The sequence below is a fragment of the Acinetobacter sp. Swhac1 genome (assembly GCF_013390985.1).
Taxonomy (GTDB): Bacteria; Pseudomonadota; Gammaproteobacteria; order Pseudomonadales; family Moraxellaceae; genus Acinetobacter; species Acinetobacter towneri.
This window is the reverse complement of record NZ_JACASN010000004.1, coordinates 1-115,343: the sequence shown is the minus strand read 5'-3', so window position 1 is coordinate 115,343 and position 115,343 is coordinate 1. Positions and strand designations below refer to the sequence as shown.

Annotated in this window: 117 protein-coding genes, 1 tRNA gene and 1 pseudogene (1 of these 119 running past the window's edge); 39 read left to right on the top strand and 80 right to left on the bottom strand. The window is 41.0% G+C overall.

What is annotated here, in order from left to right; all coding sequences use genetic code 11:
- Positions 1-484: the 3' portion of a tRNA (guanosine(46)-N7)-methyltransferase TrmB gene (trmB, locus tag HX743_RS03270; protein ID WP_004971514.1), read on the top strand. 233 nt of this gene lie to the left of the window's left edge; only the last 484 of its 717 coding nucleotides appear in the window; its start codon lies off the left edge, out of view; the stop codon is at positions 482-484.
- A gap of 69 nt (positions 485-553) precedes the next feature.
- Here the strand turns inward: trmB and HX743_RS03265 are convergent, their stop codons facing one another.
- The 6 genes from HX743_RS03265 to HX743_RS03240 all read right to left on the bottom strand — a co-directional run bounded on the left by HX743_RS03265 (position 554) and on the right by HX743_RS03240 (position 6,644).
- Complete coding sequence (locus HX743_RS03265; RefSeq protein WP_178318503.1) at positions 554-1,330, bottom strand: Rossmann-like and DUF2520 domain-containing protein; 777 nt, start codon at positions 1,328-1,330, stop codon at positions 554-556.
- A gap of 104 nt (positions 1,331-1,434) precedes the next feature.
- Complete coding sequence (locus HX743_RS03260) at positions 1,435-2,232, bottom strand: thioesterase family protein (protein ID WP_104851802.1); 798 nt, start codon at positions 2,230-2,232, stop codon at positions 1,435-1,437.
- A gap of 82 nt (positions 2,233-2,314) precedes the next feature.
- The gene (locus tag HX743_RS03255) at positions 2,315-3,001 is read right to left on the bottom strand and encodes a class I SAM-dependent methyltransferase (protein ID WP_178318502.1); all 687 of its coding nucleotides are present in this window, start codon (positions 2,999-3,001) and stop codon (positions 2,315-2,317) included.
- A gap of 60 nt (positions 3,002-3,061) precedes the next feature.
- Positions 3,062-4,054 carry a biotin synthase BioB gene (bioB, locus tag HX743_RS03250; protein WP_178318501.1) on the bottom strand — a complete coding sequence of 331 codons (993 nt, stop codon included), beginning with the start codon at positions 4,052-4,054 and terminating at the stop codon, positions 3,062-3,064.
- Between the two features lie 191 nt (positions 4,055-4,245).
- On the bottom strand, positions 4,246-5,934 hold the full coding sequence (locus tag HX743_RS03245; protein ID WP_178318500.1) for an AMP-binding protein: 1,689 nt from the start codon (positions 5,932-5,934) through the stop codon (positions 4,246-4,248).
- Positions 5,935-6,017: 83 nt separating this feature from the next.
- Complete coding sequence (locus HX743_RS03240) at positions 6,018-6,644, bottom strand: TetR/AcrR family transcriptional regulator (RefSeq protein ID WP_004971526.1); 627 nt, start codon at positions 6,642-6,644, stop codon at positions 6,018-6,020.
- Between the two features lie 148 nt (positions 6,645-6,792).
- On the opposite strand from HX743_RS03240, the gene HX743_RS03235 reads away from it, so the two are divergent.
- From HX743_RS03235 to HX743_RS03205, 7 genes are all read left to right on the top strand, one after another.
- Positions 6,793-7,965: an isovaleryl-CoA dehydrogenase gene (locus HX743_RS03235; protein WP_178318499.1), complete on the top strand. Its 1,173-nt coding sequence runs from the start codon at positions 6,793-6,795 to the stop codon at positions 7,963-7,965.
- Positions 7,966-7,999: 34 nt separating this feature from the next.
- Entirely contained in the window at positions 8,000-9,601 is a 1,602-nt protein-coding gene (locus tag HX743_RS03230) for a carboxyl transferase domain-containing protein (protein ID WP_178318498.1), read from the top strand.
- 11 nt (positions 9,602-9,612) lie between these two features.
- Complete coding sequence (locus tag HX743_RS03225; RefSeq protein WP_104487408.1) at positions 9,613-10,407, top strand: enoyl-CoA hydratase/isomerase family protein; 795 nt, start codon at positions 9,613-9,615, stop codon at positions 10,405-10,407.
- Positions 10,408-10,425: 18 nt separating this feature from the next.
- Positions 10,426-12,420, top strand: a complete 1,995-nt coding sequence (locus HX743_RS03220; RefSeq protein ID WP_167845930.1) for an acetyl/propionyl/methylcrotonyl-CoA carboxylase subunit alpha — start codon at positions 10,426-10,428, stop codon at positions 12,418-12,420.
- Entirely contained in the window at positions 12,417-13,319 is a 903-nt protein-coding gene (locus HX743_RS03215; protein ID WP_178318497.1) for a hydroxymethylglutaryl-CoA lyase, read from the top strand. The genes HX743_RS03220 and HX743_RS03215 overlap by 4 nt, the downstream gene beginning before the upstream one ends.
- Positions 13,320-13,418: 99 nt before the next feature.
- Positions 13,419-14,123, top strand: coding sequence for a CoA transferase subunit A (locus HX743_RS03210; RefSeq protein WP_178318496.1), 705 nt, complete (start codon positions 13,419-13,421; stop codon positions 14,121-14,123).
- Positions 14,124-14,126: 3 nt separating this feature from the next.
- Entirely contained in the window at positions 14,127-14,765 is a 639-nt protein-coding gene (locus tag HX743_RS03205) for a CoA transferase subunit B (protein ID WP_178318495.1), read from the top strand.
- A gap of 270 nt (positions 14,766-15,035) precedes the next feature.
- On the opposite strand, the gene HX743_RS03200 is transcribed toward HX743_RS03205, so the two are convergent.
- From HX743_RS03200 to HX743_RS03185, 4 genes are all read right to left on the bottom strand, one after another.
- A complete protein-coding gene (locus HX743_RS03200) occupies positions 15,036-16,520 on the bottom strand; it encodes an OmpA family protein (RefSeq protein WP_178318494.1) in 1,485 nt (494 codons plus the stop codon).
- A gap of 231 nt (positions 16,521-16,751) precedes the next feature.
- Positions 16,752-17,987: a dihydroorotase gene (locus HX743_RS03195; protein WP_004971548.1), complete on the bottom strand. Its 1,236-nt coding sequence runs from the start codon at positions 17,985-17,987 to the stop codon at positions 16,752-16,754.
- A 10-nt stretch (positions 17,988-17,997) separates the two neighbouring features.
- A complete protein-coding gene (locus HX743_RS03190) occupies positions 17,998-19,014 on the bottom strand; it encodes an aspartate carbamoyltransferase catalytic subunit (protein WP_178318493.1) in 1,017 nt (338 codons plus the stop codon).
- A 305-nt stretch (positions 19,015-19,319) separates the two neighbouring features.
- A complete protein-coding gene (locus HX743_RS03185) occupies positions 19,320-19,709 on the bottom strand; it encodes a hypothetical protein (RefSeq protein ID WP_178318492.1) in 390 nt (129 codons plus the stop codon).
- Positions 19,710-20,033: 324 nt separating this feature from the next.
- On the opposite strand from HX743_RS03185, the gene rlmKL reads away from it, so the two are divergent.
- On the top strand, positions 20,034-22,238 hold the full coding sequence (gene rlmKL / locus HX743_RS03180) for a bifunctional 23S rRNA (guanine(2069)-N(7))-methyltransferase RlmK/23S rRNA (guanine(2445)-N(2))-methyltransferase RlmL (RefSeq protein WP_178318491.1): 2,205 nt from the start codon (positions 20,034-20,036) through the stop codon (positions 22,236-22,238).
- A 73-nt stretch (positions 22,239-22,311) separates the two neighbouring features.
- On the opposite strand, the gene HX743_RS03175 is transcribed toward rlmKL, so the two are convergent.
- From HX743_RS03175 to HX743_RS03165, 3 genes are all read right to left on the bottom strand, one after another.
- Positions 22,312-23,595: a DUF945 family protein gene (locus HX743_RS03175; RefSeq protein ID WP_178318490.1), complete on the bottom strand. Its 1,284-nt coding sequence runs from the start codon at positions 23,593-23,595 to the stop codon at positions 22,312-22,314.
- A 228-nt stretch (positions 23,596-23,823) separates the two neighbouring features.
- A complete protein-coding gene (gene clpB, locus HX743_RS03170; RefSeq protein WP_178318489.1) occupies positions 23,824-26,403 on the bottom strand; it encodes an ATP-dependent chaperone ClpB in 2,580 nt (859 codons plus the stop codon).
- A 311-nt stretch (positions 26,404-26,714) separates the two neighbouring features.
- Complete coding sequence (locus HX743_RS03165; protein ID WP_070156041.1) at positions 26,715-27,137, bottom strand: OsmC family protein; 423 nt, start codon at positions 27,135-27,137, stop codon at positions 26,715-26,717.
- A 148-nt stretch (positions 27,138-27,285) separates the two neighbouring features.
- Here HX743_RS03165 and crp point away from each other — a divergent pair, with 148 nt between their 5' ends.
- Together crp and HX743_RS03155 are read left to right on the top strand one after the other, a co-directional pair.
- Positions 27,286-27,990 carry a cAMP-activated global transcriptional regulator CRP gene (crp, locus tag HX743_RS03160; protein WP_004971566.1) on the top strand — a complete coding sequence of 235 codons (705 nt, stop codon included), beginning with the start codon at positions 27,286-27,288 and terminating at the stop codon, positions 27,988-27,990.
- Between the two features lie 204 nt (positions 27,991-28,194).
- On the top strand, positions 28,195-29,244 hold the full coding sequence (locus tag HX743_RS03155; protein ID WP_131261355.1) for an NADP(H)-dependent aldo-keto reductase: 1,050 nt from the start codon (positions 28,195-28,197) through the stop codon (positions 29,242-29,244).
- A 167-nt stretch (positions 29,245-29,411) separates the two neighbouring features.
- On the opposite strand, the gene HX743_RS03150 is transcribed toward HX743_RS03155, so the two are convergent.
- The 6 genes from HX743_RS03150 to HX743_RS03125 form a co-directional block, all read right to left on the bottom strand.
- Positions 29,412-30,194: a M48 family metallopeptidase gene (locus HX743_RS03150; RefSeq protein WP_004971571.1), complete on the bottom strand. Its 783-nt coding sequence runs from the start codon at positions 30,192-30,194 to the stop codon at positions 29,412-29,414.
- 156 nt (positions 30,195-30,350) lie between these two features.
- The gene (locus tag HX743_RS03145) at positions 30,351-30,659 is read right to left on the bottom strand and encodes a hypothetical protein (RefSeq protein ID WP_004971573.1); all 309 of its coding nucleotides are present in this window, start codon (positions 30,657-30,659) and stop codon (positions 30,351-30,353) included.
- Positions 30,660-30,897: 238 nt separating this feature from the next.
- The gene (locus HX743_RS03140; protein WP_178318488.1) at positions 30,898-32,217 is read right to left on the bottom strand and encodes an adenylosuccinate synthase; all 1,320 of its coding nucleotides are present in this window, start codon (positions 32,215-32,217) and stop codon (positions 30,898-30,900) included.
- A 69-nt stretch (positions 32,218-32,286) separates the two neighbouring features.
- Positions 32,287-33,453, bottom strand: a complete 1,167-nt coding sequence (locus HX743_RS03135) for an ATP phosphoribosyltransferase regulatory subunit (RefSeq protein ID WP_178318487.1) — start codon at positions 33,451-33,453, stop codon at positions 32,287-32,289.
- Positions 33,454-33,618: 165 nt separating this feature from the next.
- Positions 33,619-33,933: a hypothetical protein gene (locus HX743_RS03130; RefSeq protein ID WP_004971580.1), complete on the bottom strand. Its 315-nt coding sequence runs from the start codon at positions 33,931-33,933 to the stop codon at positions 33,619-33,621.
- A 135-nt stretch (positions 33,934-34,068) separates the two neighbouring features.
- Positions 34,069-35,103, bottom strand: a complete 1,035-nt coding sequence (locus tag HX743_RS03125; protein WP_178318486.1) for a type I glyceraldehyde-3-phosphate dehydrogenase — start codon at positions 35,101-35,103, stop codon at positions 34,069-34,071.
- 462 nt (positions 35,104-35,565) lie between these two features.
- Here HX743_RS03125 and alaS point away from each other — a divergent pair, with 462 nt between their 5' ends.
- The 3 genes from alaS to csrA all read left to right on the top strand — a co-directional run bounded on the left by alaS (position 35,566) and on the right by csrA (position 40,117).
- Positions 35,566-38,259, top strand: coding sequence for an alanine--tRNA ligase (alaS, locus tag HX743_RS03120; RefSeq protein ID WP_178318485.1), 2,694 nt, complete (start codon positions 35,566-35,568; stop codon positions 38,257-38,259).
- A 64-nt stretch (positions 38,260-38,323) separates the two neighbouring features.
- Entirely contained in the window at positions 38,324-39,604 is a 1,281-nt protein-coding gene (locus HX743_RS03115) for an aspartate kinase (RefSeq protein WP_178318484.1), read from the top strand.
- 252 nt (positions 39,605-39,856) lie between these two features.
- A complete protein-coding gene (gene csrA / locus HX743_RS03110) occupies positions 39,857-40,117 on the top strand; it encodes a carbon storage regulator CsrA (protein ID WP_019837628.1) in 261 nt (86 codons plus the stop codon).
- A gap of 154 nt (positions 40,118-40,271) precedes the next feature.
- Here csrA and rnhB read toward each other — a convergent pair whose 3' ends face one another.
- The 13 genes and pseudogenes from rnhB to HX743_RS03045 form a co-directional block, all read right to left on the bottom strand.
- Entirely contained in the window at positions 40,272-40,847 is a 576-nt protein-coding gene (gene rnhB / locus HX743_RS03105) for a ribonuclease HII (RefSeq protein ID WP_178318528.1), read from the bottom strand.
- Positions 40,848-40,939: 92 nt separating this feature from the next.
- Complete coding sequence (locus HX743_RS03100; protein WP_104851785.1) at positions 40,940-41,326, bottom strand: hypothetical protein; 387 nt, start codon at positions 41,324-41,326, stop codon at positions 40,940-40,942.
- 538 nt (positions 41,327-41,864) lie between these two features.
- Complete coding sequence (locus tag HX743_RS03095; RefSeq protein ID WP_178318483.1) at positions 41,865-42,878, bottom strand: adenosine deaminase; 1,014 nt, start codon at positions 42,876-42,878, stop codon at positions 41,865-41,867.
- A gap of 87 nt (positions 42,879-42,965) precedes the next feature.
- Positions 42,966-44,288 carry an NCS2 family permease gene (locus tag HX743_RS03090; RefSeq protein WP_178318482.1) on the bottom strand — a complete coding sequence of 441 codons (1,323 nt, stop codon included), beginning with the start codon at positions 44,286-44,288 and terminating at the stop codon, positions 42,966-42,968.
- Positions 44,289-44,706: 418 nt separating this feature from the next.
- Positions 44,707-44,886 carry a hypothetical protein gene (locus HX743_RS03085; protein WP_004971601.1) on the bottom strand — a complete coding sequence of 60 codons (180 nt, stop codon included), beginning with the start codon at positions 44,884-44,886 and terminating at the stop codon, positions 44,707-44,709.
- A 116-nt stretch (positions 44,887-45,002) separates the two neighbouring features.
- Positions 45,003-45,539: pseudogene (locus tag HX743_RS03080) on the bottom strand (ABC transporter permease); the annotation flags it as partial.
- A 413-nt stretch (positions 45,540-45,952) separates the two neighbouring features.
- A complete protein-coding gene (locus HX743_RS03075; protein WP_178318481.1) occupies positions 45,953-46,969 on the bottom strand; it encodes a phage late control D family protein in 1,017 nt (338 codons plus the stop codon).
- Positions 46,960-47,169, bottom strand: coding sequence for a tail protein X (locus tag HX743_RS03070; protein WP_178318480.1), 210 nt, complete (start codon positions 47,167-47,169; stop codon positions 46,960-46,962). The genes HX743_RS03075 and HX743_RS03070 overlap by 10 nt, the downstream gene beginning before the upstream one ends.
- 1 nt (position 47,170) lies before the next feature.
- Positions 47,171-47,629, bottom strand: a complete 459-nt coding sequence (locus tag HX743_RS03065) for a phage tail protein (RefSeq protein WP_178318479.1) — start codon at positions 47,627-47,629, stop codon at positions 47,171-47,173.
- Positions 47,629-49,908 carry a phage tail tape measure protein gene (locus HX743_RS03060; RefSeq protein WP_178318478.1) on the bottom strand — a complete coding sequence of 760 codons (2,280 nt, stop codon included), beginning with the start codon at positions 49,906-49,908 and terminating at the stop codon, positions 47,629-47,631. Before HX743_RS03060 ends, HX743_RS03065 begins: the two co-directional genes overlap by 1 nt.
- 218 nt (positions 49,909-50,126) lie before the next feature.
- Positions 50,127-50,399 carry a phage tail assembly protein gene (locus tag HX743_RS03055; protein WP_178318477.1) on the bottom strand — a complete coding sequence of 91 codons (273 nt, stop codon included), beginning with the start codon at positions 50,397-50,399 and terminating at the stop codon, positions 50,127-50,129.
- 1 nt (position 50,400) lies between these two features.
- The gene (locus HX743_RS03050) at positions 50,401-50,910 is read right to left on the bottom strand and encodes a phage major tail tube protein (protein WP_163123752.1); all 510 of its coding nucleotides are present in this window, start codon (positions 50,908-50,910) and stop codon (positions 50,401-50,403) included.
- Positions 50,911-50,922: 12 nt separating this feature from the next.
- The gene (locus HX743_RS03045; protein ID WP_178318476.1) at positions 50,923-52,116 is read right to left on the bottom strand and encodes a phage tail sheath subtilisin-like domain-containing protein; all 1,194 of its coding nucleotides are present in this window, start codon (positions 52,114-52,116) and stop codon (positions 50,923-50,925) included.
- Between the two features lie 174 nt (positions 52,117-52,290).
- Between HX743_RS03045 and HX743_RS03040 the strand changes: the two genes are divergently transcribed.
- A complete protein-coding gene (locus tag HX743_RS03040) occupies positions 52,291-54,219 on the top strand; it encodes an acyltransferase family protein (RefSeq protein WP_109291596.1) in 1,929 nt (642 codons plus the stop codon).
- Between the two features lie 27 nt (positions 54,220-54,246).
- On the opposite strand, the gene HX743_RS03035 is transcribed toward HX743_RS03040, so the two are convergent.
- The 31 genes from HX743_RS03035 to HX743_RS02885 form a co-directional block, all read right to left on the bottom strand.
- A complete protein-coding gene (locus tag HX743_RS03035; RefSeq protein WP_178318475.1) occupies positions 54,247-54,711 on the bottom strand; it encodes a hypothetical protein in 465 nt (154 codons plus the stop codon).
- Positions 54,708-55,625 (bottom strand): phage tail protein, encoded by a 918-nt coding sequence (locus HX743_RS03030; protein WP_178318474.1) that lies wholly within the window; start codon positions 55,623-55,625, stop codon positions 54,708-54,710. The genes HX743_RS03035 and HX743_RS03030 overlap by 4 nt, the downstream gene beginning before the upstream one ends.
- Positions 55,626-56,156, bottom strand: a complete 531-nt coding sequence (locus HX743_RS03025) for a phage tail protein I (protein WP_178318473.1) — start codon at positions 56,154-56,156, stop codon at positions 55,626-55,628.
- The gene (locus HX743_RS03020) at positions 56,153-57,070 is read right to left on the bottom strand and encodes a baseplate J/gp47 family protein (RefSeq protein ID WP_178318472.1); all 918 of its coding nucleotides are present in this window, start codon (positions 57,068-57,070) and stop codon (positions 56,153-56,155) included. The genes HX743_RS03025 and HX743_RS03020 overlap by 4 nt, the downstream gene beginning before the upstream one ends.
- On the bottom strand, positions 57,067-57,399 hold the full coding sequence (locus HX743_RS03015) for a GPW/gp25 family protein (protein ID WP_250316196.1): 333 nt from the start codon (positions 57,397-57,399) through the stop codon (positions 57,067-57,069). The genes HX743_RS03020 and HX743_RS03015 overlap by 4 nt, the downstream gene beginning before the upstream one ends.
- Positions 57,400-57,404: 5 nt before the next feature.
- Positions 57,405-57,929, bottom strand: coding sequence for a phage baseplate assembly protein V (locus tag HX743_RS03010; protein ID WP_178318470.1), 525 nt, complete (start codon positions 57,927-57,929; stop codon positions 57,405-57,407).
- Positions 57,926-58,501 (bottom strand): hypothetical protein, encoded by a 576-nt coding sequence (locus HX743_RS03005; RefSeq protein ID WP_178318469.1) that lies wholly within the window; start codon positions 58,499-58,501, stop codon positions 57,926-57,928. Before HX743_RS03005 ends, HX743_RS03010 begins: the two co-directional genes overlap by 4 nt.
- On the bottom strand, positions 58,486-58,995 hold the full coding sequence (locus tag HX743_RS03000) for a phage tail protein (protein WP_178318468.1): 510 nt from the start codon (positions 58,993-58,995) through the stop codon (positions 58,486-58,488). Before HX743_RS03000 ends, HX743_RS03005 begins: the two co-directional genes overlap by 16 nt.
- Positions 58,992-59,321: a hypothetical protein gene (locus HX743_RS02995; RefSeq protein WP_119064369.1), complete on the bottom strand. Its 330-nt coding sequence runs from the start codon at positions 59,319-59,321 to the stop codon at positions 58,992-58,994. Before HX743_RS02995 ends, HX743_RS03000 begins: the two co-directional genes overlap by 4 nt.
- A complete protein-coding gene (locus tag HX743_RS02990; protein WP_178318467.1) occupies positions 59,321-59,629 on the bottom strand; it encodes a hypothetical protein in 309 nt (102 codons plus the stop codon). Before HX743_RS02990 ends, HX743_RS02995 begins: the two co-directional genes overlap by 1 nt.
- Positions 59,630-59,674: 45 nt before the next feature.
- Entirely contained in the window at positions 59,675-61,654 is a 1,980-nt protein-coding gene (locus HX743_RS02985; RefSeq protein WP_178318466.1) for a phage major capsid protein, read from the bottom strand.
- Positions 61,655-63,214: a phage portal protein gene (locus HX743_RS02980; RefSeq protein ID WP_178318465.1), complete on the bottom strand. Its 1,560-nt coding sequence runs from the start codon at positions 63,212-63,214 to the stop codon at positions 61,655-61,657.
- A gap of 3 nt (positions 63,215-63,217) precedes the next feature.
- Positions 63,218-63,763 carry a hypothetical protein gene (locus HX743_RS02975; RefSeq protein ID WP_178318464.1) on the bottom strand — a complete coding sequence of 182 codons (546 nt, stop codon included), beginning with the start codon at positions 63,761-63,763 and terminating at the stop codon, positions 63,218-63,220.
- A gap of 111 nt (positions 63,764-63,874) precedes the next feature.
- Positions 63,875-64,207: a hypothetical protein gene (locus tag HX743_RS02970; protein WP_178318463.1), complete on the bottom strand. Its 333-nt coding sequence runs from the start codon at positions 64,205-64,207 to the stop codon at positions 63,875-63,877.
- Complete coding sequence (locus tag HX743_RS02965) at positions 64,200-65,045, bottom strand: hypothetical protein (protein ID WP_178318462.1); 846 nt, start codon at positions 65,043-65,045, stop codon at positions 64,200-64,202. Before HX743_RS02965 ends, HX743_RS02970 begins: the two co-directional genes overlap by 8 nt.
- Positions 65,046-65,047: 2 nt before the next feature.
- A complete protein-coding gene (locus HX743_RS02960; RefSeq protein WP_131230003.1) occupies positions 65,048-65,293 on the bottom strand; it encodes a hypothetical protein in 246 nt (81 codons plus the stop codon).
- Between the two features lie 76 nt (positions 65,294-65,369).
- The gene (locus tag HX743_RS02955) at positions 65,370-67,370 is read right to left on the bottom strand and encodes a phage terminase large subunit family protein (RefSeq protein WP_214129008.1); all 2,001 of its coding nucleotides are present in this window, start codon (positions 67,368-67,370) and stop codon (positions 65,370-65,372) included.
- A complete protein-coding gene (locus HX743_RS02950; protein WP_178318461.1) occupies positions 67,363-67,863 on the bottom strand; it encodes a terminase small subunit in 501 nt (166 codons plus the stop codon). Before HX743_RS02950 ends, HX743_RS02955 begins: the two co-directional genes overlap by 8 nt.
- Entirely contained in the window at positions 67,847-68,674 is an 828-nt protein-coding gene (locus HX743_RS02945; RefSeq protein ID WP_178318460.1) for a hypothetical protein, read from the bottom strand. The genes HX743_RS02950 and HX743_RS02945 overlap by 17 nt, the downstream gene beginning before the upstream one ends.
- Before the next feature lie 57 nt (positions 68,675-68,731).
- Positions 68,732-69,325, bottom strand: a complete 594-nt coding sequence (locus HX743_RS02940) for a lysis system i-spanin subunit Rz (protein WP_178318459.1) — start codon at positions 69,323-69,325, stop codon at positions 68,732-68,734.
- Positions 69,325-69,765 carry a glycoside hydrolase family protein gene (locus tag HX743_RS02935; RefSeq protein WP_131229995.1) on the bottom strand — a complete coding sequence of 147 codons (441 nt, stop codon included), beginning with the start codon at positions 69,763-69,765 and terminating at the stop codon, positions 69,325-69,327. The genes HX743_RS02940 and HX743_RS02935 overlap by 1 nt, the downstream gene beginning before the upstream one ends.
- Positions 69,762-70,133, bottom strand: coding sequence for an MFS transporter (locus HX743_RS02930; protein WP_178318458.1), 372 nt, complete (start codon positions 70,131-70,133; stop codon positions 69,762-69,764). Before HX743_RS02930 ends, HX743_RS02935 begins: the two co-directional genes overlap by 4 nt.
- Positions 70,134-70,193: 60 nt before the next feature.
- A complete protein-coding gene (locus HX743_RS02925) occupies positions 70,194-70,613 on the bottom strand; it encodes a Mor transcription activator family protein (RefSeq protein WP_178318457.1) in 420 nt (139 codons plus the stop codon).
- Between the two features lie 12 nt (positions 70,614-70,625).
- On the bottom strand, positions 70,626-71,063 hold the full coding sequence (locus tag HX743_RS02920) for a hypothetical protein (RefSeq protein ID WP_178318456.1): 438 nt from the start codon (positions 71,061-71,063) through the stop codon (positions 70,626-70,628).
- Positions 71,056-71,538: a hypothetical protein gene (locus tag HX743_RS16330; RefSeq protein ID WP_250316195.1), complete on the bottom strand. Its 483-nt coding sequence runs from the start codon at positions 71,536-71,538 to the stop codon at positions 71,056-71,058. The genes HX743_RS02920 and HX743_RS16330 overlap by 8 nt, the downstream gene beginning before the upstream one ends.
- Entirely contained in the window at positions 71,535-71,894 is a 360-nt protein-coding gene (locus tag HX743_RS02910; protein ID WP_178318455.1) for a hypothetical protein, read from the bottom strand. The genes HX743_RS16330 and HX743_RS02910 overlap by 4 nt, the downstream gene beginning before the upstream one ends.
- Positions 71,891-72,202 carry a hypothetical protein gene (locus HX743_RS02905; protein ID WP_178318454.1) on the bottom strand — a complete coding sequence of 104 codons (312 nt, stop codon included), beginning with the start codon at positions 72,200-72,202 and terminating at the stop codon, positions 71,891-71,893. Before HX743_RS02905 ends, HX743_RS02910 begins: the two co-directional genes overlap by 4 nt.
- The gene (locus tag HX743_RS02900; protein ID WP_178318453.1) at positions 72,199-72,948 is read right to left on the bottom strand and encodes an ATP-binding protein; all 750 of its coding nucleotides are present in this window, start codon (positions 72,946-72,948) and stop codon (positions 72,199-72,201) included. Before HX743_RS02900 ends, HX743_RS02905 begins: the two co-directional genes overlap by 4 nt.
- On the bottom strand, positions 72,945-73,847 hold the full coding sequence (locus HX743_RS02895) for a replication protein (RefSeq protein WP_178318452.1): 903 nt from the start codon (positions 73,845-73,847) through the stop codon (positions 72,945-72,947). The genes HX743_RS02900 and HX743_RS02895 overlap by 4 nt, the downstream gene beginning before the upstream one ends.
- A gap of 44 nt (positions 73,848-73,891) precedes the next feature.
- Entirely contained in the window at positions 73,892-74,350 is a 459-nt protein-coding gene (locus HX743_RS02890) for a phage regulatory CII family protein (RefSeq protein WP_178318451.1), read from the bottom strand.
- A 51-nt stretch (positions 74,351-74,401) separates the two neighbouring features.
- Positions 74,402-74,623 (bottom strand): XRE family transcriptional regulator, encoded by a 222-nt coding sequence (locus HX743_RS02885; RefSeq protein WP_131261419.1) that lies wholly within the window; start codon positions 74,621-74,623, stop codon positions 74,402-74,404.
- A gap of 129 nt (positions 74,624-74,752) precedes the next feature.
- Here HX743_RS02885 and HX743_RS02880 point away from each other — a divergent pair, with 129 nt between their 5' ends.
- The 10 genes from HX743_RS02880 to HX743_RS02835 all read left to right on the top strand — a co-directional run bounded on the left by HX743_RS02880 (position 74,753) and on the right by HX743_RS02835 (position 81,404).
- Positions 74,753-75,445: a LexA family transcriptional regulator gene (locus tag HX743_RS02880; protein WP_178318450.1), complete on the top strand. Its 693-nt coding sequence runs from the start codon at positions 74,753-74,755 to the stop codon at positions 75,443-75,445.
- 14 nt (positions 75,446-75,459) lie between these two features.
- Positions 75,460-75,675, top strand: a complete 216-nt coding sequence (locus tag HX743_RS02875; RefSeq protein ID WP_178318449.1) for a hypothetical protein — start codon at positions 75,460-75,462, stop codon at positions 75,673-75,675.
- Positions 75,676-75,754: 79 nt separating this feature from the next.
- A complete protein-coding gene (locus tag HX743_RS02870) occupies positions 75,755-77,497 on the top strand; it encodes an AAA family ATPase (protein WP_178318448.1) in 1,743 nt (580 codons plus the stop codon).
- Positions 77,498-77,521: 24 nt separating this feature from the next.
- Entirely contained in the window at positions 77,522-78,388 is an 867-nt protein-coding gene (locus tag HX743_RS02865; protein WP_250316194.1) for a DNA adenine methylase, read from the top strand.
- 211 nt (positions 78,389-78,599) lie between these two features.
- Positions 78,600-78,821, top strand: coding sequence for a hypothetical protein (locus tag HX743_RS02860; RefSeq protein WP_178318447.1), 222 nt, complete (start codon positions 78,600-78,602; stop codon positions 78,819-78,821).
- A gap of 52 nt (positions 78,822-78,873) precedes the next feature.
- Positions 78,874-79,371, top strand: coding sequence for a hypothetical protein (locus tag HX743_RS16325; protein WP_250316193.1), 498 nt, complete (start codon positions 78,874-78,876; stop codon positions 79,369-79,371).
- Between the two features lie 2 nt (positions 79,372-79,373).
- On the top strand, positions 79,374-79,733 hold the full coding sequence (locus tag HX743_RS02850; RefSeq protein ID WP_178318446.1) for a hypothetical protein: 360 nt from the start codon (positions 79,374-79,376) through the stop codon (positions 79,731-79,733).
- Entirely contained in the window at positions 79,726-79,992 is a 267-nt protein-coding gene (locus HX743_RS02845; RefSeq protein WP_178318445.1) for a hypothetical protein, read from the top strand. The genes HX743_RS02850 and HX743_RS02845 overlap by 8 nt, the downstream gene beginning before the upstream one ends.
- Position 79,993: 1 nt before the next feature.
- Positions 79,994-80,260 (top strand): hypothetical protein, encoded by a 267-nt coding sequence (locus HX743_RS02840; protein WP_178318444.1) that lies wholly within the window; start codon positions 79,994-79,996, stop codon positions 80,258-80,260.
- Between the two features lies 1 nt (position 80,261).
- Positions 80,262-81,404, top strand: coding sequence for a phage integrase Arm DNA-binding domain-containing protein (locus HX743_RS02835; RefSeq protein WP_109291591.1), 1,143 nt, complete (start codon positions 80,262-80,264; stop codon positions 81,402-81,404).
- Between the two features lie 139 nt (positions 81,405-81,543).
- On the opposite strand, the gene HX743_RS02830 is transcribed toward HX743_RS02835, so the two are convergent.
- From HX743_RS02830 to efp, 7 genes are all read right to left on the bottom strand, one after another.
- Positions 81,544-81,620 (bottom strand) — tRNA-Val (locus HX743_RS02830).
- A gap of 32 nt (positions 81,621-81,652) precedes the next feature.
- Positions 81,653-83,680, bottom strand: coding sequence for a DUF3488 and transglutaminase-like domain-containing protein (locus HX743_RS02825; protein WP_178318443.1), 2,028 nt, complete (start codon positions 83,678-83,680; stop codon positions 81,653-81,655).
- A gap of 5 nt (positions 83,681-83,685) precedes the next feature.
- A complete protein-coding gene (locus HX743_RS02820; RefSeq protein ID WP_178318442.1) occupies positions 83,686-84,594 on the bottom strand; it encodes a DUF58 domain-containing protein in 909 nt (302 codons plus the stop codon).
- Positions 84,595-84,601: 7 nt separating this feature from the next.
- Positions 84,602-85,561, bottom strand: coding sequence for a MoxR family ATPase (locus HX743_RS02815; RefSeq protein ID WP_178318525.1), 960 nt, complete (start codon positions 85,559-85,561; stop codon positions 84,602-84,604).
- 157 nt (positions 85,562-85,718) lie between these two features.
- On the bottom strand, positions 85,719-86,024 hold the full coding sequence (locus tag HX743_RS02810; RefSeq protein WP_171324790.1) for a YbdD/YjiX family protein: 306 nt from the start codon (positions 86,022-86,024) through the stop codon (positions 85,719-85,721).
- A 10-nt stretch (positions 86,025-86,034) separates the two neighbouring features.
- Entirely contained in the window at positions 86,035-88,134 is a 2,100-nt protein-coding gene (locus HX743_RS02805) for a carbon starvation CstA family protein (RefSeq protein WP_004971612.1), read from the bottom strand.
- Between the two features lie 577 nt (positions 88,135-88,711).
- Positions 88,712-89,281 carry an elongation factor P gene (gene efp / locus HX743_RS02800; protein ID WP_004971615.1) on the bottom strand — a complete coding sequence of 190 codons (570 nt, stop codon included), beginning with the start codon at positions 89,279-89,281 and terminating at the stop codon, positions 88,712-88,714.
- Positions 89,282-89,593: 312 nt separating this feature from the next.
- Here efp and epmB point away from each other — a divergent pair, with 312 nt between their 5' ends.
- From epmB to HX743_RS02785, 3 genes are read left to right on the top strand one after another with little or no spacing between them, the layout of a single operon-like run.
- Positions 89,594-90,610, top strand: a complete 1,017-nt coding sequence (epmB, locus tag HX743_RS02795; protein ID WP_096901068.1) for an EF-P beta-lysylation protein EpmB — start codon at positions 89,594-89,596, stop codon at positions 90,608-90,610.
- Positions 90,611-90,624: 14 nt separating this feature from the next.
- On the top strand, positions 90,625-92,370 hold the full coding sequence (locus HX743_RS02790; RefSeq protein ID WP_004971620.1) for a hypothetical protein: 1,746 nt from the start codon (positions 90,625-90,627) through the stop codon (positions 92,368-92,370).
- Positions 92,352-94,475 (top strand): EAL domain-containing protein, encoded by a 2,124-nt coding sequence (locus HX743_RS02785; RefSeq protein WP_178318441.1) that lies wholly within the window; start codon positions 92,352-92,354, stop codon positions 94,473-94,475. Before HX743_RS02790 ends, HX743_RS02785 begins: the two co-directional genes overlap by 19 nt.
- An 87-nt stretch (positions 94,476-94,562) precedes the next feature.
- On the opposite strand, the gene rpmE is transcribed toward HX743_RS02785, so the two are convergent.
- From rpmE to HX743_RS02765, 4 genes are all read right to left on the bottom strand, one after another.
- Positions 94,563-94,787, bottom strand: coding sequence for a 50S ribosomal protein L31 (rpmE, locus tag HX743_RS02780; RefSeq protein ID WP_004971624.1), 225 nt, complete (start codon positions 94,785-94,787; stop codon positions 94,563-94,565).
- Between the two features lie 203 nt (positions 94,788-94,990).
- Positions 94,991-95,989, bottom strand: coding sequence for a bile acid:sodium symporter family protein (locus HX743_RS02775; protein WP_171062555.1), 999 nt, complete (start codon positions 95,987-95,989; stop codon positions 94,991-94,993).
- Between the two features lie 190 nt (positions 95,990-96,179).
- On the bottom strand, positions 96,180-96,581 hold the full coding sequence (gene gloA, locus HX743_RS02770; protein ID WP_214129007.1) for a lactoylglutathione lyase: 402 nt from the start codon (positions 96,579-96,581) through the stop codon (positions 96,180-96,182).
- A gap of 1 nt (position 96,582) precedes the next feature.
- On the bottom strand, positions 96,583-98,781 hold the full coding sequence (locus HX743_RS02765; protein ID WP_178318439.1) for an MFS transporter: 2,199 nt from the start codon (positions 98,779-98,781) through the stop codon (positions 96,583-96,585).
- A gap of 194 nt (positions 98,782-98,975) precedes the next feature.
- Here HX743_RS02765 and HX743_RS02760 point away from each other — a divergent pair, with 194 nt between their 5' ends.
- On the top strand, positions 98,976-101,669 hold the full coding sequence (locus tag HX743_RS02760) for a Lon protease family protein (protein WP_131261142.1): 2,694 nt from the start codon (positions 98,976-98,978) through the stop codon (positions 101,667-101,669).
- A gap of 124 nt (positions 101,670-101,793) precedes the next feature.
- Here HX743_RS02760 and grxD read toward each other — a convergent pair whose 3' ends face one another.
- Positions 101,794-102,135: a Grx4 family monothiol glutaredoxin gene (gene grxD, locus HX743_RS02755; protein ID WP_019837647.1), complete on the bottom strand. Its 342-nt coding sequence runs from the start codon at positions 102,133-102,135 to the stop codon at positions 101,794-101,796.
- Positions 102,136-102,296: 161 nt separating this feature from the next.
- On the opposite strand from grxD, the gene HX743_RS02750 reads away from it, so the two are divergent.
- Entirely contained in the window at positions 102,297-103,508 is a 1,212-nt protein-coding gene (locus HX743_RS02750; RefSeq protein ID WP_096901074.1) for an aspartate aminotransferase family protein, read from the top strand.
- A gap of 82 nt (positions 103,509-103,590) precedes the next feature.
- Here HX743_RS02750 and HX743_RS02745 read toward each other — a convergent pair whose 3' ends face one another.
- The 3 genes from HX743_RS02745 to surE form a co-directional block, all read right to left on the bottom strand.
- Positions 103,591-104,520 (bottom strand): LysR family transcriptional regulator, encoded by a 930-nt coding sequence (locus HX743_RS02745; RefSeq protein WP_178318438.1) that lies wholly within the window; start codon positions 104,518-104,520, stop codon positions 103,591-103,593.
- Positions 104,521-104,614: 94 nt separating this feature from the next.
- Complete coding sequence (locus HX743_RS02740; protein ID WP_104851774.1) at positions 104,615-105,433, bottom strand: peptidoglycan DD-metalloendopeptidase family protein; 819 nt, start codon at positions 105,431-105,433, stop codon at positions 104,615-104,617.
- 106 nt (positions 105,434-105,539) lie between these two features.
- Positions 105,540-106,316 carry a 5'/3'-nucleotidase SurE gene (gene surE / locus HX743_RS02735; protein WP_096901077.1) on the bottom strand — a complete coding sequence of 259 codons (777 nt, stop codon included), beginning with the start codon at positions 106,314-106,316 and terminating at the stop codon, positions 105,540-105,542.
- Between the two features lie 211 nt (positions 106,317-106,527).
- Here surE and HX743_RS02730 point away from each other — a divergent pair, with 211 nt between their 5' ends.
- The 4 genes from HX743_RS02730 to HX743_RS02715 all read left to right on the top strand — a co-directional run bounded on the left by HX743_RS02730 (position 106,528) and on the right by HX743_RS02715 (position 109,548).
- Positions 106,528-106,899, top strand: coding sequence for an MCR_0457 family protein (locus HX743_RS02730; RefSeq protein WP_026438310.1), 372 nt, complete (start codon positions 106,528-106,530; stop codon positions 106,897-106,899).
- A gap of 317 nt (positions 106,900-107,216) precedes the next feature.
- The gene (locus HX743_RS02725; protein ID WP_004971644.1) at positions 107,217-107,609 is read left to right on the top strand and encodes an MCR_0457 family protein; all 393 of its coding nucleotides are present in this window, start codon (positions 107,217-107,219) and stop codon (positions 107,607-107,609) included.
- Positions 107,610-107,726: 117 nt separating this feature from the next.
- On the top strand, positions 107,727-108,875 hold the full coding sequence (gene dacC, locus HX743_RS02720) for a D-alanyl-D-alanine carboxypeptidase PBP5/6 (RefSeq protein WP_004971646.1): 1,149 nt from the start codon (positions 107,727-107,729) through the stop codon (positions 108,873-108,875).
- A gap of 106 nt (positions 108,876-108,981) precedes the next feature.
- A complete protein-coding gene (locus HX743_RS02715) occupies positions 108,982-109,548 on the top strand; it encodes a gamma carbonic anhydrase family protein (RefSeq protein ID WP_178318437.1) in 567 nt (188 codons plus the stop codon).
- Positions 109,549-109,552: 4 nt separating this feature from the next.
- Here the strand turns inward: HX743_RS02715 and HX743_RS02710 are convergent, their stop codons facing one another.
- Positions 109,553-109,735: a DNA-binding protein gene (locus HX743_RS02710; RefSeq protein ID WP_178318436.1), complete on the bottom strand. Its 183-nt coding sequence runs from the start codon at positions 109,733-109,735 to the stop codon at positions 109,553-109,555.
- Between the two features lie 157 nt (positions 109,736-109,892).
- On the opposite strand from HX743_RS02710, the gene HX743_RS02705 reads away from it, so the two are divergent.
- The 5 genes from HX743_RS02705 (at position 109,893) to HX743_RS02685 (ending at position 114,416) form a co-directional block, all read left to right on the top strand.
- Positions 109,893-110,378 (top strand): NUDIX hydrolase, encoded by a 486-nt coding sequence (locus HX743_RS02705; protein WP_004971655.1) that lies wholly within the window; start codon positions 109,893-109,895, stop codon positions 110,376-110,378.
- A gap of 4 nt (positions 110,379-110,382) precedes the next feature.
- Positions 110,383-111,516 (top strand): tRNA 2-thiouridine(34) synthase MnmA, encoded by a 1,134-nt coding sequence (mnmA, locus tag HX743_RS02700; protein WP_104851771.1) that lies wholly within the window; start codon positions 110,383-110,385, stop codon positions 111,514-111,516.
- A 12-nt stretch (positions 111,517-111,528) separates the two neighbouring features.
- Entirely contained in the window at positions 111,529-112,260 is a 732-nt protein-coding gene (hflD, locus tag HX743_RS02695) for a high frequency lysogenization protein HflD (RefSeq protein WP_004971659.1), read from the top strand.
- Positions 112,261-112,315: 55 nt separating this feature from the next.
- Positions 112,316-113,704 carry an adenylosuccinate lyase gene (gene purB / locus HX743_RS02690; RefSeq protein ID WP_004971661.1) on the top strand — a complete coding sequence of 463 codons (1,389 nt, stop codon included), beginning with the start codon at positions 112,316-112,318 and terminating at the stop codon, positions 113,702-113,704.
- A 91-nt stretch (positions 113,705-113,795) separates the two neighbouring features.
- Entirely contained in the window at positions 113,796-114,416 is a 621-nt protein-coding gene (locus HX743_RS02685; protein WP_004971662.1) for a DUF2238 domain-containing protein, read from the top strand.
- 30 nt (positions 114,417-114,446) lie between these two features.
- Here the strand turns inward: HX743_RS02685 and HX743_RS02680 are convergent, their stop codons facing one another.
- The gene (locus HX743_RS02680; RefSeq protein WP_178318435.1) at positions 114,447-115,073 is read right to left on the bottom strand and encodes a cytochrome b/b6 domain-containing protein; all 627 of its coding nucleotides are present in this window, start codon (positions 115,071-115,073) and stop codon (positions 114,447-114,449) included.
- Positions 115,074-115,343: the final 270 nt, after the last annotated feature.

The window sequence follows — 115,343 nt, the reverse complement described above, 5'->3', positions numbered from 1 at the left end:
GGTACTTATGGCGCAGGCCAATCCTGAACGTAACTTTGTCGGGATTGAAGTCCATATTCCAGGCATTGCACAGTGCGTTTATGAAGCAGGTACAGCAGGTTTAAGCAACTTACGTGTCTTAGATGCCGATGCAATTCAAGTACTGCGTGAAATGCCAGACAATAGCATTGATACGGTGCAGTTATATTTCCCAGACCCATGGCAGAAAAAACGTCACTTCAAACGCCGTTTTGTTGCTCATGAACGCATGGAATTGGTAGAGCAAAAATTAGTGTTAGGTGGTACGTTCCATGCAGCAACCGACTGGGAACCGTATGCAGAATGGATGCTGGATGTATTGGACAACCGTCCACGTTTAGAAAACTTGGCGGGTAAAGGCAATAGCTACCCTCGCCCTGAATGGCGTCCACAAACCAAGTTTGAACGCCGCGGAATTGAAGCAGGTCATAAGATTAATGATTTTATCTTCAAGAAAATTAACTAATTTCTGCTAGAAAAAATGCTTCCACAAGGAAGCATTTTTTATTTGAACTCGTGTTATCGTATCAAATGACTAAGATTGATGCCGCGTTAAAATCTGTTGGCTCATTAGCGCATAAACTTCGGCAAGTGCATGTTGCTGCCCTGCTACCAATAAGTCCTGATGCATTTTTAAAATATTGTGATCACCCCGCATGGCAGGCCCTGTTTGCATTTGACGCGGATCATTCTGGGTCGCTTTATGCGCAGTTTCCAAAATAAGAGGATACAGCAGACTGAAATCTACTTGCTGAGCATCGACCACTTGCTTGGCCATGTCATAACAATAATTACTAAAATTACAGGCAAATACCGCAGCCAAATGCAAACTCAAACGCTGTGCTGAAGTATAGGCATAAACCCTTTTGCTTAGGCTATTTGCCAAAATCATTAAAAGCTGCTGATCTTCAGCAAATGCAGCTTCTATAAATAAAGGCGTTTCTGACCAATCAATTTCACACTCTAAACTAAAGGTTTGCAAGGGATAAAATACCCCTGAACGTACATGATGCTGTTGCAATACATCTAATTTAGTACTGCCTGAGGTATGCACAATCAACACATGATTTAAGTCACGATGAACTTCCTGAATCACCTGTCCAATGGCCTGATCACTCACTGCGATAATTACTAAATCCAGGTCTGAATGAAATTGTTCTACTTCTGCAATTGCTTCTGCGCCAACCTGTGCAGCCAACTGCTGTGCCTTGTCCAGACTGCGGCTATAAATTTGCACAATTTGATGCTGTGCGTTTAAAACATGAGCCAAATGATGTGCAACGCGCCCTGCACCAATCAAACTAATTCGCATAATATTTTCAGATAAAATAAGATGAAATAATCTGCACACAGCATGCCAATAAAAAAAGGACGAAGCAATTCGTCCTGATGTTTTTTGTTTGATATCGAATAGATTTAGAATTGACGCAAAGTTAAAATCTGCTCACTACGTCCAAATGGCCCTTGAGTATCATGCAAAACTGCACTCGTTAAGCCAATACCATCTTCACCATATTGTTGTGTTACTTCCAAGCCTAGCCATTCGCCTTGCGGTAAACGGTGTAAATGCATTTGCAAATCTAAATTTGGAAAACCCCAACCCGCATTCGGGTCTAAACGTGGCACTACGCCATTGGCGGTATCCACCATCCCCAATAAACGCACAAAACTAGATGTGCTTTGATTTTCAACCATATCCAATTGGTTTCTTAACCAAACGATGCCCTTACCTGCACGACGATCTAAATGCGCACGGGTTTCAATGCTTTGAATATAGCCGCCCGGCCAACAACGCATGCCATCCCAATCGGGCAAATATTCAGGGTTTTCTATCGGTAAATCTTCCAATCCTGCAATTGCGCGTGTATCTGAGGTTTTCATTTTCCATGCACGCGCCACAATACAGGTTTTTCCTTCAGCACACATTTCCGCTTCAATCAGCTCAATGGTTTTACCCGGTCGAATCATACGGGTGGTGATACTAAATTCACCAAAGGCAATTAAGCCAAAAATATCTAAACCGACCCGACCAATTCGCATATCATCACGCGGCATAAATTGCTCAAGTTCTGCACACAAAATACCCGTTGCAGGTGCCATGTGTTGTTCATGCGGATTCCACGCGCCTTGTGCATGAATGTTGCAACGATAGTGCGCAGTACAACCACCATCGGCATGTTGTTCACGTTTGAGTAAAGTGTAATATGCTGACATTTTTTCTCTTTCCCTGATCTAACTTTTCTTGTGCGGATACTTTTACTACAAAGATTACTGACTAAATAATGTTATTTATCAACTATTTCTGCGCAAAAAAACCATAATAATTCATAATTTGACAATAGGCCTTAGACTGCCTAAAACCCACCTGAGTGAGTAATGACCTCTGTGCTTCTGCAGAAATTAAATGAAAATCATCGGCCAGTCGTGCAATCATTTTTTCTGCCTGTAGCACGGTTAAACCACTCTCTAGTGCCAAATTCTGCATCCAGCGCAGTTCTATATTTTCAGTCTGCTGCATCAGATCATAGCTTAATAAAATCGCTGTAGGTTTTAATGTTTGGTAAATATCTTGAAAAAATAATGTTTTTTCTGCGACTGGCACAAAATGCGCCACCAAAATCGCCAATGCCGCATCAAACTGCAAATTTTCAACCTGCGCTTGTTGGGCAAATTGGTGGGTATCTGCCTGTATAAAACGTACTCGCTCATGCCCTGCCACAGACTGAATGTTTTTTTCTGCCTGCTGTAACATGCTTAAAGATGGGTCGATGGCCGTAAATTGCCACTGTGGATGTTGCTGCAGTAAATACTGCAACTCATAGCCTGTGCCACACCCCACCACTAAAACTTGTGCTGTTTCGGGCAAATGACTACTTAAAATTGCATTGATGTGTTGATGTACCAATTCATATCCGGGAATGAGTTTCCGAATATGACTGTCATAGCCTGCAACCACAGTTGCACTGTGAAAATCTTTTGCCATATCACATGATTCTTCTTTAATTTACTGACATTAAATATCTGAGTCTTTTTCAAGATCTGCTTAAGCCACAGCCATTGCATCTACCGACAATTCCGAAACGGTTGACTTGGCACGTTCAGGCACTAAGCCTAATTTTTGGAACAATTGTTTGTCTTTGCCTTCGCCTGCGTTTGGTGTAGTTAAAAGTTTTTCACCTGAGAATAACGAGTTCGCACCTGCCATAAATGCCAACGCCTGATCTGAATCAGGTAATGATTCACGCCCTGCAGATAAACGAATATAGCTGTTTGGCATGATAATACGTGCAACTGCAATGGTACGAATCCACTCAATCACATCCAGTTTTTCTACTTCAGCCAATGGTGTACCTTCAATCGGAACTAACATATTGATCGGCACAGATTCAGGATGTAACGGTAAAGTCGCTAATTCATGTAATAAACCAATACGGTCTTGGGTATCTTCACCTAAACCGACAATACCGCCACTACATACTTTCATACCTGTTTGACGCACAATATCCAAAGTGTTTAAGCGATCATCAAAACAGCGGGTACTAATCACATTAGGATAATACTCACGCGATGTGTCTAGGTTATGGTTGTAATAATCTAAGCCTGCATCTTTTAAGCGTTCTGCCTGCGATTGGTTTAACATCCCTAAAGTCATGCAAGTTTCTAAGCCCAGAGCTTTGACTTCACGCACCATTTCCAGAACATAGGGCATATCGCGTTCATGCGGATTACGCCAAGCAGCGCCCATACAAAAACGTGAAGAACCTGATGCTAAAGCTTCTTTGGCTTCCTGAATGACTTTATCCACTGCAATACGTTTTCCAGCTTCAAGCTGTGAATCATAATGCGCAGACTGCGAGCAATATTTACAGTCTTCAGGGCATTTGCCTGTTTTAATAGACAATAAGGTACTGACTTGTACGGTATTGGCAGCAAAATGTTGGCGATGCACACGCTGTGCTTCAAAGACTAAATCCAGAAAAGGCTGTTCATATAACTGCTGAATTTCTTCTCGAGTCCAATCATTGCGTACGGTCATTATTTTCATCCTTGATTATCACGCATCATGCTTAAACTTGTGCCATCTTTTATTAAGCCGAGCATGCGATATATTTTTAGTGTGATTATTCCTGTATAGAGTATCCCTTTATCTCTGCGTGAGAAATAAAGGGTGTGTGCTGACAAAATTAAAAGGTCGATCTTGCAGCAGTAAATAGCTGAAATAATGCCTTAAGCAATTTCCTTTAAATTTAATTCTTCACGCATAAATTCACGTAATTTAAATTTCTGTGCCTTGCCTGAAGCGGTCATTGGAAATTCACTAAAGAAGCGCACATAACGTGGGACTTTATTGTGTGAAATGTGTTCTGCACAGTATTGGCGAATTGCCTCTTCGGTACATTCATGGTGTTCATGCAAAATAATACAGGCACATAGTTCTTCACCATAACGATGATCTGGCACGCCAATTACTTGCACATCGCAGACCGCATCGTGAGTATATAAGAAATCTTCAATTTCTTTCGGGAACAGGTTTTCACCGCCACGAATCACCACATCTTTAATGCGACCTTTGATTTTTACAAAGCCTTCATCATCCATTTCTGCAATGTCGCCTGTGTGCATCCAACGTGCAACATCAATGACTTCTTGGGTTTTGTCATGTTCATCCCAGTAACCCAGCATGACTGAATAACCACGCACACACAATTCTCCTAACTGTCCGCGCGGCACGACTTTGCCTTCTTCATCGACAATTTTTACTTCCAGATGTGGATGTACACGCCCCACCGTACTGACACGACGCTCCACAGAATCTTCAGTCGAACTTTGTGCGCTCACAGGTGCTGTTTCGGTCATGCCATAACAAATGGTGATTTGCGCCATGTGCATACGGTCGATGACGCGTTGCATAATTTCCTGCGGACACGGACTGCCTGCCATAATGCCTGTGCGCAAGCTAGATAAATTAAATTCATCAAACTGTTCATGCTCTAAAATGGCAATAAACATGGTCGGTACGCCGTAAGCAGCTGTACATTTTTCTTGATGAATAGCTTTTAAGGTATCGAGCGGGTTAAACACTGCCGATGGATAGACCATGGTTGAACCATGTGTGATACACGCTAAATTGCCCATCACCATACCAAAGCAGTGAAACAGCGGTACGGAAATACAAACACGGTCTTGTGGACTTAAATGAATTGCTTCTCCTACAAAGTAACCATTATTTAAAATGTTGTTGTGGGTCAGCATAGTGCCTTTCGGATTGCCCGTCGTGCCTGAGGTAAATTGAATATTAATGGTTTCATCGAACTGCAACTCACTGGCAATGTGTTGCAGTTTTTTCAGCATGTGTGTGGTTGGAGCTGTCAATAAATCCTGAAAACGATGCATTCCTGTATGTGCTTGATCATCAATTTTAATCACATGCTTTAAATGCGGTAAACGCTTGGCGTTGAGGACTTTATTGTCTGCCTGACACAGCTCTGGGGCAATTTTCGTTAAGATGTCCTGATAGTTGGTACTTTTAAACTGCGATGCAATTACCAAACCTTTACAGGACACTTTGTTGAGCACAAATTCCAGTTCATTGCTTTTATAGGCTGGGTTTAAATTCACCAAAATCACCCCTGCCTTAAAGGCTGCGAATTGAGTGATCGTCCATTCCACACAATTCGGAGACCAAATGGCAAGGCGGTCACCTTTTTTAAAACCGAGTTTTAACAAACTACAGGCAAAGGCATTGACCTGTTGCTGTAGTTGCTTATAGGTCAGACGCACATTTTGATGCACGCTTACCAAAGCATCCTGATCTGCATATTGCTGGCAAGCCTGATCAAACTTTTCACCAATGGTCATGCCTAACAAAGGCTGATTACTGGTGCCATAGGCATAACTTAACCGTACTTGTGTCATTGAATCGATCTCCTTGATTCTTTGTAATTCTGTTTTCCATTATGACGACGATTACTTTTTGCCTGTTTTGTGCGTTGTTTTTACTACCCTCCCTGCTGTTTTCGCACTGCATTTACACAAAAGTCGGCAATTTGTTTGACAAAGTAATCTTTATAATTTTGATCAAACATCACATTGCGAGACGGGTTTAAAGGTTCAATCACTACAAAGGTCATGGAGCCAACCACACCTAAAGCAGCAGTGTTCAAATCTTCAAAATCAAACTCACCATTGACTTTTCCTTCAGCCAAAATTTCCTTGATGCTCTGTTTGATCAGTTGTTTACTGCGAAAACGCTCATGTTCCATTTCTGGGTCTACAGGCTCGAACATTAACGAATACGCCAATTGAGGGCTGTTCATCGCACGCTTCACAAAAGTGGTGACAGATTTTTGCAATTTTTGTTTTGCACTTAAATCTGACTTCGCAATGTGGTCCAAAATTTCGACCTCACGACGAATCGCATCCGATAAAACTTCAATCAAAATCTGACTTTTATTTTCAAAGTAGCGATACACCAAACCTGTAGATACGCCTGCGCGTTCTGCAATGGCTTGGATAGACGCTTCTTTAAAGCCCCCATGAGCAATAAGTTCACGAGCAGAATCTAAAATCGCCATGCGATTTTGTTCCATACGTTCCTGCATCAATGATGATCTTTTATAACTCATATCTTATTCTCAACCAGATAAAATGAATTGTAAATCATTTTGTGAATTTTAGTTCACTTTTTTAAATTTTCGATGTATGTTAGAACCTAAGCACAACAACAATGCTTGTTTTAGGAACAACAAATATAACCACAGGATGGATGAACACATGATTTTACAAAGCTTAGACTTCGGCTTAGATGAAACCTTAATCGCCCTGCGCGATTCAATCGCTGCTTTTTGTGCAAGGGAAATTGCACCCATTGCTCAACAGGTTGATCGTGATAACGAATTCCCTGCCCAGCTTTGGAAAAAATTTGGCGATATGGGCTTACTTGGCTTAACCGTGAGTGAAGAATACGGCGGCACCAACTTAGGCTATTTAGCTCACATCATTGCCATGCAAGAAGTTTCTCGTGCATCAGCATCCATTGGTTTGTCTTACGGTGCTCATTCTAACCTATGTGTGAACCAAATTAAGCGAAATGGGACAGAAGAACAGAAGCAACGCTATTTACCAAAACTGATTTCAGGCGATTACGTCGGCGCTTTGGCAATGTCTGAACCAAATGCAGGCTCAGACGTGGTTAGCATGAAACTGAAAGCTGAAGATAAAGGCGATCATTACTTGCTCAACGGCTCAAAAATGTGGATTACCAATGGCGGTGATGCCGATGTTTTGGTGGTGTATGCCAAAACTGACTTACAGGCAGGCGCCAAAGGTATGACTGCTTTCTTAATTGAAAAAACCATGTCAGGTTTTAGCCACGGCAGCCATTTAGACAAACTCGGGATGCGCGGCTCAAATACCTATCCATTGTTCTTTGACAATGTTGAAGTACCAAAAGAAAACGTCTTGGGCGGTGTGGGCAATGGTACAAAAGTACTAATGAGTGGACTGGACTATGAACGTGCAGTTTTAAGTGCAGGGCCGCTAGGCATTATGGATGCCTGCATGGATACCGTGATTCCTTATATTCATGAGCGTAAACAGTTTGGTCAGGCACTAGGTGAGTTTCAGCTGATGCAAGGCAAAATTGCCGATATGTATTCAACCTGGCTGGCATGTAAAGCACTCGTTTATGCCGTAGGCGCAGAATGTGACAAAGCTGAACACAGCCGCAGTTTACGTAAAGATGCAGCCAGTGCAATTTTATATGCAGCAGAAAAAGCCACTTGGATGGCAGGTGAAACCATTCAAACTTTGGGTGGCAATGGCTATATCAACGAATTCTCTGCAGGACGTTTATGGCGTGATGCCAAACTCTATGAAATTGGCGCAGGTACTTCAGAGATTCGCCGCATGCTGATTGGCCGTGAACTGTTTAACGAAACTGCCTAAAGAATAAATCACAAAAATAGACAAGGATGTTGGCATGAATCAATTACAGAGCAAAATTAATATTCGCAGCGACGAGTTCAAAAACAATCAGGCTGCTATGCAAGCATTGGTCGATGACCTGAGAGAAAAAGTCCAAAAAATTGCTTTGGGTGGTGGTGAAACGGCACGCCAAAAACATTTAGACCGTGGCAAATTGCTGCCACGTGAACGGATTGATCACCTGATTGATCCTGGTACCGCATTTATTGAAATTGGTCAGTTGGCTGCCTATCAGGTCTATCAGGATGATGTACCTGCTGCAGGCGTAGTTGCAGGCGTGGGTCAGGTCAATGGCGTGACCTGTATGATCATTGCCAACGATGCCACTGTAAAAGGCGGAACTTACTATCCACTGACTGTGAAAAAGCATTTACGCGCACAGGAAATTGCCGAACAGAATCACCTGACTTGTATTTATTTGGTCGATTCGGGCGGTGCATATTTACCGCTACAAGATGAAGTCTTTCCAGACCGTGATCACTTCGGACGCATTTTCTATAATCAGGCCCGCATGTCGAGCATGGGTATTGCCCAAATTGCAGTGGTGATGGGAAGCTGTACTGCAGGTGGCGCTTATGTACCTGCTATGTCAGATGAAACCATTATTGTACGCAATCAGGGGACAATCTTCTTGGGCGGCCCACCGCTGGTAAAAGCAGCTACCGGTGAAGTCGTTTCAAGTGAAGACTTGGGTGGTGGTGATGTGCACACTCGCCTTTCAGGTGTGGCAGACCACTTGGCAGAAAATGATGAACATGCCTTGGCGATTGCCCGTAACATTGTGGCGAACTTAAACAAAAAGCCAAACCCACAACCAGAGCAGGTAGAAGCACCGTTATTTGATGCCTCTGAACTGTATGGCATTGTACCGACTGATGCACGTAAACCATTTGATGTACGTGAAGTGATTGCCCGCATCGTCGATGGTTCACGTTTTGATGAATTTAAAGCACGCTTTGGTACTACACTGATCACGGGTTTTGCCAAACTCTATGGTATGCCTGTCGGAATTATCGCCAACAACGGTATTTTATTTTCCGAGTCAGCACAAAAAGGTGCACACTTTATTGAACTGTGTACCCAACGCAACATTCCCCTGCTATTTATTCAAAATATCACAGGCTTTATGGTTGGCCGCCAATACGAAAATGAAGGCATTGCCAAAAATGGCGCCAAACTGGTGATGGCGGTGGCGACAGCCAATGTACCTAAACTGACTTTAGTGATTGGCGGTTCTTTTGGTGCAGGGAACTATGGCATGTGTGGTCGTGCCTACTCGCCACGCTTTATGTGGACATGGCCAAACTCCCGTATTTCGGTAATGGGTGGTGAACAGGCATCGAGTGTTCTTTCAACATTAAAACGCGACCAGATTGAAGCCAAAGGTGGTAGCTGGTCGGCAGAAGAAGAAGACCAATTTAAACAGCCAATTCGTGATCAATACGAGCGTCAGGGTCATCCATATTATGCTTCTGCACGTTTATGGGATGACGGTGTGATTGATCCTGCTCAGTCGCGTGAAGTGTTGGCTTTAAGTTTGGCTGCTGCTCTAAATGCCCCAATCCAACCGACCAAGTTTGGCGTGTTCCGCATGTAAGAGGTGACAAAATGGATTATCAATTTTTACAACTCGAACAGCAAAATCAAGTGGCTACGGTTTGGATTAATCGTGCGGAGCTTCACAATGCCTTCAATACCCAAGTGATTGAAGAATTACATGCCTGCTTTCTACAGTTGAATACGCGTGAGGATGTGCGTGTCGTAATTTTAGCTGGACGCGGCAAAAGCTTCTCTGCAGGCGCAGACCTGAACTGGATGAAACAGGCAGGTCAAGCCTCTGAAGCAGAAAACCAAGCCGATGCCTTAAAACTGGCGAGAATGCTGCAAAGTTTAGCCACTTTAAAGCAGCCGACTATTGCCCGCGTGCATGGCATTGCCTTTGGTGGTGGTATGGGCTTGGCCTCTGCCTGTGATATTTGTGTTGCCAGCACGGATGCCAAATTTGCTACATCCGAAGTACGTTTAGGACTGGCTCCATCCACGATTAGTCCGTATGTAATTCGTGCCATTGGTGCACGTCAGGCATCCCGCTACTTTTTAACGGCAGAACGTATTTCTGCAGAACAGGCTCAGCAGATTGGTTTGGCACATGAAGTGGCAGCACCAGAACAGCTAGACAGCAAAATTGATGACATTGTACAAGCCCTCTTACTGGGTGGCCCAGACGCACAGCATGCCTCTAAACAACTAATTCAGATGGTCAATCAGCAAGTCTTGACCGAAGACTTATTGCAACAAACTGCACAGCATATTGCGCATATTCGCCAAGGAGATGAGGCGAAAAATGGCTTAAATGCATTTTTGAATAAACAAAGCCCGGCTTGGATCAAGACCACGGCATAATAAAAGAAGGATCGCACTATGTTTGAAAAGATTTTAATTGCCAACCGTGGTGAAATTGCCTGCCGTGTGATTCGTACGGCAAAAAAACTCGGTATTGCCACGGTCGCAGTCTACTCAGATGCTGATGCACAATCACAACACGTTAAACTGGCAGATGAAGCCATTTATATTGGCGAATCCCCTGCGGCACAAAGTTATTTGCAAGTTGAACGTATTATTCAGGCAGCCAAAAGCACAGGTGCACAAGCGATTCACCCGGGTTATGGTTTCTTATCTGAAAATGACCAATTCGCACTTGCCTGTAAAGACAACAATATTGTTTTTATTGGCCCGCCAGTTGAAGCCATTTTGGCGATGGGTCTAAAAGCAACCTCTAAAGCCTTGATGGAAAAAGCAGGTGTGCCACTAACTCCGGGCTACCACGGCAGCAATCAAGATGCGGCATTTTTAAAGCAACAAGCCGACAGCATTGGTTATCCTGTGCTCATTAAAGCCAGTGCAGGCGGTGGCGGTAAAGGCATGCGTTTAGTAGAACGCAGTGAAGACTTTCTCAGCTCACTCGCTTCATGTAAAAGTGAAGCACGTTCTAGCTTTGGTAATGAAGATGTGCTGATTGAACGCTATGTGATTCAACCACGTCATATTGAAGTACAGGTTTTTGGCGATACTCACGGCAACTACGTGCATTTGTTTGAACGTGATTGCTCGGTACAACGTCGCCACCAAAAAGTGCTTGAAGAAGCACCTGCACCAAAAATGCCAGAAGATAAACTCGAAACTATGCGCCAAGCCGCAATTGATGCCGCACGTGCTGTAAATTACGTGGGCGCAGGTACGGTAGAGTTTATTGTCGAGCAAGACGGTACTGCTTATTTCATGGAAATGAATACCCGCTTGCAGGTCGAACACCCCGTCACAGAAATGATTACAGGGCAAGACTTGGTTGAGTGGCAATTGCGAGTTGCTTTTGGTGAGCCATTGCCAAAACAGCAACATGAATTGCAAATTCATGGTCATGCCCTTGAAGCGCGTGTGTATGCCGAAGAACCAGAAAAAGGCTTTATTCCTGCCATTGGTCAAATCAGCTATCTGCATTATCCAGAGCAAAATGATGCCGTACGTGTCGATAGCGGGATTGTCGAAGGTGATGAAATCAGCACCTACTACGACCCAATGATTGCCAAACTGATTGTTTGGGGTAAAAACCGTGAAGCAGCATTAACGCAAATGCACCATGCTTTAGGTCAGTTCCACGTCGATGGTTTAGGCAACAACATTGCATTCTTGGATCGTTTGGTGCTGTGTGATTCCTTTAAACATGCCAATTTGGATACAGGGCTTATTCAACGTGAGGAAGCATTTTTACTTAACGCAAAACCTGAAGTCGCTACAGAAACTGTCGTTGCAGCTGCGTTAATTGATGTACTTTCTCGTATTCAAAACAACAAAGCGGCAAACAACGCGGTTTGGCAAAAAGACCACTTCTGGCGCTTAAATCAGCAAAGCGCCCACACAGTGCAATTACAGTGCAATGACCAAACACTCAAAATCCAGTTAAAACCATGCACTTCTGGTTTTGAGGCTCACTACAATGGGCAAACGCTGAGCGTTCAAGGCGAGCTTTTGGATGCACATCGTCTACAGGTTTGTATCAATGGTCAGCAACAAAAAATAGCATTTAACCAACATGCGCAAGGCATCACCCTGTTCCAAAACGGTCAGCGTCATGTGTTTAGCTATGTACAAGCAAACTTTAACAGCGATGATCAACAAGACAATGCCAACAATCTGACTGCACCAATGCCGGGTGTAATCACCCAAGTTTTGGTGGCAGCCAATGCCCGTGTGAAAAAAGATGATGTACTGATGACACTGGAAGCCATGAAAATTGAATATTCAATTCGTGCGCCTTTCGATGGCATTGTGGCAAGTTCGTACTTCCAAGCGGGCGATCAGGTCAAAGCAGGCGATGAACTGGTTGAATTTGAAGCCTTGACGGAGGAAGTTGCATGACTGAATTTGTCAAAATTGTAGAGGTTGGCCCACGAGATGGTCTGCAAAATGAGAAAACGCCACTCACTTTGGCAGACCGTAAAAACCTGATTTTGGATTTAATGCAAACAGGTTTAAGCAGCATTGAGGTCGGTTCTTGCGTATCGGCCAAATGGGTACCGCAAATGGCAGACAGCGATGTGCTGTTTGCCAGCCTGCCACAAAACCCAAACATTCAATTCAGTTTACTGACCCCAAACTCAAAAGGTTTTGAGTCGGCTTTGGCGGTGGGTTGCAAAGAAGTTGCCGTGTTTACCGCCGCTTCTGAAAGCTTTACCCGAAAAAATATCAACTGTTCAATTGAAGAAAGTTTGGAAAAATTTAGCGATGTCATGCGTCAAGCCAAAGCGCACAACATTCGCGTGCGTGGTTATGTATCTTGTATGGTGGACTGTCCTTATGAAGGCGCAATTGACCCGAAACAAGTCGCAAAAGTCACACAGCAATTATTGGACATGGGCTGCTATGAAGTGTCTTTGGGTGAAACCATTGGTACAGCAACCCCTGACCGTGTGCAAAAAGTCTGGGATGCATGTTTGGCAGAGGTCGATGCCAAAGTTTTAGCAGGTCATTTTCACAATACTTACGGCATGGCGATTGCCAATATTTATCAGTCGCTCTTGCAAGGCATTCGTGTATTTGATTCATCTATTGCTGGTTTGGGTGGCTGTCCGTATGCCAAAGGTGCATCGGGCAATGTGTCTACCGAAGACTTGTACTATTTACTGTCCAAGATGGGTTTTGAAACAGGTGTGCGGTTAGAACCGCTGATGACAGCTAGTCGTAACATCAGCAATGTCTTACAGCGCAATAATCCATCTCACTATGCCAATGCCTACTGGCAAAAGGTTTGTGCTTAAAACCTATTTCATCCTCAATAGCATTGGAACATAAGCAATAAGGATGGCAACAACACAACATGGCAAGTGAATGCCGTGCAGAGAATAAAGAGGTGACAAATGTCCAATAAAGTATATGACAGCGCACAAGCTGCATTAAATGGCGTGGTTCAAGATGGGCATACCTTGGCGGTGGGTGGTTTTGGTTTATGCGGTATTCCTGAAGCCTTGATTGCTGCGTTAAAAGATACAGGTGTGAAACAGCTGACTTGTATTTCCAACAACGCAGGGGTCGATGGTTTTGGTTTAGGCTTATTGCTTGAAACCAAACAAATTAAAAAAATGATTTCATCTTATGTCGGCGAAAATAAAGAATTTGAACGCCAGTTTTTAAGCGGTGAACTGGAAGTTGAACTTACCCCGCAAGGCACACTGGCAGAAAAATTACGCGCAGGCGGTGCGGGTATTCCTGCATTTTTCACCCCAACAGGTGTAGGCACTGTTATTGCCGAAGGAAAAGAAGTCCGTGAATTTAATGGCAAAGACTATATTTTAGAAGAATCTTTGACCGCAGATGTCGCTTTGGTCAAAGCCTACAAAGCAGATAAAGCGGGCAATCTTGTTTTCCGTAAAACAGCACAAAACTTTAATCCTGTCTGTGCCATGGCAGGCAAAATCACCATTGCCGAAGTTGAACAGATTGTTGAAATTGGCGATTTAGCCCCAGACGAAATCCACTTACCCGGTATTTATGTGAACCGCATTGTCCTCAATGCAAACCCAGAAAAACGTATTGAACAAATGACTTTAAAGGCGGAGGCTTAAGACATGGCTTGGACGCGTAATCAAATGGCGCAGCGCGCTGCACAAGAATTAGAAGATGGTTTTTATGTCAATCTAGGCATTGGCTTACCCACACTGGTCGCCAATTATATTCCTGAACATATCAATGTTTGGTTGCAGTCTGAAAATGGCTTACTTGGCATTGGTGAATTTCCGACTGCCGACACTGTAGATGCCGACCTGATCAATGCAGGTAAACAAACTGTGACAGCGCGTAAAGGTGCGGCTTTTTTCTCTAGCGCAGATTCCTTTGCCATGATTCGTGGCGGGCATGTCAATATCGCTATTTTAGGGGCAATGGAAGTTTCTGAACAAGGCGATCTTGCCAACTGGATGATTCCCGGCAAGAAAGTTAAAGGTATGGGCGGTGCAATGGATTTGGTTGCAGGCGTACAAAAAGTTGTAGTGCTGATGGAACATTGTGCCAAAGATGGTACGCCTAAAATTGTATCGCAGTGCAGTTTGCCACTCACAGGTAAAGCGGTGGTGCATCGTATCATTACCGACTTAGGCGTGCTTGATATTACTCCACAAGGCGTAAAGTTGATTGAACTTGCACCCGATGTCAGTTTTGATGAAATTCAAAAAGTCACAGGTGTTGCCTTACAAAAAGTCGCAGCTTGATGAATTTATCTCGAGTGAATAACCCTCTCCTTTGCAAGTTTTGATGCACTGCTTTAAAACTTAATACAAGGGAGAGAGTTTATTTTGACTCCTATACTTTTCCACTCAACAAAACCAATAAATCACTGATTTATAAAACGATTCCACTAAACCAAAAATCATTTAAAAAATCACTTTCAATTTCGATATTTGCACAATACTTCGGGATTGATCCACAATAAAAAAGCCTTCACTTTGCAAAGTGAAGGCTTACAAGAAAATAGACCTATTTTAAGATTGAGGCGCCTTTTGCTCTACCACGCCTGCATCTTCCACACTACGCACCGTGCCTGTATCTACATTCAAGACTTCAAACTCAATACGGCGGTTTTTAAATTGACCTTCTGGCGTTGCATTTGCCGCAATCGGCTGCTCTGAACCAAAACCAATGGCTTGCAATTGACCCGGATTTACACCACGTGATACTAAATAATCGACCACTGCTTGCGCACGTTGTTGTGACAAAGTTTTGTTGGCATTGGCATCACCTACGGCATCGGTATGCCCTTTCACGGTTAATTGCACTTGTGGCGCGCGCTGCATCAATACCGCAGCCTGATCTAAAATAGACTTATTTGCTGCTGGAATTTCAGTCGATGCAGAATCAAAATTAATGATTTGCATATTGAGTGCCGTCGCAATATCCAAAGCTTGAATATTGTCAGGATTAATTGCAGCCAAAGCCTGCTCGGCATTGCTAATACTGCTGGTTACAGCCTGATTAACATCGGTTACTGTAGTTTCTGCAGGTTGCTGAGTCACTACAGTCATGTTTTTAGCCAATGGACGAATTTGACTGGCTAAACGCTCTGCATCGGCAGGGTTCGCGGCTTGAATAGACAGTTGATTACCCACCCAGTTTAAATTGACATTCGGTACACCTTTCAGCATTTTTAAAACGCTTGGAATCACGTCCTGATCAATAAATTCCGAATGATAGTTGGCAAAATTTTCTGCACCACAACCTGTTGGATGATTGAAAATTTGCTTCACTTCATTCTGCAGAATTTCCATATAGCTTGGATTATTCAGCAAAATTTGACAGGTCACCAAATTACCATCACTGCCTGTACTGACTTGCAACATTGCAGCCTGATTTGCTGCCACTTGGGTCTGTGTGGTTGCAGGCGCTTGGTTGCGGTCACTACATGCACGGAATAAAAATGCCAATAAACCAATTAAAATAATTAAAGCTAAAATTGGCAATAACCACGAACGGCGTTCTTCTACTGGCTCAGTCACAATGACTTCAGGTGCTTGATGTACGGTTTGGCCCGCAGCATTATTTACCCCCAAAGCAGCCAATAATGCTGTTGCCCACTGCGGTAAAGCCGCCTGAATTGAATCTAAATTGTTTTGCAGTAAATGCTGAATGGCAACTGGGTCAGATGAACCTGCCTGATTTTCCAAAAAGTTTAAACTTGGTGCAATTGAACGATTCAGGGTGTTTTCAATTTCGGTTTGCGGTGCTGTGCCGCTGACCAAATCTAAAAACTGCTGTTTTAAAGATAGATTTGAACCAAATACATCGCCCACACGTGGATTCAGTTGTCGCAGCAGATTGTCAATCAGTTCAGGTCGTGAATTTAAAATAGACAATAAAATGGGATAAAAACTATTTAATGCCTGATTTTTTTCAAGCAAATGCTGGGTTTCCCCTTCCAATACAATGGATGACACACTTTGTTTGAGCAAGTCTATAAAATCTGTTTGCATATATATGCCCTCTTTTTTGTCTTTGTTTTCAAGTTGTTTTTTAGTGTATATGCTTAAAATTTAAACAAATGTAATAAATTGTGGTGTTTTGATTTTGTTGTGAAATTTGAGTCAACGGAATGTAGAGTCTCTTCTTCGATTTTCTATTTGGGGATTGTTAAAATTCAATAAAAAAGCCAGCCGAAGCTGACTCTTATTTAAACTTGAAAATAAAATATCAATCAGAGCATATTAAGCAGTAAAGACGCGTACTGCTTTGCCTTTTACAACTTGATTAATCAAAGGCGTATTTTTGCCTTGTGACACAATCGTTTCTTTGTTCAGTGTCCATTCCACTTCTGGATCAACCAAGACCCAACCCGCTTCCTGTTCCCAACGACTTTGCATTTTTGCCACACGCGCAGGTGCAAGTGTCACTTTTTCTACCCATTCCAATGGACTGAACAGACCTTCCTGAATCAGTTGAATCCCAAATGGAATATAAGTATCAAATGCAGTAAAACCTGACAAAGTATCTGCAAATGGTGCCATTTTTGCAGAGCTATTTAACGGCTCATGATGAGTACAAATCGCATCAATCACACCATCTTTTACACCTTGACGCAGTAATGCTTTGTCTTGCTCTGAGCGCAGTGGCGGACGTACATGCGCTAACGAGTTAAAACCATCAATAATTTGATCGGTTAAATGCAGTTGATGCATCGCCACATCGCAAGTGACAGGTAAACCTTTGGCTTTAGCTTGTTGAATCAATTCAACTGATGCACCACAAGACAATAAGCCAAAATGCGCACGTACACCTGTGGCTTCAATCATCAGCAAATATTTGGCAATCGCTACGGTTTCTGCCAAAGTTGGAATCATAGGCAAGCCCTGACGCGATGCAATAAAACCTTCATGCACACAGCCATCTTTAGCAATTTGCGGTTCTTCGGCATAGAACACCACGGTCATGTCCAAACCTGCAGCATATTCCAGTGTGCGAATCACGACATCATCATCTTCAAAAGGTGCATTGGCATTGGACACTGCACTACAGCCGCCTTTTTTCAGTCCCGCCATATTGGCAGGCTGCTTGCCGTTTAAACCTTGAGTTTGTGCACCAATCACTTCTAAATAAATGCCACCATCCAACATGGCTTTTTCGACCAAACCATGAATGAGTGCACCGTTGTCTTGCACGATTGGTTTAGAATCGGGTGGCGTAAATAAGTGCAGAATTCCGTTTTCACGTGCGGCCTTGCCTTCAGATTTGAGCGTGCCATGTTGTTGCTGACCAGGTTCACGTAAACGTGCGCATAAATCGACCATAGTTGGCATGAGCCATTGACCTTGGGCATCTATGCTTTCGCTAATATCTGCACTTTCTGCAACCAACTTGCCATTTTCAAGATATACCGTTTGTACGCGGTCAATTTGCTGGATTGGGTCAAGCACACGTACATTTTCAATTTTTACAATCGCCATGACTTTTTCCTTATACCGCAATCGCGTCAATCAAACCTTGTTCTTGCAATTGACCTTGCATCGCCAAGGCCAATACCGCCATACGTACCGCAATACCGTTGGTTACTTGATTTAAAATCACCGATTGAGGCCCATCGGCAATGCTTGAATCAATTTCGACACCACGGTTCATTGGACCAGGATGCATCACAATACAGTTTGGTTTTGCAAGCGCCAAACGCTCTTTGTTTAAACCGTACATTTTGTAGAATTCGGCTTGTGAGGCAAGTGCTGGCGAATCAATACGTTCATTCTGAATACGCAGGGTGATAATCACATCGCAATCTTGAATGCCTTCTTCCATTTTGTTAAATAAACGCACGCCTGCGCCATATTCTTCAAAACCGTACGGCAATAAGGTGTTCGGTGCAATCACGCGAATGTCTTTACAGCCCAGTGTTTGCAAAGCAGCCACATCGGAACGCGCCACACGTGAATGTTTAATATCACCAATAATGGCCACGCTTAATTCTTCATAAGGTCGTTGGGTTTCACGGCGGATGGTCAACATATCCAACATGGCTTGAGTCGGATGCGCATGACGGCCATCGCCTGCATTAATAATGGCAACCTTTGGGCAAACTGTTTTGGCAATAAAATGTGCAGCACCTGAAGATGAATGGCGTACCACAAAAATGTCGGCAGCCATCGCCTCTAAGTTCCACAAAGTGTCACGCAAAGTTTCACCTTTAGAGGTACTTGAACGGGCAATATCAATATTGAGTACATTGGCAGAAAGACGCTTGGCTGCGGCTTCAAATGTGGTGCGGGTACGAGTAGAGTTTTCGAAGAACAAATTCATCACCGTGCGCCCTTCGAGCAAATTATTGGTGATCAGTTGGTTTTGTTCATTGAAAAAGGACTGTGCTGTGTCCAGAATTTGGGTGAGGGTTTCTTTGGAAAGACCTTCGATGGTTAAAAAGTGTTTTAAATGCCCATCTTTATTCAATTGAATCTGGCTCGGAGTATGCAATGCCGCCAAATGCATGAGAGATTCCTTATACGTTAAGTTAACGCATTATACAGAAATTGATTTGGCAAAGCAGTGTAACTTGGCATGATTTAGTCAAAAGAAACTTATGATTTTTAAAATTAAGTCATGCAGACTCATCTACACTTTCTTTCATGCTTAATACTCTACACAACGATGTGAAAGGATGGCATGTATATTTAACTGCTCTGCTAGCCAATCATCTTGATATGAGCTTGATGAACATCTGGTGGGTCAATCTTCGCCTACAAGAGCCTACGCAACCTTCAGGCTATGTAGGCAAAGTCTGTACTATTCCCCGTTTAACGCAATGCCCCTATATAATGATGCGACACCTGGGCCCGATAAATTTCTTCAGCTGTCGGTTCAGTCAAGTCATCTATATTTTCCATATTTTCTACTGCATCTAATTGCTGCGATTCAGTCTGCGGCGTCGTTATTTCTGCATCAGCATCCATTAAGTTAGCCAATATACTGTTTAAGCGTAGCGCATAACGGCACAATTCCTCATCGTGTGTAGCGAGCGCTAATTGCAGCACAGCACGTGCATAGTCAGAATTTTCCACCAGATACATGACATCAATCACACGTCCACTGACCCGTCTTAATCGCGTATAAATTAAAGTGGCAACTGAAAAAATCTCGTTATTTGCCGCTAAAGCCTGTGCCGTGTTTAAAGTAGCCGTGGTCATTTAAATATTCCCCTTATCGCTTCATTGTTGTTTTGCAGTGTTTGATGCTCATCTGCAAAATGTTCACCATCACAACAATGTATGAGCAAAATACATACCAATCATGTGAATATTCAGGTTTTTATTCTTGCGCAATACAATCACTCAAAATTTTATGGGATGTCATTGCATCCTCACTGCATTTTTAGAAAAAAAAGTAAAAATGCCCTGAAACTCTTCAAACCAAGACCTTTAAAATTCTGCACGATTCACGCTAAATCACTAAGTTTTCTAGCACAAAATACGGTAAAATAGCCGATTGCTGAATTGCTTTTGGAAATTTTCATGAATTCGAAACCCCGTCTTTCTACATATTGGGTCACCTGTGCAGATGGACTTGAAACCTTATTGCAAGAAGAAATGCAAGGTTTAGGTATTCAAAATATCGAACGTTTACCGGGTCGTTTAATTTTCAAAGGCACACTCGAAAATGCCTATCGTGTCTGCATGTGGTCACGTTTAGCCTCACGTGTCCTTACGCCAATTCACACACACGAAATTGAATTCAGTCACGACGCGCGCGATGTAGCCGAAGAGCTTTATGAAGGTGCGCTTAGCTTTGACTGGTCACTCATTTTTGCCCCACAAAGTACGTTTGCAGTGCGTTTACACATCGAACGTGACATCAAGGTAAATAGCCAGTTTGCGACCTTGCGCGTTAAAGATGGTGTGGTCGATTCATTTATGGACGCAGTGGGCAAACGTCCAAGCATTGACATCAAGCAGCCAGAAATTACCTTATACGTGTTGGCAGGCAAAAAAGAACATACATACTGCCTAGATTTATCGGGCGATTCATTGCATAAGCGCGGCTATCGTCGTTTTATGACCGATGCTCCAATTAAAGAAAACCTTGCCGCGGCAATTCTGCAAAAAGGTCAATTAGAACAAATTGAACCCGACATTATTTTAGACCCTATGTGTGGTTCGGGTACTTTTATTATTGAAGCGTTGATGATGCTGACAGACCGTGCGCCGGGTCTGGTACGTCGTTTTGGTTTTAATGGTTGGCAAGGTCATGACCATGAATTATGGATGAGCATTAAAGCAGAAGCGGCAGAACGCCATCAAACTGCATTACAACAACCCTTGCCAAAATTTTATGCTTTCGATGCTGACTGGGAAGCAGTCAAAGCCACCAAGCAAAATATTATTGCGGCAGGCTTTGAAAGTCTGCTCGATCAGATTCAAATTGAAGAACGTACTTTGGCTGACTGGCCCGACTTTCAAGCCGAAGGTAAAAAGGCCTTTATTGTAACCAACCCACCTTATGGTGAGCGTTTGGGCGATAAAGCCTCGAACCGTGCCTTATATTTGGGTCTGTCTGCCCTCTTGCAAAAGCATTTCCCAAATCAAAAAGCAGCCGTCATTGCAGCCCAAGTTGAACAAGTCGATGTGTTGGCTTTCAATGACCCGCAAATTTTACGTTTGATGAACGGTAAACTGCCAATTTATGTCCGTTTTGGTACGATCAAACCTGCAACATTCGCACGCCCATTCTTAGCAGATTGGCAACCGCAACAGTTTGAACCCATTGAAGGCGCAGAAGATTTCACCAACCGTTTGCAAAAAAACATGCAAAGCCTGAAAAAATGGGCGGTGAAAGAAAATGTGCATTGTCTGCGTTTATACGATGCCGACTTACCTGACTTTAATGTCGCAGTCGATTTATACGGTGACCGTTTGCACGTGCAGGAATATGCACCGCCGAAAAAAATTAATCCTGAAAAAGCCAAAAAGCGTTTTAATCTTGCCTTACAAGCAATTCGTGCTGTAACAGGCTTAGGCCGTGATGCGGTATTCATTAAGACACGTGCCCGCCAAGAAGGTAAAAATCAGTACACCAAACAAAGTACTGCTTCTAAGCGTTTTATTGTGCAAGAAGGTCAAGCGAAAATTTTGGTCAACCTGACGGATTATTTAGATACAGGTTTATTCCTAGACCACCGTCAAATGCGTTTACGCATTGCCAAAGAAGCTCGTGGCAAGCACTTCCTGAATTTATACAGTTACACCTCAACTGCAAGTTTACATGCCGCGCTTGGCGGTGCAGCAAGTACCACCAGCGTCGATTTATCCAATACTTATTTGAATTGGTCTAAAGAAAACTTTGTATTGAATGGTTTAACGGTAGACCATGCCGATGAACAACATCAATTCTTTGCCAGTGATTGTTTTGAATGGCTCAAAGAAGGTCATGAACAATATGATCTGATCTTTATTGACCCACCAACTTTCTCAAACTCTAAAAAGTTCTACGGAACATTTGACGTACAACGCGACCACGTTTCTTTAATTAAGCGTGCCATGAACCGCTTAACCACAGGCGGAACGCTGTACTTCTCCAACAACTACCGTGGTTTTGAAATGGATGAAGAAATTGAAGCCATGTTTGATGTGCAGGAAATTAGCCATGAAACCATTGGGCAAGATTTCAAACGCAACACCAAAATCCACCGTGCTTGGAAAATTCAGCACCCGCCTGTTTAAATAAACGATATGGCAATACAACAAAGCCTGTTCATTTGAACAGGCTTTGTTTTATCGTAGATCAGTATCTAGATTATTGACCAGTTAAAAACTTCTTTTCACCATATTGATAATGCATCGACAGTTTAAATTCATCACCATCACGTTGAATTTGCTGATTGCTTTGCATCGCACTGAGTATCTGTTCCAACTCTTGATCAGACATGCTTTTACCTGCAGCATTCATATAATTATTCATAATGGTTTTGACCACTTGCTTGTTAAAACTCACATCGGTTTGCATTTCCAATAAACTTGGGAACATTTTCGCTAAGCCTTCTACAGTGGTTTGATGCCCTGGCATCACTTTACCAACCAAATCTGCCCGAATACTGCCTGTGCCTAATTTCAACTGATTCTTCTTGGATTCGAACTGAAAGCCCTCATTAATCACAGCCAACAAGGCTTGTTGAACTTCTTTCTCAAAGTTTTCCGCTTCTAGGCATGAGTTGTTTTGTTTTTGCACAATATCAAGAAACGTCTGCATTTTACTGCGCTGCAAGTTTTTAATATCCCAATTCACTTGCAGGTCTTGCATGGCAGGCACATTATTTAAACCTAACTCGGCAATTTTAAATTTCGATTGAATATCTACCGTGCGCTCATGCAGTTGAGTATCCATACGCCAACTGAAGTCTTTCATTTTGCCTGAACCCACTGCTTTTGGGTCTTGACGCTGCATTTCTGCAATACTGAATTGGAAATAGCCCGGCTCTAAAGACTGCGCATTCAAAGCCTGATTGGTTTTAAACTGCATGCCTTTTACTTGAAGATGCCCAAATTGATCCCGTACCGTTAATTGAGGCACATCAAAACTCATATTTACAATTTTCTGCTGCCCTTGACTTTGTTTCGCCTGAAACTCAATCTGCATAGGAGAAAATTTAGCTTCAAGTCCTGCTTCTTTTTTCTCTATAGCAGGTATGCTCAATTTCGTGGTCGATACGCCCAACCAATTCACTTGCGTTGACACATTTAAAGGCTGCTGAAAGAACTCGGAAAATTGTCCCTGCCCTTGTTCCAGATTCATTTTAGAATCAATTTGGTAACCTTTCCATGTCCGCTGAATTTGATCTTGTCCGTGAAACACCAGTTTTTCTTTAGCATTACATGGGTCTGCAATAATGGTCATTTTCCATTTGGCAGTACCTGTTAAAGTCCCCATGTCGTAGTCCGTATATTGGACGCTCACATTGGGTACAGGATTTAAATTTTGTTGATAATGCTCACGCAGGCTCTTATCTGCATATAAATTTCCTGCAGTGACAGCTCCTGCCAACACTGCAACCCCCATTCCACCCCATACTATTTTTGACATAGATTCTGCTCAGAATTTATCTATTCTTATTGAACAATAAATTATAATTAATCTTCTTTAAAAAAGATAATTGTTTTGCAAATAAATCACTTAAATATAATATCCATCACAAAATATTAAAAATAGCTGTCATTTTTTACCAAAAATTTTACTTATGTGACCTAAATTGTCAGTCATAAAAAACCCAGCCGAAGCTGGGTTTCTTAAAAGTTGCTTACACATAGCCAATTAGCTGAGTTTCATTTTTTCAAACAGCAAATGACCATTTTCAGCTTTAATTAAAATCGTATCACCTGCAACAAAGTCACCTGCGAGGATTTTTTGCGCCAATGTGTTTTCCACTTGTTGCTGAATTGCACGTTTCAATGGACGCGCACCGTAGACTGGGTCAAAACCTGCTTCAATCAATTGATCAAATGCAGTATCGTCTATCGACAAGCTCAAGTCGCGTTCGCTTAAACGCGCACGTAAACGATCCAATTGAATATCGGCAATGCCACGAATTTGTGCTTTTTCCAGTGAATGGAACACCACCAACTCATCAATACGGTTAATAAACTCAGGGCGGAAATGTTGTGAAACTGCGGCCATGACCACGGTACGCACTTCTTCACGTGTTGGATTGTCACCCAATTCACGTACTTCGTGTGAACCCAAGTTAGAAGTCATCACAATTACAGTGTTCTTAAAGTCCACCACGCGACCTTGCGAGTCGGTTAGGCGTCCGTCATCCAACACCTGCAACAAGATGTTAAATACGTCTGGATGGGCTTTTTCCACCTCATCAAACAACACCACGCTATACGGCTTACGACGGACTGCTTCGGTGAGTACCCCACCTTCCTCATAACCCACATAGCCTGGAGGTGCACCAACCAAACGGCTCACCGAGTGTTTTTCCATAAATTCAGACATATCAATCCGAATCATGGCGTCATCGCTGTCAAACAAGAAGTTTGCCAAAGCTTTGGTCAGTTCTGTTTTACCTACCCCTGTCGGGCCTAGGAACAAGAACGAACCACTTGGGCGATTAGGGTCAGACAGCCCTGCACGTGAACGACGTACTGCATTCGACACTGCTACCACAGCTTCTTCTTGCCCAACAACACGTTTATGCAAAAAGTCTTCCATGTGTAGCAGTTTTTCACGTTCACCCTGCAGCATTTTCGATACAGGAATGCCCGTTGCTGCACTAACGACTTCAGCAATTTCATTGTCCGTAACTTTGTTACGCAATAATTTCGGCTCTTCTTTCTCTTCAACCAACTCATCTTGTGCCAGTTGTTTTTCTAACTCAGGAATCACGCCGTATTGTAAACGTGACATTTCCGCCAGGTCATTTTCACGCTGCGCTTTTTGCAATGCCATACGTGCCTGATCCAACTGAGTCTGAATTTGCTTAGTGCCTTCAACCAAGGTTTTTTCCGCTTTCCAAACTTCTTCCAAATCATTGTATTCATTCTGAACTTCAATAATTTGTTTTTCTAGATGCGCAACTTCAGCACGGCTGCCTGCATCTTCATCTTTCTTCACGGCTTCAAGTTGCAGTTTTAATTGAATTAAACGGCGCTCTAATTTATCTAAGGCTTCAGGCTTAGAATCTAGCTCCATTTTAATTCGTGAAGCGGCCTCATCCACCAAGTCAATGGCTTTGTCTGGAAGCTGACGGTCTGTAATATAACGATGAGACATTTTAGCAGCAGCAATAATCGCTGAGTCTAAAATTTTCACCCCGTGGTGCACTTCATAACGCTCTTTCAGACCACGTAAAATTGCAATGGTGTCTTCTACACTTGGCTCATCAACCAATACTTTTTGGAAACGACGCTCTAAAGCTGCATCTTTTTCAATATATTGACGATACTCATCTAAAGTGGTTGCACCCACACAGCGCAATTCGCCACGCGCCAATGCAGGTTTCAACATATTGCCTGCATCCATGGCACCATCGCCTTTACCTGCACCCACAAGTGTGTGTAATTCATCAATAAATAAGATGACTTCCCCTTCTTGTTTCGCCAAGTCTTTTAAGACCGCTTTTAGGCGTTCTTCAAACTCACCGCGATATTTCGCACCTGCCAACAATGAGCCCAAATCTAAAGATAAAACACGTTTACCTTTTAAACTTTCAGGCACTTCACCATTTACAATACGCTGCGCCAAACCTTCAACAATCGCAGTTTTACCCACACCAGGTTCACCAATGAGTACTGGGTTGTTTTTGGTACGGCGTGACAACACCTGAACGGTACGGCGGATTTCATCATCACGACCAATGACTGGGTCTAGCTTGCCCGCCAACGCACGTTCAGTTAAGTCGATGGTATATTTATTGAGTGAGTCACGTTGATCTTCGTGATTATTGCTCATGACTTTTTCATCCCCTCTAATTTTGTCAATCACGCTACGCAAACTGGCTGAAGTCACGCCTACACTGTTCAGTAGTGTTTTGGTCGCGCCCACTTCGGTCAAACCCAGCATCAACCAATCGGTTGACAAGAACTCATCACCTGCTTTTTGGGCAAAACTGTCAGCCAAATTCAAGGCTTTAACCGCATCTGGACTTAAGTTGATATCGCCTGTTGGATTGGCCAAAGTCGGTGCATCGGCAATCGCTTGCTGTAATTTGCTTTGCAAATCACGTAGGTTGGCGCCTGCTTGTTGTAATAAACTGACATTGGAGGCTTCTTCGAGCAAAGTCGCCAATAAGTGAATGCCTTCAATGGCAGTATGATCTTTCCCTATCGCGAGAGATTGGGCATCGGATAAAGCTTGCTGTAGGCGGTTGGTAAACTTTTCAAAACGCATTCTTGTTATTCCTCACAACAAATTGTGTACTTGATGGATATATGGGAACGCAGGCGTAAATTTCAATTAAATTTTTATATATTTTTCAAAATCTTAATTAAAATTAACGGTTAGATTTCAATTATAATATTGGACTGATTAAAGTAAATTTCAAGTTTAATCTGGTAATTTTTTTATAGTGAGTTGAATTATTGACATACACTTGTATATCAACAAATTAAAGGCTTCTGATTATTATTCATGCAAATAGAAATATTTAGTTACAATGATTGGCAAATATACCAACCATTGTATGACCTATCAGTCAACGCTTAATCTTGTTCAATAATTTCAAAATCATGGCTAATTTCAACACCACCATCAGATAGCATTTTACTGGCAGAACAGTATTTTTCTGCTGAAAGTTCAACCGCCTTCGCGACCTGCTTTTCCTTAACAGCCTTGCCTTTGACCACAAAATGCAAATGAATTTTGGTGAACACTGCAGGGATGCTATCGGCACGTTCTGCTGTTAACTGACATTCAACATGCGTCACTTCTTGGCGTGATTTTTTTAAAATAGTCACAATATCGAATGAAGCACAACCACCAAGTCCCATTAAGATTAACTCCATAGGACGTGGACCACGGTTTTCACCACCATATTCTGCGGATCCATCCATCACTACAGAATGACCACTTTCTGATTTGGCTTCAAAAGCAACGTTCTCTAACCACTGAACACTTGTTTGCATTGCAACTACCTAAAAAAAACTATAAATTGACACGGGTATTTGTACACTAACATAACTTGAGTTGATAAGGAATTTCATCTCTACTGTGTGACAAGTTCAGACTAGGTCTTGTGCGATCTATTATTTATCCATTTTCGGAACCGTTAGCATGACTTCAAACTTTTCACAGCTGAGCACTGATGCATTGTCCCCTGGACAACTGCCTGACTCAGTCAAAGCATTATTAAAACGTGCATACATCAACCGTTATCCAAAACGGACAACTATTGTTGATGCAGGGACTGAATCAAAATCATTATATTTGATTCTAAAAGGTTCAGTATCAATTATTCTTCGCGAAGATGATGATCGCGAAATTGTTGTGGCATATTTGAATCCAGGCGACTTTTTTGGGGAAATGGGTCTGTTTGAATCGAATCCACAACGTACTGCAGAGGTTCGTACTCGTGATGTCTGTGAAATCGCAGAAATTACTTATGAAAATTTCCACGAACTCAGCAAACAATATCCCGATTTAAGCTATGCTGTTTTTGCACAGCTGGTACGTCGTTTAAAAAATACCACACGTAAAGTAACTGACCTTGCCTTTATAGATGTGTCTGGCCGTATTGCACGTTGCTTGATTGATCTTTCTGCGCAGCCAGAAGCCATGATTTTGCCAAACGGTCGTCAAATTCGTATTACACGCCAAGAAATTGGTCGTATTGTCGGCTGTTCACGTGAAATGGTCGGGCGTGTTCTAAAAACACTTGAAGAACAAGGCATGATTGAAACTGATGGTAAAGCCATTCTGATTTTTGATGCTTCTTTGGAGCAAAATGAATCCACTGATGGCAACTTTGATGACGAGTAAACCATCTATATGCTCATTAAAAAAGCAAATCTTCGGATTTGCTTTTTTATTACCAGCTGTTAACTTTTTACCATTTTCAATTATCAAAATACCATTATTGCTGTCACTACAATGAAGTAGCCATTTTCGCAGCAACAAGTGGCGCAAAATGGTTTCAGCTCTTGTAACATCAATATATACATATAATCTTGAGCGAGAGACAATATGCAATTTAAACCATTGGCAAAAACAGGCATTCTAGTTCCAGAAATCTGTTTAGGCACCATGACATTTGGTGAACAAAATACCCAGCAAGAAGCCTTTCAACAACTCGATTATGCGCTAGAACGAGGCTTATATTTTTGGGATACCGCAGAAATGTATCCCGTACCACCAAAAGTAGAAACTCAAGGTGCAACTGAAACTATTATTGGCAATTGGTTACAACAACGTGGCGGACGTGACAAATTGTTTTTAGCCTCTAAAATTGCAGGCCCTTCGCAAGGCGGCAGTCATATTCGAGACGGCAAAACCCGCTTTAACGCAGAGGATATTCATTCTGCACTGGATGGCAATTTAAAACGCCTGCAAACCGACTATATCGACTTATACCAACTGCACTGGCCACAACGCCCAACCAACTTTTTTGGCAAACTTGGTTATGGCAACCAAGAAGCACAAAATACGCAAGAAGTAACCGACCTTGCTGAAACCTTAACCGCGTTGCAACAAGAAATTCAAAAAGGACGGATTCGCTATATAGGTCTGTCGAATGAAACCCCTTGGGGCACCATGAAGTTTTTACACTTGGCAGAACAATTAGGATTAAGTAAATTTGTCAGCGTACAAAATCCATATAACCTGCTGAATCGTACTTATGAAATTGGCATGTCTGAAATCGCCCATTATGAAGGTGTTGGACTACTCGCCTACTCACCTTTGGCTTTTGGTTATTTAACTGGTAAATTCCGTCATGGCGCACGCCCTGCCAATGCACGTGTCACGCTATATTCACGTTTTAGCCGTTACAGTAATCCACAAAGCGAATGGGCAACCGAGCAATACGCCCAACTTGCAGAACAACACGGCTTGAGTTTGACGCAACTGGCGCTGGCATTTATCAAGCAGCAATTTTTTGTGACAAGTACCATTATTGGCGCGACGAATATGGCGCAACTCAAAGAAAATATTGATGCTTTTGACATCACCTTATCAGATGAAATTTTACAAGGCATTGAAGCCATTCATCGTCAACAACCCAATCCAGCGCCCTAATTTTATTTTAAGCACTGCTTTAAAATGAAATTAAAAATATGAACTCAGCAATAACTCATCATTTTATGCTGTTTAAAGTCAAAAAGTCTTCATAAAAAAGATGCGCATAAAACCATGCGCATCTTTTTTGTGTTTTATCTTAACCAGTTGAACTGGCTGAGGTCATCTTAACGACGACTTTGGTTATATAGCGCTTGTGCTGCTGGCAAGTTTTTACGCATTGCTTCAATACGCTGACTGTTCGATGGGTGAGTCGATAAGAAGGACGCACCGCCGCCACCTTCAAGCTTGTTCATTTTTTCCCAAAGGGTAATTGCAGCTTGTGGGTTATAACCTGCACGCGCCATAAGCATTAAGCCACCCTGATCGGCACGACTTTCCAAATTACGTGAATATGGCAAGCCAATCCCAATTTGGGTACCCAATTGCGCTGCTGCTGCACCCAATTGACCAACGTTATTGCCTGCCGCACTTAAACCTACGTTCAAGGCAATATTGGTTAAAGCCTGTGCACCAATTTTACTTTTCGCGTGTTCTTCTAAGGCATGCACCATTTCATGCCCCATAATTGCGGCAATTTCAGCATCAGTTAAATTCAGTTTATTCACAATACCAGTGTAGAACACTACTTTACCGCCTGGTGCGACAAAAGCATTGACTTGATCAGATTTGAGTACCGCCAATTGCCACTGGAAAGGCTGACCAGTTTGGTTCATTTGGTTGGCATGTGGAATCAAACGCTGAAACACAGTATTGATACGTTTATACGTGGTGGAGCTTGTGTCTAACTGATTTTTATTGCGTGCGTCTTGCACCATTTCATTATAGCTTTTGGTTGCAGTTGCATTTAAGGTCGCAGTATCTGCACCCGCCATGTCTGCAACAGTCGTACACCCTGAAACTGTGATTGCGCCTGCGGCACATAAACTTAACATCAGTTTTTTGTTCATTATAATAATCTCCGCCTTGCGAGCTATCTTCATACCAATCAATTATATGAAATCAATTCAAGGCTTTAAATCTATAATCACTTCATAAACATATCATTTATGTAAACAACGCCTAAGCTGTGTACAGATTGTATGTCTGAGCGATCAATCACTACCCTAGTAAAGAAATTGATAACACAACCAAAATACTAAACAGAAAACATTTAAACCCAAGTAAATTTTAGACACCACTTCTACTTTTTCTTCCATTTCTGGATTTTTGCGTTTGTAGAGTAGGTAAGCATTTTGAATCAGAATCAGTGGCACCAAAATACAGGCAAAAATAACGCTTAAACCAATAAATGCCTGATACATAATATTCGGATCATGCTTTTGCGATAAAATCAGCATCATGGCAATGGTCGGTGCGCCGCCCATCGCAAACAATAAAGAATAAAAAATCGTACTGGTAATATTTTTATGCATCCTGCATAACCTTAATTAAATTTAATTTTCTAAAGCCATTGTAACAAGCCACCCTGCTCTGCACAGCGCCAGTCATCTGCAACTTTAGTCTTGAAAAAACAACTCACTCAGCATCATCTATAATGTTTCCAAAAATGAGTCGCTATTGAAACTGAAACAACAGCAATAAAAAGCCCCATCATTTAGACAGGGCTGAATACATCATCAGAGCTTAAATGCTATGCTAAAGCACAACGACTTAAGCATCAAATGGATGACGTAATACGATAGTTTCTGCGCGGTCTGGACCTGTAGAAATAATGTCGATTGGACATTCAATTAACTGCTCAAGACGTTTGATGTAGTTCACTGCATTTTCAGGCAATTGTTCTACACTGGTCGCGCCCACAGTTGATTCAGACCAACCTGGCATTGTTTCGTAAATTGGCTTTAAGTTTTCGTATGCAAGCGCATCAGAAGAACCTACACAACCTGAATCGGTATTTTCATAACCTACGCAGATTTTGATTTCTTCTAAACCGTCCAATACGTCTAACTTGGTCAAGCAGATACCAGACAGTGAGTTTACATCGACTGAACGACGTAAAATTTCGGCATCAAACCAACCACAACGACGTTGACGGCCTGTAGAAGCACCGAACTCGTGACCTACAGTACCTAAGTGTTTACCAATCGCATCACCTACGTCATTTGCTGCGTCATACACCAATTCAGTTGGGAATGGGCCTGCACCTACACGTGTGGTATAAGCTTTAGTAATACCTAAAACATAGTCTAAATGTAATGGCCCTAAGCCTGAACCTGAGCTTACACCGCCCGCAGTCGTGTTCGATGAAGTCACATACGGATAAGTACCGTGGTCTACATCAAGTAATGAACCTTGTGCACCTTCAAACATAATATTGTCACCGTTTTTACGGTAATTATGAATTTCAGTCGTTACATCAACGACTAATGGTGCAATCACTTCACGCCATTGGTCACATAGCGCTAAAACTTCATCTAACTGAACTGCTTCAACACCGTAGTATTGTGTCAATTGGAAGTTGTGATAATCCAATAATTCAGCCAATTGAGCGCGTAATGCTTCACCGCCACGAACCAAGTCAGCAACACGAATCGCACGACGTGCAACCTTGTCTTCATAAGCAGGGCCAATACCACGACCTGTAGTACCAATTTTGGCATTACCACGTTTTTTCTCACGTGCTTGGTCAAGCGCAATGTGGTTCGGCAAAATAAGCGGACAGTTTGGTGAAATACGTAAACGCTCTTTCACTGGCACGCCTTCTTGCTCCAAAATACCCATCTCTTTAATCAGCGCTTCTGGAGAAAGTACAACACCATTACCAATTAAGCACAGTACGTTTTCACGTAAAATACCTGATGGAATGAGGTGTAATACAGTTTTCTTACCACCAACCACGAGAGTATGGCCTGCGTTGTGTCCGCCTTGATAACGAACGACTGCCGCCGCCTGATCTGTGAGCAGGTCGACGATCTTACCTTTACCTTCGTCGCCCCATTGGGTACCAAGTACCACAACATTCTTGCCCATAATAGCCTCATTACATCATGCTGTTAAAATTGAAAACCAAGACCTGTAACATGAAACATGCCTTGGCGATTAAATTTTTTCGACTGTCCACTCACCATTTGCAAGAACCAATTGGTGCGTTGCGTATGGAACCGAGTTTAAATCATCATTACCCAACAATTGAATTACACTAAAGCCTTGCGCACGTGTGTTTTGGATAGCCGCGATTAAATCAGGTTGTGAGCCTTTAGGCGCAACAACAACAGACGATGATTCAAAACGACCTGCACTTAATACAAACAAGTCACAAGAGAAACCTGTTGCAGGACGCGCACGTCCGAAATGCTGACCAATGCCATCATAACGGCCGCCTTGTGCCAATGGCGCAGCACGATTTGGTGCATATACCGCGTACATTAAGCCAGTGTGATAGTGATAAGAACGCAGCTCAACCACATCAATACCAATATGCAGATTTGGCCAACGTGCCTGAATTTCAGCTTGTGTTGCTTTCACGGCTTCAAACGCTTGCTTAAATTCGGTATTTTCCAACACTTCAGCACTTAAATGAGCCTGCAAAGCAGTTAAATCACTGGCATAGCGACCTAAAGCATAAAAATCTGAACCGAAATTTAAATCTTGGGTAAATTCTGCCAATTCAGGCAATGCTTTACGCTGATATAAATCTGACAATTGACGTTCAGTGGCTTTGCTTAATTCTGCTTGTTTAACCAAGCTACGGAACAAGCCGACATGACCCAAGTCTAAATGCACACCTTCTGCCAAACCTGCTTCTTTTAGCAAGCTGAGCATCAGATCAACCATTTCTACATCGGCATCAATGCTGTCTGAACCAAATAACTCTGCACCCAATTGTAATGGTGCACGTGTGGTATTAAAACCTTGTGGTTTGGTATGTAAAACCGTACCTGCATAACAGTAACGTGCAATGCCATCTACAGGATGTACATGCGCATCAATACGCGCCACTTGTGGTGTCATATCGGCACGAACACCCAGCAAACGACCTGAAAGTTGGTCGATCACTTTAAATGTGGCAAGGTCTAAATCTTGATTCGATTCTGAAAGAGAAGATAGAGATTCAATGTATTCTATGAATGGCGTGTACACCAACTGATAACCTCGAGATGCGAGGAAATCCAGTGACTTACGACGCAAGCTTTCAATCACTTGCGCTTGTTCTGGTAATACATCAGCTACACCATCAGGTAATAACCATGTCTCTGAAATGGGCATGTTGTAAACCTAAATTCTTGTTTGCGCGGAACGAATCCGCATAAAAAAATCGGGAGCACACCCGATTTCTCCTAGTTTAGCATGATACTTTTGCTCATGCACCTGACTTTTTCTGAAATATGCGGTAAAAAAATATGAATACACCACATCTTTCAAAGCCATCATTTAAAAGTCCTGATTTGATTTCACCGCCTTTGCCAATAAACTGACCAACTCAGCATTTTGCATTTCAAGCTGTGCGGTTTTTTGCACGGTTTTATCGAGTGCATCTTGCTGAACCTGCATCTTTTTAGCCAAATCCTGCATGATCTCCAACGTCTTTTTTAGATGCTCTTCTAAATGTAATACTTTTTGCTCGACTTGCTGTTGATGTTGCACGTCGCTGCTGCTGTCTGCCTGATTTTTAAATTGCAACCAAATCAGAAAAATGACAGCAAGTGCCAGCAAAAAAATAAATCCCCACAATAAAATAATCATCATGCCACTACTCTATTCAAATTTTCTATGCAAACTTTGTTATATCAATCAGTGAATTAACCGTGAATACGAAGTGTAAAATCTGTCATCACTATTACACGCTTTTCACACTTTGTATATGTCTTAAAAAGTAGCCGCTTACACCGCCCGCTGACTAAAAGATTCACACAAATCTAGTAAACGGTTGGCATAACCCCACTCGTTGTCATACCACGCAAAAACTTTGGCTTGATGACCCACGACCATGGTTTGACTTAAATCGACAATTAAAGAATAAGGTGAATGGTTAAAGTCGCTCGATACCAAAGGCTCATCGGTCACTTGCATAATTTCGGCATAATCATGCGCTGCCGAAGCACACAACACCTGATTCAATTTGTGCACCGTAATTGGCGACTGAGAAATAAAAGTTAAATCAATGGCTGCAACATTGATGGTCGGCACACGAATCGAAAAACCATCTATCCGATCTGCCATTTTTGGCATGACTTGTTTTAAAGCACCTAGGGCAGAAGAAGTTGTAGGAATAATATTTTGTCCTGATGCACGCGCACGACGTAAATCGCGATGCGCCTGATCCAATACAGTTTGATCGGCTGTGACTGCATGAATTTCAGTCATTAATGCGGTATCAATTCCAAAAGCGTCATCAATAATTTTAACCAGTGGTACTAAAGCCTGCGTGGTGCAAGATACGCTGGAAATAATTTGGTCGGTACTTTTGACTTCATGATGATTCACACCATAAACAATCGCAGCATCTACAGTATCGAATGGTGCAGCACCAATAATTACACGTTTGGCGCCCGCAGTAATATGCTGCGTTGCCGCCCCGCGGGAACGGAACAACCCTGTACATTCCAATACCACATCAACATTTAAGGCTTGCCACGGCAACTGTGCAGGTTGAGCCTGATTCAACACCTGAACTTTTAATTGCGCCAAACCTGCAGAAATATTCAAAAAAATCTGTTCATTTTCAAGGCTAATTTCCACCTGCCCTTTAAAACGACCATGGGTACTGTCGTATTTAAATAAATGAACCAAGGTTTCTACATCGGCAATGTCATTTATGGCGACGATTTCAAAATGAAAGTCTTTGGGATTTTCAAACCAAGCCCGCAGCACATTGCGCCCGATTCTACCAAAGCCATTGATTGCCACTCGTTGCATGACTGATCCTTTCATAATGAAATCAAAATTTAAGCACAGACTATGTTAATAGATTTTGAGGCCTTACTGAAAAAAATCAGATCAATTCTGCGAATTTTCACGCAATTTGTTGTTTAATTCGGCAAATCAAAAATATCAGCTTTGACTTTCTAGCTTACATTTACGTTTTCTTAAATTTTGTATTCTACTTTATGGCAGTTCGGCATACTCCGTGACCTACAGTAAACGCTTATTTTGAATGTAAATGTTCATCATCTTCTATTGCAAAGATTTATTCTGCGTAATCGCAACCAAGTTTGCGTCAGAATTGTCATCTATTCACACTAAAATGATTGGTGATAATGGCTTTTTCCGTTATAATTTGGCGTTTTTAAAATTTTAAGCCTGCATGACAGCAAAAGAATTATTTTTGTCAGACTGTCTTGCGTTTAGCCAAATCGGAATTTATGGAGTGACTTGGTTGTGAGTACTCGTTTTATGACATCAGCTGAAATTCGTGAAGCATTTTTGCGTTACTTTGAATCGCAAGGGCATACACGTGTCGCATCGAGTTCTCTAGTACCCGCCAATGACCCAACCCTGTTATTTACCAATGCAGGTATGAACCAGTTTAAAGACTGTTTCCTTGGGTTAGAAAAACGTGATTATGTACGTGCTGTATCGTCACAAAAATGTGTGCGTGCAGGCGGTAAACATAACGATTTAGACAATGTGGGTTATACCGCACGTCACCATACTTTCTTTGAAATGTTAGGTAACTTCTCGTTTGGTGATTATTTCAAACGTGATGCAATTAAATTTGCTTGGGAATTTTTAACCAGTGAACAATGGTTAGCGCTACCAAAAGACCGTTTATATGCCACGGTTTACCACACCGATGATGAAGCATTTGACATCTGGAACAAAGAAATTGGTTTAGATGCTTCTCGTATTATCCGTATTGGCGATAACAAAGGCGGCCAATATGCTTCAGACAACTTCTGGGCAATGGGTGATACAGGTCCTTGCGGTCCGTGTTCTGAAATTTTCTATGATCATGGCGATCATATCTGGGGTGGCTTACCAGGCACACCTGAAGAAGATGGCGACCGTTTCATTGAAATTTGGAACAACGTATTCATGCAGTTCAACCGCACTGCAGATGGTGTATTACACCCGCTTCCAGCACCTTCTGTAGATACAGGTATGGGCTTGGAGCGTATTTCTGCAGTATTGCAACATGTGAATTCAAACTACGAAATTGACCTGTTCCAGCACTTACTCAAAAATGCAGCACAGATTATTGGTTTAGACACGACTGCTCTTGAAGTAACTGCACAGCAAACTGGCAAGCCTGTAGACTACCCTGCTTCACTCAAAGTAGTTGCTGACCACGCTCGTTCTTGCTGCTTCCTAATTGCCGATGGCGTGAATCCATCGAATGAAGGTCGTGGTTATGTATTGCGTCGTATTATTCGTCGTGCAGTACGTCACGGCAACAAGCTTGGCGCAACAGGTTCATTCTTCCATAAAATGTTGAAGCCACTCATTGAAGTCATGGGTGATGCCTATCCTGAACTTGCAGCACAACAAGCACGTATTGAGGCAGCATTACTGAAAGAAGAAGAACAGTTTGCCAAAACGCTTGAGCAAGGTTTGAAATTGCTTGAAGGTGAATTGGCACAACTGAAAGGTTCCGTAATTCCAGGCGAAGTAGTATTTAAACTATATGACACTTACGGCTTCCCGACTGACTTAACAGCAGACATCGCACGTGAACGTGAATTGACCATTGACGAAGCAGGCTTTGAAGTTGAAATGGCAGCACAACGCCAACGCGCACGTGATGCAGGTAAGTTTGCGGTTGACTACAACTCAATTGTGAAAGTTGAGGGTGACACCCAATTCGATGGTTACGATGCGACTGCAGGCGAAGGTCAAATCATCGCCATCTATAAGGATGGTGAGCAAGTTGATGAAGTCGTTGAAGGTGATGAAGCTTTAATCGTACTCAATCAAACTCCTTTCTATGCAGAAAGCGGTGGTCAAATTGGCGATACAGGTATCTTCAAAAACGAAACAGGGATTTTTGAAGTTCAAGACACCAAAAAATCTGGTGGTGCCTTTGTACATCAAGGTATTGTCACCATGGGCAGCCTAAAAGCGACGCAAACCGTCGAAGCCATTGTAAAAGCAGACATCCGCGAAGCAACTGCGCGCAATCACTCTGCAACACACCTATTACACGCTGCCCTACGTCAAGTTTTAGGCGCACACGTACAGCAAAAAGGTTCTTTGGTTGCTTCTGACATTTTACGTTTTGACTTTGCCAATGATCAACCTGTGTCATTTGAACAATTACAAGAAATCGAGCGTTTAGTGAATGCAGAAGTTATTGCTAATACCGCAGTTTCTACTGAATTACTGGATATTGAAGCAGCGAAAGCCAAAGGCGCAATGATGCTGTTTGGTGAAAAGTATGGCGATGAAGTTCGCGTACTTTCTATGGGTTCTATTATTGAAGATAAAAACTTCTCCATTGAATTGTGTGGTGGTATTCACGTAAAACGTACAGGTGATATTGGCTTATTCAAAATCATTTCTGAAGGTGGTGTTGCAGCTGGTGTACGTCGTATTGAAGCAATTACAGGCAGCAAAGCTGTTGAAGCCGTTCAAAAAACTGAACGTGATATCAACAGTATTAATGCCTTGTTGAAAGCACAAAAAGACCAGACTTTAGAAAAAGTCACCAGTTTGGTCGATACTGCTTCTAGCCTTCAAAAGCAGATTGAACAGCTCAATCAAAAATTAGCGCACTTCCAAGCAAATGAATTTTTAAGTCAAGTACAAGAACTTGCTGGGCGTACTACGCTCATTACGACTGTACAGAATATGGATGCAAAATCACTGCGTAACTTACATGACGGTGTAAAATCCAAACTCGACCAAGCAGTGATTGTACTTGCAGGTGTAGAAGGCGATAAAGTCAGCTTAATCGCTTCTGTTGCACCAGACTTTACTGCTACGATTAAAGCAGGAGACATCATCAAACACTTGGCGACAGAACTAGGTGGTAAAGGTGGTGGTAAACCTGATTTAGCACAAGGTGGCGCGCCACTTAACGAGAACTTTGCATCGGTGATGGCAGGTTTAACTGCTTGGCTTGCGGCAAAATAATCTCACTTTTTGTGTAACTGACCCTGCACCGGTAATTCAGGGTCATGGCTTATATGGAACAACTATGGCACTAATCGTTCAAAAATATGGCGGTACCTCAATGGGTACTCCCGAGCGCATTTTAAATGTTGCTCGTCGTGTGAAGCGCTGGCATGATCATGGCCACAAAGTAGTGGTTGTCGTTTCTGCCATGAGTGGCGAAACCAATCGCCTACTCGCTCTCGCGAAAGCCATTACCGAAACCCCTGATCCGCGTGAATTAGACCAAATGGTGTCTACAGGCGAACAGGTGACGATTTCGATGTTAGCGATGGCGCTGAATTCTATTGGTGTTGAGGCAAAATCACTAACAGGTCGCCAAGTTGGTATTCAAACTGACAGCGCATTTACCAAAGCACGTATTGAATCAATCAATACCGATGTATTGACTGAAAACCTAGACGCAGGCCGTGTAATTGTGGTTGCTGGTTTCCAAGGTTTTGATGCTGAAGGAAATACCACTACTTTAGGTCGTGGTGGTTCTGATACTTCTGGCGTTGCACTTGCTGCTGCATTGAAAGCTGATGAGTGTCAAATTTATACTGACGTAGATGGGGTTTACACCACAGACCCACGCGTCGCACCAAAAGCTAAAAAAGTAGATCGTATTTCTTTTGAAGAAATGCTAGAAATGGCATCTTTAGGTTCTAAAGTATTGCAAATTCGTGCGGTTGAATTTGCAGGTAAATACCAAGTTCCTTTACGTGTATTATCAAGTTTTGATAATGACGATGATGGCGCATTCGACGAAGATTTTAAACAAAATGTCGGCACACTCATTACTACTGAATTGGAAGACAACATGGAACAACCTATCATCTCAGGTATCGCGTTTAACCGTGACGAAGCAAAATTAACTATTTTAGGTGTGCCTGACGAGCCTGGTATTGCATCTAAAATCTTATCACCTATTGGCGCTGCCAATGTTGAAGTCGACATGATCATCCAAAACGTAGAAGAAGATGGTACTACTGACTTTACCTTTACCGTAAACCGCGGTGAACTTGCCAAAGCAAAATCAATTCTTGAAGCTACTGCAAAAGAAATTGGTGCGCGTGAAGTCGCGACACGTAGTGACATTGTCAAAGTATCTATCGTAGGTGTAGGTATGCGTTCACATGCGGGCGTTGCAAGCAAAATGTTTACTGCCCTTGCTGATGAAGGCATTAACATTCTCATGATTTCTACCTCTGAAATTAAAATTTCAGTGATCATTGAAGAAAATTACCTAGAGCTTGCAGTTCGTAGTTTACACACTGTATTTGGCCTAGATCGTGAAAGCGGTGAGTCTAGCGCACGCGCTTAATGACTCCCTGTCAGAAGATGTAATTGTCTGACAAATTTTGCGAAAAAGTACAAAAAATTAGAGCCACTATAGTTTTTTTTATAGTGGCTCTGTTATATTGAGCAACATGCTTTCATAAATTTTGACAGCGCTGTATCTTATAAAATAAATAATGATACGTTCCGTTAAAATTTACTGGTTTTTTATTTGGTTGTGACTTTTTAAATTGCTTTAAAAATCAATGCAGGTTTAGCATTTTGCAAGGAGATAAACATGCTGATTCTCACCCGACGTGTCGGAGAAACATTAATGATTGGGGACCAAGTCAGCGTGACTGTGCTGGGTGTCAAAGGTAACCAGGTTCGTATTGGGGTAAATGCGCCAAAAGAAGTATCAGTACATCGTGAAGAAATCTATCAACGTATTCAACACGAGCGTGCCATGCATGAGCATTTACAACACTTAGATCAAGATTATCAACCTTCATTTGAAGAAGATAACTACTCGCATAATGACTTTGACGTTAAACGATGAAGTTAATTGAATATAAAGCGGCTCATTTGCCGCTTTAATTTTTTTGCTGAATGCTTTTTTAAAACTTTCCCGATTTCTAAGTTGCTCGCTGATTCTAATTATATACAGGATGTTTTATCTACAACTCAGCAATAGATTTACTTTTAAGTTAATATTATTTTTCCATCAATTCCAAAGCCTTACGCACAGGTGCAAAACTTCGTCGATGTGCCGCAATTACGCCATGCTGCGCAATTGCTTCAAAATGGGCTTTGGTTGGGTACCCTTTGTGTTGAGCAAAACCAAATTGCGGAAATGCTTGGTCAAGCAACACCATTTCACGATCACGCGCCACTTTGGCTAAAATACTGGCTGCCGAAATCTCTGCATGTAATGCATCGCCCCCAATAACTGCATCACACGACATTGCTAAACCTTGCGGAATTTTATTGCCATCGACCAAGACATGCTCAGGTTGAATAGACAAGGCTTCTACCGCTCGACGCATTGCCAATAACGATGCTTGCAAAATATTCAGTTCATCAATTTCGGCTGCAGAGGCTTCTGCAATTGCCCAAGCCAAAGCTTTTTCCTGAATTTCAACAAACAACTTTTCACGTTTTTTTTCAGTCAACTTTTTAGAATCATTTAAACCTTCAATCAGGTTATTCGGATCTAAAATCACTGCCGCAGCGACAACAGAACCCACTAAAGGCCCACGCCCTGCTTCATCTACACCTGCAATTTTCATCATTATTTCCAGAAAAAATAGGCTGAAATATTCAGCCTAACTCACGATGCGCGTCATCACGCCGCCTTTTTAATTATTCAGATTCACTAAACTTATTTTACTGCTTCTGCCACACATGCATTAATGGTTCGAGATACTGCATTGCTCACAATGGTTGCACGTGCAGCAGGGTCAATTGCTGCAGTGGCTAAATCTACTGCTGTCACGTTTTGTGGTGCTTTTTCGCTAACACAGCCACAAATTTCAGCTTGAACATTTTGCTTTTGCGTTGTTGTCATCATACGTGTCGCAGTGTGCCATGCAGGAATGTTATTCAGTTCAGTGACACATTTTGCGTTGATGGCAATTTTAATCGCCGCCATACCCAATTGTTGAGTTGCTGTCGGTGCAGTTGTCGTTCCTGTGGTAGTACCTGTTGTTGTGGTACATGCAGATAAAGCCAAAGCGATAGGTGCAAATACAGCGAGTAGTTTTTTCATGGATATTTCCTGTATTTAATATTCAAGTCGTTTAGATGAAACAATGTCGCTATTGTGCCTAAACTTATTTAGCGAAGGAATATCTTTTTGCAATTTCTACATTCATCTGCTTAGGCTTAAGGTCATAGTGGGGTTCAGCCCCAAATTGAAACTTAAAACAAGATCAAAGGGGGGCAAATTTAGAATGCCGTTGAAACATATAGAACAAGAATTTAATCATGCAGAGCAAGGTTTGCTAATAAATGCAGGTTTATCAAGTAATGGGAGCGATCATTTTCTGGCTTAGCATCAATTGAACGTTACATTAATATATAAGATTTGCATTCTATCCATGTTGCAAAGCGACTGAAGCAATTGAAACGTTCACTGCTTTACGAGCCTGAACAATTAGCTATTTAAATTCAGCAGGGTATGGTCTTCGTTTTTCGCATGAGAAATAATAGCTGTCTGGTTATTTGTAGACATATATTTAAATCCTCACTTTGGTATTTAAGTGAGGATTAAATTTAGGCTTAGAAGACAAGTGTTTAAGGTGTGTTCAGTGGATGCTTCCCTGCAATGTCTGAATTTGATCAATCCTTTTTTGCTTTTCTTCAACCGAAATAAATGATGCTTCAAAAGAGTTAATCGCCAATTGTTTTAATTCAGCATTGCTTAAATCTAAAGCTTGGCTAATTGCAACAAAGTTATCATTCATATAGCCACCAAAATAAGCTGGGTCATCTGAATTGACGGTTACTTTAACACCCTGCTGCAACAAACGACGAATATTGTGCTGCGCCATATCATCCACCACACATAGCTTTAAATTACTCAATGGGCAGACCGTGAGTGGCATTTTTTCTGCAATTAAACGCTGCATTAACACAGGGTCTTCTTCAGAACGCACACCATGATCAACACGGTTTACTTTCAGTAAATCTAATGCTTCCCAGACATATTCAGCAGGGCCTTCTTCGCCCGCATGAGCAACGACCAAAAAGCCTGCTTCACGCGCTTTGGCAAAGACGCGCTCAAACTTTGAAGGTGGATGCCCGACTTCGCTTGAATCCAAACCTACTGCAATAATTTGGTCTTTATAAGGTAAAGCCTCTTCTAGCGTAACAAATGCAGCATCTTCACTTAAATGACGCAAGAAACACATAATTAAATGTGAACTGATGCCTAATTTTGTTTGTGCATCTTCGCAAGCACGTTGTAAGCCATTAATCACGGTTGCAAATGCCACACCACGCTCGGTATGGGTTTGCGGGTCAAAAAACATTTCGGTATGTACCACACGGTCTTCAGCACATTTTTCAAAATACGCCCAAGCCAAATCGTAAAAATCTTGCTCATGCACCAACACTTGTGCGCCTGCATAATAAATATCTAAAAAAGACTGCAAGTTATGAAAATTATAGGCTTGTTTGACTTCTTCTACAGACTGATAAGGGATGTCAATTTGGTTGCGCTGCGCAATAGCAAACATCAATTCTGGTTCAAAAGTACCTTCAATATGCACATGCAGTTCTGCTTTAGGTAATGCTCGGATTAGCTCAAGTTGATTCATGTTCTGTCCTTTTTGCTATTGAATGGGAGATTTTAAGAAAGAAAAAAGGGGGCAAACTGAGTTTACACCCCTTTTCCGTTTAAAATATTAACCGCCAAACATGGCAAATTTTAATGCCCAAAGTGCAGCAATAATCCAAACCATATAAGGTACAGATTTCGCTTTGCCTGTGAGTAGTTTAATCAGCGCATAGCTAATAAAGCCCATGGCGATGCCATCGGCAATAGAATAGGTAAATGGCATGAACACGAGGGTTAAGAAGGCAGGTACTGCTTCGGTAATGTCATCCCAATCAATATGCACAATGCCCTGAATCATCAATACACCCACAAATAACAAGGCAGGTGCTGTTGCAAAACCAGGTACCGATTGCGCGAGCGGCGCCAGAAATAAACAGGCAATAAACAACAAGCCAACAATCACTGCGGTTAAACCAGTACGACCACCCGCTGCAACACCTGCAGATGATTCAATATACGGCGTTGTTGAAGATGTACCCAATGCCGCACCTGCTACAATGGCAGAAGAGTCGGCAAAAAGCGCTTTTTTCAAACGAGGTAATTTGCCATCTTGTAACAAGCCTGCGCGGTGTGAAACACCCACTAAAGTGCCTGTAGAGTCAAATAAATCGACCAAGAAAAATACGAAAATTACACCAATTAAACTTGCTGTAAATAGACCTTCAAAGTCCATTTGCATAAAAGTAGGTGCAATAGATGGAATTTCACCAACCACTCCTTTAAATTCGCTTAGACCTAAAGCTGTTGAAATCGCAGTTAGCACCAAAATACTGATGATAATTGCACCACGCACTTTAAAGTGATGCATCACCACCACCATTAAAAACCCCAATAGCGCTAAAAGTACAGTGGGTTGTTTTAAGTCACCTAAGCCCACCAAAGTCGCAGGATTATCGACAATAACACCAGCATTTTTAAGCGCGATTAAAGCAAGGAATAAACCAATACCACCGCCTATGGCTAATTTTAATGACATGGGAATGGCATTAACAATGGCTTCACGGATTTTAAACATGCTAATGGCAATGAAAATAATCCCTGATACAAAAACTGCAGCCAAAGCCGTTTGCCAAGGCACACCCATGCCTAAACACACCGAGTAAGTGAAATAAGCATTTAGCCCCATGCCCGGTGCCAGTGCGATTGGGTAGTTAGCAACAATCCCCATCACTAGGCAGCCAATTGCTGCGGCTAAGCAGGTGGCGACAAAGACAGCTCCATGATCCATTCCTGTTTCAGATAAAATCATCGGATTGACAATAATGATGTAACACATGGTTAAGAATGTGGTTACACCCGCCAAAATCTCGGTACGGAATGTGGTCTTGTTTTCGCTTAATTTGAATAAGCGCTCAAGCATTCCCGCTGAGGATGGATTAGGAGTCGTCATGACCTAGCCCCTGTAAATAAACTGAATTTGCAGCATGACGCAATTTTAAGTCAGCACTTAAAAGCCTGTGTCAGTTGCGGCAATGGATTTGCCCAATGAGCATGTAAAATTACATGAAAAAGATAAACTTAATTCACAATCAAGCATTTGATTTTATCAAAATCAAAAATTCGGAATGCTAAATAAAAAAGCCGCATAAATTTTATGCAGCTTTGTTCATCTTTTTTTTACTTCAGTCACTCTCAAAAGTAATGCCTTTGAGTTGTGATGAAGCAGTTTCAATTGGCAAATTATACCATAGGGATTTTTTAAAAATTCTAGTTTTTTGAATTAAAGATAAAATTTTACGATAAAGTGAAGCACACAAAAGTGTGATGAATAAAGCAATTACCACACATTATGTTAGAAATTTCTACGCTTATTCTGTGACTTGCAAAATCTGTGGTGTAGCCGCTTCTGTTTTTTCTAGCGATAAATTTGCAGATTCAGTCAAAACTCGGTTCAGTTCTGCCTGCTTTCGCGTTTCCTCTTCCAAGTAAACGAGATAACCTAATAAAACGACCAACACCACCAAAACTGGCACAAGAATGTGTTTCATGTCATTTACTTTTATTGAACAATTTTCATACATATTAGCAAAAATTATGCGCGGTGTAACTCTTAATACGCCCCAGTCAAAATTTGTGCTTCAGCGATCAAACTCAATCTATTACATTAAGCCATTGTATGAATGGTATTTTTAAAACGTTTCCAAGATACATAGAAAAATGTTATTGCAATTGCGATTAACCATAGAAAGGAAGGCCAGACCACATCCAATCCTGCATTTCGGTATAAAATTGCTTGCGCCAATGTTACAAAATGCATTGTCGTTGCAATCAACATGATATTTTGAATAATTTCTGGCATGCTTTCTCGTGGTGTACTTGCCCCAGACAACATTTGCAAGGGAATCAGAATAAGCATCATCAGCAAACCGAATTGCGGCATCGATTTAGACACGGTTGCCATATATATACCCATTGAGGTTGTTGCAAATAAGGTCAGCAAGGCTCCAAAGAAAAATAACAGCAAACTTCCTTCTATGGGTACCTGTAATGCCCCCTGCACCACTACTTTTAAGCCTAAAAAAGCTGCTAAAAGCACCACAAGGCTCATCGATAAAACCTTTGCCAGCATAATTTCAAAAACCGTGACTAGCATAACCGTTAAATGCTTAATGGTGCCATGTTCTCGCTCACGAATCAGTGCACAAATGAAATGTGGAAAGAGGCTTCAAAGCTCTAGTGCAAAATAAAAACCAATTAGTGCAAAATAAGCCGAAAACTTACATGTGTATACCACTGTGTACATATTTTTAAACTATAAGCGAATTTATGTATCTTTAAGAAAAGCAATAAAAAAGCCCTAAATCGTTATAATTCAGAGCTTTATTACTTATATGAAGTTATGTAACAACATATAATTTTAATGTATTGGTAGGCATATCCAGACTCGAACTGGAGACCTCTACGATGTCAATATTAAGGTCAAACAATTGCAATATTATGATTTAAAAATATAAATATGCTTTTCACCTCCCCTAAATACATGCTAAAACCCATAAACTAGCCCTAATAAAATCAGTAACTTATTGACCTATTCCCCGAAAGTTTTTTGAGCATTTATTCCGCATCATTTGATTCGTTTTTTGTCTTATCTTCGAGTGTTTTGACACATGAAACAGTCGTTTTAAAGCCAACTTCTTTATCAATACTATGCGTGCATTGCTCAACAACCCAATCACCAGCAATGCCCTCTCTAAATTCCAAAAGTGTTATTGGCATCTCTGCAGAAATTGATGGATTACCAGGTATATTTAAACCTAACTTTTCTTCACCACGGCGTGACTGGTCAAGTGATGCCTGAGCAGCTGCATATGCACTCTTCTCATCTTGATAACTATGTCGTAATCTTTTTACAGGCTCTCCATCTCCAACTTTTACTTCTTTTTTCTTTGCACCTTTTTTATCGTGCCAATACGCGATGACTGTGCCTGCACTATCACTTGTGCTCGAGGTCATTTCCCAATCGCTTACTTGTTCTTTAGCTAAAATCAAATTAGGTAAATCAATCTCACCACGTTTAACAAATAATAATTTTCCACCTGCAGGCTTGCAAATCACATCGTACCGCTTAGCAATACGTAATAAAAAGTTTAAGTCTGATTCATCTGACTGATCAAAATGAGGTAGTTTGATTTGTGCAACTGTATTGCTTACAAATGGATCCAAACCATGTTCTTTAGCAATTTTAGACACAACTGCTGACACACTTGTATTCTTTGGCCATGATCTTGTTTTTTGAGATGCTAATGAAGTAATTCCATTTTTGCTTGTAAGTTGTGGTACCGCACGACCACGAATAATCATTTTTTCAGGCGGTCCAGATAACGAAACTTCACTAACAATAAAAAGCCCCATATCCACCATTGCTAAGTCATACCCCATAGAGATTCTTAACTCAGCACCTTTTTTAGGTAATTCAATAGGACGAATGGGATCATCAATTAAAGATATTTCACAAGTATCTGATTCATAACCTGTACCATCAGTAATAGAGATATATTCGTATAAATCTGAAATGATGCCTGTAATGTCTTGTTCATTCGCAATGACAGAGAAGCACGGCTTTAATCCCATAATTTCACCTTCTGCTTTTCAATTGATTGTTTTGCTTCAGGCAGTTCAATCAAAACACCTGCAGGTAAAATTGGTGGATAGTCTGTAATGCCAAAATTTGCATCAATAATATTCTCTACCACTTGATTATCGGTACTACCGTAATAACGGTATGCAATTTCATCAAGGGTATCTCCATCTTTCGTTGAATATTGAGCCATATTAGATACCTACTGCATTCATTATTGTATCGAATAAACCTAAGCGTCCTGCACTATCAGAATATTTGCGCAGATTCACGGTAAACTCTTGGCGACGCGGTACACCAAAAGCTGCGAACTTAGTCTGACCTTCTGTGATGCTGCCAATCACCCAATAACCTAAAATTTTACCTGTACCACTCACAAGTAATTGAGGTTGCCCTGTTGCAGCCAATGCCCTGAGGTCGTCAATTTGCCCAGTACCACCTTTAAACTCAGGGTAAACTACGCCTGTTAATGAAATTGCATCTTCACCCGGTCCTAAATACTGTAAGTTATCCCAACCGCCAAAAACCGCTTGTTCTCCCCACTTATAATTTGTGGTTCGATTCAGTTCTTGATATGCAGCTGTATAAATACAAAACCTAAATGTTCCCAACTTCATCATTGAGAGGAATGTACCAAAAATTTGACCGTCCATTATTGTGCATACCCCGCATCTAACATTGAACCGCGTTGAGCTACACCATTCGCTCTATTCATTTTTTGCATGACCAAATTAGCAATTTCATTTGGATTTTGACCAGGCGCAGCATGAACTGTAATTGGTTGATTAAAATGCTGTGTCACAGATGGCTTGGTACCACTTGCACCTCGAATTTGTGGTGCTGGTCCTGTGCGATAAGGAACTGATGCTCTTGGCTGTGACGTCGGAGCGTTTTTAGAACCACCACCAAAACCTAGAGAGCTTTTTACAGCGCCAAAGAATCCACCTATAGTCGGTGCTTTATTTGCCAGATCCGCGACTTTACCGATGATTCCACCAATGTTGGTATGAATCCAAGTTAATGCATTAACTAAAACCTGAATTGGAGCCAGAATAAAATTAATTGCTGCCCCCACAATACGACCAAATGATTCACCCGCACTTGTTGCTGTTTTTAATTGCTCTTCTGTAGCTTTGGTTGGTGAAATCAGCTTCATAAACCAGTCATACACAATGCCGATTCCATTACCAATCATTTGAATGACTGGCTCTAGCCATGACATCGACTTATACAAATCGGTAAATGAAGTAATCACCGGTTCAAGACCTTGTTTTAAACCCGTCCAAAAACCACTGAAAAAGGCTTTGATTCGATCCCAATATTTATAAATCAGCACACCTGCTGCAATTGCAGCTGCTGCAACGATACCCCACGGCGTACGCATAAGCGCAAAACCGACTTGTTTAATAATTGGAATAAATTTAGCAAAAGAAACCTGCGACAGCATCAAGCCTGTTTGCATACGTGTGAAAGCACCCATAACCCCAAAAATAGGCGACTTCACAGCAACCATTGCCAAACGCACGGCTAAAAATCCCACTTTAAATGCCGTCAGTGCTGCAACTGCCATCACAATACTACCGACCAATTTCGGATTATTGCTGACAAAATCTGAAAAACCATCTATGACTGGTGTAAGTGTATTTGCAAGTTTGTTTACTACTGGCTCAAGTGAGTCTCCGAATGCTATTTTCAAGCGACCCAAGGCAGCAACCATACCGCCCACACCTGATTTAGTTGTAGCACCCATTTTTGCAAAGTCTGCATCAATTACATCACCGCCAGCTGCCAATGCAGAAGCCTTAACTCGCTCGTACTCCTCCCAATTCTGAATCATTGGACGTACAAAATTTTGAACTTGCATATCACCAAAGAGTTCTCCAAGTAGTTTTTGGTCACCCCCTTTGGTAATTTTCATAACATCACGCATGGCAACTTCAAATGGATTTTCGCCATTTTTTTGAGCTGCTGTGATGTTTGCATATAGATCAACGCCAAATTTATTTGCTTTTTTTAGCGTGTCAGGTGACAAAATTTTTGCCATGAAGTTTTTCATGTTGTTTGCTGCTTCAGATTCATCGCCCGCACCTTTACGAGCAATTTGCAATGCCGCACCCATGGTGGCGGCTGCTTCACTGCCTTCCATTTTTAGTGCTTTAAACGATGCACCAAGAGTTGGAAGATATTGAGCCATCGCCTTAAACTCAAAGTTACCCTCTTTACCAGCCTGCACCAAAATACCTAAGTTGTCCTTCATTGCACTTGGTGCGACTCCAAGTGTGTCGTTCAAAGTGAAGGCTGCTTTTGACACATCCTCAATTGCTGCACCTGCTGCAACAGCAGCCATACCAACTGGTCTCAGCATTTTAGTTGCAACATCCTCACTCATACCCGCTGCAATCAAAAAGCCCTGCGAAGTCTGAACATCCTGAACTGTAGCGCCTAAAAACTTCGATGTTTCCATGATTTCATTTTTCATGGCCTTGATCTGTTCATTAGACATATTTGCAGTATTGCCAATCATCTGCATGTTGTAATTAAATTCTGATGATGCAGATACGGCGGTATAAAGTGATGCACCAACCGCCACGGCTTGTGCCACTGTAGAACCAATTTGGCCTTTTAACTCTGTTGCTTTTTCTTGATTTTTTAAACGCGCATGTTCAATTTTATTGAGCTTCTGCTGTGCCGTCGTCAATCTGTTTAATTCATCCGTAACAGCGGAATAACGTGCACGTAAGTTATCAACGTTTTTACCCATACTGCCAAAGGTGCGGATTGACTCACCCAGCATGGCCTGATTTTTTTTAACTCGATTAATTTCAGAGCCAATTTTGCCAAGTTGAGACGTAGTACTGCCAATTGCTGACTTTAAAGACCCTGCAACTTCACCACCAATGGTGATAATTGCATTCAATTTTTTATTTGACATTGCATCGGACACACTTAAACCAATGTGCCATTTTGTTATTTTTAATGCATTTTATTCATTATTCACTTATGCAAAGAAAAACCGCATTTAAGCGGTTTCTCTAGGGAGTCCATCACACCACCAAATCAATCTCGAAATGGGTAATTTCTCAATTTCAGACAGTGGCCATGATGAAAAAGAGGATAGTGCAAGTACATACTGGCGAATGTCATTTGCACTTATTCGGTAAAAAGTCGGTATGACTCTTGGATCCGTTTATAGTCCTTTAAACCCAAACATTTAATAAAGTCCGGTGTAATTTCACACAGATTTGCGAACATCGTGATTTCCTGCTCGGCATCAGACTTGCCCTTTGCTTGCAGTTCAGCAGAAAGTAAATCTTGCACTGTTGGTTCGCGCATACCAATCTGATTCAAGCCATCATAAGCACGGCTTAATGTGATTTGGTTCATACCTTCATTTTCTTGAATATATTCTTTTTGAGTTGCCATTTTACATTCCTAACGCTGAGCGGATATCCGCCAATACATCTGTGCCATTAATAATACGAACCATGTTGATCACATCAACTTCATGAATAACCTGACCACCAATCGTTTGTTTGTAATACGTCAAAGACAAATCATATTTATCTTTAGGTGCTTCACCAGCTTTTGAGGTACCTTGGTTAATTTTGACAATTTTACCCGTCAAATTATGAACCACGGCTGTTACTGTGCCGTCAAATGACTCCATTGCCTCACGCACTGTAAATGAAGTTTGGCTACCTTCTTTCACACCAAACAAAGACAAGACATCGCGATCATGTGCGTTCAAAGTAAAGTCAGCAACTAACTTTTCCATCCCCATTGTGATATCAATCGGGGCATCCATGCCACCAGCGCGGTATTCTTCAGTTTGTAAAGACAATTCAGGCATATTGGCTTCATCTGTGTTACCAGCATAGCCACGACCATCAACAAATAAATTAAAATTCTTACGAATATCCTTTGCTACACCCATCTCAAATACTCCTTAAGAAAAAATCTCTTTGATATAGTCATTAACCAAGTGAGAACGGAAAATAATATGCTCGGCTGGATACACTGGCGTAAAGTCAAAATCGAAATAGATTTTCCCTTGTGCAATTTGATCTGCTGAATTTAGATCAGGGTCTGCCCAACAAGAACCCCCCAAAATAGCACCGATGTTTGTGAGGTAACGCAAGTAAGCATTCACACCCTCAATCACATCATCTACATAAGTTTTTGTAATGCCACGATCTACAGCCCAAAGGTGTGCAGCTTTTAATGATTCATCAATCATATCTGCTGTACGTACAACACATAAGAATGCCCATTTTGAATCACTTGAAAGTGTGCGGTTGCCCCAAAGACGATAGCCCTGCTGACGAATAATTGTCGTGATATTTTTTTCATTGAGCAAATTAGCACGACAATTCGCGTCGCCCATTGCAAAATCAATTGCGCGAGCAGTACCAACAATACCATTAATTTCTTGGTTAGACGGAGACCACCACCAGCCACGATCATTATCTGATTTAGCAATTAAACCAGCAACACAAGCACTTGCCCATTCTTGAGAAGTTTCACCGTCGACTGATTTTAAAACTTTAGGATCGACTAAAAATACGCGTTTAGAACCAAAGTCTTTTGAGTATGCAATTGCATCAGCATCATTGGTATTTGGGCCATCGGCAACAATGACTGCTTTTAAGCGCTCTGCAATACCAATTAATTCCGCAACAACTGGATTTGATGTAGCTGGTGTTTCGCCAACTGCTTCTGTACGCGTATGTGTAAAACCAGGTGCAATTAGAATTTTAGGAACAAAGCCTGTGATGTTTTCAGATGCTAGGAATGCATGAACACCTTCATATGTGCCAGTGTTTGCATCAACACCACCAATTACATTTGCTAATGTAGCTGGAGCTGTTCCCTCTTCATCGATACGCACAACAATAACCACGGCGCCAATTTGATCAAAAATAGAATCAAGCGCTTGTGGTAGCGTTCCTGTTTCACCAAGCTTTGCTGCAAGCGTACGTGACCCTGCAATTAAAACAGGTTTGTTTAGTGGAAAAATTAAAGGATCGGCTTCTGGTGCAGACCCAATTAACCCAATTGTGGAACTACGTACGGTAGTGATGGGGCGTGCACCATCATCTACTGTGACGTTTTGAATCCCATGTAAAAATAAGTCACTCATTAACCGCAATCTCAGTTGAAGATTTTAGTCAATTCTTACGCTTTAGCCTGTAATTTTCATTATTCACAATTGCGCTAATAACCTTAAAAATTCTGTGCAATTAAAGCTTTATTTTTCTAGTTTCTATAAAATAGCCAAGATTTCGTCATTCAACATTTTAATAAGTTGCTATAAATGAATTTTAGATACGATATAAATGGACTTAGAGCAATAGCTGTACTTGCTGTTGTTGTTTTTCACTTTAATCCACAATGGTTACCTGGTGGATTTGCAGGGGTAGATGTTTTCTTTGTCATTTCTGGCTTCTTAATGACATCGATTATTTTCAGTGGTGTAGAAAAAAATACTTTTAATTTATTCAAATTCTATAATGCTAGAGCAAACCGAATTGTGCCTGTACTTGCAGCTATGTCTGCCGTATTACTTGTATTTGGTTGGTTTTACTTACTACCTACAGACTACCGTGACTTAGGACGTCAAGTTGAAAAAAGCTCTCTATTTATTTCGAATCTACTATTCGCAAAAGGTGGTGGTTACTTTGATACTGCAGAGCATACCAAATGGCTTCTTCATACTTGGTCTTTATCTGTTGAATGGCAATTCTATATTTTTTTCCCAATCGTCATTATCGCTCTTAAAAAGTACTTGAGTGTTAGCAATTTAAAACGTGTGGTTTTAGGCTTATTTTTAGCAAGTTTCATTTACTGTATTTATGCGACTTATAAAGATAGTAAAACTGCTTACTTCTTACTGACAAGTCGTGCTTGGGAAATGCTCCTTGGTGGATTAGCATTCCTATATCCATGGTCATTAAAAAATAAGCTACATCAAATAGTGACTCAGTGCTTAGGCATAATCTTAATTATTGCTTCATATTTTTTAATATCAAAAGACACGCCCTGGCCTAGCTACATGGCACTAATTCCTGTACTTGGCGCATATTTAATAGTAGTGGCGAACTATCAAAATAATTTTGTCATTAATAACCCTGTTTCTAATTATATTGGTAAATGGTCCTACTCTATTTACGTTTGGCACTGGCCTCTGGTGGTTTTAGGTTTTTACTTTGCATTTGAAAATTGGTGGATGTATGGAATCCCTCTGTCAATTTTACTTGGTTTCTTAAGTTATCAGTTTATTGAGAAAATCAATTTCCCGCGCTATGCATCATGGAAAGATATCTACAAAGTTAAACCTTTTTATGTTTTTTTAGTTATTTTAGCGTGTGGATATGTTGTTAAAAAAACTAATGGTCTCGAGTATCATTACCCTCAATTTTTATTAGATATTAACAATGAGGAAAAAACTACCAATCCCTATAATTGCTTACCAAATATTAATAGCAATGGATATGCGCAATGTAAAATTGGAAATAATCAAAATATTCGAGCAATTGTAGTTGGTGATAGTCATGCTGATGCCATTCTTACTTCTATTAGTTCCCAATATAATTTAAAGAATGAAGGTATCTTATCCTTAACACGCTCAGGCTGCTCATTCATTCTCAATGCAAAAAGAACTTTCGATGTAAATAATGTATGTTATTACGAAAACTTTGATCGACTAAAGACACTACAAAATTATAATAACACGCCTATTTTTATCGTAAGTCGCTGGACAGCAAACATCTATGGCGAGTCAGATCCAGAAAAAATTGAAGGAAATAATATCCCTCCTATGTTCTTTGAAAAAACTACAGAAACTCAAGGGAAAACTCTTCTGAAGCAATTTTCAAAAAATCTAGAAGAAACCCTTTGCGCACTACCACCTAGTGCACCTGTTTATATTGTTCAGCCAATTCCTGAGATGGGATTTAATGTATCCAAAAAAATGAGCCATATGATACTTAGAAAGGAAAAAAATATAGATTTATCTATCAACAGTGCTACGTACTATAATCAAAACCAAGAGTTACGAGAGATAATTCAAAAAGTAGCAAATAAGTGTAGTGCCTATGTTTTGGATCCTGCCAAATATCTATGTAAAACAGGAAAATGTTTAGCTCAATATAATGGATACCCAATTTATCGTGATGGTGATCATTTAAATGAATATGGAAACAAACTTTTAATACCTATGTTTAAGCAAGCCTTAAATCCTTAATAATAAAGCCCTCAATGAGGGCTTTATTTACAAGTTTGAAGTATTCTCCCAAAACTCATCAATTTCTAAATCTGTTTTATTCAACATGTCACGTATAACATCAATACTTGGGTCTGTACGAACGAAATTACCTGCGTCTTTAAAACTGATCATGGTCAATTCACGTGTATATTCATCTTCAATGAGCATGATTTGAGCTTCAATGTCTAAAGACTTATAGCCATATTCAAGCATGCCACGCATAAATTGGTAGCGTGTGAGTTTTGGATATTGTGAACGTTTGTATGCGAGTTTTTCCTCTTCTGTGCGTGTGTCAATCCACTCTGAGCCGTTCCACTCTGTATGAAACTGGCTAGGTTTTGGGGTTTCATGCTTTAAGCTTTCAGCTTCTGTCATTAATCGATATTTACTTAAATCAATCCAATCACTGACGTTTACTTCATCTTCAAAATAGCGAATTTCTGAACCATCAATCGCAATATATTTTTTCATCGTAGTTCTGCCCATGTCTGTAGTAATGCGGTATTAACAACTGTTACTTTGTACGTGCTTCCTGCAGGAATAACCACAAAAATAAACCCGTATGCTTCTTGGTCATAAATAGGTAGTGAAATACCGTCAATCTCTATTTTCCCGGTTGCGTCGAAGTTAGCACATATGAACAGTTGAATAGGTTTTCCCGTTGTATTTGTATAAACAACACCGCTGTTACGGGATGACTTAACGTTTTGCCAAGCTTGGTCATAACCAAGCAACGGCAAATTAATGTTTGAAGTGCCGTCAAATGATACACCACCAATCGTACGTGCAGTTTGTAGCTTGGTTGCACTTACAGCATTATCATTTTTACCCAACTTACCATCTTGTAAGGATTTACCAGCATTTGCGGACAACGGCTTATTAGGATCAGCAGTAATTAAATTATCTACAATCTCAGAACGTTTAATAAAATTTTCTTCTACCCATGCTTGCGTTGCAAAAATCAATGAATCATCAAGCGTAATCGATACGACATTCCCATCGGTAATATTTTGTGTGAACTTCAGACGGTATTCAGAAACGCCTGATGGATCTGCCACTTTTTCAAATGGTGCATGTGAGCCGTGTGAAAGCAGTTTTCCATTTCCAATGATACCCATTTCACGAATTGTAAAGCCACCAATGTCAGATGGAATAATTGTTTCAATAACGATCCAATTCGGATTGGTAGGGTGGCGTTCATACTTGGTAACGGCTTGACGGTGTACTTCACGCACTAAAGTCGTTCGACTTTTAGAAGGGGTCGGAACAGATCCATTGCCGTCGCCAAAAGCAATGTGCGTGATGTCGACTTTTGTATTGGTGGCGATTGCGTTGGCGACTTCAGCATCACCTAAATTCGTTGTGACATTATAATATTCAGCCATTTATGACCTCGGCTCGCTTGTATACGTTAATGCTGTTTGATGCACAATAAGGTTGCGTATCGTTAAAATTGGGTTAATTGTTACTGTTAAATTTGCTAGATGACGCGATGCGGCTTTTGATTCAGACACTAATCTATTTATTTCACTGTATGTTTCAGCATTTAAGCTTTTACCAATGACGTTCAACTCTAAATTAAACGTTCCTGGTGTCAGATTCGGCTGTGCTTGCCACCATTCAATCAGGTTGACTTCATAACCAAAAGGTTCTAAGGCTTTCTTAATAGCTGCAGGTGTGCCTTTTAAACGATGTAAATCACGTGATTCTTTAATGACTTTTCGTTTTAATTCTTCTTGCCAGTTTTCATCCCAATAGTCGACTGACTTTTGCCAAGCGATGAAGGGTAAAAACTGTGATGGCACATGATCAATATCTTTGATAATGCGAATTGAGGGTAAATCAAAAGCATTCTTACCAACTTCAGCAAGTTTTCTTTCTAAGTCTGTGGAATTTGGAGGAAGTAAACTTGTCAAATTACACCTCCAACTGTAATGTTTTTAGATGTGCAGTATGGATGGTGATAACTGTCCATTACCAAATCTGAGGCTGGCGAAGTAATCTCGACTCGCTCAATCCCATCCACATGCAATGCAGCATAAATTGCAGATAGGTAAATACTTTCACCGTTTTTTTGAGCATTTTTAATGTATTTATCTAATCGAATATTTGCAGCTTCAAGTAACAATGCATCCTCTGCATTTTTACCAACATATAAAACCGCTTCAATTTGGTAATTTGTTGCGATACTTGATTTAACTTTTGGTCTATCACCAACTGGACGCACCGTATCAGGATCTAAAGCCTTTTGAACAATTTGAATCAGTTCTTCTGATGCTGCACCGTTTTCACTATCAACTTGCGTAATCACAATGTCTAAAAAGCAAGGGGTTGCTTCATCGGATTTCACCTTAATACCATCTACTCGACCATCTGCCGATAATGTGAAATAGCGGTACGCATTTGCAGATCCAGCCGTATTCATACCATCAAATGATAAAATACAACGCTCACGTAATCGCTCATCAGATTCATACACAGCTTCAACTGGCGGAATTACTGTGTTATCCGCAGGCGTTACAACTAAGCGTGTTAGCCCGTATTCTGTTAAAGCCAAATGATCTAAATCTGATTTTTCCGCATAAGCAAGCAATAAAGATCTAGCGTCAGCATTACATTTTGCTTGATACAGCATTTCCAGATATGCATTTTCTTGTAGCAACTTCACCACTGGTTCAGATTCACGTTGCAATAACTGTCGTACTGCTTGTTGTTCAGATGCATCATATAGAGATATGAAGCTTTCTTTTCTTTTTGTGAAAATGGCTTCGTAGCTTAATTCTGTGATTAAGCTAGGCGGTAAAAGCTGTGAAAAATCGACTGTACTCATTTGCCCACCACAATCCCGTCCAATTGAACAGTCTTCCCATCAAGTTTGTATTTGCCAGTAATTCTTAGAACAATCTGTCCTACTACTGCGCTCGTTACATCTACAGCACTAACCACAAGGCGATCTTCCCACTTCATTAGGGCTTCTGCGGTTTCTGCAACAATATCAACCACCGTGCTTCTGTTAATTGGCGCATCAATTAATTCAAATAATCGAGAGCCATAATCACGGCGCATCACACGTGAACCAATCGGAGTATTTAAAATATCGGCAATCGATTGTTTTAAATGCTCCAACCCTGTCAATTCACGGCCCGTTTCAGCATTCATACCCATTAGTTCACCGCCCCAGTATTACCACTGCCAGTCTGAACACCCTTATGTGAATGGTCTTTACCAATGCTTTTGCCTTTATGCGTTACATCAGAACCATTAAATTCAGCTGAGCCATCTACAACCAAGCCACCATTAATCACAACCTTGCCACCTGAAGCGGAAAGATCGATATTTAATGTATTACTCGCTTTGTTGTATTCGACCACAGTCCCATCTGCATAAATATGCTTTGGGTTTTCGCCATCACCAGCATTCGGAAAGGCGTCTTGAGATATCGCAAATGCAATAACACCTTGTGATAAATCACCTGATGGAGACAGCACTAAAACTTGCTCACCTTTGGTATAACCGCCATTCCATGAGCGATCTGCTCCAGCACGTGTTTTAGACCACTCAAGACCCGATACCAACTCACCATCAAAATTTACTGTTGCAGTACCAGCGGCTAAATCAACGCTATCTACACGACCTATCTTTATAAGGTTTGCAAGGATGCGATCCATCTGTGCTAATGCATAACTCATGGCAATATTTCCTGATAAGCACTTGAATGAGCACTACCAATTTCGGGTGCCCAACTAAACCATGCTGTAGGCGTTACGCCTTCAGATTTCCAAATACTTTCACCAATATGAATAGGTATGGAAAAATCCACACGCCAAACATCATAGCGGTCTAGTCCAGGATAAAATGCATCTTCAGTCACATCTAAAAGAGTTAACGGACCTGTTTTTAATTCGTGAAAATGTTTGTTTTTAAAAAGGTATTGGGCAAGTTTTAAGGCAAGTGTTCTTACCTTTAATTTTGCAAAAGTTGGATTGTCTTGTTCTTTTTCCATTGCATCAATAACAACGCGCGCTTCAATGCGAGCAAACATAGGTAATTGCTCTGTACCTGCATCTCCTTCCAAATTCAACTCAAAGTCTGGAACCTCAAGCAACAATGCTGGTAAATTTTCTTTTTTTAATGGCGAGCGTTCATTTTCACTTCGATAAAATTCAATCAACTTAAAATTATCTTTAAATTGATCTGAAAGTTTTTTTACAATGTTCTCATGCATTGCAACGATGTCTGTGCCTTCTATCGCATCTGCCATTTCAATTCATGCTCCAAAACTTTAAAAAATTGCTCTTGGTACCCATTAGAAAAAGCCTGTCCATCTAAATACGAGTCTGCTTTTTCTTTAATTTCTAACGTTTGCTTTTCAAGTGGCAAACGCCCTTTTCCTTGTCTTTTAAAAACTTGACCTTTAGCAATAAAAGCACCGTCTCGCTTATGTTTGCCAGCAGTCACACCACGTTTAGTTTCACGTGCATTTAAATGAATCAATGATATTTCGTTTAAGCCATACCAAAGATTGATTGTCCAACCTGTACTTGTTTTTTGAATCGTCGTCTTACGCATTCTTCTGCGTAAAACCTTCTGCATAACTTGAAGCTCTGCACTCAAACCTTTTACAGTTCTCGTTTGAATCCACTTGGCCATCTTATTTAAAGTACGGCTTAATGCAGCATTAACTTGTTTTTCTGTAGGCTCTAACTCAGCAATAATTGATTCAATGCCTTGAGCACTAATACCAAGAGAAATCATGCATTCACTTCAAGTTTAAGAATAGACATTCCAGTACCGTCTTGCTGTGGATATGTCATCACATGAAATTTGCGACCGTCGGGAAGTAACAAGTCATCACCACGCGCCACACCTTTCACATCACTTGATTTACATGTAAAGCGTGGCTGAGCATCGTCAACTTCATATTCGCCAAGCTGAGCATTTAGATATGGCTCATCAAATATGCCTGTTACTGGCTTATCATCAGACCCATCCGCAAACTGAATCGTTGCGGTAATAGCAAAGCCACCTACCGCATCAGTTTGTAGGAAAACGTCTAAATTTTCCCAACTCGGCGAAGTCATTATTCGTCTTCCGCAGCTGCTTGAATCGCTTCGATTAACGCATCCTTGGTAAGCGATGCATCAAGTTCAATTTCATATTCATGCAGTGCAAATTCAACCAATTGAGCTTTTGTCATTTTAGCCAAATCAATCTCTCCATCCCCCTCTTGGGTGAAATCAGTTGCTTCAACCAATACGCCACGACCACGCGCCAATAAATCTTTTGCAAGATCTTGATCAACTTCAACTTCAGCGCCTGCAACACGAATTTCACCATCAATTGCAACAGCGGAAGTTAAAGCGATAACTACAGTTAGTTTCTTAACCATTTTTATATACCTATATAAAGTCTAAAGACAGGTTAGAAACCAGCATTAAGCTGGTTTCTTGCCATAGCAAATTGATGCAGTATTGCGAAGAATAAAGTCTACATCTTGGAAGCCAACAATGCGCACGCCACCTTTAGCACTTGATGAATACGGATCGACAGTAATATCAAGACCACCCCAAAGTGCGATGATTAGGTCGGCAAAGTTGCCAAAGAACACATCACCATTGGCAATTTGATTGGTTACTTCTGTGCGGTAGCCGTTCATTGTATTGCCTGCTTCCCAGATTGTACTTTCTGTACCAGATCCAAAACGCGCTGTTGTTTTTGCATGACCGCGCATTGCTGCGTTAATCACATATGCCATACGGTCTGCTTCTGCATTATCAGATGCAATTTCAGACTCCATTTTCACCAATTCAGCAAAAGTAGGATTATCCGCAGCAAAATTCACGGCGTTAATGCCTGAAATATTTTTAAGGCCTAGTGGCTGATTTGCAGAACCTGAACCGTAATAAGCAGCATGGTCAATTTTCAATGCAATTGAACGGTTTAAATCATTCCAAACCAAATCTTCTGCTGCTGGAGAGCTTTGTTGTAAAAGCTTACGTGTAATCTCAACACGGCCACCAACTGTTTTAGGAGATGCTTTTAATTGTGAAGTGGTAGGATTTGAAGCACCAACCTCTTCATCTTCACCCAACCAATATGCTGTTGAGCCAGCGGTTTGTTTTGGAATATCAACATCACCTACTAAACCACCCATCACATAACCAAGACCCATGATTGATGTACGGTTACGAAGCATGTCAATAAACATGTCTGCACGATGGTCTTCAGCAACAATGCTTGCGCCAGAGCTTGTAGTACCACCTTTTTCAAACGCACGATTTAAAACATCGCTTGGCACTAAAATACCTTGTGCAGTACGGCCATACGCTTTTTCAGCTTCACGGCTACATTCCATTTCAAAAGCAGCTGCTTCTTTATCTGCTTGTGTTGCATTTGGAAGTAATGCACGAATTGCGCGGACCAAGCTAAAACGCTGAACTTCCGAATCAGACAAACCAAGGTTACTATCACGCGTTTGTTCGCGTAACGGTTTGCTTTGTTTTTTATGGGTTCGTTCTAAAATTGCGGCTTGCAAATCTGTTGCTGTTTTATTTTCATCAATAAATTGACGAACCAAGTCACCCGCGCCAAAACGCTCACCTAAAGCAATAATATCGCTTACACGTTTGCGCTCTGCTTGCGCGCCTTGCTCTGCTGTATCATCAACAGCGCGAACCAATTCGATTGCACCAAAACGCTTACCTTCTGCGTCTACTTGTTGACGTACTTGGTTGCCCTTTTCGTCAGTAAAATATTCCCAATTCATAATGTGTGTTCTCTGTTGATGAGGAATTTGAGTATTGTTTATTTTTTCATTTTGCAAATTCGCAGGTGTGTTTTCATTATTCACAATTGCAGAACGTCCCACCCCTACTGTGATATCCGCAGGTACAGATACAAGTGAAATCTCATAAGGTTCCCAATCTGTAATGAGATAGACATCATTACCATCACGCGTTTCTTTTAACTTGGCACCGAGTACGCGATACCCCACAGATACATGCTTACGAATACCATCTTTAACATCTTGAAAAATCTCTTCTGCATGTGCTGAGCGCCCAAAACGAACTACCGCACGACCTTTACGATCTGCATCAATGCGCACAGATTCAACAACACCTACCTGATCATCCCAATCATGATTCAGCAACAAAGAACCACCAATAATGCGGTCCATACGCATAGCGCCAGCACTATGATCTAGAACCTCAAAACCAAACCAACGCTGAACTTCCACTTCACTTGAAAATGAAAGCTCTACAGTGCGTTTTTCTTCATCAATTGAAGCGCGCTCAAAAGTAAAAGAACGCGTTAATGCCTCCTTGTTAAATTCAGGCAACACAGTGTTTGAAGCATCACGTGTAAAATAGGTACCAGCCAAAGCCATCGCTAAATTGATACGGTTAATTTTCATTTACATACCTTCCTTTGGACGACCTACCGCCCCTGTTTGTTTGCGCCCCATGCTGGCAAGCACCATTTCTTCTGCGGTTTCAGCAGAAAAACCTTGATTAATGTATTCGTCTTTCATTGTTTTTAAATCACGCGCGGATTCTGCCCACACGGTTTGCGGATCTTTACCTTGTTCGCGAATTACAGAGCCTGGTGAAGTCAGCATGTTATTTTTTGCTTTTTCAGCGGCTGCTACTTCGCTTGATGGATCGATCCACGTCCAACGGCGTGCTTGCCAAGAAACCTTGCTTAATCGGTCAAGTTCCAAGGCTTGATATGAAGAACCATTTTTTTTCTTAATATGGCCTTTCAATAGCGAATATTTGAGCCATTCAAAAAATACAGGCTCAATCAGTGTTTCAATTAGCCATTGTTGTAATTCTTTCCAGTGTTCGCGCTCATCCAAAGTGCCCTGACGAATACTTGAGAAGTTGACGTTTTCCAAATCTGAAGCAAGGTTGTTATATAAAACCCCCATACCTGCAGCCATCGATCTAAGCATTGCTTTGTGAAATGGTAGAAATTCACCTGTTGGATAATTTGGCGACCACTCTTTAAGTTCAGCGCCTTCTGGCAACATCGGAAATTCACCAGCTTGCGATTCAATTTGAATCTCATCGTCTTCTTCAAATTTAGGACCGAAACCCTCACGCCACTGAATAAAACCCATTTTGTTGGCAGATACACGTGCATTCACAATAGCTGAGTCTTCAAACTCTGAAATTTGATGTAATCGGAATAAGCTTGTAGAAGTCCAAGGCAAGCCACGCTTTTGCCCAACCATGTCTTCTAAAAATCCATGAATCACATCGGATGCTTCTACTCGAGTGTAATTGTTAGTCGCTGTTCGATAGTAAACATCATCACCATCTGTGGCATTAAAGTAATACGCGATTGGCTTGCCATAAGTATTAAACTCAATGCCTTGGCGAATAAATCTGCCATTTTTCAACTTAGCGTTGTAATCAATTGGACAACGTTGTGCATCAATCAGCTGTAACGAAAACCCCCATGGCCCAGCGTCACCACCGCGAACGATCCGTGCAAAAAATTCACCATCCTTGGCGGCTGAAACCACACAAGTACGCTGAATAGAGCGCCATGTTTTCTTTGATTGGATGTCGCAGTTTTCTTTTTTCGACCACTCAGACCAAGCAAACTCAAGCGCATCATTGGCTTGTGCATCAAGTTTACCTGCGGAGTTTTTAACTTGTGCTTGAAGTGTCACACCAGTAGGGCCAACAATATTTTGGTGCACCATGCGAACATAGTTTTTTGCATAATCATTGTTTGAGCATTGCTCACGACTACGTGCTACTAAAATTCTTTGATTGCGCTCAATTACTATATCCGCGCTGATCGGCATAGATGGCCACTTACTGTTTAAGCGACTTGAAACAGCAGCTTTAAATGAGCGAACCATATTTCGATATAGTTTTTTAGGCTTGTTCACAGTTACGTCATTCAATTCTGTAACGTGTGGAGTTCTGATTTGGTCTTCTTTCTTTATTAATCCAAACATGGTTTACCCCAAACGCACACGTAATGTTTTACCGAACATGCTTTTGCCGGATAGCTTTGCTTCTTCACGGCTCACTTCTGCTCGATACTGATCACGTAGTTTCTTTAAAGTTTCTAGTGGTGTTCGATATAGTTCACGGTTGTTAATTCTGTATCGTTCTTGGTCAAGACTTGCACGCCCTTCAATAGTTGCCTCAATTGCATCTAGTGTTTTACGTGCATGACTTCTTAAATCTTGGCTTGTAGATATCGCCGCCAAGTCTGCTTTAATCTCAACAGCGCCAGCTTCAAGTTCATAAACTTCACCAGATTCAGTGTGAATTGCTCGAAGTGAATAGCCGTAATGACCCGCTTTGTATTCTTTTGTGACCAAAGCTGAAATATTGAAAATATGCATATTGCCCTGTGGCTCTGCCTGCATATCAATTGCATGAGCACCACGTAAATAGGCGTGAATTGTCCAATCGGAGGCAGGGTAAGCGGTCAAATTCAAACTAAATTTAAACGTAGTACCTGCTTTGATTTGGTTTGGAAATTGCTGACCACTCATGTATTTTTAACCAAAAATGCGTGTTTTCTTGGTCTTATCATTATTTTTTAGGCGTTTTTTTTCATTATTCACAATTGCAAAAAAAGCACCCTTTCGGATGCTTGTAAAAATTTAAACTTCTTCTTGAACTTCCGAAAGCCCCAATTCATCCAAAGCACTTTGCCAATTCTCTTGACTACTACCATCAAGCATTAATCGCTCGTATAGGTGTTCAAGTGATGGTTGCAACTCAGCAGGAACTACCTGCGCTCTTAATTCATCGTCACTGAATACTGCATAGTCCTCCGACTTCCACCACGAATGACAGCCCCAGAAAACATTACCTTCAGTATCCTGTAGCTTTACTGAAAGATTGTTAGGACCGCATCCATAAGCTTCAGCAATCTGGTTGATTGCATCTTTATGTGCATCAGGGATGATATTTACTACGGATAAGTTAAACACTTAGAGTCACTCCTGTACGTTTAGCTAATTCTTTCTCGATAACTGCTGTTTCAGCATCTGTAGTTAAACGACCCACACCGATTAAGCTGTAAATGTGACCGTTGAATGGGAATGATGTTCCTCCACGCCTACCGATATAAAGTGGATAGTTACCAAAGTTTCCTGAGCCTTTATATCCAAGTCCGTCCATACCACTTACACCATTCCTGCGGATACTAGATAGACTGTTAGAAATGTCGTGCTTTACTGATAATACTGCGGTGTCTGGAGCTATATATGTAAAACTACGTGCGAATTGGCTTACATCTACGGTAGCCGAACCACGCCCAATAGATATGTAACCGATACCACCAACATCATTACCTGCTATGAAGCAAAAAGAGCCATTGTTAACGTTATATGTTTCTGAGAGTTCTGTAATAATTTGCGCTGTATCTGATAATTTACGAACTCCTGCAAATAAGCTCGCTTTATCAGTAGCAGTAAAATCAATACTATTCGTCACAAGGAAGTCATCACTACCATCAAATTCTAAGTAATACACCCCTATTGTTGCATTGCGTTGTAATAATGGGCGTGATGCTGATGTGGTTTGGTAGGCATGATTACCACGACCTGACTTGTCCTTGATCAACCCAACAGCCTGCCCCACACCAGTCACAGGCACAGTCCCTGCTGCGTCTTGATAGAGTGTGGTTAAGTCGTTAGGGTCGTAAGCAAAGCCTTGCTCATTGTTGGCGAATAGTTTGCGAATTAGTGAGTGTATGGTTTCATTAACAAAAATGGCAGCTTTACCAGTTTTAGGCTCAATAGCTGCTCTTGAATTGACGATAGCCATAATTAACCTCGTCTTAATAAAACATCACCACCAACAACCTTGATGTAATGCCAGCTTTGCTGTAATACAGATGAATCATTAATAGCCAAATCTACAATCTTGACCCAGTTGACTTGATCGTGACTCCCATACACAGCACTCGCTGTTGCTGTTGATTGATATGTATATAGAGATGACAAGCCTTTTATTTTGTAAATTTGACCATTTTTAAGAGTAACTAGCTCAGCTGGAGAGATTTCAGTAACCATTTTATTTACTCAAATATAAAATTTGAATGTAGTCAAAGCTAACTTTGAAATCATTATTCAGTTTTGTTGTTGGTATTTAGGACGGCTTCTTATTTCCAAATATTCGTTTTTTCTTAACCACAGCACTCTTGATAGCTGGCATGACTATTTTTGCTTGTGGCTTTTTAACAACCTTACGTTTAACAACAGTTTTAGGCTTAGATTCGGTATTCTCTTTATTTTCAATCACAGGTTGATCTGACACATCTATTGATACACGCTCAGCTACACGCTTTAAATTCGGCTGCATAATTTTTAAAGCAGCCAAAGCATATACACGACAATCCAGTGCTTCATTTCGTGCTCGATCTGGCTTATGCCATTCACGTATTGGCTGTCCTTTGACATAGCGGATAATCAATTTTTCAGCCGTTAATTGTCTATACCATTCACTTTCTCGGTCATGTGGAAAATGACAATAGCCCGGTCCTTTCTTTTCTAAATCCAAACGGCGCATAACAGTAAGTTTTGCTTCATCTACCCCAACAATGAATAAATCAACTTTACGCTTATCTTTACCCGATTGCTTACGCTGTGGACTTTGCACAATTGGCATACCCCAACCTGCACGCCCTTTAATTGCAAACAACTTTCTATTTCTACGACTTTTTACATATTCATAGGCACGCTGTGTATAACCAGCCGTACCACCTGTATCTAAACATGCAGCCGAAACACTCAGTTGTGCACCCGATTCATGCAAATACGTAGCTTCAAGAATGTCGTCTAATTCTTCCCAAATCTCATCACCCAACGGATCACCCCAAAGCACACGGTAATCTATAGACCAACTTTCTTCACCTACACCCCAAGCGACAATCTCAAGTTCTAAACGATCCATCTGCATGTCGATACCACAAGTTAGATAGACACCTGCGTTCGGCACACGTGCGACATATTCCTCCGCACGTAGCTGTAGTATTTCAGGATCTGCCTTATCTCCATTTTCTTCATAAGTTTCACCCAGTGACACGTTTACAAATACCTGTAAATCATCAAGCACCAACTTATCTAAATAGGATTGCACGATGTCACGCATCTTACGGAATGTAGAAAGCATCTCTGGCGCGTGAAAGCTAATATGGCCCTTAAATGGTTTTTCTGCCTTCCAGCCGTGACCAAGTTTTTCAGCATTACGAATCGAAGCAATACGCTCACCATCAGACCACACTGCACCACAGCATTCACAGCGATAACCCGCTGTTTCAACATCATGCTCTTGATCTAAATCTTCTTTTGCGTCTTGAATATTTGTAGATTTTCGACCCTGCCAAGTGACATTTTCCCATCTTAGGAATTGTGCTTCATTGCAATGTGGGCATGGCACATAGTAACGGCGCATATCGCCTTGCTTAAATGCATTTTCTACACGACTTGCACCAGCAATTGTTGGTGTGCTCGATTCTGTTCTTAAAGCTTGATCACCAAATGTTGCTGACCGCTGAGCAAGTAATTCAATTGGATCACCCTCCGCTGTTGCCTCCATGCCGTCAATTTCATCAGCGTGAGTAATTGGCGCGGAACGTGAACGCAATGTCTTTGGTGAGCCCGCCCAGGAGAACATCAACCACCCGCCAACATAAGAAATCATGCGGCTATTATTCACACCATCACGGCTACGAGGCTTGGCCATCTTTTGAGAAATGGATTTGTTCGCCTCAATCATTGGACGAAGCTTGGTTTCTAGAAAGGTTTGCACATCACCTTGTGTTGGCTGTACAAATATTTGTGATTTAGGCTCATGAGCAATGAAATAGCCAGTTGCACACTGTTGAATTGTAGTTTTACCAAGCTGTGCACCTGTCATGTAGGTGATACGACGAACACCATATTCTTTGATGGCATCAATCATGCCACGCTGATACGGCGCATTATCAAAATTAATAGGACCTGGTATCGCATTACCAACAGGGATCTTAATATTTTTTTCTGCCCACTTACTTGGCAGAATATCTGGTGGCGGTACCAGATGATGCATAGAGCGTTTTACAGCATCTAGAACAGATCCATAATTACTGAATATAGAAAGATCACTCAATCTCTTCCTCCTCCAGCTCTTCTTCAGCTGAAGTTTCAAGTGCTAAGATCAGTTCAGCTTTTAATTTCTCTTTAAAAGCTCTTTCATCAGTTTCACCAAGTAGCTGTAAAACGGCACGCTGCGGCACATTCATAATATTTGCACGTATAGCAGCAAATACCATTGCTTGAGCACGCTCAAACTCTGCAATTAATGCAACCTCACCTTTTTTTGTGGCCAACTCTAATTCAGTAAGTTCTGTTTTTGCTTTTTGCTCACGCAATTTTAATTCTTCGAGGTCATCTGGAATGCCACCTGTTGCTTCTTCTACATCACGATCACGTAACCACTTAGAAACTTGAGCTGTATTAAACTGCCACTCTTGCCCTCGCCCACCTTTTTCAACAAAAGGGCAACCCTTTCTAACCCAAGCGTCAATAGTGGGCAAAGAAACGCCAAAAACATCAGCTAATGCCTGCCTAGTTACCTGTTTACCTTTAACAAGTGCAACCATCAAGTATTTCCCTCAGCCAATCAAATGGATTGCAGTAGATCATTTTGTTTCTTTTACTTTGATTTAAAAATGATGGAATTACCTGGAAATTATTCCACACGTGTAAACCACAAACATTTTCTGCCTGTAATGGAATCATGTGGTCAATTTCCCACTTAATTCCAGTTAATATCTCCCTATCTTTAGATAACAGATAGGCTTCGGTAAAAACGAAACTGTCCAATTCTGAATACCAAGATGGGGTTGCTTGTAATTTAGCGGCTCTACGCTTTTGTTTTCCATCTCTCAGCTTATCCTTATTTGCTTGTCTCCAAGTTTTTTGAAAACCTCTATTTTTATTTAATATGGCTTCTCTATTTTCAGAATAATACTTTGCACGTTTTTCTTTCAGCAATCCTAAAAATTTAAGTCTGTCATATCGTTCCTTATCTTTTTTTGCTATTTTTTCCTTATTTCGATTCCTGTATTCCAATGCCTTAGATTTAATACTGTCGATATTTTTCAGTCGATGGATTTTCTTACGACTATTTATTTTTTCCTTATTTCTACTGTAATACCTTAATGAAGCATCATTCATTTTGGCTTTATTCATCTCGCTGTACTGCTTCTGCTGCTGTCTAATATCATCCTTTTTATTAACATAACGTTTTTTTGAGTTGAGGCGTTTTATATCTAAATGATATTTACATCTACATGCTGAATTTTTAGTAGATCTTTCTGATACTCCACCGAGATTACATTTTTCACCAGTGAAAAACTTTTTCAATCCAAACTCTATTGCTGTTTTCCGGTCAATCAAATGTAAAAACATACTAAAAACCCATAATACGAATAAGCATGGTATAAACATAAACCACACTTCAAAATTTTACCGAGATGTCGAAAGACGCGAGGTCTTTGCCCCCGCTTGGGGTGCCCCTCTGGAAGTACCTTGGGAAACTATTTTTTCTTTGGAATCAGTTGTTTCGGTCTGACCGTTGCAAAGCTCTCTGTCTTGCTTGATGAGAGCTTGAGCACTCTTGAGTTGCTCTGCTACGGCGTCTGCTCTTGCGGCATACCGAATAAGAAACTCGACATCTCTGTCGTGAAGTCCGCCTGTTGTGGTTGCATGATTGCCGCTGGTGCTGTTGGCAGTGCTGGACACATCGGGACATTGCTTGGCTTTAAGTGAGTCGCGCAACCTGAGATTGTTAGCGCGATACTCATCAATAAGAGTTGTTTCATTGTGCTGTAATTCCTTAATCTTTTCAAGGTACTTAGTCTCAAGTTGCTCTTGTTTTTTGTAACTCTCACGCTCTCTTTCGAGCGCTTGATCCGATTCAGCTTTCAGTTCTCGAATCATGCTTTCGTAATTGTCTATTTGCTGTGTGCGTGCCTGTGTATAACCATAGTCATAACAGCACCAACCAATGAAAATACTGGTCAGTAAAAAGCCAAGAGCAACAATGAGTTTAATATTCATTAGAACCCCGACTTAAATTGCCATACGCCTGTACGCATTTGTTCTGACATCCGTTTTGCGCGTGCTGGTGTTTGCTTCGCCCATAATGAACTCAACATACCTTTCGCAGCATCCGAATAACGACCAGACTGAATCATGGCCAATGTGTTTTTAAAACCTAATAATCCATCCACACCCATCTGAAATGCCATATTTACCAACACTCCACGGCGTGCTTCGTCGAGTGTCTTCCACCACGAAATACGCTTGTCTAGCTGTTCAATAATCTTGTCGATATCGTTGTTCAGCAAATAAGCAGATTCTTCTTTAGTGATGCCCCCGCCTTTGCGTTTATCTATTAAGCGACCAACACCAATCGTTGAGTAACCCAAATGATCTTTGTACTCTGTAAGCACTTCGCCCTCTTCACCACGTAACGAACGAATCAGATTTTCTTTCATTTTTTACCACCCCGCTTAAACCAGTTTTTCATCATTTCTATGAAAAATGATGTAAATCCGACCTGCTTATATGCACCCGATTTAATCCAAGCGAAGAACTCTTGTAAGACCAACCCACCAAGCGCTCCAGTCAAAAAGCCAATACCACCCGCATGACTCGGTGCAAGCGCCGTGTAATGCATAATGAGTAAAGTGAGGTAATGTGCCGTAAATGCACCCGACAGTAAAAATACGGCGTAGTCTTTGGGTGTTTTAAGCTGCTCTTTGTTATATCGAGTCGCCACTGCCGCCCCCATTAACCCTGCAACGAAATACTGCAAATCACTCAACACTCTTAAGAATGCGAGCCACCATTCATTTCCACCCATTTTTCCAAACACCTTTTTAATTTTCTTTATTGTTTAAGAGTGCAGATTATTTTTCATTATTCACAATTTAAAAGTCATTTGCTGGTTGCTTAACTCTGTTCCGTAGACTCTTGAAACAACTCTTTCGGTTACATTAAAAATATTCGCAAGCTCTTGAACCCCAAAGCCATACTTCATCATTTGGCGAATACCGTTGTCGCGTGTTTTCAAAATGATTTGCTTACACTGAGCCAATACAAGCAACTCCCCGCCAAATTCTTTTGAGAGTTTTTCCGCATCTAGATACCCAAGAGTTTTTACAAGGAAATGATTCATTTCGAGCCTTTTCAGTGTTGGCACATAAAGAAATAATTGCCCCTGTCCTGCACGTTTTTCTGTTTTGTATCGCGGGCATTGGCTGACAAGATAAAGCGCATTATGTCGACCAATGACCTCAGCAATACTTCTTAAATCTCCATTCAAATCATCAATACTTTCCATATCAAACCCTATCTAGTGTTTAGCTATACGGCGAAAAACCAGCATTGCTGCATCACGAGCATGCTCGTTTGTACGACCTACCCAACCTGTTCTTTTTTTAAATACATCTGCTTTAGTTTTTGTGGCATTTGCTTTTGGATGAATCATGATGTAATTCAGTTCTTGCTCTTTACACCAATCTTCCCAAATTTGTGCATCACGCTTTACAGACCCTACGCCTTGGGCTTTTTCTCGACCACCTGTAAACCATGTTCGTAACCTTGCATCTTCGATATAAAGCTTTAAGTTTTCTTTCCCATGCTCAGCAACTAACTGAGTAATATTGGCCATAGCTTGAGTAATAGATACACATTCAACTTTTTGCAGGTCTCCACCGTTGCCACTATCAATAGCAACGGCGAAACCGGTGTTTACTCCCGTATCTATACCAATGAGTATTTTTTTAGTCATTGGCACCTCGCAGGGCTTGCTCAAGCTCCGCAATACAGGTTCTCAAAACTGCATCTACGGTGCATTCATGCTGATGTGCGAACTCCGTATATTCATCTCTCCAATTCATCAAAACAGCATCAACAGCCTCAACCTGCTTCTTCATCTCGATATAACAAGCCTCCATGTTGTTTAGTTGGGCTTTCAGGTCGTCGATGATGGCTTGTTGCTCTTGCCATGCATCCCATTGCAAACCAATAACTAAAGGAACCGATCTACCTTGACGACTTGGTATATACAGCTTCCCATTGTGAAAAAATGCTGTTACGCGATGCTTTTGAATGCGATTAATAAATCGAATTTCATGATCTTTAGTAGCGCCAAAATCCTTCAACTTCTCGTAGTAAATGCGCTCACCATCCACAACATAAGAAGCACAAGACAGGCACTGGTCTGACTGTTCTTGGCAAACTGGGCAAAGCTTAAAATCACTCATAAATCACCCCGCACAATCGTCATCGGCGATATGTGGTTGCGAATATCACTTACATAGTCGGTGCGGTCATCTTCAAACACAGATTGAATTCGCTTTTGAGTCTTACTGAAATCCCCGACCAGCATTGCACCACCTTCAATTTTCTCTTGGCTTAATTCTGCATAAGCCGCCAATTCTTCTGCCTCGCTGCGTCCGTAGTAGTGCTGGTCAATTTGGGATTTAAGCTCATCAAGAAAAATATCGCTTGAGCATCGAATAAATCCGTTCGTGTACATTTTCATTTTTGTGTTGTATGCCTTAGCCCACTCAGGCGCCCCATCCACAATTTTCCGCATCTGTTCGATTGTTAAATTCATGCTTTCAACTCCCTTTCAACATTCATGATGTCTTTTGCGTACTGCGTTGCCTTGTAGTGACTACCTGAAACACGCTCCAAATAACGCCATTCAACAAAATTTTGCAGTTGGCTATAAACGGTTGCCCTATGTGCATCAATAACGGCTTCTTGAATATCTTTCACAGTGAATAACTGAGTTGCATAGCATGCGAAAAGCAAAATATTTAACTGATCTTCAAATGTGAGCTTCTTTGTTTTATCAATCACACTTTCAACTTGTGTAATATCCCCGCCATTCTTTAAGAAATCTTCAACTGTTTTGCTCACACTGCACCCCCTACCCGCTGATCTGCCCAGTTGCATTCCACAACATCCAACCCATCATGTTGAAAACGGGACCACAGTCGATCACCTAAATCTTTGCGCAATTCTTCTAACGTATAATTTGAAATGAGCATTGTTGGCTTGCCTTCGTCATAACGTGCGTACAGCACTTTGTGCACCAGCTGCAGTCTGTTCTCGTGCCGATCATGCAAACCGTATTCATCTAAAATCAGTAAGTCATACTCAGTGAATCGATAAACGGCTTGTGCTTCGGTGTCATCAGGCTTAGTCCATGCATTGGCAATTTCTGCCGCCATGTCTTCAGATGTGATGTATCTTGCAAATTTGCCCTTGTCCAAAGCGTTTCGAGCCACGGCGCAAGACAGATGCGTTTTACCTGTGCCAGTACGCCCAACCATGATCAAATTACGTGGATGACCTGCAATAAAATCCTTGGTGTATTTCACGCAAAGCGCTTTAGCATTTCGTTGGCCATCGTTGTGAGTGATGTACTCATTGAAACCGCTTTTGGCATGTCGGTTTGGGAGTCTAGCGCCTTCAAAGTGTTTTTTACGCACCATGGCATCAACTGCTTTTTGGTGTTCAAGGTTGCCTTGAATCACGTTTTCTTTGGCACAGGTTCCACAAATTAAACTACTCCCTGCTTTGATTTTGAGTTCACTGTGGATGGGACAAATGTCACTACTCACTTGGAAATTAAATCCTGATACAGCTGCAATTGAGTTCATACAAGGTTCCCCAAATCGATATCGTCAGTTGAGCAAGGCGCATACTGAGTTACATCGCCCCATGCGTCGTTGACGTTGCGTGAAGTGCTAACTTGGCTTTGTTTGTATTGATGGGTATTTGTATTGCGTGAAAACTTTCGCTTAATCCATTTCACAAAATTTGAATACATCTGAGTTTCTGTAATCAGCCCAGATTTAAACTTTTGCTCGTAATGCGCATTGACCTCCAGCAAAACCTGATTCACTTGATCTTGTGTCATTGGCAATTCACCTGATCGTTGCAACCAAGAATTCAAAGAATGTAAATCTGGTGTCCAGAGATTCAATACCTGATCTACTGGATTTTGCTGCGTGTTTCTCTCTTTAAAGTTTTCTTTAAATGTTTCTTTAAGTGTTTCTTTAATAGTGCCCCGTTCAACGGGACTAGTCCCGTCACCTTTCGCGGTACTAGTCCCGTCCCGTTTGGCGGTACTAGTCCCATCACCTTTAAGGGTACTACCCTCATTTGGTACTAGTCCCTTTTCGCGGTACTGGTCAGGAGTGAATAAATATTCATTTAGACAGCCTGTTGTTCTCTCAACTTTGATCAAACCAAGTTCTTCCAGATCGCGAATACATGACATAACCGTGTCGCGTTTTTTAATTCCGCAATACTTTTGAAATTGAGTAATAGCAATTGGGTGTGATGCGCGATCAAACCCTATGGTTTGGCGCATGACAAACATTAAACACTTAAATGCCTTATCGTTTAACTGAGCCATAATCCGACTATCAATTAACATGTTAGGCATCTTGGTGTAGCGCTCTTCTTTATTCGACATAGCTTTGCGCTCATTTTTTGGGAAATGAACTACTTGCCCTTGAGGTAGTGGTGGTTCATGTGCTAAATTTGTGTTCATTCAATTCCCTCTAAGTTTTGAATACAAAAGCCTGATCTCAACCATCAGGCTTTTTCTTTGCCTTCAACACAAGCGTGTACCTTGGCATCCAGTTCAGCCAATATCTTGTGCAGTTTGTTTATGACTCGTGACATATCCACCGCTTCACCGCGCGTAATACGACCATCGAGCATCATTTCTTTAAAAACCGATTGAATGTCACCGCCACTGATTCCCATGTTCAACACCAATTCAGTCAGTGCTGTATCTCGGCATTCGGGAATTTTGGGTAAATCAATTGCAACCTTTCCGTGCTCTGCATTAAGTGCATGCAAAATACGGTAGTCGTTTGTGATTCCCATTAGTTTTGAAGCTTCAGCAAGCGTAATGTGATGGGTATCCGTATTTGGATTCACTTTGCTGTTCAGCACGGCTGGGCTTTTGATACCGAGTCTTGGCGCTAGAGCATTTGCCCCACCTAGGTAGTCATGCACCGTGTGATATGCCGCATCTAAGATGTTCATTTAGGCTTCCTTTGAACGTGTTTAAATAAAATCAATTGGTTGATAATTGATTTAAGCGGCTGATTCCCTGTTTAGAAAAAACTCAAACAATCCTTTGTGTGTAAGCTTTTCATTGCTTGCATCAACAATTGCCTGAATTTTTTCCATGCTTGGTTTTTTTCGCCCATGGATGAGATGCGATTCCATATAGTTATACGAAGCTCCTACATCCGAGCAGAATTTCTTACGCTCAATTGGGGTAAGTTCTTTCCAGTATTGATAGAGTGTGACCATAAATACACCTAATAGGTAAATTAAATATAAATATACCTTGCAGGTAAAATTTATTCAACCTATCAGGGTATTTATTTTTTCTACCTAATAGGTAGATTTAAGGGTAGCGAATTGAATATGGACACCGTGATGGTTGACTTGATGCAAATACATGAAATTAGGCTCACCAACACAAGAGCTTTAATGAATGAGTCTGGTCTAAGTAGGGCTGATTTTGCTGAAAAGGTGGGGATGTCATATAACTTATTGAGTCAATATATTGGTAAAAACCCAACAAAAAATATCGGTGATGAAACTGCGGCAAAAATTGAGCAGGCGTTTAATAAGCCGAAGGGTTACTTAGATCAATCCATTGAACATAAATCACTTGCTGAAAACAACAAACATACAAACACTCTTACGGGACGTTGGGTACCCGTTAAGTCGTTAAGTAAAATGGGATTAGATGGTTATTTTTCTGATATGGGATACGATGGAAATGGTGGTGATGGTTATGTACCGTCATTGACTGCAGGAAAATATGCTTATGCAGTCAAAGGTACTGGTGACTCCATGTACCCTGTTGTAAGAAATGGATGGTTCCTTGTGTGTGATCCTGATGCAGAACCTCAAATTACAGAATTCGTCGAGGTGCAACTAAAAGATGGCCGCAGAACAATTAAAGAATATATTGGTGTTTCTGGTGGAGTTCTTCATGTTTTAGCTGTAAATGGAAATGAAAGAATCACCTTTGATATGTCTGAAGTAGAGAATATTGTTCCTGTTGTAGAGATTATTCCACCAAGTAGACATAAGTTAGAGATTCCACTTGTATGCGACTAATTAGGAGAACAGGTATGCACCCAAAACAAATAATGAATCAAATCATAGAGCGTATTAACAGTGCTGCAGCTGATAACGAGTCACTAACACTTAGCCCTGAAGAAGTTAAAATTCTTTCAGAAGAAATTGGCGACCTTCATTTCATCCCTGTGCTTACTAATGAGCAATTGATCCAGCTATGCAATGAGGGAAAGTTGGGTCAAAAAATGGTTGAAGAAAAAAAGAAATAAAAGCCGCTATATGCGGCTTGGGTAAGTATGTGGATTGTATCGGGATATAGAGTGCAATTATGTGTATTTTGAGAAAAGTATGAGTATCAAACTTAAATCAATAAAATTTGGTGAAAATAAATTTAGAAAGTTACAGAAGTTAGAAATTAATTTTTCTGACAGGATTACTGTTATTGGAGGATTAAATGGCATTGGAAAATCGACAATTTTAGGTCTTATAGCTAATTGTAGTGGAATTAGGTCTTCTCAGTATAAGAGTTATTTTAATGCTTTATTTCAAGCCAACTTCCAAGAACTTTTTCATTTAGATGAAAATGATGATTATAAAGAAAAAATCGAAGATAAGTCGTACATTGATATAACTTATTTATTTGATGATATTGAATTTACTAAAAGATGCAGCGTTTCACGACATTCTGATAAAGACTCAGAAGGAAATTTAATTACTCGTTTAAAAGTTGTACCTCGCACACTTAATAAGCCACTAGGAACAGAATTAAAAATTGGTGAATCAGCAAAAGTTCCTCTGCCAACACTCTACCTTGGAATGAGTCGAATGACCCCAATTGGAGAGTATGAAAAAGATCGTATACGACTTACTAAAGTTAGAAATATAGAAGAAGCAGATAAAAACTATATTCATCAATTATTTAAAGATGTAATTACTTTTGATGTTTCTTCTACAGAAGATCCTATTATTGATCATGACTTTAAAGGATCAAAGAAAAGATCAAAACTACCCTCTTTAAAACATAATACTTTTTCAATTTCCTTAGGCCAAGATTCTCTTAGTAGTATTTTTACAGCTTTAGCATCATTTAAAAAATTAAAGCGTGAAATGGATGCATATCCTGGCGGACTATTAATTATTGATGAAATTGATGCAGGATTACATCACATTGCACAAATTAGATTAATGCATTTATTAAAAAAAGAAGCTAGAAGGTTAAACTTACAAATTGTTTTTACAACTCACTCTCTAACTATTTTTAAACATATTTTAACCGTACCAGAATCTCAAATAGAAAAAGGGATTGTGGAAGACACTGTTGTATACCTTCATAATACACCAGCCCCCAAAATATTAATAAATCCAAACTATTTGAGAATAAAGAACAATCAATTATCGCAAAGTAAAGATCCTGACCTTGCTTTTCCAAGAACACCAAAGGTAAAAATATACCTAGAAGATGATGAAGGAAAATTTTTCCTAGAGAAAATATTTTCTTTTAAAAAAATTAATGATTTTAAGGCACTTTATGGTACGGAACTGGATTTGCTTTCTTTAAAAGTGGGTTGTTCTAGTTTAATGAATTTAATTAAAGCAGATAAATACTTTAGTACTGTGGTGATAGTACCTGATAATGATATCTTATCTGAAGAGAAGAACAGGAAGGCTATTATTGAGCATAAACAATTTTGCCCACTTCCCTCAGATAAATCTTTCAATGAAAACACTCCATCTATAGACAGAAATCCAGAGAAAATAATATATGATTTTCTTAAAGATAAAATTGCCAATTATGATAGTGAAGATCCATTCTGGGAACACATTCTTAAAATTAATGATGGAGCATATGATTTTGATTATATTCAAAATACAATACTGCCTATTCCTGACCGCAAATATGATAATTCACAGCTTCCAAAAATCAGAGATAAGATGAAGTATTGGTTTAATATACACAAAAGCTTTATCGAAAATGCTAAGATAATTGAAAGTTGGTGCCAGGAAAATACTGATCAGGTCGATAATTTTTGCAAGGATCTACAAATGAGTATTGCATTTGTATGTCAAGACAATTCCATATTAACAAACTAGTTGTTGCGCTGAAGGTAAATATTTTTGTTAAAAAGATTTAACACTCCTCTACGCTACCCTGGTGGAAAAGGTAAATTTGCTCCCTTTGTTAAGGATCTTATGGAGGCAAATAGCCTTTCAGGTGATTATCTCGAACCATATGCGGGAGGAGCAGGTGTTGCTCTAGATTTATTATTTAATGATTACTGCAAAAATATTCATATCAATGATTTTGATGTAGCAATTTATAATTTCTGGAAAAGCATTACTGAAGATACTGAAAGTTTTCTAAAGAAAGTAGTTGATACTGATGTAACCATAGAGGAATGGTTTAAACAAAAAGAAGTCTTAGCTAGTCCTGAAATTCATTCAACCCTTGAGCATGGTTTTGCTACATTCTTCCTTAACCGAACTAATCGTTCTGGAATTTTGAAAGGTGGCGTCATTGGTGGAAAGGCTCAATCTGGCGTGTACAAGCTGGATGCTCGTTTTAATAAAGTGGATCTTATTAAGCGAATAGAAATGATTGGCAAGTTTGCTAAAAATATTTATGTCTACAATAAGGATGCAGTTGAGCTTTTAAATGAAGTCGACAGCTTACTGCCCCCAAACTCCCTTATCTATCTTGACCCCCCATATTATGTCAAAGGCCAAGGTTTATATAGAAATTTCTATATGCATGAAGATCATGTTCAAATACGAAAGGCGCTGGATTCAGTGAAAACAAACTGGATAGTTTCTTATGATAACTGTCAAGAAATTAAAGATATTTATACTGGATATGCGCAAGATGATTATGTATTGAATTATAGTGCATTTCATAAAATGAAAGGCTCAGAAGTAATGATCTACGGCCCTTCCATTAAGTCAGTTGATATCCCCACCCAACAACTAAACCTCAATATTGCGTAAAAAAGCTCCAACCAACCCACCCCAGCGGTGGGTTTTCTTTTGTCTATGCTAAAAAAATAACAATTTTTACCATACAAGTAAAAAAATATTTTAATAATTTTACCACACAGGTATTTACTTTTATTTACCTCACAGGTATATTTTATCTCGTGGACAACAAAAAGCCCCGACGGTCTGGACAACTACGGGGCCTGCATATAGCGAGATAAGTATGAAACAAAACACATCCCATAGCAAGTTAGTAGAAATGCTGATACGGCGCCAAAATAAAAAGCGCCTATCACTTCGCTTCAAAAAAATCCTTTCTGATGTTGCGGCATCTGCAGTACTGGCTACATGCGTATTCGGTTTTATGGCCATGAGCTTAAAGGCTTGTGACGCTGAATACGAAAATCAGATCAAAGCAACCAAAGCACATTTGACGGCAGACTGAATAAGGCAGCAGCACAGCTATACACAGAGTTTAGAGAGCATTTGGAGGCGTGATGGATTTGCAGAAAGAAAAAATTGCTCATGAAAAACACCTGCTTTCACAGGGTGTGGATTTCAAATATTTGCCGAATATTCAATATAACGAATTGGAAAATGTTTATGAGCTAATTGAATGGGGTGAGGAATATAGCGAAGCCCTGAATGAAATTAATTCAAGCTGGTGCACATGGCAAGCAGCCAAAGCCCAAGCGGTTCCTGAAGGGTTTGTTTTAGTTGCTAAAAAATCAGTAGAACACTGGTATTTAGATGAGGGTGAATCCCTTTGGATGGATGAGCCTGATAACTGGTTGTGTGATATGGATGTAGGTGATGTTCAAGAAGTTGAGCATAAGGAATACATAGTCACAGAAAGCAACACACTCTACGCAACTAAAGTTTGGGATGGTGAAAACCAAGATGTTAGTAGTTGGGAGTTTTTCAACTCTAAAGATGATGCAGAAAAAGCGGCTGAATATTGTAAAGCCATGATCGAAGCAGCGCAGGAGAATTAATAATGGGTCTAATAGAGCAGTTTGGTGGTTATGATTGCGCACTCCACGAATATAAAAACACATTGCTTGCTGATGACTTTCCTTATGTGATTAAAGCAACAGGAACAAAGTTCACACGTCCTGAGCTTGGTGGTGAACTTCTTGAGTATCGTCGTCAGCATAATATATTTGAAAAAGGTGATTGGGTTATTTATGAAATTACAGGATCTATTGGTGATTTTATAGACCATATAAAACTTGATAGTGGACATCCTTATTGCCGAGTTGATTTTGGTTTATGTGACGTTGGCTTAATCCTGTTAAAGCATATTAGACATGCCACCAGTAAAGAAATTGCAGCACAGGAGCAAGGCCATGAGTAATCAATACCGAATTGAGCAGCTTGGCGACTTTCTGAAAGTTCCTGCTGACCGGATCCAAGAGTGCATGAAAGAGCTTGCTGATCATTTACAGGCGATGCGCCAAACACTGGATAACTTCGGCCTTGAGGCTCAAGGAGATGAACTGAAGACATTCACCTGGCAAGATGACGGAAAACAGGATTTAACACTGCGAGTAACTCATGGTGAGGCAGAAGTCACAGTCAAACTAAGCAAAGACAATTCAGAGGAGCTTTCTTGAGATGACGAATAATATTCAACGTATCAAGCTTGGCGTATTTTCTAAACGATATTGGCAGGATGAAGAGTCACGCCCATGCCGTGAAACTTTAATCAGCCATATCAAACGTGGCTGGTTAAGTGGAAAGAAAATCGGCACGCACTGGTACGTTGAATGCACGTCATGGGGTGCACCACTGTTTTATACAACTGAAGTTCCTAAGGTGGAATTAAAAACACCACCGAAGACAGGGAACTCTATTGCTGACCGAATTTTAGCGGAGATTTAATATGGCTCCACGTGGTCGTACTGTGGGTAATCTGGATCTACCACCCCACGTTGAAGTGGATAGGAAGGCAAATGGTACGGTTTATTACCGCTACCTACTGCCGAATGGACAAAGAAAATCACTGGGTAAAGATAAGGCTGAGGCCATCAAAGCAGCCCAGGCATTAAATGCTGTACTCGAGCGTAACCCTGATATTGTTTCCAAAATTCTAACGTCAGTAGAAAAAGCACAAAAGCAATCGACCATCCCGACATTTGCCCAGGCGCTGGCTGAATATGAAAAGATTCATTTGCCCAAAAAGAAATATGCCAAAAACACTTTGGAAATTATCACGGCGAATATCGGCAAATATCACGAAATGTGGGATCAGTATTATTGTGAAGATATTTCCCTATTAATGATTTCGGAGTTTTTAAAACAGCAAACCGATTTTCAGGCAGAAAAACACCGTTCCCAATTAATCGACATTTGGAAGTATTTTGTCGCGAATGGATGGGCACATGAAAATATTGCTGAAAAGACTTTAAAACCGATACGCCCAGAAAAGACTCGAACCCGACATTCAAATGAATCGATTGAAGTGATTAAGGCAATATGCCCATCATGGTTAAAACTTGCGATTGATCTAGCCATTCATTCTATTCAACGGCGTGCCGATCTGGTGGTGATTGAACGGTCCAGCATTAATATCAAAGACAACACCATGACTGTGCTACAGCATAAATCACTGAATTATGACAAGCCGGTATTTATTGAAGTGGATATGCATCCAGAATTGAGAGAAGTGATTTTGCAGTGTATTGAGCACTCAATGAGACTACGCTGCCCTTTCCTCATTGCTACACGTCCAGAGCGTATTACCGCACACAACCGGAATATTAAACTGCATCCTTTTGCAGTGACTGAAGACCACCTGACAAAACAGTTTAAGAAGTATCGGGACCTGTCTGGTGCATATGATCATCTGGAACCAAATGAACGGCCATCACTGCATGACCTACGTGCTTTGGGTATTTATAACATTACTCAAAAGTATGGAAAAAAGTATGCACAGGCACTGGCTGGACACGCCACTGTGAAGATGACAGATCACTATCTGGAAGGTCATGAAGCGCCAAAACCGGAACGGGTAAGCTATCGTTAATTATAGTTTTTAAATTCTAATTGAGGACTTATCAACAGTACGTAATAATTTAATACCCCGAAAATACCCCGAAAGAACCCCGAATAAAAAAGCCCACGTTTCAAGGTGGGCTTTAATATACTGATTTAACAGTTAATTTTGGTAGGCATATCCAGACTCGAACTGGAGACCTCTACGATGTCAACGTAGCGCTCTAACCAACTGAGCTATACGCCTAAAGTGCTTCGCATCATATTCAGTTTTGATTTTTAAGACAAGTCCTTTCTGTGTTTTTTCAACACATCCGAGCAAGTTTTAAGCAAATCAAAAAACACCTGCTCTGAAACACGGTCATGTTCAGGCGCATAAGAATATTGTTGATAGCACACGCCTAAACGCTTAAATGCCTCTTGTTCATTTGCATCTACCTGCGCTGCTAAACGCTGCATCCACACACTCACTGTTTCTGCATCCTGTTTTTGCAACTGAGCGGGCAATCTTTTAGAAAATTTGTCTAAGGCACGATTTATGCGAGAACCTTGCTGACGTTTTTTCCAAAAAATCCAGCCAAAATACCCTGCTAAGATCATGAGAATACTTGAAACCAACACCGCTGCCAAAGCATAGTTTGAGTGCAGCCCTAAGCGTCCAAACCAGTGACGCTGTGACTCGGCATCATAACCCACGACCTTGCTTTGCCATTGATAACTTGCATAATCACTCCACACCCGTAAAGAACGAATAAAATTAGAATGTTGGTATTGCCACATTTGTGTGTCAGCACCCAAAACGGCCCGATCATCTGCCATTAGGTTTTGCATACCATCATCTATACGTTGAGGTGCAATGATGGCTGTCGGGTCTATGCGTACCCATTGTTGATTGAGCAACACTTCTGTCCAAGCATGTGCATCTTGCTGTCGTACTTCCCAGCTTTGTCCATCGGGTGCAAGTTCCCCACCCTGATAGCCCACGACTACACGCGCTGGAATCCCGACATAACGCATCAATAAGGCAAAACTTGAGGCATAATGTTCACAAAAACCTTGCTTACTCTGAAATAAAAATTCATCGACTCGGTTTTGTCCGAGCATTCCAGGTTTTAAGGTATAACTAAAGCCATTATTGCGATACCACTGCAATACATTCTGCACGTAGCGTTCAGGTTGTTGCTGACTTTGAGCAAACATCTGCAGGGCAAATTGCTGAGCTTTTGGGTCAGATTGCGTCTGTACCTGAACATTTAAACGCTGGCTAAAGCGTCGATAACGCTCGTTCTGTGCATCATCCCCTTGAATACGTGCGGATTCCCCAACCCACTGCAAAGCAATCGGTTGAATCCGACCATTTTGACGCTGTGGCACCATACTCCAATCACGGCGTAACACATAGCCGTGTTGATTCGGTACAGATTTTTCTAGTGCCATAATCCACTGTACACGTGGATCTGCTGCAATATATTGATACTGAAAATCGACTTGCTCTGGCTGTAATTGTGCTGCCTGAACGGGTTGTTGATTGCTAAAATTGCTTGTCCATGTGCGACCATCATATTGATCCAGTACCATCGCCCGCCAATATAGTTTTGAACGTGGCGGCAGTTGCTGCATATTCCCCACAATACGAAATGCCAAAGCAGAAGATTGTGATAATTCGGCAATATCGCCCGGTGACATCGTGTCACTAATACCTGTCACGCCTTTGGCATCAGGAATAGGTACATGCCACAATGGCGGTAAACGTGGAAAGAATAAAAACAATAATAAAAAGAATGGCAAAGCGTATGCGATAAACTTGGCGACATTTTTAAGGTCATGCTTTGCATCTTGGCTGCTCGAATGACGCGACGCATAATCTGAAAATGCACTTTTTTGAATCCGATATAACCCAATTAAACAACTGATTAAACATAGAATGACCAACACGGTCATCCACATGCTTTGGCTGTATAAAAATGAACTGGCACTCACAAAGAGCGCAAAATTAAATAAAATAATCAGGTCGCGCTGGGTATGACTTTCTAAAGCTTTGGCAAACAAAAAGGTGCTTAATAAGGCAACACCAGCCTCTACGCCAATCAGGCTTTTATAACTCAGATAAATGCTGGCTAAGGCACAGCAGGTCAATCCATAAGTCCAAACTTTAGAGATATGCACTGTCTTGTTTTTATAGTGACGATACAACAGCAACAACATGATGGCGAAAATGACGCTCAATGCCACAGGGCTAAACAGTATGTGAGCAGCCAAAATTAAGATCAGGCTAAGCAAAATAGATTGCTGAATTGAGTTGTGCATGATCATCAAGCCTGTGCCAAAAGAATTTTTGCCTGTTTCAACTGCCGCTCACCTACGCCTTTTTCAAGGGTCGCATGTGGCAAAAACATCGCATAATTCAACTGTTGTTGTTCACATTGCTCGGCCAAACCCATAATCAAACTTAATTTTTCTTCGTGGGTCGGTGCAGGCATGTGTTCATAGTGAATGTCGATACTCTGTTGATCCTGATATTGTTCAAAAACTTTGACATATAAGCCTTGCCCTCGTGCCGCTTGCTTCCACGACACAGCTTGCAAAGAATCGCCCAATTGAAAATCACGCAGCTCACGAAACTCGTCTAAATCAGGTTGAAAGCTGTGTTGATGCTGTTTATTCTCTGCGCTATACATGGCGGCTTTGGGCGCAACCCACGCGGTACGTGTCAAATTCAAATAAGTCCACGCACGTACCAAGCCAAAAGGATAAACCGAATAAATGTGTAAATGAGGGAAATTAAACTGCCCACGTTGCTCCGCAAAAAATGTCAATACATACTGCTGCTGGGTGTCTTGAATAAGAACCTTTTCTAATTGATGATTGGCTTTAATCCATAAATAACGTGCCTGCGCGACCTCTTGTTTGAAATGCAATTGTAATTGCAATACTTCGCCCACTTGCCCAACTTCAGTAGTCACAATTTCTATCTCTAATTCATGCAACTGCTTAAAGGTCAAATAAAAGCTGATACATAAAATGGCGCTGATCAAAAAGCAAAAGCCTAAAATCAGGTTATTGCCATAATTCACACCTGCAATAAACGTGATTAAAATCAGCACTAAATACAGATAACCCTGTTGGTAAATAAAAACCAAAATATCTTTTTGTTTTAAGGTTTTGTGTCGATCAAACTTAAAACGTGTCTTGATCCAGTTTTGCCATGCCTGCTTAAACATGCGTGTACTAACTCACTTTAACCTGTTGCATCACATGCAAAGTTTCTGCCTCACTCAATCCAATACGATGTGCAGCAACTGCCACAAATACCGCTTGAATATCATCGGCAGTGACAAAACTACGTTGCTCAATTAGAGCATGTGCTTGTGCTGCTTTTTTCAATGCCAAAACACCACGGGTAGATAATCCGTGACGCGCTTTACGGGTTTCTGTGGCTAAGTCGAGTAAGTAATCTAGCGCGGTATCTGACACATAAATTTCCGTGACCAATTGCTGTAAATTTAAAATTTCTGTTTCAGTAAAAATATGGGCCAAACTGGCAATCAGCGCATGTCTGGAGTTTTGTTGCAGCAACATTTTTTCAGCAAAACGCGATGGATAACCCAAAGACAGACGCATTAAAAAACGATCAAGCTGTGATTCTGGCAGCGCATAAGTACCACTTTGAAACAGTGGATTTTGTGTGGCAATCACCCAAAAAGGTTGCGGCAAGCTATAACGCACACCATCCACCGTAACCGCGCCTTCTTCCATCGCTTCCAACAAGGCACTTTGGGTTTTAGGCGAACAACGGTTAATTTCATCTGCCAATAAAATTTGGGTAAAAATAGGGCCTTGCTTAAACTCAAATTGATGTTCTTTTTGATTAAACATATTCACGCCAATCACATCACTGGCCAGCATGTCATTGGTAAACTGAATACGCTGAAATTGCAGACCCGCCAAGTGCGATAAGGCACTCGATAAAGTCGTTTTACCTAATCCGGGTAAATCTTCAAAAAGCACATGCCCGCCCGCCAACAAACAACTTAACGCCAATTTGGTCTGCTGTTCTTTATCTAAAATAATGGTATTAATTTCAGTCAAAAAAGCCTGAATTTTTCCAGCATAAGATTCAATCTGTGCATTGAGCTGTTGCTGCGCTTGCGTCAGTTGTTGTTTTTGAACTTTTTCTGTACCCCAAATCACAGTAAATCCCCTTATCCCCAATAAAAAACGGCGCATGTTTAAACATACACCGTTTTGCTAAATTTCCAAAGAAATCCTCGAGATATTCTAAACTGCCTAAAAAAGTAAGTTTTAAACAGCTCGTATCTCTATACGTTTCCATCGTGATACGGGATTAACACGGACACTTTTTCAAACCACCTTTTGCCGATGGATAACGCGCATCGACACAGTAGCGATAAAAAGTCTTCGGATCCATGGCTTCTAAATCTGGATGATGCTTACGCATGTGTTCCAAATAATTCTGATAATCGGGTACACCGACCATTAAACGAAAACTTTGTTGCAAACGCTGCCATAAAGTAGCGATACGCGACCAGTTTTTCGGATTCAGAATCAAATCCTTTTGCGACATGATGGTCATTTTAATGATGTTGTAAATCACCGTTTTACCCTGTTGGGCAAATTTAAGCTTAATCATGTGCTCACTCCTAATGACCACTATTCGGCTGAATCGTTTCAGGATCACGATAAATCGCTTCAGCTTCATGTACAGTTGGTGTTGGACTTGCCAAGGCACGACGAATCACCCCAATGGCAGCGAACAACATCACAAATGCCACAATCATAAAGAAACCACATAACACGGCATTAATTTGATTGGACATGACAATGGTTTGCATTTCAGTCACTGTTTTTGCAGGTGCTAAAATTTCATTGCGTTGAATTGCAGCATTGAAACGATCTGCTTGCGCCAAGAAACCAATTTTGGGATTGTCGTGGAAAATCTTTTGCCAACCTGCAGTCATTGAAGTAATGAACAAGAAAACTGTAGGGATAATCGTCACCCAAACATATTTTTCTTTTTTCATTTTAAACAGAATCACTGTACCTAAAATGAGCGCCATCGCTGCCAAAATTTGGTTACCAATACCAAATAGAGGCCATAAGCTATTAATACCGCCTAAAGGATCGACCACGCCTTGATAGACGAAGAAGCCCCAACCAGCCACCGCAACTGCTGTGCCAAGCAAGTTACCAAAGAAGTTATGTGAATTTTTCACTGCAGGAATAACAATACCTACAGTATCTTGCACCATAAAACGGCAAGCACGTGTGCCTGCATCTACTGCAGTTAAAATAAATAAGGCTTCAAATAAAATGGCAAAGTGATACCAGAATGCCATCATTGAGCGGTTATTAAAAATCTCGGTGATGATATGTGCCATACCAATTGCAAACGTTGGCGCACCACCCGTACGTGACAGAATCGAGCTTTCACCGACTTCTTTTGCCAAAATGGTTAAAGCCTCAGGAGTCACTACAAAGCCTAAATTTCGTACCGCTTCTGCTGCACTTTCCACCGTTGTACCTAAAACTGCAGTGGGTGCATTAATGGCAAAGTACACGCCTGGGTCTAGCACCGTGGCACAAATCATTGCCATGATCGCCACGAAAGACTCCATCAACATGCCGCCATAACCAATCATCCGAATGTCTTTTTCGTTATTGACTAGTTTTGGCGTCGTACCTGAAGACACTAAGGCGTGGAAACCTGAAATCGCACCGCAGGCAATGGTAATAAATAAGAATGGGAACAATGAACCCGCAAATACTGGCCCTGTACCATCAATAAAATGGGTCACCGCAGGCATCTTCATTTCAGGCATTGCAAACACAATCCCGACAGCCAAACCCGCAATAACACCAATTTTTAAGAACGTCGATAAATAATCACGTGGCGCCAATAACAACCACACTGGCAAAACTGAAGCAATAAAACCGTAGGCAATTAAACACCACGTTAATTCTGTGCCACTTAAAGTAAATAAAGGCCCCCAGAATGGATGCTGTGCAACATTTTCACCATAAATAATACCCATCATCATCAGGACAAAACCAATAATGGAAACCTCAGCAATTTTCCCCGGGCGAATAAAACGCATATAAATGCCCATGAAAATCGCAATTGGGATGGTGGCTGCAATACTAAATACGCCCCACGGACTATTGGTTAAAGCTTTCACGACAACCAAAGCGAGTACAGCAAGAATAATCACCATCACGCCCAGCGCACCCAGCATGACAATCACACCAGCAAATGAACCCAACTCTTGTTTTGCCATTTCTCCCAAAGAACGCCCATCACGACGTGTAGAAATAAACAAAACCAAAAAGTCTTGGACTGCACCTGCCAACACCACCCCGACTAAAAGCCAGATCGTGCCGGGTAAATAACCCATTTGTGCTGCAAGAATAGGCCCAACTAAAGGGCCTGCACCTGCAATCGCGGCAAAGTGGTGACCAAATAACACACTTTTATTGGTGGGCACATAATCTAAACCGTCAGCCAAACGATGTGCGGGCGTTAAGCGTCGCTCATTTAACTCAAATACTTTGGTGGCAATAAATAAACTGTAGAAGCGGTATGCAATGCTATAGACACAGACCGCAGCTAAAACTAACCAGACTGCATTGACGTGTTCGCCTCTACTGACTGCCAATATCCCAAAAGATACTGCACCCAATATAGCGACCAAAAGCCATATAATTTTTGAAGTCAGACCTGACTTCGGTTGAACTGTTTCCATGTCAATCTCTCTTCTTGTTACATTTTTTAAGCGTTACTTTTATTGTCGAGATTTAGGGGCTGTAGACACTTCGTCTATGTTTGCGACTACGCATATTTTTTAACTGATATAAGGCATGAGGCAGGAAATTTAGTCATTCTAAATGACTGACTCATAACGAAATAGCAGCAAAAAAATATGCTTGTCCTTCGCTGCGCCTTGCACTGCAAACAAAGCAGTGCTTGTTTTTGCTAAGGCTGTGGCTAAAACTTTCTCAGATTGCGTTATGAAACTTGGCAATAGTCTCGCTATTCCCTGCGTTTCATGCCTGATCTGCTCAGTTTTAGCCTACAGCGCAAGCCATTTATGAAATGTCTACAGACCCTTGCTTTAATTCCTAAATCCTTGGTTGATCCTGCTCCTTTTATTTTGATGTCTGCTGCCCTTACATCCATAGTGTGCGCTACCGTACACTTAAATGGAGCACCAACAGTTTCCTATACTTTTCACCTATTCTTTTACCACATAATCAAATCAACAAAAAAGGGGGATGACGCGAATCATCCCCCTCTTTTACTTATGATTTATCAATAAATCATTATGCGCGTTCTAGGTATTCACCTGTACGTGTATCTACACGAACGCTTTCTTCTTGCTGTACGAATAAAGGAACACGTACCACTGCACCTGTTTCTAATTTCGCTGGTTTACCGCCACCACCAGAAGTATCGCCACGTACACCCGGATCAGTTTCGACAATTTTTAATACCACGAAGTTTGGTGCGTTTACAGTTAAAGGCACACCGTTAAACAACATAATGGTACATTTTTCGTTTGAATCATCTTTTAACCATTTTGCAGCATCGCCCATTGCGGTTTTGTCAGCAGCAATTTGCTCAAAAGATACAGGATCCATGAAGTTCCACATTTCGCCATCGTTGTAGAGGTATTCCATTTCTACTTCTACAATGTCAGCTGCTTCTAGTGAATCACCAGACTTAAATGTTTTTTCTAAAACTTTACCAGAACGAAGGTTACGAAGTTTTACGCGGTTAAACGCTTGACCTTTACCTGGCTTTACATATTCATTTTCCATGATTGAACATGGGTTACCATCAAGCATAACCTTAAGGCCTGACTTGAAATCATTCGTAGAATAATAGGCCATGACTGGCACACTCCAAACTGACTAACTTAACTATTTATGTTACAAAGCAAATGACCAACGCAGCTTTGCGATGCTCGCCATCTTGCAACATCTTTTTTCATCGGACGTATTGTAAATGAGCAAGCCATAACGAAGCAATGAAAATCCACTACCGATCACCTCAAGATATCGGTAAAATCAGCTGTTTTGTAATGATTCTGATTCAAAGCGATTAATCATTCGCGGCATTCACGCTCAATGAACAAAGAATTCATCTACGCTAAATAGATGTGTACTTGGTTCCTTTCACCTCATATTTAAATCTTTTCTGGCATGATCAACTACCTGTACCAAGAACAAAACTGGCAATCTCAACTCAGTGACTTGATCACCGACCCACGCGAATTGTTAAATATTTTAGAGCTGTCTGAACAGCAGTTGCTGTCAGGTGCTTTACTGGCATCCAATCAGTTTAAATTGCGTATCCCGCGTGCATTTGTGGCCAAAATGCAAAAAGGCAATCCACTCGATCCTTTACTGTTACAGGTTCTGCCACATCATTTAGAACTGGAAGATCATCCTGGATTTGTGACCGACCCTTTGGGTGAGGAACAAGCCAATCAACAACCTGGAGTCTTACACAAATATAAATCACGCTTTTTGCTGACCTTGACTGGTGCTTGCGCAGTACATTGTCGTTATTGTTTCCGCAGGCACTTTCCTTATCAGGAAAATCTGCCAAAAACTGAAGACTGGGACAATATCCGTAATTACATTGAAAGTCAGCCCGATATTAATGAAGTGATTTTAAGTGGTGGCGACCCGCTCACTTTGTCAAATCGTAAATTAAATATCTGGATTGAGCGATTGGCGTCTATTCCGCAAATAAAATTTTTGAGAATTCATTCACGAGTTCCGATTGTTATTCCCAACCGTGTCGATGAATCGCTGATTTCCTTACTAAAAAATAGTAGGCTGCGTATTATTCTAGTGGTACACTCGAACCACGCATCAGAATTAGATGACTTTACCTGTTCGCAACTTGCCAAGTTAGTCGAACAAAACATCACCGTTCTGAATCAAGCAGTCTTATTAAATGGGGTCAATAATTCTGCTCAGGTCTTGGTCGATTTAAGCTATCGTCTTTTTGATGCGGGGGTGATGCCTTACTATTTACACGTGTTAGATAAAGTAAAAGGAGCGCATCATTTTGATTTAATGCCGCAAGACATTGATCACATCTATAAAGAGCTTTTAGCGAACTTACCCGGCTATTTAGTTCCTAAACTCGTTAGGGAAATTGCGGGCGAAAAAAACAAGACACCGCTTTTTGGGGTTTCAACTTATTGAGTTAAATAACAATCATGAATATGAATACTTCAGATCTTTTTCTAGTTCCCAGCGAACTAAAGCTGGAGCAATTGAGTTTTTGTCAAAATACGGTTAAAAGCATTCAGGCATGGGCAGCGGATTTATCCATTTTACAATTGGGTGATTCTTCCCAAGCTCTATTTAATGCACTTTTAGAAATTTCAGAACTGAAATGTCAGGAAACATTACGTTTTGACTTAATTCAAGCTATTCATCCGACACTTGAAAATGTGCTTACCAGTCTGGAAAAGCATTTTTTCAACCAGGCTTTGATTAGTAATGACCGCAACGATCATATTATTGAACTCGCGCTGTTATTACGCAGTCATTTCGCCAAAGTCTATATTAATATTTCCCGACGTAGCCACCAACAACTCACCCAACAAAAATTTTCTTTATTTGCCTTTAATTTAAAAAAGAACTTACAAACTGCACGAGTTCTATCTAGCTATTATGCTTTACAACAATTAGCTCTACTGCGCTATCAACAACACATGCTTTATAGCCACGCCTTGCCAAATCAGTGGTTAATTGCACACCAACTTTTAGATACAGCCATTCAACAACATTATTATTTAAATAATATTAATCAGTTACAAGGCACACAACATCAACTGATTAATATTGCTCAAGCCTATGCACAGCTGATTTTATTGGAAATTTTCAATACCCATCAAATTCGACCTGCAGAAATTCAAGGCTTATATCTCTGTAGCTTTGATTGGGCAAAACTGATTCAAGTTTTACCCAAAGAAACGACGCTTTCACGTTATGTGGTCGATGCAAGCAAAGATCATCCACCTATTTACAATACGCACCAAAGCCAAGGTTTTCATGCCAATATTTTTATTGCAACTCAACCCCTACTCGATCATTTAAATGAAGTTCAAGGTCGTAAAGGTGAACATTTATCACGCAATGAAAAGCTATTCTTAACCCCTGCTTTGCATTTCCATTTGCACAATATTTTGACCAATACAGCAGAACGTGTGCATGAGCGTTATGAATATTCGGCACGGATTAAAATTTGCTTTGGTTTGACTGTGGCACATTTTTATCTGTCTAATGGTAAAAACTTCAATGAAACGCTGGCTTTGGGCGATAACTACCAATTCCAGAATGAAAGCCAGTTTATCAATGCCATGCATACCAACTCTACGGTAGATATTAGCGCTGTTAAAACCTTAGACCGTGAAGCCAAACAAATTTACAATGCCGATGTTTTAGATATTAGTGTCAATGGCTATCGTATTAAATGGACGGGTGAAACACCAAAAAACCTTAAAACAGGTGAATTTATTCTGGTTCAGGAAAATAGCCAAAGTCCGTGGCGTGGTGGTGTCATTCGCTGGATTAAACAATCTGCTGAAAAAAGCTTAGAACTTGGCTTGGAAATTTTAACCCAAGATATTTACCCTTGTGCTGTTTTTGTTAAAACAGATCGGCATACAGGACATTATCATCCAGCATTATTGGTACAAAGTACGCAGGTCAATGAAGTCAATACCTCATTGATTTTGCCAAGTCTGCAATTATTACGTGACAAACAAACCGTACAGCTACGTTTAGGTGAAGAAGAACTAAAAGTGTTCTTAATTAAGCCGTTATTGATTACCCAAAGCTTTATGCGCTTTGATTTTGAGTTGTTGAATGACCAACAACAGCCTTTACTTGATGGTTTTATTCAGAAACAAGTGAATGAAGTTAAAAATCACGATTTATGGGAAGCATTAAAGTGAGAAATCCATTATTGTCTAAAAAGCTCAAACGTACCGAAACACGTTTACTCATAATCGATGACAACCAAATACGTTTTAATCAAATTTGTGAACAACTCACTGCAAATGAGCACCGTGTTCAGGCTTATCTATTAGATGACATTAAAAACTTTGAAAAACAATTACATTTAACTTGGGATTTGGTGATCTTTGGTCGTGCTTATGACCTAAAAGTCGATCAGGCACTCACTTTAATTCGTGCATCACAGCAACCAAATTTACCGCTACTTTTGCTCAAACCAGACGATTACGATGCCACGCAATACACCAGTTATGTGCGCAAAGGCATCTATGACATTATCAATTTAGATTACCCCGAACGCTTCTATTTTGGCTTAATTCGCGCACTGTCTTTTAGTCGCTTACAGCAGTCACAAGAACAACTTATGACTGAACTGGAAAATGCACAATCACAAGCTCAGGCGTTGGTCGAAGACAGTAGCAAAGCAGTAGCCATTATTCAGGAAGGAATTCATGCACAAGCCAATGCTGAATATTTACAGCTATTTGGTTTAAAAAGTGAAGATGACCTTATTGGCTTGCCATTATTGGATTTATTGCAACCGCAAGATATTACAGATTTTAAATTCCGCTTTAAGAAAGTCAGTCAAGGACAATTTGAACACGGCCGTTTTGATATTCATAGCCAAAACCCGCTTCTGGCAAAACAAAACCCGCTCAAAATTGAATTTGTTGGAGCAGCTGACGACGCCATACAAATCACCATAGATATTGAAAATACGGCGCAAAATACTGTCCCTGCTCAAACGACAGCAGACAAAGCAGCGGCAAAACCAAGCACATACCAATTGGTAAATCGCACTTTAGCCAAACAGCCTTCTAGTGCCAATGCTTTGGTGGTGTTTTCTTTGGCGAACTGTCCTGAATCAATTTTCCAAGCCGACTGGCAAACCACAAAAAATTACTTTACCAACATTCAAAATTTTTTAAAAGAACAGACCAATGTACCATTATTTAATGTGAGTAATGGTTTAGTGGTTGGTTTGTTCCAAGCAGAATCGCCTGCAATTTTAGAATCGAAACTGATTGGCTTAAATTCACTCACGAAACCGCAATTACTTACGGTAGATCAACATACTTACCCACTTAATTTGCGTATTGGTTATGTGCCATTCACTCCAGACATTCAAAATGAAAGCAGTTTTGAGCAACTGATTAGCCAAGGTTTTGCCAACGCATTACCACAACCGCAAGAACAACATAACTCAGGTTTAACCTTAGACTTGTCCTTTGGTGAATCTAACTTAAATGTAATTGAATCTGCTGCAGCTGTACCACAATCCTATAGTGAATCTGCGATTATTGCAGCGATACGTCAAAGTCTTGATCGTGGTGAAATTCATCTGAAGTATCAACAACTTTATGATAAGCAAGACACCAATTTATATACCTATGAAGTAACTAGTGGCTTTATTTTCAATAGTGAATGGAAATCACTGACAGGCTTAATAGATTTGGCTGAAGACCCAGAATTATCCATTAAACTGGATCGTTGGATTTTGGTCGAAGCTTGTAAACAATTGCACAACTTCATCACCCAATATCCTGAAGCGAAGCTGATTATCAATTTAAACAAATTTGTTTTATTACAAGACCGCAGCTTCCCTGAGTTTGTGTCTAAACTGATAACGATTATTGGTAGCCGCCTCAGCCATCCATTAATTTTGCAATTCTCTGAAGAAGACATCAGCCAAAACTTAGGTGATGCGCAGAAACAAATCAGTTTATTACGTCAGCACGGCGCTGAAATTTCTCTGCGTGATTTTGGTCATTCGATTTATAGTGAATCTATCTTGAAACAAGTCGATATTCACTACTTGACCTTGCACAGTGCACTGACTGAAAAACTGGCTGCTGATGACTCGACGCAAGAATTACAGGAACAATTGAGCATTTATAGTGAAATTAAACCTGTAGAAGTGTTATTGCGTGACTTAAATGATATGAACCTGTTTGCGAATGCATGGAATGTCGATGCGCGCTTTATTCAGGGTGATTATTTCCAGAAAAAACTCGATCATTTAATTGATGTACAAGACCAATAAAGTCTTGTGCATTAGGGTCTATTTGTAGACCCTAAAATTTAAGGCACAAAAAAACGGGCAATTGCCCGTTTTTTTTCGTACTGGATATTAACGTTTGATAGAACGTGACATACCAGCAAAACGTTGTTTGAACTTGTCGATACGACCGCCAGTGTCAACGTTCTTTTGCTTACCAGTGTAGAACGGGTGGCATGCAGAACATACGTCAAGATAAAGAGTTTCTTTACCAACTGCTGAACGAGTTTCGATTACGTTACCGCAAGAACAAGTTGCAACTAATTTTTCATATTTTGGGTGAATATCGGCGCGCATCGTCGATTACTCCTAAGATTTAAGAAGGCTTAAGCTGTCATCGCAATTGGTCACTCTCATTAAAAAAATGAGGACATGCTTTAAAAGCAGACCAACACCACAACAGACCATTCTTTTGGCCCACCGAGACGGATACCGTCAGAGCTAAGCACAACAAGTTGGGCAATATTATACGGAATAAAATATTTTAAAGCTAATTATTCTTAGGAATTTAATTCCTGAGGTTCAGTCGAATCGGGCTGCTTTTCGAGATAATTGGCTATCACACCGCACACCATCAACTGAATTTGATGGAAAATCATGATCGGTAAAACAATCATCCCCAACGGCTGCCCAATAAATAAAATTTGCGCCATCGGTACACCACTGGCTAAGGTTTTTTTGGAGCTACAAAAAAATGCGGCAATTTGGTCTTCACGTGCAAAACCCAACCATTGCGGCACAACCCACGCCAACCACATCACAAGGGTCAATAACACGGAACAAGCAATAATCAACAGCAATAAAGTCATACCACTAACTTGATGCCACAATCCTGCTACCACTGCCCCACTAAATGCACCATAAACCACCATCAAAATCGAACCCTGATCAAATACCTTGACCAGCTTTGGTAATTTCAACATCTGAGGAAAAACATAAGGACGTAATAACTGCCCCAAAATAAATGGCACCAATAACAATAAAGTAATTTGAATAATCGAATTTGTCGGGTCAAAACCGTGTTCAGACTGCCCTAAAATAAAGATGCCTACTAAAACTGGGGTAATAAACATCCCAATTAAATTAGAGAATGACGCACTGCAGACTGCGCTGGCAACATTGCCTTTTGCCACTGACGTAAAGGCAATTGAAGATTGCACGGTTGAAGGCAAAAAGCACATGAACAAAAAGCCCCAATACAGCTCCTGCCCGAGCATTGGCACTAGAATTGGCTTTGCCAGCAAACCTAAAATTGGGAATAACGCAAAGGTAAAAGTAAATACCAACGCATGCAATTTCCAATGCATCATGCCCTGAATGACAGCTTCACGTGATAATTTCGCCCCATGTAAAAAGAATAAGATTGCAATGGCAACTGTCGTAATCACACTAAAAACTTCGGCTGCTTGCCCTGACACAGGCACGACACTGGCGAGGATGACCATCACAAACAAAAGAATGGTAAAGCGATCCAATGCCAATAACTTCAACATAAACACATCCTGTATATTCTTTTACTGTTGCAAAAAAGCCCAGCAATTTTTACCTTTCGATAAAGGTATATTACTGAGCAATATTCAAAAAGCGAGCATTTTCAGGCGATGTTCAATATTTTCAAAATGAATACTGAACAACATTCAGTTTATTGCGCCATAAAGGTTTGGTTTTTACTGCTTCACTGATGAAGACTTAGTTATTACGTGCGTTCTGATCTTGCTGAATCAATTCAACTTTATAACCATCTGGGTCTTCAACAAAAGCAATGACAGTTACACCACCTTTCATTGGCCCTGCTTCACGTACCACATTGCCGCCGCGCGCTTTAATTTCTTCACATGCTTTGTAGGCATCGTCTACCGCAATTGCAATATGACCATAACCATTGCCCAAATCATAGCTGTCTGTATCCCAGTTATGCGTCAACTCCAAAACGGTGTGATTTTCTTCATCGCCATAGCCTACAAAAGCAAGGGTAAAACGACCTTCTTCATAATCACGCTTACGCAGCAAAGTCATGCCTAAAACTTCTGTATAAAATTTTAATGATTGCTCTAAATTACCTACACGTATCATGGTATGCAGCATGCGCATGTCATTCATCCTTTTGTTCAATCGGTTTTGCTTGTATGTGTTGATGGTCACGTAACAATTTCGCCACCCACACCACTAAAATTAAAATAGGGATTCCAATTAATGTGGTCATGAGGAAAAAGTTTGGATAACCAATATTGGTCACTATAGTACCTGAATAACCACCTAAAATCTTAGGAGTCAAGGTCATGAGTGAGCTAAAAATTGCATATTGCACAGCAGTAAATGACACACTGGTTAAACTGGATAAAAATGCGATAAAAGCCGCGCCCGCTAAACCTGAAGCCAAGTTATCGACAATAATCGCAAAATATAACCATGCTGTGCTATATGGCTTAATCACCTTGCCCTGAATTTCAACCATATTGTTTGAAGATGATTGAACGATCGACAAAGGTTGTATATCTACATCCAAAGCATTGCCTTCATGTGTGTTTAAATCGACCTGATAGGTTTGGCTGTGTTGTTGTACTGTTTGCTGTCTATTCAATAATACGGCTTGCAGTTGTTTACTTGGTGAGTCTGCCAAAAGCTGCCCTGCAATCGCTGCCGTAAAAATTCCTTGTGCATCTAGTTTTGCATCAAAATTTTGACCATCTAGCTGCAGTACAATTTTTTGCTGTTCGGTTAAGGCAGGCCCTGCATATTGCCCACGTACGACAATACTGTTGCTGGCTTCATTTTCGCTAATACGATTATCCGAAGTCAGTGGTAAAAACTGGAGTTGTGCAGTTTCAATCTCAGTTTGGTGCAAATACGGCATCGACACTAAACGTGACGGCGTATCGCCCGTTTGGTATTGCGCACGTACCTGAATTTCATCCTGTGTTGCTAAAACCTGACTAGGCACAGCCACTTTCCAATATCCAACTTCATCGGCCTGGGTTTGATATTGTTGCTGCCCCACAGAAACTTGCACATCGCTCAGTTGCTGTCCTGACTTCACCAGACCAATAAAAATAAGATTGGTGGATGATGCCAACACCGCGCCAACAAACATTAATTTCATAATGTTCATACGCTGTGCCAGTAAACCGCCCAAGAAGCCACCCACTAAACTGAAAATGACCCCATAAACCTTAACCGCTTCGGCAATTTGTTCTTTGCTAAAGTTCAAATCCTGATAGAACACATTGGAAATTACACCTGCAATAATGTCTGAAACTCGATAAAAACCAATCAAGAGTAATAACACCAGTGCCAGTTTCATGCCGTAGCGTTTAAAGAAATCTGCAACAGGATGCACCCATGTTTCAAATGCCATCTGTTTATTGACTGCGCCCAATTTGACCAAAATTGTGCCCATGCCTACAGCAGCCGCACCCGATGCAATAAAACGTAAAGCTTCTATAGAAAATAATAAAAATGCATCTTTGAGTTGGAATTGTTGTTTTAAGGCTTCGGTAAAATTACCCGAAAAGACGTAGCACAATACAAAACTGAATACCGCAACAAAAAATACTGTCACCAGACGAAAATAGTCGCGTCGTTGATAATGTTTGCTGACCCGATTCACTTGCGGTTCACGAATCACCAAAGTCGTGATAATGCCAATCAGCATCACCGCAGCCATCGCCAAATAAGTAATTTTCCATGCACTATAAATATAGTTGCCTTTAGCAGTACCTAAAGATGCAGCCAAAAATAAAGCACCTGCCCCTGCAACAATCATCCCAATGCGATAGCCCGCGTTATAAGTCGATGCCAACACGGTTTGCATTTGAGTTTCAGCCAATTCGATACGGTAAGCATCAATCACAATGTCTTGCGTGGCTGCAGAAAAGCCTAGTAATACTGCACCCAATGCCATTTGATATAAATGTGCCTGCCCCAAAGCTGGGTCAGAAAATGCCATGACTGCAATTGCACAGACTATTAAACATTGAGCAATGAGCAGCCATGCCCGACGTCGCCCTAGTTTTTTGGTTAAATAGGGTACGGGTAATTCATCAATCAATGGTGCCCAAACAAATTTAAAGGAATAACCTAGAGCAGCCCAACTAAAGAAAGTGACCGCACTTTTGTCAATGCCTGCTTCGCCCAACCACAAAGATAGACTGGAAAAAATCAGTAAAATTGGAATACCTGCAGAGAAGCCCAAAAACAGCATAATCAGCGCACGACGGTCTAAAAATGCCGTAAATGCAGCTTTCCACCCTGTATTTTGTGCTGAAGTTTGCCCAGTCTGTTGTGTGGTCATTCGATTATTATTTTCTATCAAGTCAAATTGTTGTTATTCAATCGCGGAATAGCTTCTGTTTCAACAGTATTTATGAAATTATCCACAACAGCCTTGTCATTTTGTAGTAAAAATTACGGCTTAGCTTGAATTTTCCGCTTAAACCTGTATACCTTTAAACTTCTAACTGCAATATTTCGTTTTGGATTTCTACAGTGACCCAAAGACTTGATCAAATCACCCCATCAATGACAACCAACACAACAACAGCAGCGCAAGATGAACAACAACCGCTTCTCAGCTCTGCCTTTGAACAAAGCGAAATACAAACGACTTTAGAAAATACACGACTCAAAGCAACACAACTAACCCATATTCCAAATTACGATAACATTCCCGCTTCGACCCGACGCATTAAACCGCTGAATAATTTTTTAGGACAAGATCGGGCACGCGCTTCGGTGGAAGCAGGTATTTCCCTGCCATATTCTGGCTACAATATTTTTGCAGTGGGTACGGCGGGATTGGGCAAACGTACCATGGTCAAGCGTTTGCTGCAGCAACATGCCAAGAGCATGCCCACACCGAATGACTGGGTTTATGTCAATAATTTCAAACACCCGCGCCAACCGATTGCCTTGCAACTGCCTGCAGGTCAAGCGCCTAAATTTCAAAGTTTGTTACATCAAACTTGGCAAACTATTTTAAAGCAACTCGAACGTCGCTTTACCGCAGAAACCTATCACAACCGCATTGAAATGATTCGTCAGCAAGCGGGTGATGAACAGCAACAAGCCTTAATTGAGCTGACCAGTGAAGGTGAAGAACTCGATTTAAAACTGATTGCGCAGGAAGATGAACATTGCTTTGTACCCGTGCATCTGAAAAATGACAAAATGCAGGAAATGTCTAAGGAAGATATTAACGCCTTGGACAGCAAAACCCGTGCAGAAATTGCGTCCAATATTCGTTATATGAATAAAAAACTGGAGCGTTTGGGTTTGCATTTAGGCGATTTAGAAGATGACGCACGTGACAAAGTACAAGACCTGAACCGTGATATTGCCAAACAAGTGGTAATGCCACGCATTGATATTATTCAAAATAAATATCCTAGTGTCGAAGGTTTGACTGAATATTTACAATACTATGCCGAAGATATTATTAATAATGTCGAGTTTGTTTTAGAACAGGAAGAAGATGATTTCCGTCCTGGCACCTTTAGCCGTATTCCTGCGCGCTACCAAGCCAATATTATTGTGACGCACAAACCCAACAGCGGTGTACCTGTTATTTTTGAAGATTTTCCAACCCATTACAATTTATTGGGGCATGTAGAACAACTCACGCAAAACGGCACCATTACCACTGACTTCACCTTAATTCGTGCAGGTAGCTTACATAAAGCCAATGGCGGCTTTTTGATGCTCGAAGCAGAGCAGTTACTGGAACAGCCTTATGCATGGCAAGGACTGAAACGCGCTTTAAAATCGGGGCAATTGAAACTTTCATCTTTGGAACACATGCTAACTTTAACAGGCAGCATTTCCATTGAACCACAAGCCATTCCACTAAATATTAAAGTGATTTTACTGGCAGAGCCTGAAATTTATTATGAAATTTTAGAGCTAGAACCCGAACTTGGCAGCGTGTTTAAAATCCGTGCCGACTTTACCGATACATTACAACGTAATGACGAAAACGAGCAGGCATATATGCAGCTGATTGCCGACTATGTGCAATCTGACAAATTATTACCATTTGACCGTTCTGCTTTGGCAGCTTTACTGACTGACTCAAGCCGTCAAGCTGAAGATCAAAGCTCACTCTCCTTACATGCCCTCACCTTGGGGGATTTAATTCGTGAATCGCATCACCATGCGGCACAGGCGGGCGATAAAACGGTTTCCGAACAGCATATCAATACCGCACTGGATCATCGCAAATATCGCTTAGGCTATTTAAGAGAACTGTACTGGCAAGATTTATCACGCGGTACGCAGTTAATAGAAACTCGCGGACATCGTTTGGGGCAAATTAATGCCCTGTCGGTCATTCACTATGCCGATGTCGAGTTTGGCTTACCTTCGCGCTTAACCGCCTCAGTCTATCAAGGCGGCGGCGATATTTTAGATATTGAACGCAGTGTTGAACTTGGCGGTTCTTTACATGCCAAAGGCGTGTTGTTGATGGCCAGTTTCCTCAAAGCACATTTTGGCCGTGAGCAAATTTTACATTTTTCTGCTGCCCTTGCCTTTGAGCAAAGTTATGGTCAGGTTGATGGTGACAGTGCAACAGTGGCAGAGCTTTCTGCTTTGATTTCTGCAATCAGCCAACTACCTATTGACCAATCTTGGGCCATTACAGGCTCCATGAACCAACTTGGTCAAGTACAGCCAATTGGTGGCGTGAATGCAAAAATTGAAGGTTTCTTTGATGCCTGCAAACTGCAAGGTTTAACTGGCAAGCAAGGCGTGATTATTCCACGTCAAAATATGCAGCACCTTATGTTGCGTAAAGATGTGATTGAAGCGGTAGAACAAGGTCAGTTCCACATTCACGCCATTGATACCATTGACCAAGCCTTAGAAATTTTAATGGCGCGTCCTGTGGGTAAACTCACTAAAAAAGGACGTTACAGTAAAGGTTCAATTTACGCTGCAGTAATGGAACAACTTGAGTATTGGCAAGCCATTGAAGATGGTGCTGAAATTGAAGAAGAGCCAAAGAAAAAGAAAAAGTCCAAGAAAGAAAAGGACAAAAAAGACCCAGAGAAAAAGGACAAAGCGCAAAAAGCCAAGAAAAAACAGAAATCGGCTGAACCATCTGATGCGGCAACTTCTGATGAAGTCACTGCTGAGTCGGCTGAAACTGCTGAACTTGCAACTGAAAGTACTGCGGTAAACTAAGTGCAGTGATTCAAATCAGCTATTCAAGTGAATTCCAGATATAAAAAAAGCGCCAAGGCGCTTTTTTTTATATCAACTTTTTTGTATGGATGACTTTGGTCTAGTGTGACCCAAGTCCAATACTTTAAGCTTCAGGTGCTGGGCTGTATTGCTCAACTAAAGGCTTTAACTCACCTTTCTGGAACATATCCAACATAATATCGCTACCACCAATCAACTCACCGTTAATCCACAATTGTGGGAAAGTTGGCCAGTTGGCAATTTTTGGCAAAGTGGTACGAATATCCTGATTTTCTAAAATATTCACATAAGCAAAAGGACGACCAATTTGACTGAGTGCTTCTACTGCGCGCGCAGAAAAACCGCATTGTGGAAATTGTGGTGTGCCTTTCATGTAAAGAAGAACAGCATGTTTAGCAATTTGTTCACGAATTAACGCTTCGGTATCGCGTACTTGTTCAGTCATTGGTAAATCCTCAACTCATCTGTGTGGCATTATACCCAAAACCGAGCAAAACAGTACGTCTAAAGCAATAAATCCAATTTTATTTACAATTAGGCTTTTCATCTGCAGTAGATTTTGCTTATATAAGTTTTTCCCTCCAACCTAACAGATAAGAGTTAGTCATGAATAACATTACCCTTGCTCCTGTGCAAACTGATCAACCATCACATTTGATGCCTGTATTTGGCCGTCAGCCGATCAGCTTTGTCCGCGGTCGAGGTTCTTATCTTTATACTGAAGATGGCACAGAATATTTAGATGCACTTACAGGCATTGCCGTATGTGGTTTAGGTCATGCACACCCTGCAATTACCGAAGCCATTGCCGATCAGGCGGCTACTTTAATTCACACCAGTAACTTGTTTGAGGTGCCATGGCAAACTGCTGCTGCACAAAAACTAGCTCAAGTTGCAGGCATGGAAGAAGTGTTCTTCTCAAACAGTGGTGCAGAATCTAACGAAGGCGCAATTAAAATTGCACGTAAGTTTGGTCATATGCAAGGCGTTGCCAATCCTAAAATTATTGTGGCCGATCATTCTTTCCATGGTCGTACCTTGGCAACCCTATCTGCAACAGGCAATAAAAAAGTTCAGGAAGGTTTTGCACCTTTGGTTGAAGGTTTTATTCGTGTGCCTTTTGGTGATGTCGAAGCCATTGAAGAAGCTGCGATTCAGTATCCTGATATTGTAGCTATTTTAGTCGAGCCGATTCAGGGTGAAGGCGGTGTGAATACTGCACCACAAGGTTTTAGTTACCTAGAAGATATCCGTCGCATATGCAATCAACACAACTGGCTGATGATGCTAGATGAAGTGCAAACAGGAAATGGTCGTACAGGTAAATTCTTTGCTTATCAACACACCAATATTGTGCCTGACGTTCTGACTACTGCCAAAGGTTTGGGCAACGGTTTCCCAATTGGTGCGGTGATGACACAAGGTCGCGGTGTGGGCGTTCTTACCGCAGGAAATCATGGTTCCACCTATAGCGGTACTGCGCTTGGTTCACGTGTCGTTTATACCGTGATTGACACCATCCAGAAAGAAAACTTGGTAGAAAATGCAGCAAAAATGGGCGGCTATATTGTGGAACAATTGCGTCAACAATTAGCAGACCAAAATGTAAGCGTGCGTGGTTTTGGTTTGATGATTGGTATTGAACTACCAAAACCATGTGCAGAATTGGTTGATATTGCCCGCGATGAATACAAAATGATTATTAACGTAACTGCAGGTTCTGTGGTGCGTTTATTACCAACTTTAAACATTACACAGGCTCAGGCAGATCAACTGATTGAACGCCTTGTAGCAATGATTAAAAAGTTCTTGGGTTAAATAAATCCCTAACAAAAAGCCGCAGTTTGAACTGCGGCTTTTTGCTAACTAAATGGTCGATCAGTATATTATCAACATTCAATTAAGATGCTTCTTGAAACACTCGCCCACCCGGCAATTGAGAAAAATATTGTTTTAAAGCTTCCAAACAGCGATGTACTTTCATCGGTTGCTGTTCGTGCTTAGAAATGATTGCATACAAAGTAAATGCGGGTAATTTCCACTCAGGCAAAATTTCAACCAAACTGCCATTAAGCAAATCTTTTTGAATATCCAAATGCAAAATTCGCGCAAGCCCATGCCCTTGCATACACAAAGATTTAGACACCAACACATTATTGGTCGATAGACGCGAGCCCAACTCTACATCCACACTTTCTGCAGTGCTGATATGCTTAAAATTGAGTTGCTGAAAATTTTTCATAATGGTCAATGGAATTAACTCATGATGTTTTAAATCTTCAGGACGTGAAATGGGTGCAGTTTGATTTAAATAACTAGGTGATGCAACTAAAACTTGGTCAATATGTGCAATAGGAATCACATGCTGGTTTTGATCTTCAATTTTTGGACTCATACGCAGCGCAATATCAATACGACCATCAATCAGGTCAATGTATTGATTGTCGGTTTCTAGATGTACAGACAAGCCACGATGGGCAGACAGCCAATGAGAAAGTGCGGGAATCACATGGTTCGTGGCTAATTCTGGAGTGGTGGCAATTCTTAAATCACCGACCAAATCATCTCTTAATTCATTAATGCGGATTTTTCCGCGCTCAGCAGCGGCGAGCATTTCTTGACAGCTGTGGAAAAAAGCTTGTCCTGCTTCAGTCAAACTCAGTTTTCTAGTAGAACGATGCAGAAGTGTGACTTCCATTTCTTGTTCTAATGAACGGATTTGTTGACTGACGGCACTTGTGGTGATCCCTAGATCACGCGCTGCACCGCTAAACGAGCTTTTTTCAACAACACAAGCAAATACACCCATTGCTCGAAGTTGATCTAACATAAATTCCCTCTGAAATTATACAGGTGCTCTTATCTTTCGATAAAAGCAACCTATTGTATTATACGGTGAAATTTATGTTTTGTATTTGCAAAATTTAATTTATTGGTAAAACATTAGTCGGATTGATTGGCTTACCATCTAGGCGTACCTGAAACTCCAACATGGTACGTGTAGCACCCGAAGAGCCCATTTCTGCAATTTTTTGACCCGCTGTTACGTTTTGACCACTGCTCACATTCATCTTACTGTTATGTGCATAGGCGGTGATATAACCATCAATGTGCTTGATTAAAATCAAGTTTCCATATTCTTTTAAGCCATCTGCAGCATAAACCACCTGCCCATCTGCTGCGGCATAAATTGGGTCACCTACATTGCCACCGTAACGAATTCCTTTGATATTACTTGCCAAATTAAACTGTGCAATCACAGCACCTTGAGATGGTTTCACCCAGCGCAATGTGCTGCTACGCACCGGTGTACTTGGTGTTGTTGAGCTAGTGGTCGTGGTTGTAGTCGATGTTACCGGTGCAGGTGTCGTTGGTAAAGTGACTGTTTGACGTTGAATTGGTGCAGCCTGCGTTACAGGGCGAGTGCTTGTTGTACGTGGTGCATTGCCCGCTTTCAAACGAATCGACTGCCCGACATAAATACGATACGGCGGTGCAATATCATTCATTTCTGCAATGCTGAGATAGCTCAAACCATAACGTGCAGCGATACCACTTAAAGTATCACCTGAACGTACAGTATAAAAATTCGGCGCTGTTGCATAACGTGCAGAATTATTCACTTGAGGTTTAGAGGCACAACCACTCAACACGACGGTAGCCACAACAGCACTTGATAACACTAAGGTTTTCAACAATGCTGTTGGTGTGCTAAATAAACGATACTGAAACACCACAGGCATTCTTTCCTCTCTACAAATTCTAAATATTTTCTATTGCGCTAAGAGTAGCAAAAAAGTCCTTGTAATGAGGCTTACAAGCTACTTTTTCACAAAGTTATAACATTAGTTAGCCAATTTGGGAAAATTGACTGTGCAATGATTGCAAAACGTCATAATTGGTGGCATCCATCTGAATTGGTGTCACGCTGACATAGCCATTTGCTACCGCAAAAAAATCAGACTCAATTTCAGTTAAGCCTTTTTTCGGTGCAGCCACTGCCTCGCCCGACAAACCAATCCAATACACTTGACGCCCTCGTGGATCGACCTGACTAGTAATTGGCTTAGATTGGGTACGCTGTCCTTGATAGGTAATTTTTGTGCCCTGCAACACTGGCACATCTGGAATATTCACATTAAAAATATGTCGTGCAGGTAAACTTGGTAAACCTTGAGCAATAAAGTCATGTACCCACTGCGCTGCCTGCATATAATCTTGCGGATGCTGATAAGCACGTACATTATGCCCTGCAAGTGATACCGCAATCGCAGGCTGTTTCATCAAACGTCCTTCAAATGCCGCACCGACTGTGCCTGAGTACAGTACATCATCCCCTAGATTTGCACCGCTGTTAATGCCGCTGACCACCAAATCAAATTCGAAATCGAACAATCCATTCATCGACAAATAGACACAGTCTGCAGGTGTACCATTCACTGCCCAGACATCTTCAGCAATTTGCACAGGACGTAATGGTCGGTCTAAAGTCAGCGCACTCGAAAAACCACTGCGTTCACTTTCGGGTGCAACAATCACCACGCGACCCAAAGGTTTTAAGGCTTTCGCCAAAGCTTGGATACCAGGTGCAAACACGCCATCATCATTGGCTATCAAAATATTCACAGAAAAATCTCAGATAAAACAAATATAAAGGTTATATACTAAAATATAGCAACGTCGGTTCAATCTTAAACTTGTTTGTGCCTGATTCATGCCTAAGCACATTTAATAAGCACACGACAACAAAATGACTGATCAGCACATTTCATTGAAATATACAAAAGATTATATATATTTAGCGCTTAACATCCATCCAAAAATATATGTGATTCTCATGATTTTAGCTTTGTCATTTCGTCGTTTATTGGGTCTAGGTTTTGCTGCTGTATTAACGCAGTCTGTAATTGCAGAAGATTTGACTGCAGCAGAAGCCAATACGATTGTGAAAGAAGATGTTGCAGCGGCACAAGTCATGACTGAAATGTGCCCTGCACTGATTGGAAAAAATGCAAAATTAGATGCCAATATTCAAGCACTGATTCAAACTTATCTACAAGATTATTCAGAATCGAACATGACGCTTGCCAAACTACAAGCCGACGCAGAATATCAATCCGTTTTAGCTGAAGCGCGTGAAGCAGCAAAAGATACAGCCAAAGAAGAGCAAAAAGTAGTGTGTCAGGAAGCTTTAGAATTAGCACTTTAAATCACATGATTTAAATACTATTTTGAGCCTGTAAATAATTTTGCATACTCACCCTTTAAGGCAAACTTTCAAAGTTTGCCTTAAATTTTATGCTTAGTTTTTATATCTGGTATTTTTCCACTATTATTTTACGCTTTATATCAAGCCACTGATTTTCAAATTTCAGACTTTAATCTTCACTTTTTATACATGATTTGCGCTCAGATCACACAGCTTTAATACATTTTCACTCTTTCAATTCGCAAATAAATGATTCATCTTATAAGCACTTAAATGAATCGGTAGATTCAGTTCAAACAATATTTAAGGTACTTGATATGCAATTTTCTGGCTTAAAAAATTCACGTGCAGTTCATTTTTTTGGCGCAGTTGCGCTCAGTTTGGGTTTAAGTCAAGCCGCAATTGCGCAAGAAGAAAATATTGAAGTGACGCCATTACAACAAGTGACTCAGCAAGAATTAGCCGCTATTTATGTGTTATCTGAAGTTTGCCCTTCACTAGTCAAAGAACAAGATCAATTTCATCAGGGTTATACAAAACTTGCCCAAGAATATATGCCTAAAGAAAAAGACGCTGTTACTGCCTTAAGTAAACTCAGCAAACAAAAAAGCTTCCAGCCAATTTTAAAAGAAGCCCGTGCCGATGCCAAAGCTGCTGGAACAGCCAAAAACCAAGCAATTTGCCAAGAATTGACAGCATATAGCAGATAATACAATTTGGTTACAATACTTTTATCAATAAGCCGATTTCTCCCATAGAAGTCGGCTGAGCTTTGCCCTAAAATGCTAGCTCTTTTGTGCATACCTCAAGTATTGGAACCTCTTAGAATGACCCCAAAAAGCGCCCTTGCTGCATTATTACTATTACCAAGCTTTTCTTATGCAGCAACTGTCTTAGCTACACCACCAGAACTCAATAACAAATCATACGTTTTGATGGATTATGAGACGGGACAAATTTTAGCTTCAAAAAATGAAAACGAAAAACTCGCCCCTGCCTCAATGACCAAAATGATGACTAGTTTCATCATTGAACAAAAGTTATTAAAAGGCGAACTCACGGAAGATGAACAAGTCCGCATGAATGAGTCTGCATGGTGTCGTGGCAGCAGCACAGAATCATGTATGTATGTTCCTTTAAATGGCACAGCAACCGTACTTGAAATGCTACGCGGAATTATCGTGCAATCGGGCAACGATGCATCTAAAGCCATGGCAGAGCACATTGCAGGTAATGAAGGCACATTCGTTCACATGATGAATGAAGAAGCCAAACGTATTGGCATGAGCAATACCCAGTTTATGAACTCTACGGGTATGCCTGCTGAAGGTCACTTTTCTACCGCAAAAGATATGGCGACTTTAGCGCAGCACATCATCCATGACAGCTCAAAATACTACCCAATTTATTCTGAAAAAGAGTTTTCTTTTAATGGAATTAAACAAGGCAACCGTAATGCCCTGTTATATACCGACCCAAGCGTGGATGGTTTAAAAACAGGTCATACCAACGAAGCGGGTTACTGCTTAACCACTTCATCTAAACGTGGCCCAATGCGTTTAATTTCGGTGATTTTTGGTGCGCCAACCATGCAAGCTCGTGCAACTCAAACTCGTGAATTGTTAGCTTGGGGTTATGCAAACTACGAAACTGTACGTGTACAGCCTGCCAACCAAGTCTTAGCTAAAGCAAAAGTATGGTACGGTAAAAGCAAAGAAGCACAAATTGGTTTGCCAGAAAACTTTAACGTGACCATGCCAAAAGGCAAAGCCAACCAAATTAAAACTCAATTGGTGGTTCAACCTAAATTGACTGCTCCTTTGAAAAAAGGTCAAGTGATTGGTAAATATGTCGCAACCTTAGATGGTAAAGTGATTGCTGAAAAACCATTGGTGGCGTTGCAGGAAGTGGAAGAAGCGGGTTTCTTTGCACGTATGCTAGACCATATCAAACAATTCTTTAGCAACTTATTCTAAGATTCATAAGCTTAGACTAAAGCGCAAAGCACACATGCCCGCATGTGTGCTTTTTTATTTTATACTGTCCTCAATCCTAAATTTATAAGCTAAAGATTTGTCCATCATGAAAAAAAATGTGCGTGCTTATTTAGAGCAAACCCCAAAAATTGACGCTAGCTGCTATGTAGATGAATTGTCGGTGGTAATTGGTGATGTGCATTTGGCCGCAAATGTATCGGTTTGGCCATTTGCTGTGATTCGTGGGGATGTCAACCATATTCGGATTGGTCAAAATTCCAATGTACAAGATCATGCCATGCTGCATGTCAGCCATAAAAAAGCCGACAAACCTGAAGGTTCACCGCTGATTATTGGCGAAGATGTCACGGTTGGACATGGTGTGACCTTGCACGGCTGCACCATTGGCAATCGGGTGTTATTGGGCATCAACACAATTGTTTTGGATGATGTCATTATTGAAGATGATGTGATGATTGGCGCAGGGTCTTTAGTACCTCCGCGTAAGCGTTTGGAAAGTGGTTATTTGTACGTGGGTAGCCCTGTGCAAAAAGTTCGTCCTTTAACTGACAAGGAAAAAGAGTTTTTACCTTATTCTGCACGACACTATGTAAAAGTGGCGGGGAATTATCAACAACCCCCCTCAAAGTTCTTTTTGATTGTTGTAATTTGAAGGATTACACGTTCTGCACCGTTAATTTTAAACTCAGTGTATGAATGACATGATTAATCTTATCAAATCGAGAGGCTGAATCTTGACTTAGAGTTTTATACAAAGCTTTACGGTCAATATCTGCCTCTTTTTCTATTTGTGCAATAGCTTTGACTTTGGCAACAACACCTAGCGCAAATGAGATCACATCCAGCATCACCAAATGAATCAAAGAACAAAGTACCCCTCACATCTTCCCACAACTACACAAACCTACATTTACAGTTTTAAAGAAATCCCCTTTCAACATAGCCACATCCCCCTAAATTTTGTAGAATATGCGTTTTACCCCATGGTGCTTTTCAATGACCGCTTGGACTGCTCACGTTACTGTCGCCACCGTTATCGAAAAAAACGGAAAATTCCTGTTTGTTGAAGAACATACAGAAGGTGTGACGCATAGCGTGTTTAATCAGCCTGCAGGGCATGTTGAAGCTGGCGAAAGCTTAATTGAAGCAGCAATACGTGAAACCATGGAAGAAACTGGGCATCGGGTGAAAATTAATGCCTTACTCGGTATTTATAGCTATACTCCGCCTATGTTTCCTGACCGCACCTATTATCGCTTCTGCTTTCTAGCCGAATCGCTGCAACATGATGCGCAAGCCCAGCTCGATTCCGATATTATCGGTACTGTGTGGATGTCTGCAGATGAACTGGCTGAATCGGCACGTGCCCGAAGTCCGTTGGTACTGAAAGCGGTTCAAGATGCGCTCAGTGGTCAATCTTATCCTTTATCGCTCATTTACGAGCACCAAAATTCTCCCCTTATTTCTAGTTTGGATGCCTAATCCTATGCAACAACGTGTCATCGTCGGTATGTCAGGTGGTGTAGATTCATCTGTTTCTGCTGCACTTCTACTTCAACAAGGTTATCAAGTTGAAGGGCTTTTCATGAAAAACTGGGAAGAAGATGACGGCACCGAATATTGCACCGCAATGGAAGATCTTGCCGATGCGCAAGCGGTGTGCGACAAGCTAGGCATTAAATTGCATACAGCCAACTTTGCGATGGAATATTGGGATCGAGTTTTTGAGCATTTTCTTGCCGAATATGCCGCAGGACGCACGCCAAACCCAGATATTTTATGTAATAAAGAAATTAAGTTCCGTGCTTTTTTAGATCACGCCATGAATTTAGGTGCAGATTTTATTGCTACAGGCCACTACGCTCGTCGTGGTGAAACGCAGTACAACTCCAAAGGTGAAGCCTACGCTCCACTGTTACGTGGTTTAGATAAAAATAAAGATCAGACCTATTTCTTACATGCAGTGCATGGTCGTGAAATCAATAAAACCTTGTTCCCTGTGGGCGAAATTGAAAAGCCGCAAGTCCGAAAAATTGCCGAAGAACTAGATTTAGTCACTGCCAAGAAAAAAGACTCGACAGGGATTTGCTTTATTGGTGAACGTCGCTTTAATGATTTCTTAAAACAATATTTGCCTGCTCAAGCTGGAAAAATTGTTTTAGACGATGGCAAAGAGGTTGGTGAACATCACGGCTTAATGTACTATACGCTCGGTCAGCGTGGCGGGATTGGTATTGGCGGCTTAAAAGGTGTTGCTGAAGGTGCATGGTTTGTCCTGCATAAAGATATTGAAAACAATCGTTTAGTGATTGGTCAAGGTCATGAACATCCACTCATGCAAAGCACTATTTTATGGAGCGAAGCAATTGATTGGGTGGCAGGTGAACAAGAAATTCCAGCGTCAGGCTTCCGTTGTACTTGTCGCACTCGCTATCGCCAAGATGATCAGGACTGTGTAATTTTCAATGATGACAGCATGCCTGGCGGTGTACGTGTGGAATTTGATGAACCACAACGTGCAGTCACTCCTGGTCAAAGTGTCGTATTCTATTCAGGCGAAATGTGTTTAGGCGGTGGTGTGATTCACCATACCAATGCACCTAAACCCGATTTTATTTAAGGATTGTTTTGGATGACAGAGTTACCGTTTCAACAGTCACCAACTCTGAATGTTCGCCAAAATCGTGCCTTGGCGTTAGCGGGTGTGTTTCAAGCCACCCAGCTCACGCACATGACTGCACTCACAGGCAGACAAAGTATTGGTGAAAGCGGTAACTTTTATTTTGAGCAATTAATTAAAGCCAGTTTAAATATCCGTCCAAGTAGCAATCACAGTTCGCAAACTTTGGATTTTTTTAATCATTTGGCCGATATTTCTTTGGGTTTAAAAACGCTAGAAAGCAGCATCAACCAACCTTTTAATACTGCTCCTAAATCGCGTTTACCTAAACTATCCAATACCAAACTACCCATGTCGTATGCGATGGCACTCTTACAATTAGAAAAGAAAGTGTATAGCAATCCTAAATACGTCGAAATTATTGAGCAGTCACAGCAAAAAATCTTAAAACAACTTTCATTTTTTGATCATAACTATTTGCATCCCAGTATTATTGCCAATTTAGCCCAAACCTATGTCGATACTGCGGGACAAATTAACCCGCGCATTATGGTACGTGGCAATGCAGAAGCATTTAAGGATTCTGCACATACCAACCGAATTCGAGCTTCGCTTTTTACAGGCTTACAAATGGCACACCTTTGGCGTCAACTTGGTGGCAGTTCATGGGGCATGGTATTTAGCAAACGTAAATTATTACGTGATATTCAAGATCTGGCGCGTTTACAGTATCAGGTGGTTTAAACCATGCTGAACACGCTTTTGTTTTAGGTTTAATACCAAAGTTTAAGGAATCGATATGAACGCTTTAACCGCACTTTCTCCATTAGATGGGCGCTATGCAAGCAAATGTGATGCTCTCCGCCCTTTCCTCTCTGAGTTTGGTTTAATCCATGCTCGTGTGACTGTTGAAGTGCGTTGGTTACAAGCGCTTGCCAATCGTCCTGAAATTACCGAAGTACCTGCTTTCAGTGCTGCAACGAATGCTGCATTAGATGCAATTGTTGCAGATTTCTCTGAAGATGATGCCAACCGCATTAAAGAAATTGAACGCACCACCAACCATGACGTAAAAGCAGTTGAATATTTCTTAAAAGAAAAAATTGCCAACATTGATGAGTTAAAAAATGCAGGTGAGTTCATTCACTTTGCTTGTACTTCAGAAGACATCAACAACTTGTCACATGCTTTAATGCTTAAAAATGGTCGTGAAGTATTGGTTGCAGCGATGCAGCAAATCATTGATTCGATTGTTGCATTGGCAGAAAAACACGCAGATCAACCAATGTTGTCACGTACTCACGGTCAAACTGCAAGCCCAACAACTTTGGGTAAAGAAATGGCAAACGTGGCATATCGTCTTGCACGTCAAATCAAACAGTTCAAGCAAGTTGAGCTTTTGGGCAAAATCAATGGTGCAGTAGGTAACTACAACGCTCACCTTTCTGCATACCCAGAAATCAACTGGCCTGCACATTCTCAAGCATTTGTAGAATCTTTAGGTTTAAGCTTTAACCCATACACGACTCAAATTGAGCCACACGACTATATGGCAGAATTGTTTGATGCGCTACGTCGTTTCAACACCATTCTAATCGACTTCAACCGTGACGTTTGGGGCTACATCTCACTTGGTTTCTTCAAGCAAAAACTGAAAGAAGGTGAAGTTGGTTCTTCAACCATGCCGCACAAAGTAAACCCAATTGACTTTGAAAACTCTGAAGGTAACTTGGGTATCGCCAATGCAGTCTTGGCTCACTTAGGCGAAAAATTACCAATCTCTCGCTGGCAACGTGACTTAACTGACTCGACTGTATTGCGTAATATGGGTGTTGGTTTTGCACAAAGCTTGATCGCATTTGAAGCTTGCTCTAAAGGTATTGGCAAACTTGAATTGAACGCACAACGTATTCTTGAAGATTTAGACAATGCTCAAGAAGTATTGGCTGAGCCAATTCAAACTGTGATGCGTCGTTACAACATCGAAAAACCATACGAAAAATTAAAAGCTCTTACACGTGGTCAAGCTATGACACGTGACATGATGCTAGATTTCGTGAATGGTAATGAGTTGGAAGGCGTTCCTGCAGCAGATCGCGCACGTTTAGCGACAATGACGCCTGCAACTTACACAGGTAATGCAGCTGAACAAGCAAAACAAATTCAAGATTTAATTGCTAAAATCTAATTTGTAAAAGCATTCATCACAATACAAAAATGCGAAGCTTCGGCTTCGCATTTTTATTAGAATAAAACAAATCTTCCAACTTAAACATCACATGCAAAATCAATTCCGCATTCAACATTACTGTGCTTTAGGCTTGGTCATACTCGCCATGCTTGCTGCCAGTATTCAACCACTGGAATTTGAATCGTATCTACTGCATCAGGCAGGCACAGTTTTTATGCTCGCGGCTTTATTGATTGCGTTTAAAAAAGTAGGACTGAGTTTTTCTAGCTTTGTGCTGTATTTAATATTTTTACTGATTCATATTGTCGGAGCACATTATCTGTATTCTTATGTGCCCTATAATGATTGGATTTTGCACAGCTTTGGCTTCAATTTAGATCAGAGCATGGGTTGGTCACGCAATATGTATGACCGTTTTGTGCATTTGGCTTATGGTATTTTGCTCTATCCTGTTTTATTGCGCTTGTTTGAAGTCTGGTTTCCAAAAAACAAACCTATCGTTTTATATCTTTTGGTCATTCAATTTATCATGGCAAGCAGTTTAATTTATGAATGGGTGGAATGGCTCATTGCGCTTGGCTTATCGCCAGAAGATGCTGAAAATTATAATGGTCAGCAAGGTGATATTTGGGATGCACACATGGATATGCTTTTAGCAACGATAGGAGCAATGCTGATGGGATGCTTCTACTTGATCAAGAAACCCTAACAGGATGCCTCTTTCGTACTAAATCCAAATTTATTGCCAATACCACCACCAGAAGCCAGCTAAACTTGCGACTGAAATCATCCAGATCAACACCGTTAATACTGCAGGTTTATCCGACCCCCAAAACATGGTTTTGGCAAGCCATTTTTTAAACAATACGCTGCTTAAAGTTAAGCTCGCTAAATGCACCAATACCGCAGCTAAGAATAAATTTGCTGCAAATTCATGTAGCTCTTTTAAAGTATGACTTTGGGTATAATCGGTGAAAAATCCAACCAACACAGTTAAAGGCAATGCCAACCAAATCAACAAAATACTGAATTGAAACGCACTGGAACTGCCTGACTTTAAAAACGGTAATGAAAAAAACTGCTGTGGCTGTTTCCAATCGCGTTTTACAAATTGTTGAATCATGCCTAAACGTTTAGAAATTCCTGTCGGCTGTGTGCTGTTCAACATACTCAACACCTGCCATACGATTCGTAAAGCTAAACTAATCCCCAACGTATAGCCAAAAGCCATATGTAACTGATGCCATTCTTCCGCATCACCTGTTAAGTAAGCCCCTGTAAAACTTAGCAGCATCACCACATGCAAAAAGCGAATCATTAAATCTGTAGATGTTGATTGCTTCGCGGGCACACTATTTGTTTGCATATTCAATCTATCAAGGTGGTTTTGTTCTTATCACAAAGATATAACATCAAGCTGAATTGAAAATTAAGATGCTTAAATCGTAAGCGTCCGCTGAACACACCTTCTGAATTCATCCTATAAGCCTTAATTTAGTCCCCACTTAGAAACAAGTGGGGACTTAAATTTATGACTACAAATAATCAGACATCCATCGCATCTCTTGCGAAAAAACGAAGAACATACAGTGCTGAATTTAAACAGCAGATCGTTCAGGCTTGTAAAGCACCGGAC

What these genes read in the sequence shown, in the direction of transcription:
- purB (WP_004971661.1), top strand. Translation starts at nt 112,316, where the DNA reads ATGAACGCTTTAACCGCACTTTCTCCATTAGATGGGCGCTATGCAAGC.
- HX743_RS03165 (WP_070156041.1), bottom strand. Translation starts at nt 27,137, where the DNA reads ATGCAAACAAGTGTTCAGTGGTTAGAGAACGTTGCTTTTGAAGCCAAA.
- HX743_RS03185 (WP_178318492.1), bottom strand. Translation starts at nt 19,709, where the DNA reads ATGACCACGGCTACTTTAAACACGGCACAGGCTTTAGCGGCAAATAAC.
- HX743_RS02960 (WP_131230003.1), bottom strand. Translation starts at nt 65,293, where the DNA reads ATGGTTACTGAAATCTCTCCAGCTGAGCTAGTTACTCTTAAAAATGGT.
- epmB (WP_096901068.1), top strand. Translation starts at nt 89,594, where the DNA reads ATGATCAACTACCTGTACCAAGAACAAAACTGGCAATCTCAACTCAGT.
- HX743_RS03130 (WP_004971580.1), bottom strand. Translation starts at nt 33,933, where the DNA reads ATGATGATTATTTTATTGTGGGGATTTATTTTTTTGCTGGCACTTGCT.
- HX743_RS02860 (WP_178318447.1), top strand. Translation starts at nt 78,600, where the DNA reads ATGAAACAAAACACATCCCATAGCAAGTTAGTAGAAATGCTGATACGG.
- HX743_RS03050 (WP_163123752.1), bottom strand. Translation starts at nt 50,910, where the DNA reads ATGGGTGTAGCAAAGGATATTCGTAAGAATTTTAATTTATTTGTTGAT.
- HX743_RS02785 (WP_178318441.1), top strand. Translation starts at nt 92,352, where the DNA reads ATGGGAAGCATTAAAGTGAGAAATCCATTATTGTCTAAAAAGCTCAAA.
- HX743_RS02900 (WP_178318453.1), bottom strand. Translation starts at nt 72,948, where the DNA reads ATGAACTCAATTGCAGCTGTATCAGGATTTAATTTCCAAGTGAGTAGT.
- HX743_RS02745 (WP_178318438.1), bottom strand. Translation starts at nt 104,520, where the DNA reads ATGTTAGATCAACTTCGAGCAATGGGTGTATTTGCTTGTGTTGTTGAA.
- dacC (WP_004971646.1), top strand. Translation starts at nt 107,727, where the DNA reads ATGACCCCAAAAAGCGCCCTTGCTGCATTATTACTATTACCAAGCTTT.
- HX743_RS02685 (WP_004971662.1), top strand. Translation starts at nt 113,796, where the DNA reads ATGCAAAATCAATTCCGCATTCAACATTACTGTGCTTTAGGCTTGGTC.
- HX743_RS02820 (WP_178318442.1), bottom strand. Translation starts at nt 84,594, where the DNA reads ATGTTTAAGCAGGCATGGCAAAACTGGATCAAGACACGTTTTAAGTTT.
- HX743_RS02875 (WP_178318449.1), top strand. Translation starts at nt 75,460, where the DNA reads ATGCACCCAAAACAAATAATGAATCAAATCATAGAGCGTATTAACAGT.
- HX743_RS02765 (WP_178318439.1), bottom strand. Translation starts at nt 98,781, where the DNA reads ATGACCACACAACAGACTGGGCAAACTTCAGCACAAAATACAGGGTGG.
- HX743_RS03155 (WP_131261355.1), top strand. Translation starts at nt 28,195, where the DNA reads ATGCAATTTAAACCATTGGCAAAAACAGGCATTCTAGTTCCAGAAATC.
- efp (WP_004971615.1), bottom strand. Translation starts at nt 89,281, where the DNA reads ATGGCCTATTATTCTACGAATGATTTCAAGTCAGGCCTTAAGGTTATG.
- HX743_RS03005 (WP_178318469.1), bottom strand. Translation starts at nt 58,501, where the DNA reads ATGGCAGATGCGATAGAAGGCACAGACATCGTTGCAATGCATGAGAAC.
- HX743_RS03030 (WP_178318474.1), bottom strand. Translation starts at nt 55,625, where the DNA reads ATGGCTGAATATTATAATGTCACAACGAATTTAGGTGATGCTGAAGTC.
- HX743_RS03215 (WP_178318497.1), top strand. Translation starts at nt 12,417, where the DNA reads ATGACTGAATTTGTCAAAATTGTAGAGGTTGGCCCACGAGATGGTCTG.
- HX743_RS02935 (WP_131229995.1), bottom strand. Translation starts at nt 69,765, where the DNA reads ATGAAAGAAAATCTGATTCGTTCGTTACGTGGTGAAGAGGGCGAAGTG.
- HX743_RS03260 (WP_104851802.1), bottom strand. Translation starts at nt 2,232, where the DNA reads ATGTCAGCATATTACACTTTACTCAAACGTGAACAACATGCCGATGGT.
- HX743_RS03000 (WP_178318468.1), bottom strand. Translation starts at nt 58,995, where the DNA reads ATGATTTCTCTTGGTATTAGTGCTCAAGGCATTGAATCAATTATTGCT.
- HX743_RS03035 (WP_178318475.1), bottom strand. Translation starts at nt 54,711, where the DNA reads ATGAAAAAATATATTGCGATTGATGGTTCAGAAATTCGCTATTTTGAA.
- HX743_RS02680 (WP_178318435.1), bottom strand. Translation starts at nt 115,073, where the DNA reads ATGCAAACAAATAGTGTGCCCGCGAAGCAATCAACATCTACAGATTTA.
- HX743_RS03070 (WP_178318480.1), bottom strand. Translation starts at nt 47,169, where the DNA reads ATGGCTCAATATTCAACGAAAGATGGAGATACCCTTGATGAAATTGCA.
- HX743_RS03205 (WP_178318495.1), top strand. Translation starts at nt 14,127, where the DNA reads ATGGCTTGGACGCGTAATCAAATGGCGCAGCGCGCTGCACAAGAATTA.
- hflD (WP_004971659.1), top strand. Translation starts at nt 111,529, where the DNA reads ATGACAGAGTTACCGTTTCAACAGTCACCAACTCTGAATGTTCGCCAA.
- HX743_RS03255 (WP_178318502.1), bottom strand. Translation starts at nt 3,001, where the DNA reads ATGGCAAAAGATTTTCACAGTGCAACTGTGGTTGCAGGCTATGACAGT.
- HX743_RS03055 (WP_178318477.1), bottom strand. Translation starts at nt 50,399, where the DNA reads ATGGCAACTCAAAAAGAATATATTCAAGAAAATGAAGGTATGAACCAA.
- HX743_RS03075 (WP_178318481.1), bottom strand. Translation starts at nt 46,969, where the DNA reads ATGGGATTAAAGCCGTGCTTCTCTGTCATTGCGAATGAACAAGACATT.
- HX743_RS02950 (WP_178318461.1), bottom strand. Translation starts at nt 67,863, where the DNA reads ATGGTTGCACTTGTTAAAGGTAAACAGGTAACTAGGCAGGCATTAGCT.
- HX743_RS03150 (WP_004971571.1), bottom strand. Translation starts at nt 30,194, where the DNA reads ATGAACAAAAAACTGATGTTAAGTTTATGTGCCGCAGGCGCAATCACA.
- HX743_RS02990 (WP_178318467.1), bottom strand. Translation starts at nt 59,629, where the DNA reads ATGGTTAAGAAACTAACTGTAGTTATCGCTTTAACTTCCGCTGTTGCA.
- mnmA (WP_104851771.1), top strand. Translation starts at nt 110,383, where the DNA reads ATGCAACAACGTGTCATCGTCGGTATGTCAGGTGGTGTAGATTCATCT.
- rpmE (WP_004971624.1), bottom strand. Translation starts at nt 94,787, where the DNA reads ATGCGCGCCGATATTCACCCAAAATATGAAAAATTAGTTGCAACTTGT.
- HX743_RS02980 (WP_178318465.1), bottom strand. Translation starts at nt 63,214, where the DNA reads ATGTTTGGATTAATAAAGAAAGAAGACCAAATCAGAACTCCACACGTT.
- HX743_RS16325 (WP_250316193.1), top strand. Translation starts at nt 78,874, where the DNA reads ATGGATTTGCAGAAAGAAAAAATTGCTCATGAAAAACACCTGCTTTCA.
- HX743_RS03095 (WP_178318483.1), bottom strand. Translation starts at nt 42,878, where the DNA reads ATGAATCAACTTGAGCTAATCCGAGCATTACCTAAAGCAGAACTGCAT.
- HX743_RS02985 (WP_178318466.1), bottom strand. Translation starts at nt 61,654, where the DNA reads ATGAAAATTAACCGTATCAATTTAGCGATGGCTTTGGCTGGTACCTAT.
- crp (WP_004971566.1), top strand. Translation starts at nt 27,286, where the DNA reads ATGACTTCAAACTTTTCACAGCTGAGCACTGATGCATTGTCCCCTGGA.
- HX743_RS03140 (WP_178318488.1), bottom strand. Translation starts at nt 32,217, where the DNA reads ATGGGCAAGAATGTTGTGGTACTTGGTACCCAATGGGGCGACGAAGGT.
- grxD (WP_019837647.1), bottom strand. Translation starts at nt 102,135, where the DNA reads ATGACTGAACAAGTACGCGATACCGAAGCGTTAATTCGTGAACAAATT.
- HX743_RS03230 (WP_178318498.1), top strand. Translation starts at nt 8,000, where the DNA reads ATGAATCAATTACAGAGCAAAATTAATATTCGCAGCGACGAGTTCAAA.
- HX743_RS02895 (WP_178318452.1), bottom strand. Translation starts at nt 73,847, where the DNA reads ATGAACACAAATTTAGCACATGAACCACCACTACCTCAAGGGCAAGTA.
- HX743_RS02705 (WP_004971655.1), top strand. Translation starts at nt 109,893, where the DNA reads ATGACCGCTTGGACTGCTCACGTTACTGTCGCCACCGTTATCGAAAAA.
- HX743_RS02930 (WP_178318458.1), bottom strand. Translation starts at nt 70,133, where the DNA reads ATGGGTGGAAATGAATGGTGGCTCGCATTCTTAAGAGTGTTGAGTGAT.
- HX743_RS02975 (WP_178318464.1), bottom strand. Translation starts at nt 63,763, where the DNA reads ATGAGTGGTCAGCAATTTCCAAACCAAATCAAAGCAGGTACTACGTTT.
- HX743_RS03200 (WP_178318494.1), bottom strand. Translation starts at nt 16,520, where the DNA reads ATGCAAACAGATTTTATAGACTTGCTCAAACAAAGTGTGTCATCCATT.
- HX743_RS02910 (WP_178318455.1), bottom strand. Translation starts at nt 71,894, where the DNA reads ATGAATTTAACAATCGAACAGATGCGGAAAATTGTGGATGGGGCGCCT.
- HX743_RS02810 (WP_171324790.1), bottom strand. Translation starts at nt 86,024, where the DNA reads ATGATTAAGCTTAAATTTGCCCAACAGGGTAAAACGGTGATTTACAAC.
- HX743_RS02825 (WP_178318443.1), bottom strand. Translation starts at nt 83,680, where the DNA reads ATGCACAACTCAATTCAGCAATCTATTTTGCTTAGCCTGATCTTAATT.
- HX743_RS03040 (WP_109291596.1), top strand. Translation starts at nt 52,291, where the DNA reads ATGAATTTTAGATACGATATAAATGGACTTAGAGCAATAGCTGTACTT.
- HX743_RS02925 (WP_178318457.1), bottom strand. Translation starts at nt 70,613, where the DNA reads ATGGAAAGTATTGATGATTTGAATGGAGATTTAAGAAGTATTGCTGAG.
- HX743_RS02840 (WP_178318444.1), top strand. Translation starts at nt 79,994, where the DNA reads ATGACGAATAATATTCAACGTATCAAGCTTGGCGTATTTTCTAAACGA.
- HX743_RS02870 (WP_178318448.1), top strand. Translation starts at nt 75,755, where the DNA reads ATGAGTATCAAACTTAAATCAATAAAATTTGGTGAAAATAAATTTAGA.
- HX743_RS02725 (WP_004971644.1), top strand. Translation starts at nt 107,217, where the DNA reads ATGCAATTTTCTGGCTTAAAAAATTCACGTGCAGTTCATTTTTTTGGC.
- HX743_RS02850 (WP_178318446.1), top strand. Translation starts at nt 79,374, where the DNA reads ATGGGTCTAATAGAGCAGTTTGGTGGTTATGATTGCGCACTCCACGAA.
- HX743_RS03015 (WP_250316196.1), bottom strand. Translation starts at nt 57,399, where the DNA reads ATGAATGCTGAAACGGGCCGTGAATTGACAGGGTTGGAGCATTTAAAA.
- HX743_RS02730 (WP_026438310.1), top strand. Translation starts at nt 106,528, where the DNA reads ATGATTTTAGCTTTGTCATTTCGTCGTTTATTGGGTCTAGGTTTTGCT.
- HX743_RS03235 (WP_178318499.1), top strand. Translation starts at nt 6,793, where the DNA reads ATGATTTTACAAAGCTTAGACTTCGGCTTAGATGAAACCTTAATCGCC.
- HX743_RS02805 (WP_004971612.1), bottom strand. Translation starts at nt 88,134, where the DNA reads ATGGAAACAGTTCAACCGAAGTCAGGTCTGACTTCAAAAATTATATGG.
- HX743_RS02995 (WP_119064369.1), bottom strand. Translation starts at nt 59,321, where the DNA reads ATGACTTCGCCGAGTTGGGAAAATTTAGACGTTTTCCTACAAACTGAT.
- HX743_RS02740 (WP_104851774.1), bottom strand. Translation starts at nt 105,433, where the DNA reads ATGCCTGTGGTGTTTCAGTATCGTTTATTTAGCACACCAACAGCATTG.
- HX743_RS03190 (WP_178318493.1), bottom strand. Translation starts at nt 19,014, where the DNA reads ATGCATTTGGCGGCATTGCATACTCCGAGCCAGATTCAATTGAATAAA.
- HX743_RS03090 (WP_178318482.1), bottom strand. Translation starts at nt 44,288, where the DNA reads ATGACGACTCCTAATCCATCCTCAGCGGGAATGCTTGAGCGCTTATTC.
- rnhB (WP_178318528.1), bottom strand. Translation starts at nt 40,847, where the DNA reads ATGAAAATTGCAGGTGTAGATGAAGCAGGGCGTGGGCCTTTAGTGGGT.
- HX743_RS02890 (WP_178318451.1), bottom strand. Translation starts at nt 74,350, where the DNA reads ATGAACATCTTAGATGCGGCATATCACACGGTGCATGACTACCTAGGT.
- csrA (WP_019837628.1), top strand. Translation starts at nt 39,857, where the DNA reads ATGCTGATTCTCACCCGACGTGTCGGAGAAACATTAATGATTGGGGAC.
- bioB (WP_178318501.1), bottom strand. Translation starts at nt 4,054, where the DNA reads ATGACCGTACGCAATGATTGGACTCGAGAAGAAATTCAGCAGTTATAT.
- HX743_RS03145 (WP_004971573.1), bottom strand. Translation starts at nt 30,659, where the DNA reads ATGCATAAAAATATTACCAGTACGATTTTTTATTCTTTATTGTTTGCG.
- rlmKL (WP_178318491.1), top strand. Translation starts at nt 20,034, where the DNA reads ATGAATTCGAAACCCCGTCTTTCTACATATTGGGTCACCTGTGCAGAT.
- HX743_RS02945 (WP_178318460.1), bottom strand. Translation starts at nt 68,674, where the DNA reads ATGTTTTTACATTTGATTGACCGGAAAACAGCAATAGAGTTTGGATTG.
- HX743_RS03060 (WP_178318478.1), bottom strand. Translation starts at nt 49,908, where the DNA reads ATGTCAAATAAAAAATTGAATGCAATTATCACCATTGGTGGTGAAGTT.
- HX743_RS03245 (WP_178318500.1), bottom strand. Translation starts at nt 5,934, where the DNA reads ATGACACAAGTACGGTTAAGTTATGCCTATGGCACCAGTAATCAGCCT.
- HX743_RS02835 (WP_109291591.1), top strand. Translation starts at nt 80,262, where the DNA reads ATGGCTCCACGTGGTCGTACTGTGGGTAATCTGGATCTACCACCCCAC.
- HX743_RS02845 (WP_178318445.1), top strand. Translation starts at nt 79,726, where the DNA reads ATGAGTAATCAATACCGAATTGAGCAGCTTGGCGACTTTCTGAAAGTT.
- HX743_RS03100 (WP_104851785.1), bottom strand. Translation starts at nt 41,326, where the DNA reads ATGAAAAAACTACTCGCTGTATTTGCACCTATCGCTTTGGCTTTATCT.
- HX743_RS03135 (WP_178318487.1), bottom strand. Translation starts at nt 33,453, where the DNA reads ATGCCCATTTCAGAGACATGGTTATTACCTGATGGTGTAGCTGATGTA.
- HX743_RS02920 (WP_178318456.1), bottom strand. Translation starts at nt 71,063, where the DNA reads ATGACTAAAAAAATACTCATTGGTATAGATACGGGAGTAAACACCGGT.
- HX743_RS03225 (WP_104487408.1), top strand. Translation starts at nt 9,613, where the DNA reads ATGGATTATCAATTTTTACAACTCGAACAGCAAAATCAAGTGGCTACG.
- HX743_RS03210 (WP_178318496.1), top strand. Translation starts at nt 13,419, where the DNA reads ATGTCCAATAAAGTATATGACAGCGCACAAGCTGCATTAAATGGCGTG.
- HX743_RS03065 (WP_178318479.1), bottom strand. Translation starts at nt 47,629, where the DNA reads ATGGACGGTCAAATTTTTGGTACATTCCTCTCAATGATGAAGTTGGGA.
- HX743_RS16330 (WP_250316195.1), bottom strand. Translation starts at nt 71,538, where the DNA reads ATGAGTGATTTTAAGCTTTGCCCAGTTTGCCAAGAACAGTCAGACCAG.
- HX743_RS02715 (WP_178318437.1), top strand. Translation starts at nt 108,982, where the DNA reads ATGAAAAAAAATGTGCGTGCTTATTTAGAGCAAACCCCAAAAATTGAC.
- HX743_RS03010 (WP_178318470.1), bottom strand. Translation starts at nt 57,929, where the DNA reads ATGAGTTATGCATTAGCACAGATGGATCGCATCCTTGCAAACCTTATA.
- HX743_RS03020 (WP_178318472.1), bottom strand. Translation starts at nt 57,070, where the DNA reads ATGAGTACAGTCGATTTTTCACAGCTTTTACCGCCTAGCTTAATCACA.
- gloA (WP_214129007.1), bottom strand. Translation starts at nt 96,581, where the DNA reads ATGCGCATGCTGCATACCATGATACGTGTAGGTAATTTAGAGCAATCA.
- HX743_RS02965 (WP_178318462.1), bottom strand. Translation starts at nt 65,045, where the DNA reads ATGGCTATCGTCAATTCAAGAGCAGCTATTGAGCCTAAAACTGGTAAA.
- HX743_RS03125 (WP_178318486.1), bottom strand. Translation starts at nt 35,103, where the DNA reads ATGCAACGAGTGGCAATCAATGGCTTTGGTAGAATCGGGCGCAATGTG.
- HX743_RS02790 (WP_004971620.1), top strand. Translation starts at nt 90,625, where the DNA reads ATGAATATGAATACTTCAGATCTTTTTCTAGTTCCCAGCGAACTAAAG.
- HX743_RS02885 (WP_131261419.1), bottom strand. Translation starts at nt 74,623, where the DNA reads ATGGTCACACTCTATCAATACTGGAAAGAACTTACCCCAATTGAGCGT.
- HX743_RS02880 (WP_178318450.1), top strand. Translation starts at nt 74,753, where the DNA reads ATGGTTGACTTGATGCAAATACATGAAATTAGGCTCACCAACACAAGA.
- HX743_RS03240 (WP_004971526.1), bottom strand. Translation starts at nt 6,644, where the DNA reads ATGAGTTATAAAAGATCATCATTGATGCAGGAACGTATGGAACAAAAT.
- HX743_RS03195 (WP_004971548.1), bottom strand. Translation starts at nt 17,987, where the DNA reads ATGGCGATTGTAAAAATTGAAAATGTACGTGTGCTTGACCCAATCCAG.
- clpB (WP_178318489.1), bottom strand. Translation starts at nt 26,403, where the DNA reads ATGCGTTTTGAAAAGTTTACCAACCGCCTACAGCAAGCTTTATCCGAT.
- HX743_RS03115 (WP_178318484.1), top strand. Translation starts at nt 38,324, where the DNA reads ATGGCACTAATCGTTCAAAAATATGGCGGTACCTCAATGGGTACTCCC.
- HX743_RS03265 (WP_178318503.1), bottom strand. Translation starts at nt 1,330, where the DNA reads ATGCGAATTAGTTTGATTGGTGCAGGGCGCGTTGCACATCATTTGGCT.
- HX743_RS03220 (WP_167845930.1), top strand. Translation starts at nt 10,426, where the DNA reads ATGTTTGAAAAGATTTTAATTGCCAACCGTGGTGAAATTGCCTGCCGT.
- HX743_RS03175 (WP_178318490.1), bottom strand. Translation starts at nt 23,595, where the DNA reads ATGTCAAAAATAGTATGGGGTGGAATGGGGGTTGCAGTGTTGGCAGGA.
- HX743_RS02940 (WP_178318459.1), bottom strand. Translation starts at nt 69,325, where the DNA reads ATGAATATTAAACTCATTGTTGCTCTTGGCTTTTTACTGACCAGTATT.
- HX743_RS03045 (WP_178318476.1), bottom strand. Translation starts at nt 52,116, where the DNA reads ATGAGTGACTTATTTTTACATGGGATTCAAAACGTCACAGTAGATGAT.
- HX743_RS03085 (WP_004971601.1), bottom strand. Translation starts at nt 44,886, where the DNA reads ATGAAACACATTCTTGTGCCAGTTTTGGTGGTGTTGGTCGTTTTATTA.
- HX743_RS02750 (WP_096901074.1), top strand. Translation starts at nt 102,297, where the DNA reads ATGAATAACATTACCCTTGCTCCTGTGCAAACTGATCAACCATCACAT.